Origin of the sequence: Sphingobacterium siyangense (genome assembly GCF_023277505.1) — a bacterium.
GTDB lineage: Bacteria > Bacteroidota > Bacteroidia > Sphingobacteriales > Sphingobacteriaceae > Sphingobacterium > Sphingobacterium siyangense.
On record NZ_CP080574.1, the window covers coordinates 1,210,917 to 1,326,259 of the forward strand.

Consider the following 115,343-nt stretch of genomic DNA (forward strand, 5'->3'; position numbering starts at 1 on the left):
TCCTGTAGTGTCAACTGCATCTTGCACAGTATTGAATACAGGACGGTCTAAGTGTTGTTGACCACCTTTACCAGGAGTAACACCACCAACTACATTTGTTCCGTACTCAATCATTTGAGTAGCATGGTAAGTACCTTCGTTGCCAGTGAAACCTTGAACGATTACTTTTGAATCTTTATTAACTAATACACTCATTTCTTCTTTAAATTTTGCACACAAATCTACTATTTTGCTTTCTAAAATGGAAGCAATGTGAATAGGAATGTGACCTTTATTGATAAATTTTTAATTGAAATTGCGTTTTTGGATAAAATCCCAAAGAATAATGCCAATTGCGACAGATACATTTAAGGAATGTTTGGTTCCGTATTGGGGGATTTCGATGCAGGTATCAATTTTTTCCATGACATCTTCATCTACTCCATTGACCTCATTTCCAAAAATCAATGCATACTTTTTGTCATTTTCTGGTTCAAACTGATGTAACATAACACTATCATCTGCTTGCTCGATGGCAATAATGACATAACCTTCTGACCGAAGCTGATCAACAACAGCTGTGGTATCTTTGTGGTATTCCCAAGCAACTGATTGAGTAGCCCCGAGGGCGGTCTTTTCGATTTCGCGATGGGGAGGTGTGCCCGTAATGCCACACAAGTATATTTTTTCAATAGCAAATCCGTCTGCAGTACGGAAGGCCGAGCCTACATTATGCATGCTCCGTACATTGTCCATAACGATTGTGATAGGAGTTTTTTCTTGTTTTTTAAACGATTCAACATCTGTACGTTGAAGTTCATCCATCGATAATTTTTGCATGTCGCAAATATACTAAACCTAAAAAATAAAATAGATTTTGAATATTGAAAATAAGGTGTTATTTTTGCAGTCCGAATTACAAGAAAAAATTGAATAAAAATTAGCTAAAAAAAATGGCAAATCATAAATCAGCGATCAAAAGAATTAGAGCAAACGCTACTAAACGTTTAAGAAACCGTTACCAAGCAAAAACTACACGTAACGCAATCAAAAAATTACGTCACACTACTTCTGCAGAAGAAGCAAAAACATTGTTACCACGCGTAATTTCTATGCTTGATCGTTTGGCAAAGAAAAATGTGATCCACAAGAAAAAAGCTTCTAACAACAAATCTAAGTTAACAAAATTTGTTAACGGTTTAGCGTAAGCTTTTCGTATAGATATAGAGGGGTACAGCTCGCTGTATCCCTTTTCTTTATGTTATATACTTTGGATTTCTCTTTCCAAGCGAATGGTAAATAAAAAAGCATCGATATTCGATGCTTTTTTATTTTAAAACTGACTTGGAGTGTTTTTTATTGTTGCAAATTTGGAAGTAGCTCCGCGATGACCTTTTTCAATTTGTTGGGATCTTTCATGTAAGGTTCTAAATCGTAAAGTTCCACTTTTTTAAAGTCAATGGGATGACTCTCACTCTGCAGTGAAATAGTCCCCTTACTTAAAAGCTGACCATCCTTTTTCACTTTAGGATCGAAACCACTTACATTACCGCCTCCAATTTGCGGTTTATTATACTGTAATACGACCTTGTTTTCAAGGATATGTTGCACAAGTGAGTCTCCCAATACCAAGAAATCAGCAGTTACCCATTGATCTCCAGCATAGGTTTTTGATGTTGAGCTGATGCAATGTGGTGTAAATAGCTTATTGTCGATCACAACGTTTGTGCCTGGTGTACAAAGGTTACTTGTGGTCCGTTCGTCCTTGCCATTTCCACCCAGCAGTTGCCCTTCGATCGATATTGGAAAGTCTTGATCCACACCCATGGTATTAGGATCCTGTCCATGTAGCATGGCTCCGCTATTACGCCAGGCCCAACCTTCTCCACCATTTACCTGTTCACCAACAAATCTGTAAGTGACGCGCAATAAATAAGCTGAGAATTCTTTATTGTAGAATAGATGGCCATACTGAAAATTAAAATTATCATAACCATCATATCTTACTTTGAGTAAACCGTCTTCTACACGAAATGTATTTTTATAATTATCCCCAACTTTGTGGTTTCTGATTTTTGGGGTCCAGTTCTTCAAATCTTTCCCATTAAATAACTGAATGGGTTTGGGTTTTTTATCTTGAGATTTGGCAAATAAAGAAGTGCTGAGCAATAAAATTCCAGCACTATAAATGATATGTTTGAATTTCATCCTGAATTAGGTTTATTGACCTAAATTAGGTAAACATTTTTAAATAAGCAATTCTTTTTGTTTGACATATTCGCTTGGACGGATACCGACGACCTTATTGAATGTGTTACTAAAGGTGGGGAGACTATTGTATCCAACTTTGAGTGCAACTTCATTTACACTTAGTTTTTCGTCTAAAAGGAGCTTAAGAGCAGTCAGCATTCTGAGAATCGTGTAGTACTGGATAAAAGACATATTTAATTCTTTTTGAAATAGTCTGGCTAATGTACGTTCACTAATGTTAAATAATCCGGCAAGTTTTTTAAAGCTGACATTTTCCTCTATATTCTCTTCGAGGTAAGTAACGATATCCTTTAATTTCTGATGATTAGGATAGGGCAAGGCCAATGGAAGCTCATGCAGCGATAATTCCGGCAAGATAAGTTTAAATGCAGTAGCAATACTATATTTAGGTTCTTCGACCGGAAAGATATTGCCATTCCAGCGGTTGGTAAACATAATCAGCTCTATCAAAAGATCATTTACTGGATAGATTCCCATTTTGCTATAGAAGGGTGCGTCATTATTGGTTTTGGGAAAGTACAAATTACGCATAACGACCTCCGGTGTACTTGGATGAATACTATGTTTTATGCCAGCGGGAATCCACAAATAATGTCGGGCAGGTAGAAAATATGATTTTTCCTCTGTCTTAACAAATACGACACCGCCTTCTGTATATAAAAATTGGTCCTTATCGTGGCAATGTTCGGAAATATGATTCTCTGCAATAATAGCGTGGTGACAGTAAATGCTATCTTCAAATGAGTCTACTTCCGTCATATAATAACGGTTGACATATTTAGCATCTGTCGTTATATCTTGTGTATTCATTTTAACCTATAATACTATGTCACAAAGGTAAGACTTTTTTACTAGACCCCACCTTTACTTCTTGAAAGTGAGTGTATGCTTACGTTAAAATGGCAATTAATCGACGAGAGAGTTAGTCTTTACTTACTTTAGTTTTGCCTTTGTTATTGTAAGTTATTTGTTATCAGTGTGATATATATTATCGATCAGTGTGATATAAAATATTTTTTTATTATGATTTGTTGTATATTTTTGATTTATAGCGAGTTGTGTCTTTTTAGTCTCGTTTGGATAATTTTGTGTCGAATGGTAATAAATATGCAGTTTAAAAAAATGCTAAAATTGTTTGGTTAAGAGGTGGGAAAATATAACAAAGAACTTTACAAATAAGGGAAATATATAGGTTTCAATTTCTTAAGTTTACAATAATGGAATAAAATCAAACTATAACAATATGGCTTACGAAAGAATAAAAGTTCAAAGCTTACATGATAAAGTGATTACAGCGGAAGAAGCTGCTAAGCTATTTCAAAACGGAATGGTCGTTGGATCGAGTGGTTTTACTAAGGCTGGAGACAGTAAGGTTGTGTTACCAGCCTTGGCTGAACGTGCAAAAGTGGATCCATTGAAAATAACCCTGATTACTGGGGCTTCGTTGGGACATGGAACAGACGGTAAATTGGCGGAAGCGGGGGCACTATCCAAGCGGATGCCTTTTCAGGTAGATCGTATTTTACGTAATAAAATTAATGCCGGGGATGTGCTGTTTATTGATCAGCATCTAAGCGAAACAGCCGAATTGCTGCACAATAAGAATTTGCCTCAGGTGGATATTGCTGTTTTGGAAGTAGCAGCAATAGAATCAGACGGAAGTATTGTTCCAACGACTTCTGTGGGAAATTCGGCTACTTTTGCTGCATTGGCTAAGCAGGTTATTTTGGAGGTCAATACTGCGATACCGATGACGATTAAAGGGATACATGATATTTACCAAGCAGAAGATTACCCTCGCCGTAATGTTATTCCGATTGTAGCACCTGAAAATAAAATTGGGCGTAAAACTATTCCTTTGGACGCAAGCAAGGTGGTGGGAATTGTGTTTACGAATGAGCTTGATAGCCCAGCCGATATTGCTGAACCGGATACCAAAACTACAGCGATAGCGAAGCATATTTTACAGTTTTTCGAAAATGAAGTAGAGCTAGGTCATTTGTCAGAAAGCTTGATGCCCCTCCAAGCGGGTATTGGAAAAGTAGCTAACGCTGTTCTAACTGGATTTATACATAGTAAGTTCCGTAATCTAACGATGTTTTCTGAAGTGTTGCAAGATAGTACCTTTGACCTTATCGATGCTGGAAAACTGGATTTTGCTTCTGCTTCTTCAATTACTGTTTCGGAAGAGTGTTATTCAAGAGTGTTCGATCATTTGGATCGATACCGCGATAAAATTGTATTGCGCCCACAGAACATTTCCAATACACCTGGACTGATCAAACGTTTGGGAATTATAGCAATTAATACAGCCATAGAGTTTGATATTTATGGAAACGTAAATTCTACCCATACTTCGGGAACAAATATCATGAATGGTATCGGTGGATCGGGTGACTTTGCACGTAATGCTTATTTGAGCATCTTTGTTACACAGGCAGCCTCTAAAGGGGATGCAATTTCTCATATTGTTCCTATGGTTTCTCACGTAGATCATACCGAACATGATGTCGATATTTTGGTAACAGATTATGGTTTGGCAGATTTGCGTGGTTTAGCGCCTCGTGAGCGAGCGAAAGTAATTATTGAGAACTGCGTACATCCCGATTATAGGGAGCAGCTATCAGACTATTATAACCGCGCTTGTGAAAGGGGAGGGCATACACCACATTTGTTAGAAGAGGCTTTTAGCTGGCATATTAATCTTCGTGAAAAAGGAACAATGAAAAAAGATCACTAACCGAGGGCGCGCGGTTACATATAGATTAAATGTATAAAGAAAGGCGAGGTTTAATGGTAGACTTCGCCTTTCTTGATGTATAACTATCACAAAGAAAATCACGTATTCATTTTATTGGCACGTTCGCCGATGATATCACAGACGTACCATTGATTGCCCATGGTTATATAGGTGCAGGCTTTATGGATGGATTCATAACTTCCCATTTCTGTTGTGGCAATGAGACGATCTGTCAAGTGTAACTGCTCGGCCTCAGGAACGAATAGCATAATTTCCCTGGCCGCAAACTCCAGAAGTGGAAATCGAACTTTCTTTTTCAGTAAACACTCTTGTGAGCTTAATATACGGCATTCAATACCGGATTGCTGTCCTTGCTGTTTCGCAGCTGCGACAATTTCTCGGATCTGTACTTTACTGGTAATTTGGTCCATAGCGCTGCTCGAATCCCTATTCTTGATCTTTATAAATATTCCAATAATTAAAGTCTGTCATTGGGGCATCCGTAATTCCAATAGCTCGACCCATTGTAACGATTTGTCCCCTATGATATGTTCCGTGGAGGATCAGCTGTTGTATGTATTCATACTTCGTGAAATCGCATTGAAACCATGGTGATTCCACTTTGATATTTTTTTCAAGATCTAACTCCGATAGCTTGTTTATATAATCCACAAGTTGGACTGAACTTCTTCTTAGCGCTTCAAATATTTCTTCTTTTGTGGTTCGCTTTTTTTCAAAATCGAAATCATTGCTTTCTGAAATGTGGCTCCACCAATATTCCTGTGTCTGCAAGATGTGGTTTAAGGTTTTCAAAATGGTCGGGAAGCTTGAAGGTACCTCCTGGTTAAGTTGGTCGTCCGATTTATCAGCCAGCCAATTGATGTATTTATTGACAACCCAGTCGTTATACTCGGCACTTTTTGTGATTAAGGTCTTTAAACTCATAATTTCAATCTATAGTATGGTTTTTAATGAAATATTTACTAAATATAAATCCTTTTTGGAAAGAATTTATATTAAATTTCATAGCAGATAGACTGTTTGATAAGCTGCTTTGGAAGTTTTCATTTTTGTAAAATTGAGGCAGGTATAGCCCTGTACGCTAAGCGTAACTTCTTTGCAATAAATAAAAAGTGTTGTTCATATTTTTTATATTTATTTTGCAATAGCAGAATGGTTTAGCATTTGTCGAATGCGCAAGATACCAATAGAAGATTTGACAGCCGCTTGAGCTTGTTGGATTAACCAATTATAATAAATATGATAAAAGCAACGCATTGTATTCTTTCTCTACTAGCCATGTTGTTTATGAACATGGGGAACGCCCAAGTTAATAATTTACAGGAATCCAAAAAGGATTTTGATGAACGGATGCATTGGTTTAGGGAAGCAAAATATGGAATGTTTATTCATTTTGGGCTTTATAGTCAACTTGGAGGGATATATAAAGGGAATTCAACCAAAGGATATGCCGAGTGGATACAATCGGAAATGAATATTCCGAAGGCAGCCTATTCGGAGCTGATTAACACATGGAACCCCAAGGACTTTAATGCAGATCGTATTGTTCAATTGGCTAAAGATGCCGGAATGAAGTATATTGTCCTGACGACCAAACACCATGAGGGGTTTTGTCTGTGGGATTCCCCCTACACAGATTATGATATAGCTTCGACGCCAATGAAAGGAAGAGATCTCGTGCGGGAGTTGTCCACAGCTTGTAAGAAAGCTGGGATCAGATTTGGTACCTACTACAGTATTATCGATTGGCATCACGATTCGCAATATGTCGATCCTAATGGTAAAGGCGATTGGGGCCAGATCCTCATCAAGCCAGAACAGAAAGCTGCTTATATTCAATACATGAAAAATCAATTGAAAGAATTGGTTGTAAAGTATGATACCGACATCCTTTGGTTTGATGGGGATTGGGTGAACTGGTGGGATATGGCCGCAGGAGAAGATCTTTATCAATATCTACGCAAATTGAAGCCCTCTCTTATCATTAATAACCGCGTAGCAAAGCGTGATCAATTTAAGCGAGATTTTGGAACGCCTGAACAAGAACATCCTGGAGCGTTACTGGATTACGATTGGGAAGCCTGCTATACCCTTAACAATTCTTGGGGATATAAAAAATCAGATAATAATTGGAAATCTCCCACAGAAGTAAATACTAAGCTACGAGAGATAAATGAAAAAGGTGGAAATTTGCTGCTCAATATTGGACCTGATGCTAACGGAAACGTGCCGGTTGCTAGTAAAGAAATTTTGTTGAAAGCAGCCGCAGAGCGCAAAAAGAACTAATCTAAGCAATATTCGCTGTTTATTTACTCATGGCAAATGTTTTGGAAAAAAGAGTGTTATTTAATCTTACTTATCAACAAATATGAAAACAAAGATCATTTTAGTTATGGTTTTGGTAACCATGCTGTTGGGGTTCCAGTGCAATGTAAAAGCAGATCCACCTTTTCATAAAAAAGGGATGATCAAGGTATCGATCTTTTATCGTAATGGCCCTGGAAAGACATTTGATTGGAATTATTATCTCCCTAAACATATTGCGCTTGTCAAAAAAGTTTACGGTAAAGCACTGAAAGGCGTAACCATTGATAAAGGACTTTCGGGACGTAGCTCAGCAGAAGGTCCGATCTATTTGGCCATTTGCCATTTGTATTTTGATTCTGTTGCGGCCTATCAGGATCCTTTAAAAGAAAATGGGAAAAAGTTTGCCGAAGATTTTCCAAAGTACACGAATATTACGCCAGAGGTACAGATCAGTGAAGTGATTCAATAGACCATTCGCTAATTAGGCGAAATACCATTGTTTTGTGAAATATAAACCTGATCGAATGAAACACGAACTGAAAAAGTCGTTTGTGCATAGCAAACGACTTTATTTTTATGGACTTATAGACCTAACTATATAGCAGGTTTATAGTCGATGTAATCTAGCTAAAACTATATGAACGATTAAAATTATGAAGATATCTTGTATGCTATTTCCTAAATTATTATTTATTGGCCTTACCGGTGTCACTTCGCTTAGTGTGCATGGGCAACAGGCTGGCTCGGTCAAACGTATTTATATCAGTACAAAAGGAAGTGATAGAAACCAAGGAACTATGGCCAGTCCCTATGCCACAGCTGAAGCCGCATTGCGATCGGTAGAAAAACAGAAGCAAGGGAAAAATACACCAGGCATCGAAATCATCTTTATGGCAGGCACCTACCAGCTGGATAAACCGATTGAATTGTCTGCTGGGATATCGGGTACAAGAAGGCAACCCTTGCGGATTAAAGCTGAGGATGGAGCACAAGTTACGCTGAGTGGTGCCAAATCGCTTAACCTCAAATGGAAACAGGGCGATCATGGTATTTGGGAGGCTAAAGTCCCAAGAGGAGTAAACTTCCAAAGTCTATACGCTAATGATAAGCATCTTGTCCGGGCACGTTATCCAAACTACGATCCCACAGTCTTGCCATTTCAAGGCTATGCTGCAGATGCATTAAGTCCCGAACGTGTCGCAACCTGGAAAAACCCTAAGGGGGGAATTGTACATGCTTTGCATGCTGGTCGCTGGGGAGGATTCCATTATAAGATTACCGGAAAAGATGGCTTATCAACAGTTACACTTGAAGGTGGACAGCAAAATAATCGTCCCAGCAAAATGCACGAGACCTATCGCTTTGTAGAAAATATCTTTGAAGAACTCGATACCTTTCAGGAGTGGTATTTGGATGAGGAGAAGGCACTCTTATATTATATGCCTGCTAAAGGAGTTGATCCCAACCAGCTGAAGTTTGTAGCACCACAATTGGAAAATTTAATCTATCTTTCAGGTTCATCTTCCAGACCAGTGCATGATATTGAGGTTAGTGGCCTTCGCTTCATGTATACTGCTCCTACCTTTATGAAAACAAGCGAACCTCTCTTACGTAGTGATTGGACGATCTATCGACAGGGAGCCGTAAAGATTGAAGGTGCGGAAAACTGTATCTTCCGCGCGAATGATTTTATCGCTTTGGGCGGCAATGCAATATTTATTAATAATTATAACCGCGGCGTCAAAATCGAAGGAAACCGGATTGAACAGATCGGCGCCGGAGCAATCAATTTTGTAGGAGATCCAGCAGCAGTACGCTCACCGGAATTTCGATATGAAAAATTTGTTCCGTTTGACCAAATGGATACCATCAAAGGGCCAAAAACCGATAATTATCCTATGGACTGTGAGGCGAGTGACAATCTGATTCATAACATTGGATTGATCGAAAAACAAGTAGCAGGTGTACAGGTCTCTATGGCTGAATCTTTACGAATTTTGCATAATACCATTTACAATGTGCCGCGAGCAGGTATTAATGTAGGTGATGGTACCTGGGGCGGTCATGAGATAGCTTACAATGATGTTTTTAATACAGTCCTGGAAACCAGCGATCATGGAGCCTTCAACTCATGGGGGCGCGACCGATTTTGGCATCCTAATCGAAAGGAGATGGATGAACTGACGGGGAAACATCCCAATTTAATATTGCTGGATGCAGTCAAAACAACTAAAATCCATGATAATAGATTTCGCTGTGATCACGGTTGGGATATTGATTTGGACGACGGATCTTCCAACTATGAAATTTACAACAATCTTTGTTTAAGTGGGGGACTAAAACTAAGGGAAGGATTTTATCGCAAAGTGTATAACAATGTGATGATCAACAATGGTTTTCATCCACATGTCTGGTTTCAAAATAGTCACGATGTATTCCGTAATAATATTGTGATGGAGTCCCATCAGGATATACAGGTCAAGTATTGGGGGGAAGAGGTAGACCATAATATCTACGGAAGGAAGGATGACCTAGACAAAGATCGGGCGAAAGGCATAGAAAAACATGGTCGTGTTATTCAATTGAACTTTACGAATCCTGCACATGGCGATTTCCGATTGAAGAACTGGAAAGATCAGGATTTTAAAAATTTTGACATGCTGCATTTCGGGGTTATGAGTAAAAGACTTAAAACTCATGCCGCTAGTCCTGAAATACCTCAATTGATCCAATCCGAAGCAAAGGAACAGGGGAGCAGATTGGCCTGGAAGTCGGGCTTATTTAAATCAGTGGAAACTTTGGGAGAGCAGTCGGCTGCGGGCCTACCCTCGATAAACGGCGTGCTGCTACTTCAGTTGGATGAAAAAGGCAATCTTTATAAAAGCGGTTTGCGTGTCGGTGATGTTGTGCTGAATTACCAGGGCGAGAAAATAAATCACTTAATAGACTTGCAACAAGCGATAAAAAAGCATGTACACGCAGACCAGCCGAAGGTGTTAATTTTTAGAAACCAACAGCAGCAGGAATTAGCGCTGCAGCTGTAGCAAATAGTTTTTATTTCCATTAGACTATTGAGCATCTTGGTCGTCATTATAACAGTGTGTAATCATTTAATGGAGGAGACACATGATATTAAATTCTTATTCGTATTAATTGATGTATAAGGCTGTACAGCACCCATGTGCTGGCAGCCTTATTGATTTAACTGTGCAATGGATTTAACCACAGCTGATCGCCGAACGATGAGCGAGGAAGTGAAGGTACAACACCGGTTATGACAATGAGGGGAGTCTTTGTGGGTATGGGATGGTTGAAACAAGTTTCTTAAACTGGTTTAAGTTTGGACTGTTTTTGTTCTCTTAAATTTGATTTATATCGTTTATACCATATTTATATAATTTATACCATGTATAATCAACTTTTTGTACGTATAGCTGTATCGACAGCATTTTTGTCTGCTGTTGCAGATCGTTGGGGGCTGTGGGGGGCACCGGGGGCATCACATGTTTCCTGGGGAAATTGGGCCAATTTTGTAGCCTACTCAAATACCCTTAATTTTTTTGTGCCTGAATCTTTCGGTAATATACTTGCTATAGGTGCAACATTATTAGAGGTTGTCTTAGCAATCCTATTGCTGATCGGCTATAAACTGCGTTTTACTGCATTCGTAGCCGGGATGCTACTGATCAGCTTTGCGATAGTGATGACCCTCTCATTAGGAATTAAATCGACGTTCGATTATTCGGTCTGGGTGGGAGCAGCGGCCTGTTTTCTTCTGCGTACTGCCGATAATTTTCCCATTAGCATAGACCGCTATATTGAACTTCGAAAAAAGTAAATGGATAGATGATCTTCTCATTTTAGGAATAGATCTCAAAAAAAATAAAAAATGCCGTTAAACGAGTCTGTTTAACGGCATTTTTAGGATTACATTTCCTTTAAGTTTACCTCTTTTTTTTCGCCGTCTTTGTCGATGGTAACGTGTTTCTCAACATTGGCTTTGTCGACATAAGATGATCTTGCCGTACCGTAATTTGTCGTGGAACCTGTATAACCCCAATAGTTATAATAATTGGTGTAGCCTGATACATAGGAATAGTTGTAAGAATTGGTGAAATCGAAGCTCGCCATAATCACGTATGCGCCTGGCATGAGATCTGCAAATTCGAAATGCCCCTCATCATCATACACTTTTGCTTTTTTAACCGCATAGCCAAAATCAGGATCTAATGGAACTTCCTGGACCTTTTTCTGTTTTCGGATCTTTTTATTGACTTCAAGCCATTCTTCGTAATAGGCCGAGTTGGCGAATAGCGTAATTTCTGTTCCTTTTGGAGCATATTGCTTTTTTGCAGTATTCACGAGCCCGCCAAGTTTTTTTCCGGAGCTAGATCGTGCGTAAGCCGTCCCGATAATAACACTGTTCCCTTGAGAAATCTGTTGGGCAGCCTGTTCTTTGTTGAATCTATTTTTAATAGGTTGATAGTCCAGTTCTTCGTTTACGGTAATTTCCCACTTTCCGTTTCCCATGGACATTTCCCTTTGCCATAATCGGCGATCTTTTTTATCGATGACATAATTGTAGATGGCTCCGGTACTTTCTTCTAAAAGTGTAACCAGCCAACTGTCGTGCTTACCTGTTTTTGGGGAACCATAACTGTAGCTTTTTACTTCCTTGATGGTATAGTCTTCGACAAAAATGTCGGAATCACTATTGTAATAAAATTGCGGGATGCGCGCTTTATACCCTAGATCTAAAGGTAGAGTTGAAATCAGATGGTCTGTCCAGTTAAAATCTACAAAAGGTCTAGTTGGCTGTAAGTTGATCTTTTTTTCCTTTTTAGTTTTCTTCGAATAATAATTACCTGTAATTGTTTCTGCAAAGTTGAGGTTTACTTTTGTTTCCTTGCCATCACTCGCGTAGCTGATGGACCGAAGTGTTTTTGCGTCGGCAATCGTTGTGCGGATCGAAGTCCAGGCATTGTCTTTCGGAACATAGGTATTGGTTAAGGTCAGCTGATTGTTGGCCGCTACGATATCGTAGGTCAATGATCCTTGTTTGTCCCAGGTGTTATCTTTAACATAATATACCGTATACAGTGATTTTTCTGGTTTGATATAGTTGGTATTGATATCGCTGCTACCAGGGGTGACGGTCTTTTGACATAATCCTACGGCCGGAAGTAAGCCTACTCCCAAAACAAAGGCATATAATTTCATATATGTGAACTATAGTTAATGAAAAACAAGTTGTTTTCTTGTTCGATTTATTTATCTAAGGTAATAAAAAAGTTTTTTATTTTTTGCTGGGGATAGCCTCGTCGAATAGGCTTATGCTATAGCGGAAATTTGACCTCGTATCCCTTTTGGAGCTTGTTCGAATATTGATGATATGCCGATGAAAAAATAAAACGGAGGTATTTCTACCTCCGTCGTCATGCTCTTTTGAGCACCAGTGATGATTAGAAAATAATCTTTGTGATAACAATCAATAGTTATCTTCAGCTTCTTTTTCTTTGTCAATGATAGAAGAGCGCATCCGGTAGACATTCATTTCACCTAGATGGGTGTAACTTTTTCCACCGTTTTTAAGGATCATTAGCCGGAAAAATTTGGACTTATAGTTTTTATCAAAAGCCAAACTTTGCTCTTCAGCAACATTTGATGTGGGAAGATTATCTTTTGATGTAAAAACTCTGGTCCACTGCTTGCCGTCTGAACTTATTTCTATTCCCCATTGTTTCGGACGCCCGGCTTCATCGCTATTGTTTTGTCTGAAGAAGTATTTTATGGCGCCAATCTCTTCTTCCTGAGGGAAATTGAGTTGGATCCAGTGCGGAAGCGGGGCTGTATTTGCAGACCATGCTGTATGCCAATATGTATTTTTATCACCGTCAAATAAATTCTTTTTTGGGCCCTCGCTGCTTTCCTGTGTATAGGTTTCTACCATATTATCGGTCACCTGTATTTTAGTTAACTCGTTCGGGAAATAGGTCACTTCCGAAGGCCTGACGATTGGCCTAACACTATTGCTGCTTATGATATCTCCGCCAATGCTTGTTTTCTTGTCTTGATTGAACAATTGGACGTTGAAGACATATTCATATTTATTGATCAGCCCATCTATACGCATCGTGTCGGCAAAAGAACTTATATTGATTTTATAGATTTTATCGGGATCTTTTGATCCCGCTTTTTTATATGTAATCTGTCCATAAAGATAATTGTTGTCTGAAGGAAGTTTCCATTTCAGGAGAGTCCCGCCAATACGTGGTTCTGCTTCAACCGAAACCAGTTGTGGTGGTTTGGTCATTTTTATTTCTTCTTTTTTACACGCTATTGCTAAAAAGAGTAGAGCGAATATTCCGATATTGTATTTCATCTTGTGCAATTCATTAAATTAATTAATAACCGGGATTTTGTACCAATTCCTCGTTTTTATTGATCTCTTCCTGTGGTATAGGCATTAAATAATTACGCTGACTAAAACTACGTGGAAAAACGACCGTTGTTATTTTGAAAAACTCTGTATCGGTAGCTCCTTGTATATTCATTCCTTTCGCCTGTTGGTTGAGGTATTGATCGGCGATCATCCAACGTCTTAAATCCCAGAAGCGATGGCCTTCCAAGTAAAGTTCAATGGTACGTTCTTGTCTGACGATGGAACGTAGTGTTGCCTGATTATTTGCGCCGCCAATTGGAGCCCATGCGACATCAATTGTTGGAATGCCCGCACGGACCCGAACGCGGTCAATATATTGTTTGGCAGTATTCAGATCCTGACCATATTCGATTAGCGCTTCCGCGTAGTTCAGATACAGTTCTGCTAGACGTATCACCGGCCATGGATAATTGACGGAGACCTGCAGTCTGCTTTGGTTCAATTCAGGTGCAATACCTTTTTTGTTGAGATATCCTGTTGGAGAGTAGTTATTAGACCGTCCTTGGATACCGCAATTGTCATTTTTCCTAAACTGAACAAGGATTTGATTGGCACTCCCCCTAACCACTTCATAGTAGCTGTTGTGATAGGCAATCCAGGCATTAAAGCGTGGTTCTCTGTTTAGATTTAACGATAATGTATTACCATTTGGCGTATTTGTTACGCCGTATCGGCCATTATAGTCGTAATTGGGATCTTTGTCAATCGGTAAACCATTTTTACTATAAAAGGATTCTATCAGGGTGAGGGTCGGGGATACACCATTATAGGACTCACCTTGTGCGCCACTGAGAAATGGAGTAGATTTATTTTGAAAATCGTAAAGACCTTCCCGACGTGTTTCCGCCCAAATCACTTCCTTGGTATTGGCTTTGTCAATAAAAGTAAGGCGTAAGTCCTTTTCAATAGGATTGGCTGGTAGTGCAGTATTGTAGGTACTGTTTTTATACAGCGAAGCTCCACTTTGTTCAGCTGCATCAATGGCTTCTTTAGCCGCTAGAGCTGCACGGCGCCATTTTTCTTTGTCGAAGGTTGTACTGATCAACGCTGTGCCATCCAAGTTTTTGAAATCGGCATAGAAGCTCTGTTTATCACCTCCACCACCATTAAAGAGCGGTGAAGCTGCATAAAGCAATACTCTAGCCTTTAGCGCCTTGGCAATAACCGAGGAAGCACGACCCCATTCATCCGCGGCGCGAAGAGCAGGTAACTGTCCAGCTGTCTCATCCAGCTTTTTGATAATAAAATCAATACAGGCATCATAAGTCGACCGTTTCGGATACGCTGAAGAAGGTGCGTTGACATCAAACTCTTGGTCTGCAATAACAACTGGACCGTACATGCGGACTAATAGGAAATGATAAAAGCCGATCAGGAAGTTGGCTTCAGCTTTATATTGTGCCGCCTCCTGTGGATCTATCCCGGGAACTTTATCTACATTGCGAATTAAGATATAGCATTGTCGTATTCCTTTGTAAAGGTTATCCCAGTAGGAAATGACAGGACTTGACGCTGTATATTGTCCACGGGGAAATCGAGCAAAGGTTTCATGTTCAAAAGCAGTTGTTACTTCGTCGGAAGTCATCAAATCAATGGAAGAGGTGCCTACCCGAGAATTTGGAATCCACGCATAGCAGGAATACAAATAACCTTTGGCTGAATTTGGATCACGAAAGGCGTCTGCTTCCGAAGGACGTTCATCAGGGACGATATCCAAGAATTTACTGCAGGAAGTGGTAGTCAAAAAAGTCGCGCATGCGAATAATGCAAGGTAGCCTATATATTTTCTTTTCATCTGATAAATCATTTTAAAATTCTATTGATAGTTTTAATCTCGAAGTTGTTTTAATTGAAACGAAGTTGGACTCCGAGATTGAATACTTGCTGTGTCGGATATCCCAAACCATTGCCTCCACCTTGTTCAGGATCCCAAAGTTTGAACTTAGAGAAGGTCAATAGATTATAACCACTTAGAAAAATGCGTGCAAATTTGTGCGAATATCCAATCTCAGCACTTCTGAGTTTTAGGAATGCCCCATTTCTCAGCCAATAAGAAGAAGCTTCAGTATTGTTGAGATTGTCCAATTTGCTCAGTCGTGGATAGGCTGCAAATATGTTAGGGTTTTCAGGACTCCAGCGGTCCTCGGCAATAAACTGCAATACATTGCGTACACCTTGATTTCCAAATGGATGGAAACCACTGATCATAAAAGAAGTTCTATCAACTCCCTGTAAGAGGAAAGAAAAATCAAATTTTTTGTAATTGATGGAAGTACTCAAACCATACACAATTTCAGGTGTTGTTGGATACCCCATTCGAACTCTATCATCGCTATTGATGAGATTTAGACCATCAATATCATTGGTTAGATCTTTATATTTGATGTCTCCCGGAGCGACAAAACCCCCTAGCTGTTGTAATGGACTGTTATCTATTTCGGCCTGATCAATAAATAAGCGTTCAGCAAGATAGCCTAGGTTTGTGCCAATAGAATACCCAATCTGCGAGAGGTTGCGGTATTTGGTAAAGGCTGGTTCATTATTTTTCAGTACGGTGTTATGTGCATATGTAAAGGTTCCACGCATAGATATTCCCCAATCTTTTTCACTTTTGTTCCATTCTAGGGAGAAATCAAATCCCCTATTTCTTACCTCACCAACATTGCCATACACTTTCGTTCCTGCAGTACCAAATACGTTAGGGATTGTTGCCGAACGATCAACGAAAATATTGGTTCTATCTTCCTGGTATAGGTCGAAAACAATATTGAACTTATTGTTAAGGATACCGAGGTCCACACCAATGTTTTTCTTCTCTGCAACTTCCCATGAAATCAATGGGTTTGCAAATTGTAAGTAAGTAGGTCCTGTATAATTCGTATTCTGATCGATACCTGTTGTAAACGATGCTCCGTCCAATTTGAGGTCCGAAAGATAAGGAAAACGTCCTCCGCCAATCTGATCATTACCAACCTTACCCCAGCTCCCTCTAATTTTTAAATTACTGACAGCAGGAAATAAATCTGTAAAGAACTTTTCGTTACTGAGTACATAGCCCAAACCAACGGAAGGGAAGAAGCCAAAGCGACTTCCAGTGGCAAAGTTTTCGGAACCATTGTAGCCAAAGTTGACTTCGGCAAGATATTTATTGGCGAAACCATATGTTGCACGTCCCGTAATGCCCTGGCGTCTACGCGGTAGCGAACTGATTAGATCAGCCGGATTATTGACATTGAAATCCGTGGTATTGTAAAGAAATAAACCTGATACGGTGTGATTACCAAATGTTCTATTGTATTCGATGGAGGGCTGGAAATAGATTTCGCGATCACCGCTAGTGCCCGTTTCGGTTCCCAGGGAAAGATTTTGTGGCTGCCCCACCATGACTAGATCGTAGGTATATCCACCTGCAGGATCGGGTGCATAGCTGTTAATCATGTACTGATTGTAGCCACTGGTTCTTTTTGTTGTTGTGTTGCTCCAGTTTTTAAAGGAAACCAAGGCTTTAAATTCTAGCCCTTTTGTAATGAAATCAAGTTTTTGCGCTCCATCAATTGTAGTCAGTAAGGTACTTTGGAAACCATTTTGATAGCCATTGACCATGCGGGCAAAGGGATTGATAAAACCATTGTTGACTGTACCACCAGCTTTTCCTCCGTATTGAACGTCTCTTCTGTCAGTACCGGTAAATGGAAACATAATCGGGAAGTCCACTGGATTGGCATTCATGATGTCGCCAAATACGCTTGGAGCATCTACACCGGCGCCGTAGTAGTCACGAAGTTGTGCATTGAGCTTTAAAGCTATTTTGGTGGTTGAAGTAAGGTTGACATTGATATTGTTCTGAAAGCTATACCGTTTGACAGAGACATTATTGTCAAAAGAGTTGAGGTCAAATTTACGCAATAAACCATTGCTAATGTTTCCGGTTGCACTGAGGAAATAACCTATTTTGCTGCCACCACCTTGCACATTTAGATTAAGCTCGTTGTTGATGGTATGGGACTTAAACATTTCATTATACCAGTCAACATTAGGATATACATAGGGATCCAGGCCTAATCTTGTGCCGTTTATTTTATCTTGGGAATATAAAATTTCACCAGTACCGCGACCTGTAACCGCTTCATTGAACATCTCCATATAACTTACACCATCAACAAATTTTGGGATGGAAGTAGGTCTTGAGATCTGGGATTGTGCACGTGCTGAAATACGCGGTTTATTAAGGTCTTTACCTGTTTTTGTAGTGATAATTAGGACGCCGTTTGCTCCCCTAGTACCAAATACGGCGGTGGCAGTAGCATCTTTGAGGACTGAGAAGCTTTCGATAACTTCTGGTGCCAATGCGTCCAGGTCGCCTTTGGAGATTGCTACACCATCCAATAAGATCAGGGGATTGGTGGCTCCGCTAAATGTCGATACACCACGAATGAAAAAGCTAGCCCCATCTGCACCGGGTTCGCCCGAACGTTGTACTGCGATTACCCCCGAAAGTCTTCCTCCCAATGCATTGGAGAGGTTGGCCGTTGGGATACGTAAGGTTTCTGGTTTTACTGATTCCAATGCTCCCACGACACTGGTTTTTTTCTGTGTTCCATAACCGACAACAACCACTTCACTTAAGCTCTGATCGGGACTTAGCTGCACATCAATGCGACGTTTGTCGGCAATGACAATTTCCTGATTGGCGTAGCCGACATAGGAGAATATTAGTGTCGAATTTGTGGGAACCACAAGAATGTATCTTCCATTGCCATCTGTTGTTGTACCGATTGACGGGCTGTCTTTAACCTTGACACTAACACCATAAAGATTGTTTCCATCATTTTTCACTGTACCCACGATCTCAACCTTACCGTTTTTTTGAACGGTGGGGGTGAGAGGCGTTTTTTTTTCTCGGTCCGAAATTACAATGATGCCATTGTCAATTGTAAAGACCAAAGGCTGATGTTCCAATAATTTTTCAAGGGCCTGTTTTAGTGGCTTATTCTGGATATCTATATTTTGAATAGGCCTTACTTTGTCGAGTTGGCTTGTCTTTATGATAAAATCGACATTAGTCTGTTTTCTGATTTCTTGAAATGCTTCGGACAATGTAATCTGCTTGTGTTTAAGGGTAACATTTTGAGCAGAGGAGACATGTGTTAAAAAGATAAATGCTGTTAAGAGGACCGCAACTTTTGTAGATGTGTTGCATAATGATCCGATGTATCGCATAGCTTTAATAAAAAAGACAATGCAATACTTACTACATAAATAATAATGCATATATTTATAAATTGGTTAACTGGTTTGATGTTGAAATGAATTCTTGTTTTCCAAGTAAAAAATTAGTCGAGAGTGCTGGCAGGCATTTTCGGCTATTTTTTTGGAAGAAATGTTTAGGCTGGACTGGTTTCTTTCATAATCAGTGGTTATTAATGTGTGTTATAGTTTATTGCGATATGTACAGTTTATTGTTTCGTATGCTATACTTGATGGAACCGGAAAGCTGAAGTGCTCTTAATACATCGTTTAATCGTTTTTTTCTAGAAATTTGAGCGACATAGGTTTCCTGTGAAATGGGACCTTCAAAAATTACTTCAATGTTATACCAGCGCGAAATTTTACGCATGATTTCCTTTAAGTTGTTATTGGAAAAGTTGAAATCACCATTTTTCCAATCTAATACTTGATCCAGGTTTATTGATCTTACTGCGATATTTTGATCCGTTAACGTAGATTGTTGTCCTGGTTTTAGTAAGGTTGTATTGTTTTTGCAACTCACTCTTACAGACCCTTCTGCAAGGGATGTCTGTGTGGAAGATTCATCATCGTAGGCATTGATATTGAATTTAGTCCCTAAGACTTCGACCTTTTGAAGCGAAGTTTCGACAATAAATGGTTTTTGTTTATTTTTTGACACTTCAAAGTAGGCTTCACCCGTCAGTTCTACACGGCGTTCAGAGGTTGAAAATGCACTTGGATATTTAAGGCTGGAATTGGAATTTAGCCAAACTTTTGTGCCATCAGAAAGGGTTATCTGGAATTGCCCGCCCTTTGGTACATTCAAAAGATTCATAGCGATGCGTACATCGGTATTTCCCTCAATTTTATAATTAATTCCGCCTTTTTCTGTTTTTTCAATTGTTGTGCCGAGCTCTTCCGTTAATTTTCCATTCGCAACATCCTCCAGTACGATCGTTTTACCAGAAGAAAGCACAAGTGTTGCTTTATCGCGACCAGGTTCGATAATGGTTGCTGTATGATCATTATATGTGCTGCGGTTAAGAAATAAATAAGAGATAGAGATAATCAGTATGATGGCAGCTGCAACGCCTGTAGTTTTATACCATGTAGGACTTTTGATATTTTGTGGTTCGGTGTCAAGATCAATTTTACCAAAAACACGGTCTAAAATCATCTTGTCTATAAGTTCTTCCTTGTCCCGAGATTCAAGTTGGTTCTCGATCATCTGTTCAAGCGCCTCCTTGTTATTCGTATCCTGAAAATATTGAAATAGCTCCGCCGTCTCTTCTCTTGAAGCGTGGTTATTGAGATATCTTTCAAATAATAGTTTTATATGTTTTGAATCTTTCACTGATTGGCTATTTATATATAATACGGAAAATTAGAGCCTGTCCTCTGCTCTGATTTTAAAAAAAAGTAAAAAAAAGAAAAGGATTTAAAAAGGTCTGTTTGAATACCTATGGAAGTGACCTGTTTGTCGATAGAAACAGCGAGTGTCTTATTTTTGATTTAATACGGCACTGATAAGAGCAATTAACAGGGACGGTGTAATTTCCTTGCTCAAACAGAAGCTCTGAATCTGTTTTGTAGCTTTCACGATATGGTCACTGATCGTAGAAGTGGAGATACCTAAGGAACTACTGACCTCCTCATAGGTTTTCCCCTCTATTTTGCATAAGGTATAAATGAGTTTGCGTTTTGGAGATAAGTTTTCAATGGCTTGATTGACAATTTTTTTAGACTCTTTGTACGCATATTCCTCCTCAATGTGGGAATAGTCTGATGTTGAAATGGAAATAATCAACTCTTTTAGATTTCGATTTTTGATCTCTTTATGAAAGAAATCATACACGAGGTGTTTAGCAATAGTGAAGAGATAAGACTGAAAGGACTTGTCGGGGTCTATTTCACCGCGCCTCTCCCATAATTTCTGAAATACATCCTGAAGGATTTCTTCTGCACAGGCAGGTATTTTGACTAGGTTAAGTATATGACGGTAAAGTCTAGGGCTATAGCGATAGTAGAGCACCTCAAATGCCTTATGATTGCTCGACTTAAGAGCGCGCAGTAAGGCCAACTCATCATTTTTACATGCCTCCATAATTTAAACTTGTATTTAAAACCAAATTCCTCCTGATCAGAATTTAATAATTGGGTATCATACCGTATAGTAGCAGTATTATCTTAATGATAGCAGATGAATACAACAAGTATATTAGAGTATATTGTTGGTATACTACTGGTACTCTTCTACAATGTTACCGATTTGTTATTTGGTTTTTATACAATTTTTTTACGCAAACGATTGCTTTAAAAATAAACTACAGTAGAATTTATCGTTTTTGTAAACCCGAATCCAATCCTTAATTATATTTTGGAAAATACTGATGTTTGTTTTTAACTTGATTTTAGATTATATCACTATCTATAAGAAGAGTTGGTACATTAAATTTTGAATGATCTAAACAACATTCTGGTTTATAGGTGAGTAATTGTGAGGGGTAGACATATCGCAATAAGAGGAATTGTATTCCTCTTATTGTATTCCTAAGAATTCTGCTATCTATTTTTTGTTTACAGATTTTACTTCTACTTCGGGTTTCATTTTAAGGACGATCTTTACGGGCGTTTCCTCCTTAACTTGAATATCTTTTTGATCTTGATTTGAACTGACAGTCGCATTCGCAGAAAGATTGATACGTTTTGGTTGACGCGGTTGAATATTCTCGACCTTGACTTCCTCAATTTTAGGTGCTACTTGCACTTCTTCGACTATCGGTGAAACTCTTTTTGATGGAGTAGACTCTTTTTGAGGCTCCGCAAATTTGATTCGCTCAACATGTACCTCATCGATTATTTTTGGGGAATTTTGAGGTGGAGCAGGTCTTTTCCGAGGTTCCGGGGAACGTACATTACCTTCTTGTTGGGAAGAAGACCTGCGCTGGGATATCATTGGCGGAACCATTTCTTTTGTCGGTGATTTAGGAGATCTTCCACTAGTTTTAGGAGCGTCCGGTCGCCTTGATGCAGCGGGCCTTATTGCGGTGTTGGTAGCCGCCGCTTTTTTTGTCGTGGTCGGCGTTGTTTTCTGTGCTTCCACATGTGTTGAAAACAATGTAGATATCGCTACTGTCAGTAATAAAGTAAGCCCGGGCATTAGCAAGAGTTTACTTCGGGTTGTTCTTTTTTGTAACATAATTAATCGTTTTTTTGTTGTTAAGAAATTAAAATTACTGGCCGGTAATGTGTTTATATCAGGGGTGGACATGCTCCACTCGATAATCAAATGTTGGTATCTTAACTTTTCATGAATCTTGACTACGGCATTATCTGCAAGGTATTCATGAGTTTGTCGGATCGATTTCTGAATGAGATAAATGAAGGGATTGAACCACAAAAATATACCCAAAATCTGTATGAAAAGTACATCCATCGAATGGCGTTGATTGGCATGGGCCCGTTCGTGAGTTATAATTGACTGATCAATACCGCCCTGTTGATAGGCATCTTTGGGAACATAAATTTTTTGAAAAAAGGAAAAGGGTGTTTTTAAACCATGTATACAATAAATGGACTGTTCATGGGTTGGTGTGGCACTTCGGATATAATATAGGAATTTGCGGTATAACCATACTTGTCTCAGAAGTAATGCAATGGTGACAATTACATACATCAGCAGAGCGACATCGTACCAATCGACGTGATAATTATTGAAGAGCGCTGAATCTGTTGCGGGCTGTTTAATGATCGGCCCCGCAGGGGTAACATCACTGTTTCTGTCGTTCAGTAAGTTGAAAACATCAAATGGGACAGCGATCTGTAACAATGGAATGATGACAGATAGGGGGATAATCCCGAGTAAATAACAACGGTTGAATAGCAGTAGTTTTTGGTTGCGTAGTATTGACCAATAAATAAGATAGAGTAAACCCGAACAGGCTATCAGTTTTCCAATATATAGCATCATGTCTCTTTGTTTTTAATTTCGGAATCAATTATATTTTTCAGTTCCTCCAATTGCTCTTTGCTCAGCTGAGATTGTTTAGTGAAAAAAGAAGCAAATTTTAATGCTGAATTGTCGAAGTAGCTTTCTACGATATCATTTACATGTGCTAAATAATAGCTGTCTTTATCGATTAGTGGATAATACTCTCTCGAATTTCCATAAAGCACATAAGATATCGCTCCCTTTTCAGTCATTCTCTTCAATAATGTAGCAACAGTTGTTGGCGCCGGTTTAGGTTCAGAATACGCTTCCATAAGATCTTTCATAAAAGCTTTTTTCATGTCCCAGATGTAGCCCATCAATTGTTCTTCCGTAGCTGATAATTTATTCATACTACAAATATAGAATATATTCTACATTGTGTAGAATTAAAGTATGTTAAATAATTTATTATTTTTTTATTTTGTTGATTTATAAGTGTTTATTTTTTTTTTTTTTTTGAGGATGTAGATAATTTTCACCGTAAAATTAGTTGCTGTTCCCAGATATAACCGATAAGCTTTTACAAATAATAGGGGAACAGAATATGTCAGTATATTGGTTTAACTAAGGGACCTGTCGTTTGATATTGACGTACTTCGATCCCAGGTTTAGATGATTAGACAAGGACTTAGTGGTATAAATAAAACAAAATAGAATGTATCGCTATTATATATGATGTTGGTGCGTAGTGAGAGACCGTTTAGAAAAACTTTGGATAAATAATGGCAAAACTTTTTTTAGTCCGGCATGGACAGTCGCAATGGAATTTAGAAAATCGCTTTACGGGATGGCAAGATGTTGATATTACTGAATTGGGACAACAGGAAGCTCGGCAGGCAGGATTGGCTTTGGCAAATGAACCAATTGATATAGCATATACCTCGACACTTATAAGAGCGCAGCATACGTTAAGGATTATTTTGCATGAAATGGGCGATCCTCACATCCCCGTTGTTATAGACGCTGCTTTGAATGAACGAGGTTATGGAAAGCTTGAGGGCTTGAATAAGGCCGAAACAGCCGAAAAATATGGTGCTGAACAGGTGCATATCTGGCGCAGATCTTTTGATGTGCCTCCGCCTGGAGGTGAGAGCCTTAAAGATACATACGAACGTGTTATTCCATATTATGAACGTTTTATAGCACCCAAACTGAAAGAAGGTAAAAATGTACTCGTTGTTGCGCACGGCAATAGCTTAAGGGCGCTGATTATGTTTTTGGAACATCTTTCTCCGGAACAGATATTGGAACGGGAGATTGCTACCGGGCAACCGATCAAGTATCAAATTGAAGAATAAACGCTCAATTTTTACAAATTGATAGTTGAACTGTAGAGACTGATAATTTATCGTATTTCTATAGATTCTCCGGGTTTAGCATTTTAAATATTCACTTGTTTTTGTTAGTTGTGTCTAACATTTTTTTTCTTAACAAAGAGAAATAACAGTATATTTCATTTCAAAAAATAACATTTTGATCTCATTCTCTCCTAGTTAGGCGATAAGTCGTACAAGTAGTGTTGCGGTGACTTTGCTGCTTAGGACTTCTATTGGCCTGTCTTTGTATTCCACTGTGATGCTAGCATCAAACGGTTCTATTGATTTGATTGTTAAAGTCGTACCGAGCTCGAGATTTTTCGCTGTCAAATATTGTAAAAGCTCCTTAGAAGATGGCTGAACCGCCATTAATGTAACTATATCACCTACTTTACAACTATTTAGAAACACATAGTTTTCCAAAGGCATAACCCCATTAGAATCGGGAATTGGCGACCCGTGGGGATCTACCGTCGGATAACCCAATAACTCATCCATTTTACTGAAAAATTCGGGCGAATGTATATGCTCAATCTGTTCAGCAATCTGATGGACTTCATCCCAGGCAAACCCCATTTTCTCAACCAGATACATTTCAGTAAGTCGATGTTTCCGGATAATAAGGGCGGCTTCTTTCTTTCCTTCTTCAGTTAGCCGCAATGGTTTATAGCTTTCATAATGAACGAAACCTTTGTCGGCTAGTTTTTTCATCATACTATTTACTGTGGGCATCTTGATGTCGAGCCTTTTACTTATTTCATTGACATTCGCATCACCCTTTAGGTAAGTGAGGTTATACAATGCTTTTAAGTAATTCTCTTCGGTCTGTGAAATCATAAGACAAATTTATTAAATATTAGCCGTGTCTAATAATTATGTTATAATTATTTTGTTAGTATAATCTAACTTATTAGATTTGCTTATCTAAATTTATAAACATAAAAAAGCAAAACATGATGAAAGGGTACAGTGCTCATTTGACAATAGCCATGGTGCTTACAGGATTTATTTCCTTTGGACAGACAGGTAAGGTTACTGGTAAGGTTTACGATAAGAATGGTGTGCCGTTAGGAGCAGCATCCGTTGTTATTCCAAAATTACAGATAGGTACCAAGTCGAACAATTCGGGAAGGTATATCGTTGAAAGTATCCCCCATGGTACCTGGGAAGTGGAAGTAAAACACATTGGATTTAAGGAATTCCGTGATTCAGTAAAAGTCGGTCCAGGGGTATTGACCAAAGATATTCAGTTAGATGGGGCTGAACTTTTACTGGATGAAATTGTAGTAACGGGTACCAAAACATTTAAACGCAAAACAGAGAGTCCTGTAATGGTAAATGTTTTAGATAGCAAGACTTTGGACAATCTACAAGTGTGTAATCTTTCGGAGGGTTTGAAGTTTCAACCCGGATTGCGCGTAGAAACAGACTGTCAGACCTGTAACTATACGCAATTGCGGATGAATGGACTTCAGGGTGGTTATTCACAGATTCTGATTAACGGTCGGCCAATTTTCAGTCCGTTGATTGGACTCTATGGTATGGAGCAACTACCGGTCAATATGATTGAAAAAATTGAAGTCGTTCGCGGGGGTGGCTCTTCATTGTATGGTTCAAGCGCAATTGCCGGAACGGTGAATGTGATTACAAAGCTCCCACGGGCAAACAGCTATGAAATCAATTCTTTCTATCAGCGTATAGGTGGGAGGACAAATGATTTTAACCTCGGGGGTAATGCAACATTGGTCAACGAGAAAGGGAATGCCGGAACTTCATTCTTCTTTAACAAGCGGGATCGTGGTTTCTACGATGCAAATGGTGATAATTTTTCTGAAATGCCCAAAATTGAAAATACCTCTTTAGGAATTAATTCATTCTATCAGTTTTCAGATAATCAAAAATTAGAAGTCTCCTTAAGCAACCTGAATGAATATCGGTTCGGTGGTGAAATGACCGATAAACCTGCGTATTTAACACAGCAGTCAGAAGAGCGACATCATAAAATTTGGATGGGAAGCACGGATTATCAGATTAACTTCAATCAAGATAAATCGGCATTCATCGTCTATACTGCTTTTCAAAATACCAATAGAAAACATTATACCGGCGTATTTCCAGATGATCCTGAGGCGATTGAAAACCATCTCAAGCATCCACCTTATGGGGATTCTAAAACAACAACACTTCAGGGAGGTTTTCAATTGAATCATGAGATCCGCAATTTCTTTAATGGTCGTAATGTATTGACTATTGGGTCGGAGTATGTTTCTGACAAAGTTTATGACGAAATTCCGAGTTATAATTATCTCGTGGATCAGCATACCAAAGATTGGGGAAGCTTCTTTCAAAGTGATTGGGATTTGGCTGCTAAGTTTAATGTATTGTCGGGTGTTCGGGTTGACAAACATAATTTATTGCATAAAGTTGTTGTCAGTCCGCGAATAGCACTCCTTTATAAATATGCCCCTACAACACAATTTCGATTAAGCTATGGAACCGGCTTTAGAGCGCCACAGGCATTTGACACCGACCTGCATATTGCGTTTGCTGGTGGCGGCGTATCGCGTGTACAGTTATCCCCTGATTTAAGGGAGGAGCGTTCAAAAAGCCTGAGTGGTTCGATAAACTACGACAAAGCAACTGAAACGTGGATAGCAGGCTTCACCTTGGAAGGATTTTATACGCATCTGAATAATGCATTTGTACTTGAGGAAATCGGTGCAGATAATTTTGGGAAGATTTTTGAAAAGCGAAATGGAAACAATGCAACAGTAGCCGGAGGAACATTGGAATTACGTGCAAATTATGCTAAGAAGATTCAGTTGGAAACTGGATTGACAGTGCAGCAAAGCAAGTATGATAGTCCGGTGTCGTATTTGGAAGGAGTAGCTCCAATTCGATCATTTTTGCGAACACCCAACGAATATGGTTTTGCCAACCTCAATATTACAGCAAGTAAACCCTGGACAGTCAATTTAAACTATGTTTACACGGGAAATATGCGTATTGCCCATGTCGGGGGAGCAGATAATTTTCCTGACGATCAAATGGTACGGACAGGAGCCTTTTCGGAGCTCAATAGTAAAGTAGCTTATGCATTTAACTTACCGAAATACAAAAATATCATTGAGCTTTATGCAGGGGTAAAAAATATTTTTAACGCGTATCAAACTGATTTTGATACCGGGAAAAATCGCGATAGCAATTACATTTATGGGCCCAACATGCCAAGGACATACTTTGTCGGTGTAAAGATAAAAACACCTTAATGGTGAAAACAAAAAATCCTGCACACCGATGATGAGCAGGATTTTTGTTATTTGTATTCGCGTTATGCTATTTCAAAACGAATTTAAATCCTAAAGAAAAACGCGATGGCTCGAAATTAGAACCATGAGAAAGATTCCACCAAGGTTTCCAGTCGAAATGCATGGCCAATGGTGCAGAAGGTATTTTGAACTCTAGACCCAAAGCTGGACGGATCGCAAAATCAGTATGTGTTTTTCCATCTTTCCAATGGTAGTCGTCATACCAGTCGTCGTGCCATTTACCATAATCAATAAATGATACTTGTGGACCAACACCAATGTACCATGAAAGACCTCGAGATCCAGGAATACGTTTGTTGTATGAATAATCTACGCCGATAACAGTAATATTGTCTCCAAATAATACTTGTGCATTTCCAGCGTCATTTCCACCAAAATTGTGTTTTATCTGTGGACCGAATAATGTTTGACCATCGCCGACGTCTATTCCAAGACCAATGGCTGTCCGATAGGGAGTTTGTGCGTTTGCTTGCTGATGAGCAACAAATAGTAGCGTAAAAAGTGTTAGAAAAGGTAGAATTACTTTTTTCATGATAATTTAAAAAAATATAAGTTGTGTGTTTCCGATTAGAAAGCTTTCGCTGTTCAAACAAATAGTTTGCCAAAGATTTTTTTGATATTTTGACAAACAATAAATGATTTGTAACTATCTCTTTTTTAGTAGGTTTTTTTATGGATAATCTAAAAAAAAAATCAACCATATATATTAAAGTATTGTTCTTATAATAGAGAGCTGCTTTTTTAAGGTTTAATAGTGCTCAGGCTATTTTTTATTGATGGCTATTATAATTTTAATCGGTGAGGTGTTATTAAATGTTATAAAAAGCAGCATTTAAAATACTACAAAATACAGCAGATGGAGAAACTACAAATTAATACGGAAAGGATCGAAGAATGGATTGCAGCGGGATATGATGTTCTTCAAGATGGAAAATTAATAAAAGTCGAAGGTGATCTGCAGGAATTTCTAAAACAGTTTGCTGATGATACAGCAGATGGAGGACCAAAAACATATCTGTTGAAGGAGCTGCTTACCTGGCCAGAGGAAGATTTAAAAAAAGTAGAAATGGGTTATGGAACAGATGAAAATAGCTGAAGATAAAATTGTACCATTGGATTTTGATTCAGAAGAATTACCTTTTGAAATTCGTGAGCTACGTCCCGTTGTATTTAGAGAAGAAACGTCGTATTGGTGTTTACTGGGGCCCGATCCGCATCAAGGCATTTTCGGAAACGGTGAAACGGCTTTAGATGCTTTAGCCGACTGGCTAGAAAATTTACAGGTACGTTTAAAAACTGGGGACGAAAATGATGAAGTAGCGAATTATGCTCGGGAAAGTCTTCGGGCATCGAATCGTGATGTCTGGTAATATTCCGTAGTTATATTAAAAGTCTCCCCATACAGATTAATTACGATTGTTAATCGTCAGTCGTTTGACCCGCAACAGGAGTTCTTCTGGGCTAAACGGTTTCACCATAAAATCTGAAGCGCCAAGGTCAAAAGCTTCAATGACGACTTCCTCTTGTCCCATGTTGGAAAGTACAATAACCGGGATTTTTTTCTCGAGCTTTTTTATGGAAGAAAGGACTTCTATCCCCGAAGCAAATGGCATCATAATGTCGGTAATGATCAGATCGAGATCCATTGTATTGAGCTTTTCAATTGCATCTTTTCCATTGTTGGTAGTGATAACCTCGTGACCTGCCTTGATCAGTTTGTATTGAACTGTCCGTAATATCAATTCATTATCTTCTGCAATTAAGATGACCATCTTGTTTTTATTATTAATATACTATTATGGAGGCCACAGCAAGTTTAGATGCTATTCCATATCTAACGATAGGTAAGGAAATATTTTTACAATATATGTTTAGTTTCCAGCTTCTATTTGTGTTATACATGATCTGAAAACATAGGTAGCAAAGAAGGACTTCAATCGCAAGAAGCTGTCTTGGCATTACTGGAAAAATGATCGTAAAATTGCTTTTGGCTAATATGAAATTCAAAGTCCCCAAATGAATTTCTGCGCAAATATATCATTGTAATAGAAATATGCAATAAAAGAAAAGTATTAGCAGGTAAATTTTATGCTAATATGTTGCTGATAAGTCATGTAGCCTTTCTTTTTTACAAAAAGTAAAAGCTGTAAATAAAAGATTGTAACATGATGTTACATGTGAAGGAGATGATCGTCGACAGATGATTTAACTCCTGGATACAAGAATTATTCATTATATTTAGGTAACCTAGTTCATTCGATATGTCATATAATATTCCCGATAATCTGAAGGGTCTTTCCACAACCGAGGTTAATGCCTCTCGCGCTAAATATGGTTGGAATCAATTGAGCGATAATCACAAGAGTACCTGGTTTGAACTGCTTGTGGATATTTTGAAGGAGCCTATGCTGATTCTGTTGATTATCATCTCGATTATTTATGTTTTTGTGGGGAATTACGGAGAGGCTGTATTTATGTTTGTCGCTATTGTTGCTGTTACGGCTATTTCTTTTTATCAGGATAATCGTAGCAAAAAAGCCCTGGAGGAATTGGAAAAGCTGAATGAACCATTAAGCACCGTGATTCGAAATGGGAAGGTTAGTGAAATTCCAACACATGAGATTGTTGTGGGGGATCTCTGTATTACAGAGGAAGGTCGAATTATAAACGCTGATGGTCGTATTCTACATAGTAACGATTTTTCTGTCAATGAATCTTCGTTGACGGGGGAGAGTTTTTCCGTCTTTAAGGACAGTAAATCTGAAGATAATCTGGTCTACGGCGGGACGGTTACGGTCTCAGGCCTGGCTGTGTTTGAAGTTACTGAAATCGGTAAAGAGACCCGTGTTGGGAAAATAGGTGAATCGATCAAAAATATCAAGGAAGAAATTTCACCGTTGCAGGTGCAAATCCAAAAGTTTGTAAAGGCAATGGCCATTGTCGGTATCCTAATTTTTTTAATCGTATGTCTATACAGTTTTATTGACAGTGGTAATTTAGTGGCGAGCTTGCTCAATGGACTTACTTTGGCCATGTCTGTATTGCCGGAAGAGATTCCTGTTGCGTTTACAACTTTTATGGCGCTTGGTGCATGGAAACTCATGCGGGAGGGGATTATAATCAAAAGAAGCAGTATTGTTGAAACTTTGGGTAGTACAACGGTGATTTGCACAGATAAGACCGGGACCATTACAGAGAATTCCATGCAATTGAAATACCTCTATAATTATGCTACGGATTCATCTTATGATCAGGAAAGGTTTGATGAATCCGATTTAAGCGAGCTTATCGATTATGCGATGTGGAGCAGTGAGCCTGTGCCTTTTGACCCCATGGAAATTACGTTGCATAAAATATATGAAAAAACGCAAAAACAGGACCTCAGAAAGGAATATGCATTATTTCATGAATATCCTTTAGATGGTAAACCGCCGATGATGACCCATCTTTTCGAAAATACAGGAAAAGATCGCATTATTGCTGCCAAAGGGGCGCCGGAGGCTATACTTAGCGTATCCAAGCTGCCCGATAGTGAGAAAGATAAAATTAGGGCTATTGTTAAATCCTATGGAGAGCAGGGCTTTCGTCTATTGGGTGTGGGGAAAGCGAAATTCGAAGGCAATAATTTCCCCGCGAAGCAACAGGATTTTGAGTTCCAATTTTTAGGGTTGACCGTATTTTATGATCCCCCCAAAAAAGGTATCCAGGAAGTGTTCCAAGATATTTATGATGCCGGGATTAAAGTCAAAGTAATTACTGGCGACAATGCCGATACGACTAAAGCAATAGCGGCTCAGGCCGGAATTCGTATTTTGTCTCCACCGATCAATGGCAGTGAAATAGTCAATAGGTCCGGGGATGAAATTATGTCGATAGCGGAGCAAACAACTTTATTTACCAGAATGTTTCCGGATGCTAAATTGGCTATTGTAAATGCCCTTAAAAAGAAAGGTGAGGTTGTGGCGATGCTTGGCGATGGAGTAAACGATGGCCCAGCATTAAAAGCGGCCCATATCGGCGTTGCTATGGGCAATAAAGGTACTGAAATAGCAAAATCAGCCGCGGCGTTAATTATCACAAATGACGATCTACAAAAGTTAATCATTGGTATAGCAGCCGGAAGAAGGATTTACGCAAACATCAAGAAGGCGGTTCAATACATCATTTCTATTCATATCCCCATTATTTTGACCGTATCACTACCTTTGTTTTTAGGCTGGGTATTTCCGCAGATTTTTAGCCCTGTGCATGTGATCTTCCTCGAATTGGTCATGGGGCCCACCTGCTCGATTGTATATGAAAATGAACCTATTGAAAAGGATACGATGAAACGACCTCCTAGAGCTATGGGCGACACTTTTTTGAGTATAAATGAGCTCGGAATAAGCATTGTTCAAGGCCTGATAATCACTATAGGAATTCTATTTGTTTATCAGTTTACTGTTCAGCAGGGGGGAACAGAGGAAAAAACGAGGGCTATGGTTTTCGCCACTTTAATCTTTGCCAATGTTTTGCTGAGTTATGCTAACCGATCTTTCCACTATAGTATCCTTGAAAGTTTTAAAAACCGAAACTTGCTGCTCGTGGGTATTTCGATCGCTGTGCTTCTATTTTTAGCCGTGATATTATATGTCGCTCCGGTCGCCCAATTTTTTACTGTAGCAGCCCTGAGCGGATATGAATTGGGGATAGCGCTCTCCGTGGCTGCAGCATCCGTGTTATGGTTTGAGGTCTATAAATTGATCGGGAGAATTGTACGTGCTAAAAAAGATTGAAGGGATATATCGAGATAATCCAAGTATTAAACGAATAGAATTAGGCGCAAGTCCAGGAATCTTACTGAATAAATTTCGAAGTAATTCCTCTTTTCTTGATGTAGAAATTCAGCGCTCGCCCTGCCTCTGTAGGTCGATCTGTACTTAATATATCTGCACCGCGATCAATAAATCCGGCATAAACTTGAAAGCCTTTTTTGTCGGCCTGTCTGTCTAAGTTTCCCAGTGTACCCAATATGCACATGATTCCATGGTCATGTAGTACTTTGGTTAATGCTGGGTCTGCTTCACGTGTTCCGACGAAGGCTAACAAGCGATTGTCGGGGATATCTTTTTCATTTAGACGAGCAAGGTCATCCAGGTTATTGACCGAGGCCGAAATCATGATGTCGCTAGCCAGACTGTGCACTTTGGCCGCCTGGTTGGCACTATACGTGATGATGACTACGCTAGATTCTGCCCTTTGTTTGCGAATAGCATTGATAACGGCTTCATAAGGGACATCATTTTTAATGTCTAAGGTGAAGATTACCTTTCCTTTTCCCCAAGAAAGTGCTTCTTCGAGCGTGGGGATCCTATATGGCGTTATCTTTTTGTTATTGTCCAATAGACGAAGCTTTTTGAGCTCAGTTAAACTGCTGGCGTTCACAGGCCCTCTGCCGGTGGTTGTTCGGTTTAACGTATTGTCATGCATTAATATCAGCGCTGAGTCTTTACTGATGCGAACATCACATTCAACAAGGACTGGCTGCAAGCTCGCATTATAGGAAAATGTTTCGATTGCATTTTCGGGGTATCCAGATGCGGGGCCACCACGATGCAAACTGACCAATGGATAACGATTATCATCATAGGTCAAAAACTGATATAATTCCTCCACATTTTGGAGCTGTATACGTTTACCCACTGGCAAGCCATCCGTATTGGCTCCGTTACGAAAGCAACTGCTTACGATAAAGCAGATCAATAAAAGGAAGTAGTGGCGTATACGTATATTCATTGTCTATCTATTGTGCTGATTAATCAGATCGGCTAGTGCCTCGACACTGGTATTTAATTGGTCGATTGTCAGATGCGCCTGCGTATAATAAGGTTCTCTTTCGCTCAACTTCTCTTCGATAAATAGCCGTAGTTCCTCAGGTGATTTTCCGATTAGAATGGGCCTTTTGTGTAGTTTAGATTGAGAAAGACGGTCAAAAAGTGCTTTGGGTGACATCTGTAAATAGACGGCATATCCATTCGCCCTGATCCATTCCATGTTGTCAAAGAAACAGGGGGCACCACCACCGGTAGATATGACGGCAGCATTCTCAGAAAATTTACGCAATTGCTCGCGTTCTAATGCCCGGAATGCGTCTTCACCATGTTGACTAAAATATTCGGTAATGCTCATGCCAATTTGTTTTACGATCTCCTCATCTGTGTCGATAAAAGGGAGTTCGAGTTTAGTGGCAAGTTTCTTACCCAGGGTAGTTTTTCCACTTCCCATATAACCAATCAAAAATATAGGTTTAGGCATAGGTACTATTTGTCTTTACTTAGAAATTTATCTTCAATGGTTTTGGCATCCGGAAAGTTATTATAGTGCCATTTTCCGACGACGTTGCCTCCTTTTAGGAGCAGTACACCAGGATTTGCCCTGACCATGCTTTTTAGAGGAATGAGATCGGCATAGAATATCTCCGCAATTAATTGCATTTTATCACTCAGATATTGGGCGTCTTTGGATGCCGAAGCAGTCAATAGCACAACACGAAGCCCATTATAATCTTTTGTTAATTGGATGGCGGCCTGATTGATCTTTTGGATAGCATCAATATTGGTCGAAGAAAGATCCTTTGCAACGATAACAAGATTGTAATACGGATTAGCAATGATTTCTTGCGTATGGTCCGCTCCGTCAGCATCCGTAATCAAGAGATCAGGAATAGGAATATCATATCCCTTTTTGACCAATTTACTCTCAGGTTCACCTATAATTTCCCACGATTCATCTTCCCATAGCTTGTCAGCCATATAGACCTTGTCATTGACCTTTTTTGTTTCACCCGTCTTTTTGTTTTTCATGGTATAGATTTGCTCAAACAAATCGCCTTGTTTGCCTTCAGGGAGCACCATTAATGAAGGTAAGTTGTTGCCAACTTTGTAGGGTAAGAAATCAATAAACGGGAGGTAGTTTACGGTATAGATACCAATACCTAAAGAGATAATCGCTGTAATCACAGTAGCAACGAATTGATTGCCTGATCCTTTGATAATTGATCGTAATTGCTTTCGGTTAAAAAATATAATAAGGATCAACGCCAAGAGCACCAGATCTTTAGAAAATGATTGCCAAGGAGTAAGTGGGATGGCATCCCCAAAACAGCCACAAGAGGTCACAACCTCAAAAAATGCCGAATAGAAGGTTAGAAAAGTGAAAAATAGAATCAGTAGTAGCAGGCCCCAGGCAACGGTATTCGCATAGACCCCCAATAATAACAGTGCTCCTAACAAAATTTCAAAACCACAGATTACTACAGCGATGGCAGTAGCGTATTCATTAAAAGCTGTGAGATGAAAGACCTCAAAGTATTCCTGAAGCTTATAGCCAAACCCTGTCGGGTCATTTGCTTTAATAAAACCTGAGAATATGAAAAGAAGTCCCGTAAAAATCCGGCAAAATCCTAAAAGATAATTTGTTTTGGTACGCTGCTGTGTAGCTGTCATAATCCGATTATTGTTGTGCGATTCCTAATTTAATTAATGCAAAAACTGCGTAATTGAGCATATCCTGATAGTTGGCATGGATGCCTTCAGAGACCAGGGTTTGTCCATCGTTATCTTCAATTTGTTTGACGCGATGTATTTTCATTAAGATCAGATCTGTCATGGAAGAAACACGCATATCGCGCCATGCCTCACCGTAATCGTGGTTTTTGGCAAGCATGAGATCTCTGGTCTCGGTAACCTTTTCTGTATATTTCTGATTCACAAAGGTTGGATCCAAATTTTCTTCACCATCTTCACCTAAATCAGTCTGAATCATGGCCATGACACAGTAGTTGATAATACCGATATATTCGTCAACAATTCCTTCGCCCACTTTGGAAACCTTTTTGATTTCTAGCGTGCGTATACGTTGCGCTTTAATGTAAATCTGATCCGTAATGGAAGATAGGCGCATAATCCGCCATGCCGTTCCATAATCTTTTGTTTTTTTAATAAATAAATCCTGACAATGTTTGATAACACTGTTATATTCCTGAATGGTATCCATATCGTTGATTGAAGAAACTTGATGAGACAAGTTGTGATTACACCACAAATATAATTAGAAAATAATACTTCCAACGGTCAAATGAATGTACAATTTGTGCTTTATTGCTAAAATATAAACAATAATTTTGGATATTACCACAATTAAAAGTTCGCAGGGGCTAGGGGCAACAGCATCGTGCAAGTGCATGGCGTGAATTTCTCGTTTCCTATATCCCCAAACGTTTAAATATCGGTAACTTTAGATAAGTTTGATCAGTTTGCAAGGTGTCTTGCCAACTTTGAAGATAGTAAAAATATAAATTCATGGATTTTCAACAACCTGTTATTAGAGAAGTAGAGATCATCCGGTATGTTCAGCCATTTCGGGAAGGAGGGTCTTTACCCGCATTAGTCGATGCCGATGATGGCTTTAGTTATGTTATAAAATTTAGAGGGGCAGGTCAGGGACGAAAAGCATTGATTGCGGAATTGATCGGTGGAGAGCTGGCGAGATTGCTCAAATTAAGAGTTCCCGAAATTGTATTTGCGGAGTTGAACGAATCCTTTGGCCGTACAGAACCCGATGAAGAAATTCAGGATCTGCTCAAATTTAGTGTGGGCAAAAATCTGGGACTTCATTTTCTGAGTGGAGCAATCACATTTGACGCGAATGTCGATGCTATCGGCGCGGAGGAAGCATCGAAAATTGTTTGGTTAGATTCACTCTTGATGAATGTAGACCGTACTGTGCGGAATACAAATATGCTGATATGGCATAAAGAACTTTGGTTGATAGATCACGGCGCTTCCTTATATTTTCATCACAGTTGGGATAATTGGGAAGAACAATCCCTAAAACCATTTGTTCAGATTAAAGATCACGTACTGCTCAAAAATGCAAGTATGGTGGAGAAAATAGATCAGGAATACCGTTCCGTTTTTACGGAGGCGGTATTTCGCGGAATATTGGCGGTGGTACCCGATGAATGGCTGGAAGATGCCGAACGTGAGCTCTCTGCAGCCGATGCGCGCGAAGTGTATGTTTCTTTCCTGAAACGGCGTGTAGCCAATTCATCCATTTTTGTAAAACAAATAGAAGATGCCAGAAAAGACCGTATATGAGTATGCTGTGGTACGTTTGATACCACGGGTGGAGCGAGAGGAATTTATCAATGTAGGCGTAGCTCTTTATTGTCGTAAGTATCGTTTTGCGAAGATGGTTTATCTTGTTAATGAACAGAAGGTACGGTCGCTTTGTCCGGATATTGAATTGGAATTGATCGAAAATCATCTTTCATCTTTCCAACGAATCTGCCACGGCGAAAAAGATGCCGGCAAACTTGCTGCACTGGATATCACCGAACGCTTTCGATGGCTGACCGCAAAGCGGAGTACCCTGATTCAATGTTCGGCATCACATCCCGGATTATGTGAGGACCCCGAAGCAACATTGAAGGAGCTGTTTGAGCGTCTGGTTCTGTAAATTAAAAGATGTGCACCCTTGATCATGGGACAATACGTGATGGTCAAAGGGGCTAAGTTTTGATAATAAGGCTTAATCTATCAATATTGTATAGTATATTTGTTTTAATAAACTAGTGAAGATGCATGATTTTTATCAACATATCTATGAACAGCAACTGGCTGTTCTAGAAATGCCTTCTAACAAGAAGATCTGCGGCTGGGCTATCCGAATTGTGGATGTGCTCTTTCCCGAACGAAATTCTAGCGAGATGAAATCGGTCGATGATGTGAAGCTCGCTTTTGAACAATTTGAATTAGAACTGGAGCAACTCCTGAGCAAATCCAAAGCTTGTCAAAGCTGCAATCACTCAGAAGTAGCGCACAAGTTTTTTGAACGGATTCCACAGCTTTATGAATTGATGTGCTGGGATGCAGACGCATTGATGGATGGGGATCCAGCAGCACAGAATAAAAGAGAAGTCGTACGTACTTATCCCGGTTTCTTTGCCATCTGTATCTTCCGAATGGCCAATGAACTGCATCGCTTGGGTGTTCCTTTGATACCGCGCATATTGACGGAACATGCCCATTCTAAAACAGGTATTGATATCCATCCCGGAGCAACGATAGGCCATCATCTGCATATTGATCATGGCACCGGATTAGTCATCGGTGAAACCTGCACCATTGGTAATTACGTGAAGCTTTATCAGGGTGTAACCTTGGGCGCGCTGAGTGTTGATAAGGTGTTTTCCAATGTAAAACGCCACCCGACAATCGGTGATCATGTCATTATCTATTCAGGGGCCACCATCCTCGGCGGTGAAACACACATCGGCCATCATTCGGTCATTGGCGGGAATGTTTGGTTGACAAGTTCTGTAGAGCCTTATACCACCGTATATCATCAGGCCACATCAAAATTTATAGATTCGAAACCAATAATATAGATACCATGGGAAATATCATAGATACCATAGGAAATACGCCTTTAGTCGAGATAACACAATTTCATACAAATCCCAAGGTGCGGATATTTGCGAAAATGGAGGGGAATAATCCTGCTGGTTCGGTGAAAGATCGTGCGGCACTAAATATGATCCGCTCGGCGATGGAGCGCGGTGACATTACAAAAGATAGCAAATTGATTGAGGCAACGAGTGGAAATACCGGAATCGCACTGGCTATGATTGCAGGTATATATGGACTTAACCTTGAGCTTGTGATGCCGGCTTCTTCAACACGGGAGCGAACACTTACGATGGAGGCTTATGGCGCTAAAGTCACCTTATTGGAATCCATGGAAATATGCCGCGATTATGCAGAAGAAAAGGCCGAAAAAGAAGGTTATTTTATATTGAATCAATTTGCAAATCCGGATAATTACGAAGCACATATCAAGACAACGGGACCTGAAATCTGGCGTGATACAGACGGAAAGATTACACATTTTGTAAGCGCTATGGGTACTACAGGTACAATTATGGGAAACTCCATCTATCTGAAGGAGAAAAATGCAGCTATTCAGATTGTAGGTTGCCAGCCTACTCCGGAATCCTCGATACCAGGTATACGGCGTTGGCCCGAAGCATATCTGCCCAAGATTTTTGATCCGAGCAGGGTAGATCGTGTCATCGATATATCCCAACAGGAAGCAACCGAGTTTGCGCGGGAGCTTGTCAAGCGCGAAGGTGTTTTTGCCGGAATGAGTACCGGTGGAGCTTTTGCCGGAGCACTTAAAATTGCAAATGAAATCGAAGCAGGCCTTATTGTCTTTATTGCCTGTGACCGAGGTGATCGTTATTTGAGTTCAGACCTTTTTGGCTAAGAACCCATACGAACAATACCAAGCCCACTACGGATCTTCGCTTATTTTTAGCAATCTTTAGTGGGCTTTTCAATGTCTAAGCATCGGCGCCAAAGGTTAGTAGATTGCTGTCGGGATCTAAAATCGAAAACTCACGCTGACCCCAAGGCTTCATCTCAAGTTTACCATTGGGATGAATCTCAACATTATTTTCTTTAAAAGATTCATACAGACAATCAATATCGTCTGTGCGTATATAAACCATACCATAATTTTCTTCGGGTGGAAGTTCTTGGAATTCAAAAAAATGAATTTCAATATGGTCCTTTTTTAGCATCAGGTAACCGTCGTAATCGACTGGTCCACATAATGAAAATCCAAGTTTATGTAGATAAAAATCCTTTGTGATGGTTTTGTTACGCATGGGCAGTTTGGGATGAATGGCTGTCAGTTTCATCGGTATATAATTATTAAGTCGAGTTTAATCCATATGTTTAGTAACCTATTTGAAATATAATCATTTATCGTAATATTTTAATGTTCTAACAATAAGGATTATTTCATTTTTATAACGTATTTTTTAGCTATTTTGGCTAAAATGTAGTTGTTTGTTATAACCAATTGTTATGACTCATTTATAATTGTGTATTTTAAAATAATTGAGAGTTATTCAATTTTGTGCCAAATCAATGTATCATTGTCATGGACAAAAAAATAAATACGACAATTCGTTATAAGCAGCTACTCAATCGAAAGGTCTCCGTTCGGGAAATCATTTTTATGCTCTTATTTGTATTATGTCTTACCCCATTTGTTTCAGCTCCGCTTGCCTTACTTTTGGGTATTATTGTGGCACAATGGATCGGTCATCCCTTCCTGGCAGTCAACCACAGGGCAACACAGATTTTGTTACAGATTTCTGTCGTTGGACTTGGCTTTGGAATGAATATCGATACGGCTATCCAAACGGGTAAGCAAGGGTTTGTGTTAACCGTTATTTCTATTCTCGGAACATTATCATTGGGCTATCTATTGGGTAGGTTACTCAAGTTGGAAAAGGTAACCGCTTATTTGATTTCTGTCGGCACTGCCATTTGTGGTGGAAGTGCTATTGCGGCGGTTTCACCGACGATAAAAGCCAACGAGAAGCAAGTAAGTGTGGCGCTAGGGACCATATTTGTACTGAATGCCATTGCTTTATTTATATTTCCTGTTGTCGGTCATCTGCTTGATCTCAGCCAGACGCAATTTGGTTTATGGTGTGCGGTTGCTATACAGGATACCAGTTCTGTCGTTGGTGCAGCAAGTAAGTATGGTAATGAAGCACTACAGGTCGCGACAACCGTAAAATTAACTAGAGCTTTATGGATTATTCCGATCGCCTGTTTAAGTGCTGTAGCATTCAAGACCAAAGGGACGAGCATTAAAATACCATATTTTATTGGTCTATTTGTATTGGCGGTTATCTTAACAAGTTATATCCCTTTTTTTCAGCATATAGGAGACTATGTCGTTCCCATTTCAAAGATGGGGCTTACCTTAACTTTGTTTTTAATTGGAGCAAGTTTGTCTAGGGAGGTTTTGTTGGCAGTAGGTTTTAAAGCAATACTACAAGGAGTAGTGCTGTGGTTGGGATTATCAATACCGGTACTTGTCTATATTTATTTTTGTCTTTAGGCATTTAACGTATACTTCAGCATAATCATATCTTTCAACAGTTGACCATTTTCATAAATAGGCAGCTCATAATTTTCGATGAAAAAATCTTTACGGATAGCGTATTTAACAAAGCCATTTCGTTCATAAAAACGAATTTGAGCCAGACCACAATCTGCGGTACCCACAATCAGGTTCGGGTATTGCTGGTAGTTCTCCTTGATAAAATCAAGCAGTTGACTTCCGAGCCCCATGCCTTGAAACTCTGGTGATACGGCGATGTTTTTAATTTCTAATGTTTCCGTATTGACCGGATATAAACAGAAAACAGCGATAGGTTTTACCGTTTCATAGACAACATAAACCATCGATTCATAGAGGTATTTGTCGATTGCATGAATGGTTTCGTCTGCTAAAAGCAACAAATCATAAGGATAATCCTTATGATTTGTAATAAGTTTTATTTGAAAGCTATTGCGCATGTATAAGAATTCGCCAATGGCCTATAGTCTAATGTTCGAATTAATTGAAATGATATAAAAAGATAACATCACCCACGTAAGCCGGTTTTGCACTGTCTTTGATTTTCAATGTAGCTTCAATGGTAACTTTAATAACCCCTCTTAAATTGACCACTGATTTTACTTGTGTATGTAGCTGTACAGCATTGTCAACCAAAACGGGTTGTGCAAAACGTAGGTTTTCAATCCCATAATTGATTTCCATTTTGACATTTCTTACTTCAGCAATTTGTTTCCATAAATAAGGAATGAGGGACAAGGTCAGATAGCCGTGGGCAATAGTTGATTTGAAAGGACTATCCGTTTTGGCCTTTTCGCTATCTAAATGAATCCATTGGTGGTCTAGTGTTGCATCCGCAAATTGATTAATTTGTTTTTGATCAATAACATGCCATTGGGATTCGCCTAATGATTTTCCTTCAAAGGCTTTGTACTCTTCATAATTGTTAATTATTGTCATATGTAATCTTTTTATCGCGTTTTGTTGGTATCGTTCCCCGCTTTTAATGGAGAAGGGAAGATGAATTAGTGGCTAAATATAACTATACTTTTAAGAATCCTAAGCATATCCTTTATTTAAAAGATGATCGCATGAAAAGACAAGCTAAGTTCGTTCGTCATTAATACGGTTACCCGAGTTGTGTCGTTGCATAAGTGTTTTCAACGTAGGATCTGAAATTTTCGAGTATGGCCTGCCATCCATTACGCTGCATATCAATTGGATTTTCCGTTTCTGCATCAAAAATTATCGTGATATCCGTAGCAGACTTTTTTGCATTGAAGTTGACTTCAACATGACGGCCATCAGGCATAACATAGGCTATTTTTTTAAAGGGTTCAAGTGCGGTATAGCTGCCTTCAAAATCAAAGCCCATAGATCCGTCTTTTGCCTCCATGCGGTTTTTGAACTTTCCGCCAATGCGTAAATCATTGATTGAACTTGTACAGTGCCAATCGTCTGAAGCATGGTTCCATTGCATGATATCCTCGGCTGAGTTATATGCATTCCAGATCGTTTCTACGCGTACGTTGATATGGGTTTCAATCTTTATCTGTTCCATAAAATGTTTGATGTTTTCTAAATTAATAACAGGAAAATTTGGGTTTTGTTATATCTGTTGTCAGATAATTATCAATATATAATAAAAAGTGTAAAGTTGAAACTTATTTTGGTGCAACCAAAAGGTTTTGATTGAGTTTTGTTAACTTTAAGCTATTTAACACTTAAACACGATTTATATGTCCTCCAAATTGCTTATTATCTTCTTTTTTCTGTTTTCACCGAGTTTGATTTTTGCGCAGCAATATAAAACGACAACCGACGTTGCCTATTGTAAACCCGATGAACCAGATTCTTATAAGAAAGAACGTTGTAAATTGGATATCTATATCCCGACTGATCGTAAAAATTTTGCTACCATCGTATGGTTTCATGGAGGTGGACTAGAGGAGGGAAATAAATTTATTCCACTTGAACTCAAAGAGAAAGGTGTAGCGGTTGTAGCGGTAAATTATCGGCTAAGCCCCAAAGCGAAAGCGCCGAGTTATATTGAAGATGCTGCTGAGGCTGTTGCATGGACATTTTCACATATTGCCAGCTATGGTGGAGATCCCTCAAAAATTTATGTGTCGGGGCATTCTGCAGGTGGATATCTGGCTTTAATGGTTGGTTTGGATAAGCATTACCTTCAAAAATTTGGTGTTGATGCAAATAATATAAAAGGACTGGCGCCGATTAGTGGGCAAACAAATACGCATTATACAATTAAAAAGGAACGTGAGCAATCTATGGTGATCCCCCAGATTGATCAGTTTGCACCACTTTCTTTTGCACGGAAGGATGCGCCGCCAATTCTCCTGATCACTGGCGATCAACAATTGGAAATGGCCGCACGGTTTGAGGAAAACGCACATTTAGCAGCGATCTTAAAACAGGTTGGGCATACCAAAACCTCGTTGTACCAACTGCAGGGTTTTGATCATGGGGGAGTGTATGCACCCGGCTGTCTGTTGATGCTTAACTGGATCAAAAGACTTGAAAAATAGTTTTTATGTGGTCAGACGGAGAATCGGAAATACAGCAAATCAAAATATTATAAACAAAATAAGAAATATTACAATTGTACATTCGTAAATTCTACCGAAATTTACCTCCAAAGTAGCACATCTCTACTTTTCAAATTTAATTCGTTATGTGGGCAAAACGCAATATCGTATTTATAATCTGTATGCTGGGGCTTTTTTTAGCACCCTATAGGTTATTTGCCTGCCACGAACCGTCCGAAAAGCCAAAACAGGAAGAACAATCCTGTTGTCTTGATGAAAGACAACAGGTAAAAGACGTCGGAACAGAAGATTGTTGTAAAGATGAAAGAGCTGAATCGCCAAAATCAGATCACCATGGGGATGACTGTGGTAAACATTGTGGCGAAAAATCATGCCGCACCTCCCTGCAATGTAATCCTATTGTTTCAGTTATAGAAGCTCAGCTTATTTTACCCTTGCATGCTGATGCATTAAACGCTTATGCGCGTTATAAACAACCTTATTGCGCAGATGCCTATTTTTCCATTTGGCAACCTCCTCAGATCGCTTAAAGTTAGACTGATAGCCCATGCTATGTCTTTTTGGATCGGTTTCTCTATCCAAAATCTCGTTTATTTAACTTATGAAAATCCCTTTGAATCTATCGGATTCAATACGCAAATACAGTAAATCGCTGTAGAAAGGTTTTTCGTCAGTATTCTTTTATATACTACATATCATAATCATGAGATTAATTTCATTACTTGGTTTGGTAATCCCTGTATTACTATCCACCCAACATACACATGCACAAATTAAAAATGCAAAGACAGCGACTGTAAAGATTTTTGGAAACACTCCGGCTGTTAAAACGATCATTGAAAAAGAAGGCAAGGACAGACAATTTGCTAAAGTTGACTGGAATCAGACAACCAAGCTAGCAGTTGTTACCTACGACTCTTCAAAAACAAGCGCGGATGAGGTCCTTAAGCGTATTGCATTGGCGGGGTTCGACAATGAAAAATTTCTGGCTCCAGATGATGCTTATATTCAATTGGCAAAAGCTGAACAATATGAACGAATCCTAAAACCAGCATTAAAAAATGGCACTGAACATCAGGTCGATCATACGAATCATAGCCAGGGCTTACAAACGATAATTCAACCTTCGGCGAGCACAAAATCAGCCGATGAAAAGACCGCATTTGCGCAGTTGACAAATCCTTATTTTGCGCTAAAGGATGCTTTGGTGAAGACGGATGCGGTGGTAGCTGCAGCTCAGGCAGAGGCATTTCAAGCAGCAATCAAAGCTGTCGATATGAATAAACTTAGCCACGATGAACATACCGTATGGATGAAGGTTATGGATAAGCTGGCAACCGATGCGGCAGGTATAACTAAAAATAAAGATGTGGCTAAGCAACGTGTGGCTTTTGCATCTCTTTCAACTACGTTGTATGAGCTTCTGAAGGTGAGTAAAGTGGATGGACCTATTTATTATCAGCACTGCCCCATGTTTAATGAAGGCAAGGGAGCGCATTGGTTAAGTAAGGAGAATGCCGTGAAAAACCCATTCTTTGGCGTACAAATGATCAGTTGTGGAAGTACAGTAGAAACGTTAAACTAATCGGCTGCGTTATGAATTATTTCCTAGCTATCCTATCGGTTGTTGTGTTGTTTTTAACAGCCTGTGGTAGTTCACAAACGAATACCAAAGCTGAAGATCGAATAGTTTCGACTGATCCTGCTATCAATTTGCCTGTACAGTCCGTTCAATACAAGGTAGGCGATCTTGTGCCTACAGCACAAGTTTGCATGGTGAATGATGCTTTTATGGGGAAAAAACAATTGCTGGTCAGACACGAGGGTAAGGATTATTATGGCTGCTGTGAAATGTGTAAAAAGCGCATACCCCAAGAAGCTGCGATACGTGTAGCCATTGATCCTTTTTCAAAAAAAGAAGTGGATAAGGCAACGGCTTCCATCGCAATTACCGGCGATCAGGGTGAAGTTTCCTATTTTGAAAACGAAGCAAACTATCGAAATTACATTAAAAATCTAAACCTATAAATACACTTAATTATGAGAAAGTTTATGCCAATTGTGGCGATCGCTCTGATATTCGTTGCATGCAAGAATTCAACATCGAAAAATACACATGCAGATCATATGGTCACTGTTGCTGCGGATACCGCAACGATAGCTGTCGACAAAAGCAAAGGCGATACCGCTTTGAATAAAGAAGAGACCGCTGGCGTAAGTAATACGGCAGCAAAAATAGAATCATCCACCGAGAAAGTTGATCTAAAAACAGCTAGCAATCCTTTTGCAGGCTTATACAGTGCCTATTTCGAACTGAAAGATGCATTGGTTAAGGATAATGGAGCTGCTGCACAGACAGCTGCGAAAGGAACCCAGGCTGCCATTGAAAAAGTTAATAGCAAACAATTAGATGCTGTTCAAGGAAAACTTTGGAAGGAATACCAACGGAAATTGGCTTTCGATGCAGAGCATATTGCTGGAATTAAAGAAAATGAACATCAGCGTGAGCACTTTGTGACCTTTTCCAAAAATATGTATGTGTTGATGAAATCTGTCAAACCTGAAGTTACGGTATATTATCAGCACTGCCCCATGTATCGTGATGGAAAAGGAGCCAATTGGTTGAGCACACAAAAGAAAATTGAAAATCCTTATCTAGGTCAGTCAATGCCCACCTGTGGATCTATCGTAGAAACTATACAATAAAACAGTGAAAAGCTTATTCGAAGGACTGCCTAGTCTACATCCGCTATTGGTGCATTTTCCGATTGTACTCTTGTTGACGGCGTTGATCAGTCATATAGGTGCCTTATTGTTTAAAAAACATCGACGTCCTTTCACTGTGCTGACTTTTGGATTGTTGTTATTGGGAACACTTGGAGCTTTTGCTGCAATTCAGACCGCAAACCATATTTCAGGCGATGCCGATGAAGGAGCCTTTGCGGTTTTTGAGATCCATCAACGTTTTGCCTGGATCAGCTTTTGGCTTGCAAGTGGCACAACGGTCCTGCATTTTGTTGGATTGCGGAAAGATACAGGTGCCTGGATAAACTATTTGATATTGATTTTGTTGATAAGTTTATCGGTGACACTATTTGTCACAGGACATCACGGGGCTAGACTGGTCTACCAATATGGCGTAGGACCGATGGGAAATGGAATACTAATCAATTAAATGAATGAACATGCGTAAAAAGAGTAATATATTAACGGTTGTTTTATTATTGATGACACAACTGACAGTGCTGGCCCAGAAAGTGGTTCGTCATGACCTTTATGTACGGGATACCATTGTCAATTATGCCGGAAAATCAAAACGGGCAATCGCTGTAAACGGACAGATTCCGATGCCTACCCTGACTTTTACTGAAGGAGATACGGCGGAAATTGTTGTTCACAATGAGTTAAAGGAGAGTACGTCGCTACATTGGCATGGTATTTTTCTGCCGAACAAAGAAGACGGAGTGCCACACCTGACGCAGGAACCTATAAAGCCGAATTCGACTTATACTTATCGCTTTCCGATAATCCAGCACGGTACACACTGGTATCATTCGCATTCCGGTCTGCAGGAACAGATCGGTATGTATGGTAGTCTTATTCTCAACAAGCGTGCAGATGATAAGACTTTTCGCAAAGGAATTGATGATTTACCCACGATTCCGGTCATATTGAGCGAATGGACAAATTATAACCCCGATAACATTCAGCGGATGCTACACACGGCCAACGATTGGGCCGCGATAAAAAAAGGCGCTACACAATCGTACGTTGAAGCTATTAAAGAAGGAAAGTTTAAAACTAAAGTTACGAATGAATGGAAACGTCAGCTGGCAATGGATGTCAGTGATGTGTATTATGATAAGGTCTTGATGAACGGGGCTCATTCCACGGATTTAAAATCGGTGAACGGTAAAGCTTTGAAAGCAGGAGATAAAGTGCGTTTGCGAATTTCCAATGGTGGTGCTTCGTCTTATTTTTGGCTGCGCTATGCAGGTGGCAAAATTACCGTTGTTGCCAATGATGGGAATGATGTGGTACCGGTGGAGGTCGATCGATTGATGATTGCCGTATCGGAGACTTATGATGTCGTTGTAACAATTCCAAATGAAGGAACAGCTTACGAATTTATGGCAACAACAGAAGATCGAACACAATCTGCAAGTTATTTTGTCGGAAATGGTATTAAACAGTTGATTTCTCCACTTCCCCGCCTTAAATATTTTGAAGGCATGAAGATGATGAACGATATGATGAAGATGAATGGGGACCTCAATGATATGGGCATGAAGATGAGCTTGAATCAGATGGATATGAATGTGGTGATGTATCCCGAAATTACAGGTGATGGAAAGAAAAAAGAAGATCACAGTAAACATAGCGGTATGGATCATGGACAAATGAAGATGGAAGAAGATCCCAATCGTTATAATGCCAATGCATTGGGCGATATTGTAACGCTAAACTATGCGATGCTGGAGTCTCCTCAAGCGACAGAACTGCCTAAAGAAGCGCCGATAAGAGATCTTAAATTTACGCTTACGGGAAATATGAGTCGTTATGTATGGAGCATGGACAATAAAATTCTCTCTGAAACGGATAAGATACCTGTAAAAAAGGGCGAGGTATTGCGCATTACCATCTATAATAATTCGATGATGCGTCATCCAATACATCTGCATGGCTTTGACTTTAGACTGTTGAATGGAAAAGGATCAAAAGCGCCATTGAAAAATGTGGTTGATATCATGCCGATGGAGACGGATACGATCGAATTCTTAGCAAATGAAGAAGGTGACTGGTTTTTTCATTGCCACATTCTGTATCATATGATGGCTGGGATGAATCGCGTGTTTGCTGTGGACGATTATAAAAATCCCAATCTTCCAGACAAAGCCAAAGCCTACAAGGAATTGCAAATGGAAAGTAATATGACCCATTTTATGGCGCAAAATGATTTTGCGACCAATGGAAATGACGGTCAGGCCATGTTTCAGAATGCGCGTTGGCAGCTTGGTTCCGAATGGCGATTAGGGTATAACGATATGCATGGCTATGAGGTGGAAACTCACCTGGGTAGATACTTTGGGAAGATGCAATGGTTTATGCCATTTGTAGGTTTTGATTATCGTTATCGCCGTATGGGGGAGGATGAACATGAGAAAAATATCTTTGGGCAGGCCAATAAAAAAGATAGTCGCAAAGCTTTGAGTATAGGTTTTATGTATACTTTACCTATGTTGGTCAATTTTCAGGCGGAGGTGTATCACGATGGTATTGTCAGATTGCAGCTGATGCGAGAAGATATTCCGATCGCTAGAAGAATCCGTGGTGATTTTATGGTCAACTCGGATCTTGAATATATGGCCGGACTAAATTATGTCATCACCAAAAATATGGCGTTTAGAACGCATTATGATAGTGATATGGGCTTTGGTGTGGGCCTGTCATTAAATTATTAAAGCGTAGATCTTATTTGAGTTAGGGGGCTTTGCACTACAAAGCCCCCTTTTCTTTTGTCATTAAAAGAGAGGATAAATGGAGGACATCTTCTTAAATGATACAAACTTTATTGGGACTTCATTGGAAATTAAATCGGACTTTAGGCGCTTTTATCCGAATGAGGTCCCTATAAGGTCCGTATAAGCTCCCTATAAACTCCCCATTATTTATTCCTTTCTTCTTCACGGTGCTGCCTGTAAAAAGAGGATAGGTTCGATTCTTCTTGCGCAATGGCGAACCTGTTTTTGGTAGCGGAAAATAAAGAAAAACCCCAGAAATAATTGCTTCCTGGGGTTTCATTTTAGTGTGAATTTATGACGACTAAAGTTTTTGATCGCTTAAATCATCCATTTAAATATGCTGGCTCCCCAAGAGAAACCTGCACCAAAGGCGGTTAACATGACTAAATCACCGGTATTTAATTTTTTAATATTTTGCCAGATACATAGTGGAATCGTGGCAGCAATGGTATTTCCTAGGTATTCGATATTACTTAACGCTCTATCTTCTGGTATATTAAGACTACGCCCAACGGCATCAATGATGCGCTGATTAGCCTGATGTGGGATTAACCAATTGATATCTTCAATCTGTAGGTTGTTGCGTTGCAAAACCGTATTACATGCATCGCTCATAGACTGAACAGCATGTCTAAATACAGTTTTACCATCTTGTTTCAGGAATCTGTTGTCGTTAACAGGAAGATTGCTGTCGATTGGATACAAAGAACCGCCGGCTTCAATTTTTAAAAATTCTTTTCCCGCTCCATTGCTACATAGATAGGCATCCATAATTCCACCTTCTAAAGATGGCTCAAGCCATATCACACCAGCGCCATCACCAAAAAGAATATTGGTTGAACGGTCTTTTAAATCGACATAAGTACTGATGTTGTCGGCTCCGACTACGAGTACATTTTTATAACGTCCAGTCTCAACGAGAGCAGAAGCCATATCTAAGGCATATAAAAATCCAGAGCAAGCAGCATTGACATCAAAAGCCCAAACATTGGTAAGACCTAATTTTTCTAAAATGATATTTGCTGTTGCCGGCATCGGCATATCAGGTGTAGAAGTCGCCACAATTAAGGCATCTACATCGTTCAGATTTTTATGATATTGTGTTGCCAAATCTTGTATAGCTTTTACAGCCATGTCTGATGTGGCAAGATTTTCATCTAAAATTCTCCGCTCCTTAATACCTGTGCGTTTGATAATCCACTCATTGGATGTATCGCAAAACTGCTCTAAATCTGTATTCGATCTTTTATTCGGTGGAATATATCCGCCAATACCAGTTATTGCTGCATATGGCCTGCTGGGTATTCTCTCAGTCATAAATTAATGTACTCTATTCTCTCTCTTTATATAGCTATCCTATTAGGAATTACTCGTGTGTTTTTTGCGCCGTAAAACTACGGTTAATTTATGCGATTAATAAGTGAAAAAGTTGATTTTTGACAAAATAATTACGTTTATCAGCATTTTTAACTGTTTTTTACGTATTGCCTATACTAATCTTTTAATCGGTCTTTATGGGGCGGAATTAAATATTGAATGCGCTTGTTTTTTCGAAATTTTAATCTAAAGAAGTTCGTCCAAATTGGAAAATAGTCTAGTTGCTTTTTGTGTTTCAAACCATTACGTGGAGAGTTTTGCCTGTTCCAAAAGTTCAGCCAAAATGACTATTCCTTCTTCGATCAATTCCTCTGATAAGGATCCGTAGCCAAGCCGTATTCCGCCAAAAACATTTTCTCTGCTGTAGTTTTCGGGATGCGGTATATCTACTGATCTTTCCTTTAATTTTTGGAATAAAAATGCCCAGTCGATTTGATGTTTAAAAGATAGCCAAACCGCCAATCCCCCTTGTGGAGAGGTGTAGTTCACATGATCCTGCAGATGTTTGTCCAATTGGGCGATCATAAAATCACGTTTCCTTTTGTAAAACTGTGTTGCTTTTCGGATATGTCTACGAATTGTTCCATCCTGAATGAGTTCCAGTACAGCTTGCTCCATAATATTGTCACCTTGGATATCGATGATGTAGCGAAGTTCGGTAATCTGCTGGAGCAACTGCTCGTTTCTCGTTGCAAGATAACCGATACGGAGTGCTGGTGCGACAACTTTGCTCAGCGTACCAATGTATACTGTATTGATCAGCTCCTGTTGTGAAGCGAGCGGATAATAGGGAACTTGTTCAAAATGAAATTCGTAGTCGTAATCATCCTCAATGATCGTGAAGTTATATTGGTTGGATAATGCTATTAATTGTGATCTCCGTTCTTTGCTTAAAGTGACAGTGGTTGGATATTGTCGATGTGGTGTAAGGTATAGCGCCTTAATGTTGCTCTTTTTCAATAAATGAGGTAGCAATTTTTCAACGATAAGACCATCGGTATCTACGGGAATAGGAATCAATTTCGCGCCGGCTTTTTCAAAGATCTTCCAGGCTGAATGGTATCCAGGGGACTCTACAAAGATATAATCATCGCGCTGCAATAGGCATTGGGCGACCAGGTACATGGCCATTTGGCTTCCACGACTGATGCATAGCTTATTTTTATCGATGTGCATGTTGCGTTCGATGTTGAGCATATTGGCGATTTCTTCACGAAAATCTAGATGACCTCGGGGATCGGCATATCCCATCATTTTCCAACGTGCGCTGCGTTTAAAAATTTGGCGATAAGCGCGTCCGAGCTGTTCTACCGGGGCAATCTTACTGTCTGGATTACCGTCATCGAATATAATACGTGTTGGAGGCTGAAGATCAGATAATTCGATCTTTTGTGCAACATATAGGTTCGAGCCATAAGGTAATTGGGCCGCTACAAATATACCTCTACGTGCTTGACTAACCAGCCAGCCTTCACTCAACAGCAACTGTATGGCATCAATTACCGTGTTTCGGTTTAATTTTAGTTGGGCTGCAAGAGATCTGCTACTCGGTAAGGCCGTTCCTTTCGGCAATCTACCTGATTGAATATCAGCAGCAATGTTATCCGCTATTTGGATGTAAATCGCTTTTGAAGAGGATCTGTCAATATCTATCGTTAAATTCCAAGGTCTAAGCATGAGGCTGTTGTATCGGGTAATTGTTCAAATATACAATTGTTCTGCAGGATTAAAATACATTCGATAGATGGCGCATGAGCAGTGCTGCGCTATTCTATTTAAGATGAGTTATTTTGTTTATTGCCTGTGTCGGCTGGACTAGGAATAAATAACCATCTTGGACTAGGAATGAAAGGGGATTTAAGTGGATTTTTGAGTTTTACTAATTCTAAGTCATTCATGAAACCATTTCCCGTTTTTGAGAAAGTTGATATTGCGATCGAACGAGCTCTTGGTTGCTTTGTCTATGATAAACAGCAGCAGGCCTATCTAGATCTCTATGGTGGTCATGCCGTTATTTCTGTTGGGCATAGCCATCCGCATGTTGTTGAGGAAACTATACAACAGATGAACAAGATCGGATTTTATTCAAATGCAGTTACAAACGATCTTCAGGATCGTTTGGCCGAACGCTTAGGCAGTGCCTGTGGTTATCCGACGTATGCTATTTTTTACAGTAATTCGGGAGCTGAAGCAAATGAAAATGCACTGAAGTTAGCTTCGTTCCATACGGGAAGGAGGAAAGTATTGGCGATGTCCAATGCGTTTCATGGGAGAACCTCAGCTGCGGTTGCGGCAACGGATATCCAGTCAATTCGTGCACCATTAAATGAAAGTGAACAATTTGTCTTTACACCTTTCAACGAGATCTCCAGTTTGAAAAAACAATTGGAAACGGAAGAATATTGTGCGGTCATTATTGAACCTATTCAAGGTGTCGGGGGAATTCATCGGGCAAGTACTAGTTTCTTACAGGAAGTAAGAGCAATTTGCACGAAAACTGGGACCATGCTTATTTTGGATGAAATTCAATGCGGTTATGGGCGCACGGGACTTTTCTTTGCACATCAGCATGCAGGGATAGAAGCTGATCTAATTACGGTGGCCAAAGGGATTGCAAATGGGCTGCCGATGGGGGCAACAATTATTTCGCCTAAGATAAAGCCGGTCATAGGGCAATTGGGAACTACTTTTGGTGGTAGTCATGTGATCTGCGCGGCAGCTCTGGCTGTACTTGATGTAATTCAAAAGGAGCAATTGATTGATAATGCCGCGGCTGTAGGTGAATTTTTGTTGACAGAATTAAGAAAAATTCATGGCGTGAGTGAAGTTAGGGGGCAAGGTTTGATGATTGGCGTAGAGTTTGAAAACGATATTCGACATCTGCGCAAAGAACTGCTGTTTTCTGAAAAGATTTTTACAGGATATGCAGGACGCTATACCCTCCGTTTATTACCGCCGCTTTGTTTTACCATGAATCATGCGGAGACTTTTTTGAAGAGTCTACGGAAGCATGTGCTCAAAGAGAAACTAGCCCATGATGTTTCGGGATATTGATTAGCCTCTCTATTGATTTTGTGCAAAGTTTTAATGAAGGATTCTCCAAATTAGCTGTCGCGCTTTGATAAATGTCGTAAAAGAAGTAATTTCACATCTAGCGTATTTAATCAGTAATAGCTTATAATACATTTCATGACAACAACAAAATGTTTGCCTACAGCGGGTTTAGTGAGTATTAAGGAAGATAAATTATTATTAGCGTATAGCAACAATAGAAAGGCATGGTATCTGCCGGGTGGAAAGATTGATGCGGGGGAGGAAGCCCTGCAGTCCCTTCGTCGAGAGATTTTGGAGGAGCTAAATATCAATCTGGATCCGGATAAAATATCCTATTATTGCCATGTTACAGCCCCGGCATACGGGCTTGTGCCAGAGGTTATCATGGAACAAGATTGTTTTCTGTATCCATTAACAGAGCAGATCGAACCCAGTAATGAGATTGGTGCCGTTCGTTATTTTTCACAGCAAGAGTACCAGGAAGAACCGATCCAGGTCATTGGCGTTTTGCATGTGTTTGACAAGTTGAAGGCTGACGGATTGATTTAAAAACCCTGTCGCTACTAGATGCCGTAGCCTTCATTGAGACAGCTTATACCTTTTGTGTCTTTTAAAGGTATAATTTTCTGGCTTTTGGTATCCATACGCCATGCCTTGACGATTTTGTCGAAATATTCTTTGCTTTCATCGACCCGGCTAATGGCTATAATTTCACTGTTTGGTTTGTCTCCTTGCTTGCAGTTGCATAAGCTAAGCTGCTCGTTGGACTTCAGTTTTTGGATATTGATGGTATCCAAAATCTTGTATTTGACTTTACCTTTGCTATCATCGGGTAACAATTCCTCTAAAATACAAACACCATTTTTGGCATTTGTAAAATAGCCGGCAGCAAAGCGATAGTCCCCCTGTGTATTCTTGTCGGTTTCAATAAGCGCGCCAGTTGCGTAGGTATAAGATTTTAATTCAGCAATTTCATTGATCTCACGGAATACTTTCCCATATAAGGGGTTTTTCTGATCGTTAACGGTATTGAAACTGGACCAACTGCAGATGGATAGAACCGCAATCGGTATAATTAGTATATATCTCATAGTTTTCAACAATTAAAAACGTTATTAAGTTAACAAATCTTTCTGTTAACTTAATAACGTTTTTAATTGAGCACTATTGTGTCGACTGAATTTACTAAAACTAATTGCGCGTTTATTTAGCTTGTGTTTCTTGCACTTTTTGAGATTCTTTATATACTTTACTGTCCTCGTCATCCATGTCCATGTCGAGATCCTCTTCTTTGTATTTTCCCATTTTTAAGTGAAAGTTGTCTGGAGTACCCGTAATTCGCATAGGTATCCCAAAGATTCCAAAAGGAGGTAAGCCCAGTCTAAAACCTAGGTTCATACGTCCGTCTAAGGTCACTTGACCTTCAAAGCGAGGCCTGAATCCCATCATTCTCATTTTCGTGCGTTCGATGGTCATCACATTATTTTTGATATGGGATTTAATAACAACTTTTTTTACTTCGCCATCCTTCAATTTTTCTTTGGAAGTAGATTGACTAATTCCATTGAGTAATTTGAAGCCTCTGAACTTAATCTGATTTAGCGTTAAGGATCCCTCGCCGACGATAGAAGGCATTACTGGTTGCATATTGCCATTCAATAGGCCACCCAATTTGTAATCCAATGAAACAAGACCATAAGCATTTTTGGCAGAGCTAACCATTTCCCTGAACATCGGTATCTCTTTGTAAGCGCGTTGAATATCAAAGCTGTCGGCTTTCACCGCATAATCAAAACTTGCTCTACGTGGATTTATGGGACGATAACTTCCGTTCATATCTACTTTCAGTCCCGCAAGTTCAAAGTTTGTCTTATTAAGTGTCATCTTACCTTCTTTTACCTGTAGGTCTCCTTTGAAATCTTTGATATTCATTTTGTTATATGATATGGCGTTGATAAGCCCTAAGACCTGAACGTCCAAATTTTTGGGGAGAAGAACTACACCGCTTTCGGAGGAGCTTGCTGTTGTAGACGAACTAGGGCTGGCAAAAACCATGAAATCATCCACATTGATTTTCTTGCTGCTGAGTGTAAATTGACCTTTTAACGGTGCTTGACTACTTGTCGCATAATTAATAATATTGTTGAGGTATCCTTTGATGGAAATATTATTCTTAGCATAGGCAACCAGGAATTTATCGAAATTCATTTTCTCCTGATTAAAACTGAAGTTCCCACTTCTAATTGCAATAGGCTGTGGAAGCATGTCGGATTGAACTTGGATATTTCCAATACTTAACCGACCGCTATTTTGGAGTCGGTTATAATGACCATTGGTGGCATCACTCTGTAAGCCTTTTAAACTGAAATCTGTATAGATAAAGCCATCGACATTGGTGCCATCCAATGCAAAGAGTTTATAAATAGGGCCGAGATTGAGCTTACCCTTGGACTGTATGTTGTATTTGATGTTATTGAAGTTCTTGAGGTCTGCATTCAAGAAAAAAGGTTCACCCGCAAATGTAAATGATACCGGTAGGATTTTGACATTCAGATCTCGAAGTGAACCTTTTTCGCTATTGACAAAAGCTTCGACCTGAATATTTTCCATCGGGATAGGATAATCATTTGATTTGATTAACCCATTCTTCATGACGATAGACGTATTGGTTTCGGGAAAAATGTTTCGTTTGAGATCCACATAACCTTTTGCTATCAGGTTGACATCCACCAATCCTGCCAATTCGACTTGTTTAATTGGGTAGAAATTTTTGATATCTGCTAAATTAAATGATGCCTTTAAATCCGAATTGACTGCAATTTTATTAAAATCTGTTATTGAAATAAATCCTTTTATATAGTTGTTAAGTGCTTGAACAGAAATGTCATGGATTGCTATTGACGCACTTTTTAACTGGCCATCGGGATCCTTTGCTTCCAGACGATAAGCAATTTTGTCCAATCCCTGTGGGAGCTTAGCCAATTTAAATTTACCATCTACGAGTGTATTTTTGATATCAAAAGTAGGAATGGATGCGACGTATTCCTGTTCGCGTTTTTGGAGTCCTACCTTACGAATAGCTTTGGCGTATGTTCCGTCGATTTTTGCGTCAAGATTCCATTTCCCACCGAAAGAAAAATCGGGAAAATGTAGCGAGGCATGGAGTTTATCGAGATTAAGATCACTTTTTATGTTGGCATGCACGGTTACAGGGTGTAAACCCGCAATGTTGCCCTGTGCATTGAAATAGCCTGAAGCAACTTTAAAGTCAAATTGTTTAAGATCAATTTGTAGTGAGTCTGGATTCAGTGCCGGTAAGTCTATCCGTAATTTTGCATTCCAGTCCGTTAGCGGATTGGTGGATTGTTTATACGCGAGAAAGCCATTGTTGACCATGAGCCCAAGTGAAAGATTAGGCATTTTGTTGTTGTCGACAATATAATCACCTTCTAGATTAACAAAAACCTCAGATGTACCTTTCACGGAGAGGTCCTTGATCCAAGAAGCATAGCTATTTGGGACTAATGAAAGTAATTCGGCCAAGGTGCTTTCCTGTGATTTTAATTTAAAATCTAGGTGATAACCATGGGAAATAAAAGACAACAATCCACGGAAACGAACTGGTAATTGATTTATTTTAATATCATTTCGTTCGAAGACGAAGGATAACGTATTGGTATTGATCCGTGTTAGCAAATTGGCATCGATCGACTTTTTGTCCACATATAGTTCGTTGTCAAAAGAGAAGGAGAAAGATGCAATTTTTGCACGTGTGTTCAAGTCAAAAATATTTGACATCAGATCTCCCTTACCCTCATATTCGAGATCTTCTGCCTCTATCTGAAGCGGAATGGAGCGGTCTTCATAATGGAGATTTGTTTTTTCAAGTTTAATTAATTGAAAAGCCAAAGCGCTACTTTCTGCATTATCTTGTGTTTTTGTTGAATCTGACGGGGTGGATTTATAAATAGAATAATTGGCATTTCCCAAAGAATCAACCAAGATGTTGATCTTTCCGCTGTTCACGATAAACTTGTCGATGACAATTTTAGATTTGAGAAGACTCATAAGGTCCACGCCAAAACTGACTTTTTTCGCGGCAAGCAGCGTATCGTTTTTAAAAGGCTCGGCCCCTTTTAGTAAGACATCATCCATCGATGCAGTAAGCAAAGGGAATTGATCAAAGAAGGTTAATCTTACCTTTGAATAATTTAACTCACCAGTAATATGCTCGTTTACGAGTGATTTGACCTTGCTATTGACTTCATTTTCGAATATATAGGGAATAGATAATATGCTGATAACGAGTAGTACGATGATGCTTGTAAAAACGATAGCGATACGTTTCACAACTTTTATAAATGTTGCTTTTGACACTTTGTAATTTTTTGTGGTTACAAAAATCAGAAAATTATTATTAATCTTTATTAAATGCCCCATTTATTTTGGTTAGCTCTTGGAATATGTCGTGTTTCATTGACAAAAGGCTGGGTTAGAGCTTTCTTATGAACTTGTTTGCTAAAGCTTTGAAAATTTTGATGTATTTTTGCGCCGTGAAATTTCGATTTAAAAATGCCGAACAGAAAAATAGTATTATCCTGATTGTCTGTTTGTTGTTGCTGCTGCTGGTAGGAGGGGGATTGCTCGGTGTTATCCATCATAAAGTTGATCGTCTTAAGAAAAGAATATTGATCGATTTTGCGGATGAGAATATGTTTCTTGTCAAAAAGCAATTGGAATTGCTACAGCAGGATCTGTACCTTTCTGAGAAAAAAATATTGGAACAACCCACGTTTGATTCAAAGGAAAGTGGTGATTCCTTATTGGTCATTATCCCGGTTGGTCAACCTGATTATATGAGCGATAGGATGCTAACATTGTTACGGACACGAACAATAAATCATCGGCTATATCATATCTATATGGATATCGAAAAGCTGAATGCTTACTTTGCAAAGCTCAATTTCGGAAGGCGGGCTTATTTTGAGATCTATGATGACCGCGGCATCTGTGTGTATTCTCCCGATAATCGAAAGTGGGGAAAGAGAAATACTGCCGCTGTGTCAAAACAGGGGCAAATTGTTCAGTCAGATTTTCTGCAGCTGGACGTGATGGTTAATTCCTATCCCTGTAACATTCTGTTTGTTGGTGGCGAAATCAAGGTGTATGTTCTCTTGTTGAGTATCGAAGAGGAAATTCAGGAATTGTTGACCTATAGTATCTTGCTCGGTGTAGGGTTGATGTTGGTGGCGATGGTATTGATCTATTTCAATGTTATGGAGCGACGCAAGATTCAACAATTGAAATTGTTGGCCCTGAAGCAGGAAAATGAATATACGCAGATGCGTCTTGTACAATTGCGACAACAGATCAATCCACATTTTCTCTTCAATACATTTGGGTCGCTTCAGTACCTGATCGGAAAAGACGATGAACTGGCTAAGTCTTTTATTGGAAAGATGACCAAGGTTTATCGTAAAATGTTGCGTACAGATGAGGCAGAATGGTCTACACTAGGGGAGGAACTGGAATTGGCCAAAGCCTATTTCTTTTTGCAGCAGGTGCGGTTCGGCGCGGCATTGCAGGATATGGATATAAATATTCCAAGAGAATTATTAGAACAGAAAATTCCACGTTTGGGTTTGCAAATGCTGATTGAGAATGCGATAAAGCATACACGCATTTCGAAAGAGAATCCGCTTACTATTCGTTTAATCTATATACCCGAAACCAACCTGCTGGAGGTTAGCAACAACTGGCAGCCCAGACAGGGAGCAGAGCTTGAAGGTGAGGGGTACGGGCTCAATTATTTGTCATCCATCTATAGTTACTATGCCATGGCAGGTTTTCATTTCGGGATAGAGTCGGGGCAATTTATTGTGCGATTACCACTCGCATAATGCTGTATATGAATAATGAAATTGGAGGTGTCTACGTATTCATGTTTTTATAGTGCGTGTTCATCACTCTGAATTGCGTGTTCATCCCTTTATGTATTATTCTGTACAATATTTTTAACAAATTTGGCTCTTAATCCAGCGGTTTTAGTTTGTGATTAGCCTAATCTTATCCCATAAAATGCCAAGGTCTTTATAAAGTGCAACTTATGATTGACCTCCATGGAATAGATGCAATTACTTTCTGATACAGAATCCGAAGCTAAAACAGGCTTAGGATCAACAATGGATATTCGGTTGATGTTACGTCGTCACCAGTAAAAAACAAATAGAATGCCACGAGCTCATTTATGCCTTTGAAAGCGAGCTCAAAAATAATTATTTGATGAAAAACACTTATACTAAGCTAGCCATTGGTCTTTTATTTTCGGCGGGTCTAATGCAATCTTGTTCATTATTGCAAACAGTAGGTTTAAGAAAAAAAGAGACGGTTACTTCTGCCAAAGATTCTACGGCAAAGAAAGATTCTACAGCTGCATACGACAAATTGTTGAAAGATGCGCGTGTGGATAGTGGAATGTTTACTGTGATCCGTAAAGAAAACAACTACTACTTTGAAATTCCATTGAAAAAGATGGGGCAAGATATATTGTTGATCCAAAAGCTATCTTCTGTACCGTTGGCCTTGAATGAGGCTGGGGTAAACAAAGGGATGAATTATGAAAATAAGGTCATTCGTTTTACCCATCGTAAAGAGAAAAAAGAAGTGTGGGTTTCGGAGATTAAACCGCAGGTCGAAGTACCTAAGGGTGACGCAATAGCCGCTTCGGTATATGATAATTATCGTCCTTCTTATATTGAATCTTTTAAGATTGAAAACTATTCAAAGGATTCAAGTGCCGTGGTGATCAAAGTCAATAAAGTATTTGACGGTTCAGAAAAAAGCTTTACGGATGTGTTTACGTCTTTGGGTTTGGGAACTTCACCTAAAACGAGTATATCTACCGTTGAAGACATTAAATCCTATGCGAATAATATCGTTGTGAAGTCTGTATTCTCTACCAAGGTCACTGAAGGTAATGAATCTGTACCGGTTTCTTTAGAAATTACAAGTAACCTTTACGAATTGCCTGAAAATCCTATGGTTGCGCGCTTTGCAGATCCAAGAGTAGGTTTCTTTACTTCACCACGTTGGTATTTTAATGATAAACAACAGGAACTGGATAAGAAAAATCTAGTCAATCGCTGGCGTTTAGAACCGCGTGACGAAGATAAAGCGCGGTATCTGAAAGGGGAGTTGGTCGAACCAAAGAAACCGATTGTCTTTTATTTAGATCCGGCGACACCAAAACAGTGGCGACAAGCGATCATCGATGGAGTTCATGATTGGCAGGTTGCCTTTGAAGCTGCTGGTTTCAAAAATGCAATTCTGGCCAAACAACAGCCGGATAGTGTCAAATTTGATCCCGATGATGCGAATATTTCCTCTATTGTTTATGCAGCATCTGCTCAGGCTAATGCCATGGGACCTTCAGTGGTCGATCCGCGCTCGGGGGAGATCCTTGAAGCCGATGTGATCTGGTGGCACAACGTCATGACGATTTTAAATAGCTGGATGCGTATACAAACAGGTATAGTAGATACATCGGTACGATCCAATGTGTTTTCGGATGAAAAAATGGCACATGCCATTCGCTTTGTTTCTTCCCATGAAATTGGCCATACCTTGGGTCTTATGCATAACATGGGCTCCTCGGCAAGTTTTCCTGTTGATTCATTGCGTAGTAAAAGCTTCACCACCAAAATGGGGGGGACTGCTCCTTCAATTATGGATTACGCTCGTTTCAATTATGTGGCACAACCCGAAGATGGTGTGGAACAGATTACTCCCGTGATCGGTGCTTACGACAAGTATGCCATTGGCTGGGCTTACCGTTGGTATGGCAAAACGCAACCTTGGGATGAAATTCCTTTGTTGAGAAAGGAAATTGACAGCCATGTACATGATCCTATTTACCATTACGGTGAACAGCAAGATTCTAAAAATATCGTTGATCCGCGGGCTCAATCGGAAGATCTTGGTGACGACGCGATGAAAGCTGGTGAATATGGCATGCTGAATCTGCGTCGTATGATGCCTAATATTATCAACTGGACCACTAATGTAGGTGATGATTACTACCGTGCCGGTAAATTATATATGGGTGTAGTCGGACAATGGTACGCGTATGCTGACCATGTCTTAAATAATATTGGGGGTATATACCTGGAGAATGCTGTTTTGGGCGATCAAAAAGATGCCTATAGTCCAGTACCAAAAGACAAACAAGTACGTGCTTTGGAATACCTCAAGAAGAATGTCTTTTACATGCCTGAGTGGTTGTTCGTCCCAGAGCTGATGGCAAAAACTTTTCCATTGAAAGATTCACCAATAGGACCATTTGAGTATGCTCCTTATAACTTACAACGTGAATTTCAGTATGCCATGTTGTATAAACTGGTCAACGATGAACGTTTGCTGCGTATGGTTGAGATGGAAAATCTTTTTGGAAGTAGAAAAGCATGGAGTGCACCTGAGTTTCTAACTTCTGTACGTCAGACGATCTTTGCTAAAACCATCAGTGGACAATCGTTGGATCTTAAAACACGGATGCTACAACAAAACTATGTGGATGTTCTGATGGTATCTACAAACAAATCCATGGAGAAATTAAATGCGAAGAAACTGGCAGGCATTGAGCAGCTAGTTGAAGCGACACAACCTGATCTATGTTTACATCCGCAACATGCATCCTCTTCACAAACGGGACTTCGGAATGTACATGTCACTGGCATGATACGTACTTCCGATATGTTGACCTATAAACGTGCTGAACTATATGAGATCTACCAGTTGTTGAAACAAAAGCAGCGGACAGGTGACGCGACTACAAAATCGCATTACATGGATCTTTTACTACGTATTGCAAATACCTTAGAATTAAACTAATATATTAACATCTACCAAAATGAATAAGTTTTTAATACCGTTGACCTTCATGTGTGTGCACGTTGCGCATGCGCAGGAATCCAGGGAACTGAAAGGAAAGGTTTTGGATGCGGTCACGTTAAAACCAGTCGTAGGGGCGACGGTTGTCGTTGAAAGTTCGGCAGTAGCAGAAGATATCGGTGTACCTAATCAGGTGCAGCAGTCGGCATTGGGTTCATTGACCGATGCCGCTGGTGAATTTCGCTTAAAAGTGCCTAGTAATTTAAAATATGTAACGATTAGCTATGTCGGGTACCAGCGTATTCAGGTGCCGGTATTTCAGGATCATAAAACAATCTTGCTTCAGCCAAGTGGTGAGTCCTTGGATGAAGTGATCGTAACAGGTTATACGGATATCAAAAAACGTAAGAATACGACGGCTTACAATAAAATCAATGTAGCGGACATCAAACAGACGGGGGTTGCATCGATCGATGAAATGCTTGCTGGTCAGGTGGCAGGTTTGCAGTTGAGCAATTTTAATGGCGGCCCCAATAGTGCTCCACAGATCCGTATTCGTGGTACTGTATCACTCAATGGCACACAAGATCCCTTATGGGTGATTGACGGACTGCCGATTGAAGGTACGGCAATGCCAAACCGAATAGAGAAAGATGATCTTAATAGCTTGACAAATCTTCCTATTGCAGGCATCAATCCCGATGATATCGCCGATATTACCGTTTTAAAAGATGCTGCGGCGACTTCAATTTATGGTGCCCGGGCCGCAAATGGGGTCATTGTGATTACCACAAAAAGAGGTAAATCTGGTCCCGCAAAATTGCAGGTGTCAGCAAATACCTTTGTGACGCAACGTCCGGATTTCGGTAAACTCAATCTGATGGATGCTAATGAAAAAGTGAATTTTGAGTTATTGATGGCCAATCGTACGGATCTCAATTATCGTACGGATAAGGGCGCTGTTATGCGGATACTAAATAAAGCAAATGCATTGGATGCTTATCGCACCGGTGGTTTAGCAGCTTTATCACCGGAAGTACAGCAGTCGATCAGTCAATTGCGCACGCAACAAACGAATTGGGGGAATGAATTATACCGTCAGGCGGTCAATCAACAGTATTCCGCGTCTATTTCAGGCGGTAATGATGGGCATCGCTATTATTTGTCAACAGGTTTGTACGATGAAAAAGGTGCTACAAAAGCGGTAGATCTTCGTCGTTATTCATTGACATTAAATAACGATTTTACAATCAACGATCGGTTTAAAGCTGGTATTAATATATTAGGATCAGTTTCGAATAGACAAAATCCGATTCAGGATCGTGATGCTTTCACGAACCCAAGTTATTATGTGCGTTCGGTTAATCCATATCTTTCAGTTTATGATCAATCTGGGAAATTTAACTATGATCCAGATATCGAGGGCTTTGAAAGAGATACTTATATCCCATTTAACGCAATTGAAGAGCGTGATAATACCAAATACACGTTAACAAATAAAGCACTGAAAGCAATCAGTTATTTGGAATACGCTATTTTACCACAGTTATCCCTGAGAACAGAGCTTGGTTTGCAATTTGATGAAAATAAAACTGAAAAATTTGCAGATCAGGAAAGTTATAACACCCGAAAATTGCGTGCTGCGACCCGCTACTACGATGCCGCCAGCAAGACAAATAAGTATTTTTTGCCTACTGGTGGGACAATAGAAAATTCCAATAATAGCGTTTTCCAATACAATTGGAAAACTTATTTAAAGTACAACAAAACCTGGAACGATCGCCATGAGCTGGAATTGATGGGAGGAACGGAACTGAGACGGAGCAAGAGTGAAATCGTAACAACGAAGGGATTCGGGTACAATCCGGCAACATTGACGACGCAAACACTTGTTTTTCCAAATAGCAACTACCAAAATGACTCAAGGTTTGTACAGTATAAAAAAGGATTTGTAGAAAGCTCATATGCCTCGTTCTATGGGAATGCGACCTATACTTTTGATCGGAAATACAATGTATATGCAAGTATTCGACAAGATGGTTCTAATATGTTTGGTGTTGATCCCAAATATCGTTTTCTACCGATTTGGTCTGTTTCGGGATCATGGAATGTGCTAGAGGAAGAGTTTATTAAAGGAAAAACCGCTTTGTCTGATCTCCGAGTGCGCGCGTCTTACGGTACGCAAGGAAATATTGATCGCAATACTTATCCTTTTATTGTTGGTTTTTATAATAACATTACCATGTTGCCAGGAAATAATGAAGGAACTGTATTTGTTGAGATGCCTGCTAATGATAAACTTCGCTGGGAAAAGACCCAATCTTATAATGCTGGGATTGATTTAGGCCTATGGAAAAACAGATTAAATATTACGGTTGATTATTATAACAGAAAGAGTACCGACTTAATCGATTATAGTGCAATACCTTTGGAAAACGGTTTCCAAAACGTAAAAGTTAATTGGGCCTCAGCAAGAAACCAAGGCGTGGAATTGACGATATCAAGCCGTCAGATCCAAACGGATAAATTCTCCTGGTCAACGGACTTTAATATTGCACACAATAGTAATAAATTATTAAAAGTACTCGCTGATCCAAAAGCCTATGCGCTTGAAACACAGGAAGGGCGTCCAATTAATGGCCTATACGTATTGGAAACGGCTGGTTTGGATAAAGATGGGGTGATGCAGTTCAGAAATCAGGATGGATCCGTTTCGAGCTTTGAACAGTTTTTTGGATTATATGATCCATGGGCGGAGTTTTTGCCAGGTTATATTTCGCAAACCGATATGACCGCTGCAGAATACCGTTCTAAATTTAAATACAAGGGTAGTAAAGATCCGAAGTTTATCGGCGGAATGACCAACCGTTTCCGTTATGCTAATTTTGATCTCGCAATCTCTGCTGTGTTTAATTTGGAGCGTTGGGTAAGCCGTACACCGACTTATAATCCGGCTCTGGTAGACCGTGGTCAGAATTATACAACAGATCTTTTGAAGGCACTGCAAGAGGGTGGTAATATGCCTGCTTTGGGAAGCATAAGTTCTGAATTCAATGATCGCTGGATGGCCTATGCTTGGTTGGAAAGCAATGATCCAATTAAATCATTCAATCTCTATGATATCTGGGCAAAGAAAATGAGCTATGTCCGCATCAATAGCATTCGTTTAGGTTATACACTCCCTGCTGCATTAAGTAAAAAAATTGGTACAAGCAATTTACGCGTGAATGTAGAAGGACGTAACCTATTTGTCTTTGGAGCAAATTATGACGGATATTTTGATCCTGAAACTTACGGTAATTATTATGCACAACCGATCAGCAAGTCTTTTGCCTTCGGTCTGTCAGCGAGTTTTTAATTCTTTTAATTGATTTATAACATGAAAAAGATAGTTTATTTTGGAATGATCATGGCAGCCAGTGCATTGAATTCCTGCGATAAATATTTAGATATAAAACCGGTAGGGACGGTTATCCCTACTTCGGAAAGTGATTTTAGAGGTTTAATGACAAGCAGTTATGCAAACTTTCCTGCACATAAGTCCTATTTGTCCTTGCGGACAGATGAGCTATTGTTGGATGAAAGTTCGACTGATGCCGCTAGAACCAAAGATATTTATCTTTGGAACGATCAAAATCCTGATCCGACAACAATTGCTTATCCCTATCTGACATTTTATAGTAGTATTTTTTATACCAATCAGGTCATTAGTACAATCGATGAAAAGTTGGCTAGCAATGCAGCAGTGGACCAAATCAAAGGAGAAGCTTATCTGATGCGTGCTTATGCTCATTTTGAGTTATTAAATCTCTACAGCGAGGTCTATTCGGCGAGTAATGCAGGGCTTCGGGGCGTTCCTTTATCGACAAAGATTGACCTGGAACAACGTTTTGTACCTGCGACCATTGGAGAGTCTTATGCGCAGATCCTGGCTGATATGGGAAAAGGGACAGCTTTACTGACTGTGGATGATCAGGCAAAAGGTGTTAATTATCGCTTTAGCAAACGCGCTGCTTTTGCCATGGCCTCACGCGTTCATTTATATCGCGGTGAGTGGCAAGAAGCAATTGATGCCGCTAAAAAAGCTTTGGTTATAAATGACAAATTGGTTGATCTCAATGCTGCTGGAAGCCTACTTCCGAATGATTTTGAATCAGCGGAGATGATTATGGCTTTGGAAAAAGTATCTGTTCCTGGAGTACGTACAAGTTCCTTTATTTCACCGGCCTTGTTAGACAGTTATTCTGCAGGCGATTTGAGAAAAGGTCGTTACTTCCAAAAAAGTGGGGGCGATTATGTATCCCTCAAAGGTGGGGACAACCGTTTTAATGTGAGTTTTAGAAATGCTGATCTTTATTTGACGTTGGCCGAATGTTATGTTCGTCTGGGAAATACAGCAGAAGCATTAAAATATCTGTCTGCTTTAAAGAAAAACAGATTTACCGCAGATGCCTATGCCAAAGAAACTAAGGCTGACGCAGGTTTGTCAAAGGAGCAATTACTAGATGCGGTTCTGCTGGAACGCAAGCGTGAACTGGCGCTAGAGGGATTACGGTGGTATGATCTAAAACGGACGACAAGACCGGCGATCACACACAGTAGTTTCGGCAGAACGGTAACACTGCAGCAGAACGATCCTCGTTATGTGATACGTTATCCACAGGAAGCAATCAATAATAATCCCGATCTGTTGAAATAATCTATTTTTTTAAATCCTATATATATTAATCCATTTTCTTTTTAGGAAATGGATTTTTTATTACATTCAACCCATGGGATGGAAAATACTGATTGTCGAAGACGAAGACTGGGCTTTTGTAGGCTTAAAGGAGATGTTGACTGCGCGCTATGGAGAAAGTGAACTGACCTTTACCAATGCAAAAGAGGTTCAGGAAGCGGTGGTGACAATCAATAGAAATCAATTCGATCTGATTTTTATGGATATCCACCTGATGGATGGGCTGAGCTTTGAAATTTTTAAGCAGGTATCTATCGATGTGCCGCTTATTTTTACGACGGCTTACGAACAATATGCCTTGGAGGCCTTCCAAAATAGAGGGTATGCCTATTTGTTAAAACCTTTCGACAGCGACGAGTTGACTGAGGTCATGAAACGTATCGAACCGCTGCTACCTAAAGTAGAACCTCGGCTCAAACAGCGTTTTTTAGTGAAATATGGTAATTTTTTAAAGTCGCTGGCCATTGCTGATATTGCTTATTTTATGGCAGAAGACAAAGAGTTGTATGCTGTAGAAAAAGGATCTGGAATTGCATATATTATTGAAGATACCATCACTCATCTCGTTACACAGGTAGATCCAACAGTTTTTTTCCAGATCAATCGTAAATTTCTTGTTCGAATAGATGCGATTCAATCCATGTTAAAAATTAGTCGAAATAGAATCAAATTAGCGTTAATGCCCTCAACTCCAGCGGGAATTGTAGTCATTGTTAGTGAGGAACGATCTCCGAAGTTTCAAAAATGGCTTGATCAATAATAGTAAGTTAGCTTACTAAATGACTTTTATAAGCTTAGTTTTTAATTTTAAGTACTTTATTTATAGTGTTTTGTGTTTTAGCGAAACAAAATCTATTAATTCAATAGATTTTGTTATATATTTGCGTTCCAATAAAAACTACTTATTCAGTAGATTTTATTGGAATGCAAGGAGCCACTGTGTTTTTTGTATTTAATCACACTTAACTTATTTAGTAAAGCATTCTTACGATGTACGCAAAACTTAAATACATTCCTATTGCTGCGATAGCATTATCAGGTGTCAATATGAACAGGTTGTATGCTCAGCAGCGGGCTATACAAGGAAAAGTTGTTGATGCCAATACCGGTCACCTACTTCCTGGAGTAAATGTTCGCATTTCGGGGCAAAATCAAGGAACCTTAACGAATTCAAAAGGAGAGTTTACAATCAATGTCACAGGTGACGTATTACCTGTATTGGAGTTTTCTTTTGTAGGTTATGAATCTCAACAGCTAAAAGCAACAAGTACAAACTTAACATTGTCCTTGAAACCCTCCAGTACAGATCTGGAAGAAGTGGTGGTGGTGGCTTACGGTACTGCCAAACGTACAAACATAACGGGGTCGGTCAGTACGGTGAGCAGCAAAGCTATTGAAAATAGACAGGTATCAAATATTACGAAGGCCCTGGAGGGACAGGTACCGGGCTTACAGTCCGTAGCGTCCTCGGGACAGCCAGGTACTGAAGCAGCCATCCGTATTAGGGGTATCGGCTCCATTAATGCCTCCAGTTCACCTCTGATCGTGTTGGATGGTAGTCCTTATGCCGGGGATATTAACTCCATCAATCCGAATGACATTCAGTCTATCTCTGTTTTAAAAGATGCAGCATCAAGTGCACTTTACGGATCCAGAGGGGCGAATGGTGTGATTATTATTACTACTAAGTCTGGTGTGTCTTCCGACAACACCAAGATTAATCTCAATTTTACACAGGGCTATTCAACCCGTGCAGTTCGTGACTATGACCAGGTATCGACCGATGAATATTTTCAGCTCTATTGGGAAGCTTTGAGAAACAAAAACCTGTCAAATGGCCTTACAGCAGAGCAAGCGGCGTCCAACGCAAGTAAGACCGTATTGACAGATTTAAATATCAATCCGTATGGCAGTCAATACCCGCAGCCGGTCGGAGTAGATGGTAAGTTGGTTGCCGGAGCTAAGACACTATGGGATGATCCATGGACCGACGTATTGCAACGTACGGGAGTGCGTACACAAGCAGATCTAGGGTTTAGTGGTGGTAGTGCCAAAAGCACCTATTATATTTCGGGTGGTTATCTGAACGATCAGGGGATAGCGATTGAATCTGGATTTAAAAGGTACAACCTGCGCGCAAATCTTGACAGCAAAGTGAAATCCTGGTTAAATGTCGGTCTCAATATAGGTGGTAGCAGTACACAACAAAAATATCCGCAGTCTGAGGACAGCAATACGGCAAACATTATAAATTTTACGAGACTGGTGCCATCTTTTTATCCATACTATGAGCGCAATGCGGATGGTTCATTTGTGCTTGATGGAGCCGGAAATAAGATTTACGATTTTGGAGAATATCGTCCAAGTGGTGCAACACCACGTAATAATTTAGCTGCTTCTCTTCCTTTGGACAGAAATGATATCCGTCGGGAAAATCTATCTGCCCGGACTTATCTGGAAGTGTTGTTTTCCAAAAATTTAAAATTTAAGTCGACATATAATGTTGATTATATCAACGGGAATACACACGACTATACCAATCCTTTGTTGGGAGACGGTGTGAATACGGGCGGGTATGTTTATCGTTCAAATGTGCGTACCGTAGCGCAGACCTGGAACAATTTATTGACTTATGAGAAGCAGTTTGGCTTACATTACCTCAATGTATTGGCCGGTCAGGAATACTATGATTTTAATAGTAGCAATATCAACGGTAGCAGACAGCAATTTGTGCTCCCTTACTTTGATGAACCTGCTGCGGCATCACAACTCAATAACTTCACGGGATCAAGTGCTGGGTATAGGCTATTGAGTTTCTTGGGAAGAGCGGAGTATAATTATGATAACAAATATTATTTATCGACTTCGTTACGTACTGATGGTTCGTCGCGCTTTTCGCCAGCAAAACGTTGGGGAACATTCTGGTCTGTGGGTGGATCTTGGAAGCTGAAACAGGAAGAATTTTTGAAGGATAACACAACGATTGATCAGCTGACGGTAAGAGCAAGTTATGGTGGACAAGGAAACGATAATTTAGGTACCTATTATGCTTATAAAGGACTTTATACCATTGCAAATAGTTTGGGTAAAGGCGGAACGTATACCGGTAGGTTGGCTACACCAGATCTAAAATGGGAGTCGAACCTCAATTTGAACGTAGGTGTCGATGTATCTGCATTTGAAAACCGGGTTTCATTGAGTGTGGAGTACTTTAACCGTCGGAGTAAGGATTTGCTGTTCACCATGCCGATGGCTTATTCAACAGGCTATACGGGCTATGATGCAAATATTGGAGCGCTGAAAAATACCGGTATCGACGTGGATATTCGTACTGTCCCGGTTCGAAATGAAAATTTTAAATGGAATTTAGACGTCAATCTTTCGCATTACAAAAACAAGATTACAGCTTTGCCAAAAGATAACAAACCGATCATTACGGGGAATAAGCTTTTGCGTGTAGGCGGAAGTATCTATGATTTTTATCTGCCGGAATGGGCTGGAGTAAATCCAGATAACGGTCTGCCTCAATGGTATACCGCTGATAAGGACGGTAATAAAACAGGTGAAAAAACTTCGGAATACAGTAAGGCCGGTAATTTTATTGCCGGGACTTCATTGCCAGATCTTGTCGGTGGGATTCAAAACAGTTTCACTTACAAAAATTTTGATTTGTCTGCTTTGTTGAGTTTTAGTTTGGGTGGACAGATATTAGATAACGATTATATTCAGCTTATGCATAGCGGTAATAATCCGGGACGTGCTTGGTCCAAGGAGATCCTCGAGCGCTGGACGCCTGAGCATACGCAGACCGATGTGCCTAAATTGACAACAGATAACTTGAATTGGACTTCTTCGTCCACACGTTTTCTTTACAGTGGCACTTATGCACGCCTTAAAAATGTGAGTTTGGGCTATAGATTACCTTCGGATTTATTGAAGCGGATAGGTGTAGAAAAACTTCGTGTCTTTGCAACTGCCGAAAATCTATTGACATTTTATGGTCATCAAGGAATGGATCCAGAACAGACGGTGAATGGGGCGACCTATTTTCGCTATCCGGCAATGCGAACAATCTCTGGTGGTATTCAGCTTGTTTTTTAATGCCTTATTGTTAATCTGAGAATTTAAATGAAAATCATGAAACTAAAAATTATATATATCATATTGGCGCTCTCTCTAGTGAATGCATCATGTAAGGATGCGCTTGAGTTGGATCCGACCACTTCTGTGCCGGAAGGTGAAGTGTTTAAAAATACCGACAATGTTGCTACGGTGATCAATGGTACCTGGAGGTATTTAAATGATACCTATTTTACTTATGCCAATCCAGGTTATACGGCGGTAATGCGTACAAGTGATGCAATGGGAAGTGATGTTGCGGTGACGACCAAATATGGTTATCGCGATGCGTATGCATTTACCGAATTAACAAACAATCGTTCTAATCGCGTTAATTCTTTTTGGATAATGCTGTATAAAGTGATCGATAATATGAATAATGTGATCGCGAAAGTGGATGGAGCTGAGGGATCTGTCGAAACCAAGAATGTATTGAAGGGAAGAGCGAAAGCATTGCGCGCGTTTTCTTATCTAAACCTGGCGACTTTTTACCAGTTCAGTTATCTGAAAGATAAAAATGCCAAGTCTGTTCCGATCTATACCGAACCCAGTACATTGTCGACTGAAGGAAAATCAAGGTCAACACAGGAAGAAGTGTATGAACTTATCTTGAAAGATCTCAAAGACAGTGAAAGCTTGTTGGCTTCTGCTAGTAGAGCGGATAAATACGAAATCAATGCGGATGTCGTGTATGGTCTGCTTGCGAGAACCTATTTGCAGGTAGGCGAATGGAAGCTAGCCGCTGAATATGCTGAAAAAGCAGCTCAGAAGTATAATTTAATGACTCCGTCAGATTATCAGGCAGGTTTTAATGATCTTGGAAATAGCGAGTGGATTTGGGGACATCAGCAGACTAACGAGCAAAATGTGGCAAGTTATACATTTCATTATTTGGATGTGTCGTCAGCTGGATCTTATTACTATAGTTTTATGGCCGATCCTTATTTTAAAGATTTATTCGATACCAGTGATGTGCGTTACGCTTTATTTGAATGGGATAATTTACCTGGTCGGGAAGGTTTCCTACGGTATAAGAAGTTTAAGTTTAAGTCCAATTTAATTGGAGATATTGTATACATGCGTGCTTCTGAAATGGTTTTGATTGCGGCTGAAGGTTATGCAAGAGCTGGTGAAAACGATAAAGCGGTAGCAGCGCTGAATAAATTACGGACGGCTAGAAACGCTAAGCTGTTTTCAGGAAATGATAATGGACAATTAATTGCTGCCATTCTTGTTGAAAGACGCAAGGAACTTTGGGGTGAAGGATTTGCTTTGTCGGATATTCTTCGGACTCAGGGAAAGGTTGTGCGTAAATCCTATCTTGATGCTGAGGGAAAACCTATTCAAGTAGAAATTGTGGGTGCAGACGGTAAGCCTAAGCTGGTTAATGGTCAAGGGCACCGGGTTATTAAATTTCCTGATGGTTCTAATTTTGTAGAAAACAGTCCTTATTATTTGTTTGCTATACCATACGAAGAGACGGTGCGAAATCCGAATCTTTAGTATGTTAGTTGTTGGTTTGTTATTGAAGAGATCCGGTGCACTTCTGTGTATCGGATTTTCTTTTTTTCTCACGCGACTTTCTTTTTTGGCTGTGTGCTTTGCTTCCTTTTGTTGAAGAATGCTTCCTTTTTTTAGTGTTGCCCTGTTTGCGCGGCTTAGCGTTGGGATCTTCTCGTTTTAAAGACTGTCGTCTTTTTGTCTTGTATGTTGTTTTTTCAGATGGTGTATCGCATTCCTATAAATTGCACAAGAGATGGTGTCGGTAAATAGGGTAAGGGTTAGTTTTCCACATTATGTTAATAACGCTGTTGAAAACCTGTTTAAAAGAAAAATGCAGTTATTAACAGTACTTATTAACATTATGTTGATAACCTTTCTTTTTCTTCTTTTTGCTTTTGTTCATCCAGATGATATATCCTGTGATGGGCAAGGAAGCACAAAAGAGACTAGCTAGGCAAGCGATAATTTTTGTTGTGAGTCCACCGATGCCACCGGTATGAATATCATAGTTAAGTGCACCGAGCTTATCCCCATACTGCAATTCGTTGCTGGATTTGACTGCCGTAAGACTGCTGTCTTCTTTATTATAATAAAGCCAATCAAATACACCGCTTCGTTTTTCATGATGTCTCACCTGTATATCCATTGCTGTTTCGGTTTCTTTTTTTAGTCGGATCGACATCATTTCAGCATCCGGATAATTTGTCAAGGCATACCGCAGCGCATTGTCCTGAAATTTCTTTTCCACAGCGGGCAAGGGTATAGGGGAGCTGCGTGTGGAAGAAGCTGTTGGCGACTGCAATAAATTGAATGTTGCGATATAGGTCTTTTTGAAATCCGGAAAAGCAAAAGCGAGCCCCGTAATGGCAAAAATCAATCCGATAAATAAACTGTAAAATCCGATGACATTGTGGAGGTCGTGGTTCAGTCGTTTCCATTTTACTTTGGTATCTAACCAAAAACTGCGCTTGAGATTCTTGCTCTTCCATTTTTTTGGCCACCAAAGAACGATGCCACTGAGTAAGATAAGGATAAAAATGGCCGTTGACCAGGCGACGATAGGATGGCCATATTGCTTGCCCAAGAGGAGGTTTAGGTGAAGCTGAAGCACCAGTTGAAAGAATTCTGTTTTTGAATTTTCTACTTGCTGTACTTGACCAGTATATGGATTGATGAAAACGCGTTTGTAATAGCGGTAATAATTCCAATGGCCAAATGCTTTTTCGTCCGTTTTTATGGCACGAAATACCCAGGTACGATTCTTCGAAGGATAGAGATCAACCCGCGTGATTTTTTGATTTTTTTCGAGGCTTTTCTGTGCGCTGTAAAGAAGTGTACTTAATGGTAGTGGAGTTTTGGAGTGGTTGGTTGTATCGGAGATAAAATATTTTTCAGGATAAGCCCAGAGCTTGAGCTCATCCTGAAAGGTGTATATGCTGCCCGTCAGGCTTAGGATGAATACCACAACTCCGGTGATGATTCCGAGCCATTTATGCAACCAAAGAATGACAGTTTTAAACATATTAGAATTTGTAGTTGATGTTAAATGAGGCCAGCATACCTTGTCCTTTGACGTATTCTTCATTTAAGGCACGATATTGACTGACAACAGGGTAATAGTTTTTATTGAATAAGTTCTCTACCCCCATGCCGATAGACCATTGTTTGTTTACTTGGTAATTTCCATTTAAGTTAAATAGATCAACAGTCTTAACGGGGCCTTCGCTGTTTTTGTATACGCCTTTATCGTTTGGAAGAAAGCGATCCCGGGATCCGGTATGCACCCAAAAAAGCTGAAAGGTTAAGGGTTTGATCGGAGTATAGTAGATATATCCCGTTGCTTTATCTGGCGAGATACGTGAGCCATTGAGGTAGGATTTTGATCCATCGTCTTTTTTTGACTTTCCTTCCACATAGGCATAGGTTCCACCGATGGTCAATTGAGGCGAAATATTAGCGCTCAATGCAATTTCGTACCCATACACATCTTCTGGAAGGCGTTGTGGCATCAGGTAACCACCAATGTCCACCAGTTCAACGCCCATTTTGGAAGTACTGTAGTAATAAGATGCTGATAGCTGGAAAATGCTGTAATTGCTTGAGAATCCGATTTCGTAATTATTAGTGATAATAGGGTCGGTTTTTAGGCTATCTAAATCATTATCTGTTGCACGACGTACAATACGGCCGAGTTCATTGATTGCGAAACCTTGTGAGAAACTTACGAAGGGATTAAAGATCGCGAATTTGTTGTAACGCAAACCTGCATTGAAGGTCGCACCTTTGTAGGGGATATTACCTCCTTTTACGGCAATACTTCCTTCGTTGTTGGGCCCTGTAGCAATGGTATTGAAATCCTTTATTTTGACTGTTGCATTTTCATAACGTACACCGCCTTTAAAGATTAAGTTTTCTAGGAAATCAATTTTTACTTGGGCGTATGGAGCAACGTTTAACATGTTCATATAGGGAATATAGACCCTGCCGTCGGTCAGATTTTGATCTGTTACATCATTTAGTAAATCTACACCATAGGTGATATCTGCATTTGAACCCAATACCTGAAAAGGTGTGTTTAAGTTAACGCGTAAGCCTTTTTTCTCCGAATTGATCTGAGTTTGTCCTGGACCATACCAGGCAGAAGCTTTCTCAACATAACGGTTCATGGATCGAAATGTATTGTAGTATGCAGAAGCAGTTAAAGATGTCGACGCGAATAGATTACTTTTAGTATAGGTCAACATGGCATTGTGGTTATATGGAGTTCCAGCAGGTTTACCTGGATCTTCGCCTTTCACGCCTATCGTTGGCGTTTGACCATATACACCTGTTTGGCTGATGTATCTATTGTGTTGGTTACTTCTGTAGAAGTTGTATACTGCCGTAATATTGGAACTGCTATCGATACGGTACCCTGCTTTTAGAAATGCATTGTATTGATAGGTGTTCGAAAGACCGTCTGTCTGACCAAGGGGAACCCCGTCGCCATCGCGTTGCAGGCCAACGTAATCGGCGGATCCACTGACGGTATAATTCCATCTGTTTTTTTGTCCGTATAAAGTTTGTCCTATGCGATAGCCCATGGTGCCGGCGCTATGAACTGGATTGAAAGTAGTTCTAACACTTGTGATCCCTTGTATCGGAGCAGCGTCTTTCGATGGATTGCGTGTAATGTAGTTGATAATACCACCTGCGGAGCCATTTCCATAGATGGATGTGGCACCTTTGATAACCTCAACTCGCTCAATGACACTCGGGTCAATGGTCCGAAGATCACGTTGTCCATTCATCAAAGGCGTTGATTGTGGAATACCGTCGATCAAAACAAGCACAGATCTCCCACGAAGTGTTTGTCCGGAGTTTGTCGCTTTATTGGTCGATGTTCCAAGACCGGGAACAGTATTCCCTAAAATTGTTGAAAGATTGGTGCTGATTTGGCTTTGAGCCTCAATTTCTTTTGTGGTTAAGATCGTTACTGAAGAAGGGACAGTGGAGATGCTTTCCGGCTTACGTCCCGCTGTTACGATAATCTCATCTAACACTTGGGTAGAATTAAGCTGAACTGACAATGGACGTTGAACGGTATCTAAATTGACCATTTTTTCAACCGTTGAAAAGCCTGTATATGATACCCGCAATTGAATCGGATTATTCAAAGGTCTTTTGGCAAAAATGAATTGTCCAAGTTGATTAGAATAGCCGACGCTTTTTCCGTCAACTTTGATATTCGCTTGGCTTAATGGTTTATTGTCTCTGTCTTTTACGATAAGGGATAATTCTTGTGCATGTAGCTGAGTACTTAAAAGCAAAAGAATTCCACTGCTGAACATCATATATCGTGTTCTGTTTTTCATGGTAATTTATTTAGATCAAATATAAATTAATGCGCAAATATAGTTTATTTTATAGTTGTGCCAACAGCTATATGATATTTTTTTTTAATTTTTAGAGATGGTATACCGTGATTTTCAGGAGGATTTGATATTGCAGTAAAAGTTTGATTCCTTAAGCTTATGTTTATACGTGGATTGGTGGTTGATATGGACTGGATGTTTTGTTAACGATTTATTGATCTTGGTTGATTAATTTAGGATGTTATTTTTTGTGGCTCAAGCTTATATATTTGAACGTAATTATAAATTAATGAGTAGAACATTTTTCGCTTTTTTTCTTTTTGTTTCGTCGTATTCAGTAGTCGTCGGACAAAAAATCCATTCACTTGAGTTTGCTTCTCCAAAGGCGATGCGTGATTATTTTACCTATGCTAAAGATAAAAAAATTGTAAGTGGTCATCGGGGAACGATGGAGGCTGGACTTCCTGAAAATTCGATTGCGGCATTTGAAGCCGTATTACGAAAAACACCGGCTATTTTTGAAATCGATCCGCGTTACACCAAGGATAGTGTTGCTATTTTGATGCACGATGCGACATTGGATAGAACCACAAATGGAAAAGGAAAAGTATCTGACTATACCTGGGATGAACTGCGTAAGCTGAAATTAAAGGATCAGGCTGGAAATATTACCCGGTATGGTATTAACACACTTGATGAAGTCATTCAATGGGCAAAAGGTAAAACCATTCTGAACTTAGATAAGAAAGACTTGCCATTGGCGGCCACAGCAGCAATACTAAAAAAATACAATGCCTACAGTTGGGTATGGGTTACGGTACATAATACTGAACAGGCAGCGTTTTATTTGGCGCAGAATCCAGAACAGTATATGTCCATGCATATTAAAGATCAGGCTGCATTGGAAAAATTTAAATCTTCTGGATTATCCTACGACCGTATGATTGTCTATATTGGGCCAGAACTAAAGGATTCCAATCAGGCGATGTACCAATTCTTCAACAACAAAGGTGTGATGTGCATGATTTCAGCGGCGTCTACCTACGATAAGTTGAAGACAAAGGCAGAACGCGCCGAAAAGTATAGGGCCATATTTGCGGAAGGAGCCTCCATTCTTGAGTCGGATCTCCCTATGGAAGTTGGTGAAGTAATCGATTCGTTTTAACGGATTATGATCAATCCAAATTGATATTGTCATCTAAAAATTTAAGATACTTAGGCGATTCATCTTCGAAAATGTCTCTTCCTTCCATCATATAGGCGCGGAGAAGATATTCCTGGGCAGACTCGCTATTGTTGTCTTCCAAATAGCACTGTCCTAAGCGTAGCATGATAAAAGGGTTTTCGTAGGCATTTTCGATAATGTTCTGTTTTGCCTTTTCAAAATGGGAAAGGGCATTGTCAAAATCGTCCAGTAAGAAAAAGGCATCTCCTATGGAAGCTTCGAGCCAAAGACTTTCCGCATGAACATGTTGTGGACTAGGGACTAGATCAAGTGCTTCGGTCCACACCCGGATCGCCGCCTGATAGTTGCCTTCATCACATTGGATGTTTCCTTCTTCGCTAAGTTGGTCTATTCTGTCTAATGTTTGATCGTCCATAACATTTTATTCTTTAGAGTGCTATACGAAGATAAGAAATATAATAATAAAAAACACCTGAAGCCTAAGCCTCAGGTGTGAGCTGATTGAAATACCTATGTTTATTTATTCCACCATAATTTGGTGCTTATCACATCATCTCCTTGCCGTGAAAGTGCACTTTGATAATTCGTCTTATTGGTACTTTGTTCTTTTAATGGATATACCAAACGGCTTGGGATTGTGTTGCCTACCTCAGGAGTGAACGTATATGTAACAGGTTTGCCTTCTACTGTTCCGGTCCATGTAATATCACCTTTCTTGATTAGGAATAACGGATACCCTGTTCTTCTGATTTCGGACCAAGATTCGATACTTTGGTTGAAAAGTGCTAGGTACTTTTGAGAAAGCACATTTTCCTTATTCGCAGCAGGAAGTTTACTCAGATAGGTTGCTGCCTCATCAGAAGGTACAGACCATTTTTCAAGAGATGCCCGAACCCCCTTTTCGTAATTAGATTGATCCCAGTTGTTGTTTTCAGCTAAAATGAAAGCAACTTCCGCATATTCTACAAGTACTTCCCCGTAATCTGCAGCATTGATAATGTCACTCGGTAGTGATATTTTGTCTACAGGAAATAGATTGCCCGCTGCTAGAGGGAGACCATAGGGTTGGCCGTAGTAAACATTTCCTGAGCTTGTCTGTTTAGCAAATTTTGACAGACGTGGATCTGCAATTTTAAAGGGGCCACGACTGCCCTGTAAAGTTTCAATAATCACATTAGAAATTGCAAAGTCTTTTCGATTGGCAGTTACCGTTGCTCTAAACAATGGTGCTTCATTTGGTGATGTTTTGGAGTATTTAAATACCGCATTATCATTGTTGGAGGTGAATACACCTTTTTTGATGGCATCGGCGATATGTGTCGTTGCCAAAGCTGCATCTTTGCCTTTTATCCGATTCGCAACACGTAGACGTAACGAATTGGCGAATTTTGCCCAGCTACTATTTGATCCTTTATAAATAATATCAGCTGTTCCGAAAGTCGTGGCTGTTGGATACTTTGCTAATGTATCAGCTGCCTGCTGTAATTCATTGAGAATGTCTTTGTAGATTTTCTCTTGACTTGCATATTTTGGCGTTAGGTTATCCGGATCCTGCTGTAGCGCTTCAAAATCTGCATCTTTATTGCCATAGGATTCATAGGGGATATCACCAAAAACATCTGTTAGCGATTGGAAAGCGTAGGCTTTAAGTATTCTTGCTATCGCAATCTGATTGGTATTTGTACCAGCTGTTCCCGCTGCGGCAATCGCTTTAGTGGTTTCATTGGTATTAAGCTTAATAATTTCATTTAAATTATTAAGCGATTTATAGGTCGCAGTCCAATAGTTGTCTGAATAGCTTGTTGGTATTTGATAACGAGATTGGTCCGTATAAATGTTCTGACTGAAATACTGTGCAAATAATTGAGCACCTCGTAGGCTTACTTCTTCACTTCGTAATGCATTGACTAGCTGTTTTTCGGCGGTCACTAGAATCGTTGGCGTTGTAACAGAAGCAGGTCGATTTGGGTCTGTATTGATATCGCTAAATGTGGATTTGGAGCACGAAGTAGCAATAAGCGACAGGCCGATGAATGAAGTATGTAGTATGTTTGATATTTTCATCTGTGTATATTTATTTAATAAGTGCTTGTTCTGATTATCGATGAATCTGTTGCACTTGGTGTATCTTTAAAAGCTGATGAACGATCAGATTTATCCGGTCTAACATTATGGAGTAAATCTTGATGAGTTTCATCTTCTAGAATTTAAGATTAACATTAAAACCATAAGTAACTGGAAGAGGTATATTTCCACCTTCAATACCCTGCACATTTCCACCACTGGATGTGAACTCTGGATCAATATACTTACTCTTGGTATAAATGTTCCAAAGATTACGTCCGTATACATTCACGCCAATGTTTTTGATAATTTTGGGATTAGTCAATTTGAAATTGTAACCCAGAGTAACTTCCCTTAATTTAACATATGTTGCATCGAAGATTGAAAATGTTGTTGGACCATTATATTCATTGCGCGCCCATTGTTGTGCAGTAATATTAGTGGTATTCTGTTGGATGTTACTCACATCGTACGAACCATCACTATGGAATGCAACATCTCCCTTAACTCCATCCAGGACGACACCCGTTTCACGAATATTATTTGCAGCTGTCTTATCCAAAATACCAGAATACATACCAACTTTATAGGTTTGTGAGAAGAATTTTCCACCCACTCGACCCGAGACTAAAAAGCCTAGACTAAAGGTTTTGTAACGGAAGGTATTTTGGATACCGAAGGTAAAATCGGGCAGTACTGACCCTAAAGGAACCAACTGTGATGTTTTCATGTAGGTGCCATCTGCCTGGACAACGCGTTGTCCGTCCGGAGCATAGACAAAGTCGTAACCCAAAAATTGGCCATAGGATTCTCCTTCACGCGCAACGAGCTCGACCAAGGAATTGCTTAAGCTCAAAGTGTTGACCTGATCATCCAATTTAATGACTTTGTTTTTATTCTTAGCCCAGTTGATTGTCGCATCCCAAGTGAAATTTTCGTGTTTGATAGGGGTACCATTTAAGACGACTTCAATTCCTTTGTTATTGATTTTTCCAGCATTGAATACTTTTCCGGCATACCCGAATGATGAAGAAACAGGGACTGGCAGGATTTGATTCCTCGAATTGTTGTTGTAATAGGTTATATCAAATCCTAGTCGATTTTTGAATAGTTGTAGATTTAGGCCTGTCTCCCAAGAGCTGGTAATTTCAGGTTTTAGATTAGCATTTGGTTTAGTGCTTGGAAGCCCATAGGACGCTTGTCCGTCAAAGGATTGCTCGGGTTCGTAGACTTTATACAATTGATAAGGATCTGTATCATTTCCGACTTGAGCCCATCCCAAGCGGATTTTACCAAAACTAAGCCAATCCAATTTTTTAAATGCTTCCAGTTGGCTAAAAACAAAACTACCTGTTAGGGACGGATATATAAATGAATTGTTGTTGGTCGGCAATGTAGATGACCAGTCATTACGTACCGTTCCATCTAAATACAGAAAATCGTTGTATCCCAAAGAGAAGCTACCATAGATTGATGCAATGCGTCTATGGTATCGGAAGTTGTCAATTTTAACTGCATTGGCATTTTTTAGATTGTAGTAATTAGGAATAATCAAACCGCCCTGTGTAATCGCATAGTCTTGCTTTCGCTGTTGGTCACGAAGATTGGCGCCTATGTTCCCGATAAGGGAGAATTTATCCCAGTTTTTCTTGGCGGTAGCCAAAAACTCGTAGTTGTATTCATTTAGTTTATTGTTGGCTTCCTCGTATTGAGAAGTGCTTCGTGAATAAACCGCAATTCGATCTTGGGACTGGAATGAATAAATATCTCCATGTACTTTAGCCCCTAAAGTTAGCCAATTGTTTAAGTCATATTGTAAACCGATATTACCGTAGAAACGATCTCTATTGTCCTCCATGTACGACTCATAGGCGGACCAATAGGGATTATCAATAAAACGGGTCGCCTCGGCGGCAGGCGTATTTTGCCATCCCGTTCGGTTCCAGGCTAACGGAGTTCCGTCTTCACGTTTGTAGTTTTCCAATATTTTGTAATCGACTTGTACAGCTCCCCATTGGAATGCTTCAAGGATAATATTTCTATTGGAAGCACCAGTCCATGGACGGCCTACTGATGCATTACGGATATAGTTAAAATTCGAATTAATCTTCAGTTTACCTAATTGTGTACCCCCAGAGAAGTTAAAGGTATTACGGCCCAAACTGGAGTTGGGTGTTGTTCCTGTTACATTTTTATTCGTGTAGGAAAAGCGATAATTTGTATTTCCGCTATTGCCAGCTATGGCAAAATTGTTGGTGTTGGATACACCTGTCCGAAAGAAATAACTAACATCATTTTTGGGATAAATCCACGGAGACGGATTTAAATAGTTGGCCTCATCTTCAGGGTTCAGATTATACCATTGAAGTACTGGCGTGCCGTCGAGTTTTGGTCCCCAGCTTTCATCTGCGGCATAATCGACTATTTTGTAGTCTGTTCCATTGATATTTTGGGTCTGGAAGCTTGTAGAATACCCTTGACCATAGAGATGTTGTCTTTTGGGTAATCGAACAATATTTTCAAAATCAACTCCGGTATTTAAGGAAATATCTACTTTTTCACCCTTTGATGCACGTTTGGTCGTAATCAGTATAACCCCATTGGCTGCCCTAGAACCATAAAGAGCAGCAGCAGATGGCCCTTTTAATACCGAAATGTTGTCAATATCATCGGGGTTGATATCTTGTATCATGTTACCAACATCTTTACCGGCACTTCCGTTGATAGTAGAAGAAGAGTTTAAATCGGTATTATCAATAGGCGTACCATCAATGACATATAGAGGTTGATTGTTTCCCGCGATTGAGTTAATACCTCTAAGCAAAACATGGGAAGATCCACCCATGTTTCCGCCTGAGGTCGTTACTTGAAGTCCTGCAACTTTTCCAGACAACGCACTGAGGGCATTGGTAGGCCGCGTTTGAAGTTCAACAGATTTGACCTCCTGTACGGCATAACCCAGTGATTTTTTCTCACGTGAAATACCTAAGGCCGTCACAACAACTTCGTCCAGTTGAGAAGTCGTTGGCAGAAGTTGAACCGTGGTGAAACCTGTAGTATTGGTTTGAACAGTCTTAGTTTCAAAGCCAATATATTGAATGCTGATGTTAAGTGAGCTTCCGGTCGAAGGGAACTCAAATAGTCCATTTACATCTGTTTGAACCTGTTTTTTACTGTTTGTTTCGGTAACTGTAGCTCCTTGAATAGGATTATTATTGTTGTCGACTACCTTTCCTTTTATAGTGGTTTGTGCGTATAGTGCGCTAGTACTAAGACAAAGCGCGGCCATTACGACAAAATTTATGTTGTTTTTTGCCATACTAATTATAATAGTGAGTTTATTGTTTGAGTTGGGTTATAGGAGATATTTGAAATTTACCTGTAAAAACATCCCCTTAGGACATTCGTTTTTTAAGGATATTATCTGTATGCTGTTTCATGTGTTAAAAAATGTTAATGCAAATATATAAAATCTACCTGATAACTATACTTTGTTTTTTTGTTTTTTGTAATTTTTGAGTCAGAATGATAAGATACGGTCTTTATAGGTGAGGAGTAGCTGGGGCAGCAAGTTTTTTTTCTTTTCGGAATACCTTCTTGTTTTCTTTGCAATATGTTGCCTGTCAGAATATTGATTGGTAGGTGCGAATCGTAAACGACAACGCACGGATTGTAAATCCTTGTATTTTCGAATAAGAAAGGGCAATGTTCTTGTGTTTCCATGATAGTGAATTAAAACGTTAACACGATGATTCTTGTTGGCACAAGAACAAAAGTTTTAGCTAATAAATCGCAATCGGCAATCGGCAACTGCGATTATTGTGGAACAGTTCAATCCCTTTTTGCCTACAGGCAAATTAAATATTTCCATGTTTTTTGGATACCCGTTTTTCTCTATAGTTCGGAGGTCATTACCATTTGTAATCATTGCAAAAAGTTGAGTTACCAACGTGAAATCAACCCACAAACACTTCAGGCCATATCTTCGGGAGCTATCCGTAAAACACCTTTTGGATATTTTGCGGGCTTAGTTCTGATTGGGCTTTTTGTATCTGCTATTGTTATAGCAGGAATTTACGGTGCAAAAAAGAAGGAGAAATACCTGAAAGATCCAAAGGTGGGTGATGTGTATGAGGTTTCCTATACAAAAGATGGAAAAACGATGCGTACGCTTTATCGTATCGCCAATTTAACGACCGACTCTGTTACCTTTGACCTAAACGATTATGAAGCAGATAGCCGAAAGGATCTACGCAAATTGCGGGAGCAACATGCAGATAGCTATTCTGAAAAGCAACGTTTATCGCGTGCTGAACTTGAAGAAATGAAAAGTAAGATATCGAATATTGAAAGATTGTAATGATCATTTTTATTGTTGTTATAAGCAAGGTTCAGCTTTTTACCAGATCTATTTCTTTGTTTTGATAATATTAAATTTATGGACATAGCCCAACATAAAATATTGTTTCAATGTAAGTGAATTCCTAAAATATGTTACGTTGCCTTGACTGCCCCAATAATTTTGGGTATTCTGATTCAATATATCAAAGCCGGTCAATTTTAGCTGTGAATTATTTTTAAAGGTATAATAGACAGACGCATTTAAGATATGGTAGTTTTTTCTGCCGCTCAATCCGCTAGCCCGGTTATCTAAGGAGTATGTTGATTCCAGCGAAAATCCGTGGATCGGATTAATATTCAATCCTGCACCAATTTTACGGATTGAAGAAGTTGATTCAATAAAGTCGGGGTTATCTTTTACCGAATTTATGTTCTTGTTCCAAGAATAGGTATACTGTGGTGATATCGTCACTAGGTTTTTCCACGTCGCGGAAAATTGTTGGCTGGCATTGATCCCTATATTGGTCCCTTTATTATCAACATCATTAATGGAACTATAATTTTCATAGGTATAGATACTGTTGTTTTGCGATAGATAGAATGACCAATTTTTACTGGCTTTTAGGTTGTATCTCAGGTAAGTATAGGCACTATAGTTATATTTTGAGCCAGCGAGAAACATCTGGGTGGTCATTTGTCCTGTATTGTTGTTTCGCCAGCTACGGGACCCGATGCTGTTATTGACATAATTGATATTTCCATTTACATTAAACTGTAACTTCGACGTATACTTATAGTATGATATACTGACATTCTGTTTTTCGATATTGTTGAATATAAAGGATGTCTTTCGTGTATATAATGGATTTAGATCCAAGACGAGCTGCTGAATTCCATAGAGCTCGGGAGACTCGAGATCTTTATACCAGCCGAGGTTTAGATCTTTATAACGTATATTAATATTGGGCAACCAGTAGCCTAAAGATGATTTCTCGGCAGAGTTGATTTTAAGTAAATCAAAATGATTTACCTTTACTTGATAGGCTGTTCCAAACTTTACGTTAAAATCTTTGGTGGGTCTCCAGTAAACTATAATACCGGTAATATAATCCTGGTATTTGTAACGATAGCTATTTTCATAAGGAGCTGCATGCATTTCTCCAGTGCTGTCGCGGTTGATATATACACTTTCCTGTGGCCCTTGGCGGTTAGTGACATAGGTAAAGTAGTAGTCAAAGTTTAGTTTTTTAATTATTTTATTATAATAGGCTGCACTGAAATATAGGTTGTTGGAATTATTTTGTGTTCGGTTTTTATACCATAAACTAGTTCGCGACTTAGCTGTGTCATATATATAGGTGTTTTGGAAGGACGTATCGGTCTTTTCATTTGTATTGATGGAAATCGTATTTCTAAAAGATACGATGTGGTTTTTATTGAGTTGTTTTTCGATATAGAATCCATGTGAATAATTCAGGGTATTTTCCTTATTTCCGCCCGTACCTGTTGCGTCATTTAGTTTTTTGAGATCCGTATAGGAGCGGTTCATTCCGAAGGTTGAATTGTTTTTTGAATTGATACCCAAATTCGGTGTAAATTCAAAATAGGCTGTTGTATCCATGCGATGTCGGAGGAGGGTTTTGAGATTATGCCCTACAGATTTCTCCTGTTGCTGGTAATCGGATGCTGAATATTGTTTTTCCTGATCGTATAAAGAGATTTGATTGCCGGTATTTTGATTTTCAGCTTTATTATATTTCAGCATGTACATGATGTTCAGCTTGGTCTTCTTTCCCCAGTCATTGTTGAGATTAAAGCCCAAGCCAATATCGTTGGCTTTACCCGAATAGTTCCTACCTCCAAAATTATCAAATCCATAGTTTTCGGCACGTCCAAGTCCAGCTTCTTGGTTCAATTCATTGTAATCAAAACTCTGGCGGTTAATGTTATTTCCAAAACCGAGGAAACTCAGCTGTAGTGTGTCCTTAAATGTATTGAATAAACCACCGGCCTCATACCTGCTCCTTGTACCTGCACTACCATAAAGTTTACCAAAACTGGCCTTGAGAAAATCTTTCTTAAATTTTAGGTTAATCGTAATCGGCAGTTTATCTTCGTCTTCGTTATCTTTTTTTGTTTCGCCCTTATCACGGTACACCTGTACTGTTTTGATAAGAGAAGCATCCAAATTTCGTGTGGCAATACGTACGTCACTCGAAAAGAAATCCTTGTCGTTTACTTTTACTTTTGAAACCTCTTTCCCTTGATAGTAAATAGAGCCATCCATATTAACCTGAAGACCAGGTAGTTCTTTGAGTAATTCCTCTACGTTGGCGTTTGGACGAGTTTTGAAGAAGTTGGTGTTATATTCTAACGTATCTTTATTCATCCGTACGGGGGGAACAATATTGATGACTACTTCATCGAGGCTTTTCGAGTCGAGCTTTAAGTGAGCGAAATCATAATTTTCTCCGTTAGGTATAGTAAATTCCTTACGAAAAGGATTTGCATTGACATGTGAAATAAAAAGCGTTAATGCGGTCCCTGTGGGAATTTTAACAAATTCAAATTTACCTTTTGTGTCAGTAAGGAGGTAGGAAACTACGGAAGAGTCTTTTGAATTGAGAATCGTTACAGTTGCTTTTTCTAATGGTTCCGCATTTTGAGAAAATACAGTCCCAAGAACTTTGCCCTTCGATTGACCTAGAACTATATTTGTGGTGAGTAATAAAATTAAAAATAAGTAAATTTTCATAAAGTTAAGTACGCATGTCTTGGCTATATTGGTGATTAAAATGATTTTATGTAAATCATTTTAATACTATATTAAAGAAATGAAAATTATACTATAAATGAAAATTTATTTATAAGACAATCGATTGCGGATTCTATTTATTGCAATTTTTTTAAGATTATGTGTCTGCAAAACAACCTATTTACAATGAGCTATTGGACTTAACTATATAGGCAGCATTTCAATAAACATTTCGAAGAAACGAATAGCAATAAAAAAAGGGTATCCAATAAATCGGATACCCTGATGGCATAATTAGTCGATGTTGATTTTGTAAATAGCTTCTGCTTCTTTGTCATCAAATTGGCGCATTTGTGTGATCAGTTTCTTTTTCATCAGTTTGACGACGCTTTGATAGGTAGGATCCTTGTAAACATTATGGAGTTCACTGGGATCCTTTTGAAGGTCAAAGAGTTCCCAATTTTCGATTCGTTTATAATAGCGGATCAATTTATAACGGTCATCACGAACACCAAAATGGGGGCTCACGGCATGTTCTCCATTTTCAAAATAATGATAGAACAGCTCTTTTCGATGTTCCTCTTTGTTATTTTTCAGGACATGTACAAAAGATTCACCTTGCATGTCTTTCGGTTTTTTGATAGCAGCTAACTCCAATAACGTGGGAGCGATATCAGCGTTGACAATTTTGGCGTTTATGGTCGATTTTGCGCGTAATAGGGCTGGGTACCGCATGACCATTGGGGTACGAAAAGATTCCTCATACATCCAACGTTTGTCGAACCAACCATGCTCACCCATATAAAAACCTTGGTCTGAAAGATAGATTACAATTGTATTTTCACTGAGTGATTTTTGATCCAGATAATCTAGTACTTTCCCTATATTGCGGTCCATAGATTGGGCAGTATTGAGATAATCAATCATATAACGTCTGAACTTCCATTCTGAAAGTTGCTTGCCCGTCAAATTACCTTGCTTTAGTTGTTCATAAATGGGCCGATAATAGGTGATATAGCTATCCTTTTGAGCTTGGTTCATCCGCTTGAAGTTACCGTCGGCCATCATGTCTTCCAACGAATTGAACATTTTGAGATCGTAGCCCATTTTCATGTCCTTGTCAATGGACATTTCCTGCAATGCGGCTGCAGGTCTACTTTGGTAATTGTCGTAGAAAGTAGTGGGTAAGGTGAAATTTACAGTATCGTAGCTGCCGAAGTCCTTTGGATCTGGCATCCAGGTACGGTGTGTGGCTTTATGACCGATGACTAGACAAAATGGCTTATCAGCGTCTACCGTATCGAGCCAATCAATAGCTTTTTCGGTTACGATATCGGATACATACCCTTCAGTGCGTTTGCGGCCCTCTTTGCTGATAAAATCTGGATTAAAATAAGTCCCCTGTCCAACAAGAATATCATAATAGTTGAAACCCTGCAGTTTGTCTCCTAAGTGAATTTTACCCACCCAAGCGGTATTGTAACCTACGTTTTGGAGCTGTTTCACAAAAAGATCCTGACTAAAGTCGAATTCAGAAGTTTCATTGTCTTTGAATCCATTTTTATGGCTGTATTTACCCGTTAATAATGTCGCTCGGGATGGTCCGCAGATCGAATTGTTGACGAAGGCATTTTTAAATAGGGCACCCTGAGCAGCGATGCGGTCTATCTGTGGTGTTTTCCCATATTTCGAACCATAGGCACCGATTGCTTGATAGGCATGATCATCGGAAATAATGATGATGATATTAGGCTTTTTTTGTGCAGAAGCATTTTTATAGAGAAGTGTTGCGATTACGGCAAATAAAAAGATGCTGAGTTTCATTGTGTTTTTTGGTTTAAATTGAATGTATCAAGCTTTTTTAAGCTATGCTATTTGAAAATAGTGTAAATTTCACGATGGTGATAACGCTGACTAAGATAAGGATTATTATGTATTACATAAAATAATTAAGTGATTGAATTTACTTTTTCATATCATTGTCTCTATGTATTTTTGATGCAGATTAAAATGAAAATAAAGGATAGATCAGATCTTTTTTATACTACAATTATGAGATTTAAGTTGTTATTTAAGGGTATACTTTTGGGGGCTTTAGTAGGCGCTTGGAGTCTAAAAGGGTTGTGTCAAGAGGCAAAACCACCAATAATGGGTTGGAGCAGCTGGAATAGCTTTCGGATCCATATTGATGAAAAGTTGATTCGGGAGCAGGCAGATGCCATGGTCGCGACTGGCTTGCACGATGCGGGATACAGTTATGTCAATGTGGATGACGGGTATTTCGGGGGGCGTGACCAAGCGGGAAAACTTTACGAAGACCGTTCAAAATTTCCTGGCGGAATGCGGGCCCTATCCGATTACATTCATTCCAAGGGATTAAAAGCGGGACTGTATTCGGAGGGAGGAAAAAATACCTGTGGTTCTATCTGGGACAAAGACCCAAAAGGCATCGGGGTAGGGATGTATGGACATGAAGACCAAGACGCGCAGTTATTTTTTAAAGAGTGGAATTTTGATTTCATCAAAGTGGATTGGTGTGGTGGATTGGAAATGAAGCTAGATGATCGCGAACAATATACAAAAATAATAACGGCAGTGAAGGCTGTTCGCCTAGATGTAGGCTTTAACCTTTGCCGCTGGCAATTCCCGGGTGACTGGGCCATTAAACAGGTCGATTCTTGGCGTATCTCGCAAGATATACAACCAAATTTTGCTTCAGTGTTGCATATTATTGATCTCAATCGTAATCTTTATCCCTATAGCTCTCCGGGGCATTATAATGATATGGATATGCTTCAAGTGGGTAATGGAATGACTCATGAAGAGGATAAAACGCATTTCTCGATGTGGTGTATGTTGAATTCACCTTTGATGGCTGGAAACGACCTTCGGAAAATCTCGAAACAGACACTTTCTATATTGACTAACAAAGAGCTCATAGCTCTGAATCAGGATAAGGCTTTTAAACAAGCACAAGTCGTTCATAAAGCGGGTGAGGTAGAAGTCTGGAAAAAAGATCTGGCAGATCCAAAGCATAAAGCATTTGCAATTCTTAATCGGTCGGACAAAGAAACGATGTTTAAACTGGATATTAAAGCGCTGAATTTGTCTCCAAAAAATCGCGTCAGAGATTTATGGCTTCATCGCGATGAAGGAAACCTTGGTCAGAATACAAAATTCATTCTTCCTCCGCATGGAATCATTGTACTGTTGCTGTCTGAATAACAAAGTGTCAAATTGTACGATAACCAAGTAAAAGGATTAAGTGGAGATGCTTTAAAGAAAAAGCCCAATCATATGATTGGGCTTTTTTATAGTGTTGTAAATCAATCATGTTAAACAGATTATCCAATAGATTTCTTATATAAAAAGAGTCGCTGATAATGATTGTCAAGATGTTTGCGCATGGCATTTCGAAAAACCTCGGCATTGCCGACCTTCAATATATCAACTAGGCCTCGGTGTGAAATAAAGCTTTTCGATGAACTGGGACTAGTCAGTAAGCCGCTGCTATGGACATATTGAAAAACAGGTAACAGCATGTTCTGGAAATCTTTGAGAATCGTATTTCCAGTGATTTCATAAAGCTTACCGTGAAAGGCTACTTCAGTTTCAATGTCGAAAATTGTATTATCTGCATTTATAGGTTCCTTGGCAACGATCGCTTCCAGCTCCTCAATGTCTTTTTCCTGTATATGTTCAAAAAGAATATCCGCCATACCCACCTCCAGCACCATGCGCATTTCAAAAAGATCCTGTAAGGTCTTGTTTTCCATAATGGTTGGGTAAAGTGATTTGCGTAGCGGTTTTATGAGATCTGGACTTGTTAGAACGGCCCCACGATGTTTTTTTGATTCGATCAATCCGACCATACGTAACCGCAACATAGCTTCGCGAACTACTGTACGACTTACACCAAGGGTTTCGGCCAATTCAATTTCCTTAGGTAAAGCATCTCCAACCTTTAAGCCTTGGTTGACAAAAAGATTGATGATTTCTTTTTCAGCACGGTCTACTAGTGAAGAGGTATCAATTGTATTAAGATGTTCTATCAGCGAAGAATTCGGTTCCATATATATTACATATCGCGCATTAGGCGCATTAAGACAAAGATAATTAATAAAAGTGATTAATATGTTATACATAATTTGATTTAAATTTGTTTTTTACATTTAGTAATTTATATATTTGTATATATGTAATACTTAATACAAACCAATATGTATTCAAACCTAAAATTACGAACCCTTCTCACGCTGTCTGTTTTGATGGGCAATTTGCTTTTAGCCCAGGCACAAGACCATGCGGTGCGGGGAAAAATTACCGATGCAAAGACAGGGGAGTTGCTCGGCAACGTGACTGTAAAAGTCAAAGGATCCAACCAATCTTTGCAGACAAATGCTGATGGGACTTTCTCAATCAGTACCAATCCCAATACTATTTTAGTCATCACGTCTACGGGGTATAGACCATATGAAGTAAAAGTTGGACAATTAAATCAATTGGATATCAAACTCGAGTCCAAGGTTGAGCAAATGGATGAAGTTGTGGTGGTTGGATATGGAACACAAAACAGGAGAAGTGTGACTGGTTCCATCGCTAAAGTGGATAAAACTGTTTTGCAAAATACGCCACGTTCTAATGTTGCTACAGCATTGCAGGGAACTGTACCTGGATTACAGGTGGTGAATAAATCGGGTACACCCGGGGCGGCGCCTATGTTAAAATTGCGCGGTGGAGCATCAATTAAAAGTTCTAGTCCCCCATTAGTGGTAATAGATGGCGTCATTCGTGAGATGAATGATGTGAGTTCGGATAATATTGAATCCATCGAACTTCTAAAAGATGCTTCTGCAACGGCAATATATGGAGCTCGCGCAAATAATGGCGTAGTTTTGATCACAACGAAAACCGGTAAATCGGGACAGTCAAATATATCTTATAAATTCACAGGAGGCTTTAACCAACGTCGTGAGGGGTATCGTTATATGAATGCTGGGGATTACATTTATTATACGCGCTTGGGTTATTTAAATGCCGGTAAAACGATTGAGACAGCTAATAGCTCCAGAGGACTGGGATTATTGACTGATAATGCAAATTTATCTTCCTTCGATATTCGTCGTTACACATCTGACTTGGATCCATTACTAGCTAAAGGGTGGCAACTTGTTGATGATCCGTATGGTGGTCAGATAATTTATAAAGATCATTCGGGTGAAGTGGAGGATATCTTATTTCGAAATACCTATACAAAGGATCATTATGTAAATGTATCGGGCGGTAACGATCGAGGAAAATATTTCGCTGCATTTGATGCATATGATGAGAATGGAATCATTGTGGGCTCCAACTATAAAAGATATACTGCAGATCTAAATGGTTCATATAAGCTGAAACCGAATCTGGAGGTGGCAACCTCGGTCAATTTGTCAACTGCTTCTCAATATGGCGTTGGCGGATCGGAAGTAAGTGCATTATATCGGAATTTGGCTATTTGGCCAACATTTAATCCTTGGGTTGATGAGGCGAAGACGAGACCCAATCCAGGCAACGGCATCAATGATGGGAATCCATTGTATTGGTTGAGCCGTATGGAGAGAAATAATGAAACGAATCGCATTGTCGTAAACGGTTCCCTAAAATGGGATATTATTCCTGGTCTATACCTCAAGGTCTCGGGAAATGCCTATATGAAAGAGTTATTGAATGAGTTCTTCCAAAAATCGACCCAGACCTATGCCAATGTGTTTTCTAACCCCGAAACAATAGGCAGTACTTCAAGAGATGCTTATCGCAATATAAATCGCGATTTCCAAACACAGTTCAACGGTATTTTAAATTATACCAAGACATTTGGTGAGAAGCATAATCTGAACGCTATGCTTGGTGCGGAATATTTTAATACAAAAACAGATTATATGCAGGTGTATGGGAAGAATGCGCCTACTGATGATATACCGACCGTCAATGCTTCGACTGTTTTTGTGGCTGGAAATAACACATCTTCGAAATCTGAATATAGAATTATTTCGTCCATGGGACGTTTGGCTTATGATTATGATGGGAAATATTTGTTGAATGCCGTATATCGTTTGGATGGTGTATCGAGTTTAGCAGATGGCCATCGTTGGGGCTTTTTCCCAGGTCTTTCTGCAGGCTGGAATGTTCATCAAGAAACATTTTTTAAGAATACCAAATTAGCGGAGTATATTTCAACTTTGAAGCCTAGACTGAGTTACGGAGAAAATGGAAATATAAACGGATTAGGCAGATATGAAGTCCAGGGAACCTATTCCTTGCAAACCAATTATAATGGAACCGCTGGATACCTCAATACACAGCCGGTAAATGGAAATCTGGTTTGGGAAACGAGTAAAACTACTGGTGTAGGCTTAGATTTAGGTTTATGGAAAGACCGCGTAACTTTACTATTCGATTATTACAATAGAAAAACTAAAAACCTTTTAACAGATCTGACTCTGCCTAGTTATATCGGCTTCTCGTCTATAAATACCAACTTAGGAACTTTACAAAATAAAGGCCTGGAGTTTGGGTTACAAGCTCGCGTGCTTAGAAATCCCGATGGTATTAATTTGAATATTGGCGCCAATGCCGCATTTGTTAAAAATAAAATACTGGAGCTGCCGAATAATGGAAACGAAAATAATCGTCAAGGTGGTCTACAGGTCTATGATCCAACATCGGGTCAAGTTAAATGGGTAGGTGGGTATCAGGAGGGGCAATCGCTGGGCGATATCTACGCATATAAACAAGTATCAATATTTAAAGATGATGCTGAGGTAAGTTCAGTTGCCGGAAACCGTACGGATAATATTGCAGGAATTACTGGGCCTAATCTCCCTGTTGGAAAAAATGGAAGAATTACTCCTGGAGATGTCAATTGGCTGGATGTCGATGGAAATGATATTATCGATTCACGTGATCAAGTGTATATCGGCAATATTAATCCAAAATGGACGGGCGGATTTACAACGAATTTAAGTTATAAGAATCTGAGCCTTTTTTCAAACTGGGAGTTTGCGCTGGGACATAAGATTTACAATGATCTTGTTGCAAGAACATTGGGTAATTATCAGGGCACATTCAATTATATTGAGCTGCAAAAACAAGCTTGGTCACCCACCAACACTATAACAGACATTCCAAAGGTTTATTTTGCGGATCAGGTTGGTGGTTCCAAACAGAATTATACACGTGGAAACAATGCCAATGCGGTATTGAATAGCAACAATTCGAGGTTTTATGAAAAAGGAGATTATCTGGCACTCCGTGAGTTGACTCTCTCGTACGACATGCCCAAATCATTGCTCGAAAAATCGCGGGTATTTTCGCATGCACGGATTTATTTTACCGGATCTAATCTTTTTTATATCACAAAATTCTCGGGTCCATCGCCTGAACCGCCAGTAGATGCGAACAATTTGGTTACAGGTATATATTTAGGCACTTATCCCACACCAAGATCTTATGTCTTAGGTGTTCAACTATCCTTTTAATCTTAAAAATTGAAAACGATGAAAATCAATATAAAAACCTTGAGCTTGGCAATGGTATTGGGACTAGGCCTCTTAAGTTCTTGCAATAAAAATCTAGAGTTAAATCCCGTGAGTACCATTAGTGATGGGAATTACTGGAAGACAGCCGATCAGTTTGATTCGTTTGTGAGTGGTCTACATGCAAGATTTCGGAACCATGAGCGCGCATTTGTACTTCTGGGTGAATACCAGGGGGAGGTCTTTGGCAATGATCCCGGAACGACATCGTCTTTTACAGGGGAAGCTCCGCAAGGGTTGGAAAGAATGTGGAATCATAATTTGGATCTCGATAATCCGGGGGTGAGCAATTTCGGGGCTTTTTACGAAAACATCAATCAGATAAATTTGTTGATCAGCAAACTTAATACGACTGATATTGTGACCGCTCAAAATAAAGGTTACTATTTAGGGATTGCTTATGGAATGCGTGCATTCTACTATTTTCAGCTGTATCGTTCCTGGGGAGATGTTGTCCTGCAAACAGAGCCTGTTGGAAATATTGATATCACCAACCTTGCTAAAGCCGCTTCTCCAGCTTCGGATGTTTTAGGGCTTGTAACTTCGGATTTAGAAAGCTCTCTGACTTCTTTTGGAACAGATTACTCCGTGAAGAATACAAAATCGTATTGGTCAAAATCAGCAACATTAATGCTTAAAGCAGAAGTGAATCTTTGGAATGCACATCGAGGCGGAGGTAAGGATGCTGCTTTAACAGCCAAAAATGCTTTATCGGAAATAAAATCAAATCTTACCTTGTCTCTGCAATCAGATTTTTCTGGTCTATTTTCTTCAACCAATCGCGGTAATAGTGAAATGATTTTTGTAGCGCGTCATCAATTAAATGAAGCGACTTTAGGTTTTATATCCGATTTTGTTCCACAATCTGGCCTTATCGCAAATTATTATGACTCACTTTCCAACAGAAAATTCACTGTAACTGCTGAAAATTATGGTGGAATATTACGTGCACCGACTCGTATCCGTTCGTATCGGGACTACAATGATTTGGATCAACGTAAAAACACATCTATTCAAGCGGCCTATTCAAAAGATGCGACAGGAAAGTTCAATATGGCCGGTTGTTTCCTGAAAAAATATCAAGGTGAACAAAATGCTGGATCTCGGGCATTTACGAATGATTTTCCAATCTATCGTTATGCGGATTTACTCTTGCTGTTAGCTGAAGCTAAAGTGCTACTGGGTGAAAGCCCCAAAGAGGAAATTAATTTGGTTCGAGCAAGAGCTTTTGGAAGTAATTACAACGAAGGTACTTTTGGTTTTCCAAATCAGAAGATAGACAGCGATCCGATGGAAGCAATTTTAAAAGAACGCAAATTAGAATTTATTGGCGAGGGGAAATATTGGTATGATTTGAGAAGAATGGGCGATAGCTTTGTTTATAAGTATACATCATTACCGGTAGCAGAATCATTTCGCCTTTTATGGCCAATAAATAGGGATGCGTTGACAAATAACCGGCTACTGGTTCAAACAAAAGGTTATACGTCGTTTTAGTTACATTTAAAAAAAATAATATAATATTAAATACACAGATCATGCTAGACCAAAAAATCTCAGGATTAATTGCAGCGCCATTTACTCCTTTCGATGAAAACGGAGAATTGAATCTTGAGCTGATTCCGCAATACTATGCGATGTTAAAGCGCAATCGGGTAACGGGTGCCTTTATTTGTGGCTCTACCGGAGAAGGGGTGTCGTTGACTTTTGAGGAAAAAGTTGCGGTCATGACTGCTTGGGCCAGATTAACGAAAGAGGATAATGCATTTACACTCATGATGCTTCTTGGCGGAACGAATATCAAAGAATGCCAACAATTGGCTAGGCTGGCCGAGCAAGCAGGGGTAGATGTTGTTTCATTTACTTCACCATCTTATTTCAAACCTGCTAATGTGGAACAATTGGCAAAATGTTGTGTCGAAATTGCTAGTGCAGCCCCGAATACGGCTTTCTATTATTATCATATCCCGGTATTGACCGGTGGAAACTTCCAGATGATCGACCTGTTGAAGAAAATTGATGGCGTAATACCAAATTTTAAGGGAATCAAATATACGCACGAAGATTTTATGGATTTTCTAAGCTGTCTGAATTATGCAGATCGGAAGTATGATATGTTATGGGGAAGAGATGAGAATATGCTGTCCGCTTTGGTATTGGGTAACAAAGGAGCTGTCGGAAGTACCTATAACTACGCTGCACCTTTATATCTTGAGCTTATAGAGGCTTATGACCGGGGAGATCTTGAAAAAGCTAATGCTTTGCAGCAGCAATCTATCGATATGATCGCATTGTTAGGAAAGTATGGTGGTATTTCAGTAGGAAAATCGTATATGAAATTGATTGGCCTTGACTGCGGAGCATTTAGACTACCCGTAAAGAATATTTCTGCGGAGCAATTTGAACTCTTTGAGAGTGATGTGAACAAACTTAATTTTCAGACGTTTTGTGCACAGTAAAATAGATCTCCCTCTCGAGATGAGTATCATGAGTGCTTACATCGAGAGGGAGATTACAGGCTGAACTGTAGGTTCAAGAATAAATAGATATGACAAAACAACATTTGATGGGAGTTATTGTGGGAATACTGTTTACAGGTGCTGTTCATGCACAGGTTGGTCGATTGGAATGGCATAAAGGCATTACATTGCCAGCTACGCAAGATGGAAAGGGGCATATTGGTATGGCAGGACCAATAGCTGGTGTCACAGGCGATTGTCTCCTGGTTGCTGGTGGGGCGAATTTCCCGCATTTACCCCCTTGGGAAGGTGGGGCGAAAGAGATCCAAAAAGATGTTTTTATTTACGGAAAAAAAGGGGGACGACTGAGCTTAATAGCCCAGGATAGTCTTCCTATAGCGGTTGCTTATGGTGCCAGCCTAAGTCTACCCGATGGATTGCTGGTTATCGGTGGAGAGACTCCTGATGGAAAAACAGCCGCCTGTAGAATGATTAAATATGATGGCTCTACCAAGAAAATTACGGTGTCAGACTTTCCGAACCTCCCATTTCCATTGGCTAATATGGGAGCGGTAGTTCATGGAAATAAACTTTTTATTGCCGGTGGTGAAAGGCCTGATGCTGTATCGGATCAAGTGTTAAAATTGGATTTAGCACATCTTGAAAAAGGATGGGTCTGTGTGGGGAAATTACCCTATGCAGTCTCCCATTTGCAATTGTTGTCTGATAGCCAAAATGGCCTTTATCTGCTTGGTGGAAGAAAGGCTCATCTAGAGAGCCCTTCAACATTATACCATGAACTGTGGTGCTCAACCGATGGTGGTACTACTTGGTCCAAACGGACGGACATTCCTTTCCCTGCTGCAGCAGGAACAGCTTGTGTATTGCCCGACCAAGGAATATGGTTGTTGAGTGCAGATCGGGGCAATACCTTTCATCAGGTGGAAGCGCTCATCTTTGATGCTAAAAAGGAAACAAATCCATCGCAGCGACAGAAATTGATTGATGCCAAGAATAAATTGCAAATCAATCATCCCGGTTTTGGCAGAGCAGTATGGCGTTATGATCTGAAATTGGCGAAATGGAAGCGGATGGGGGATTTGCCGTCGGATGGACCTGTAACCACGACAGCTGTTGTTTGGGGCGACATGATCATCTTACCCAGTGGCGAAATTAAGGCGGGCGTTCGTACTCCGGAGATTTTAGTAGCCACATTTTCTAAGAAATAGGATTGAAAAAATAAGATATAAAGAACTTAATATAAACCTGATAAACTTGAAATGATCTCTTCTTTACGACATAAATCTTTTTACCCATGGCTCGTTGTAGCCCTCCTTTGGGGGGTAGCTCTGCTGAATTATATGGATCGGCAGATGCTATCAACTATGCGTGAAGCCATGCAGGTCGATATTCCACAGCTGCAGCGTGCCGAGACTTTTGGTGTATTGATGGCCGTTTTTCTTTACATCTATGGTATCATGAGTCCTATATCCGGTATCGTTGCCGATCGCAGTAATAGAAAATGGCTGATCGTAGGCAGTCTTTTTGTGTGGTCGGCCGTAACGTATGGCATGGGGATGGCGCACGATTATGCAATGCTATTGGTTTTACGGGCGATTATGGGATTTAGTGAAGCATTGTATATCCCCACAGCTCTTTCGCTGATCGCGGATTACCATACCGGAAAAAATCGATCGTTAGCCATTGGCTTACATATGACCGGACTCTATACAGGTCAGGCCTTGGGTGGTTTTGGTGCTACATTGGCCGCTTCAAAAGGATGGCATACCGCTTTTCATTGGTTTGGAATTATCGGAATATGTTATGCGGTCCTATTAGCGATCTTGCTTGTGGAGAAGAAACATGAGCCATCCCTCGAGGAGCCTGCTTCGGAAGGACGATTGTCTCTTCCCAAAAGTTTATTGTTGCTATTTTCCAATGTGGCGTTTTGGATTCTATTATTTTATTTTGCGGCTCCAAGCTTACCCGGCTGGGCCATCAAAAATTGGTTGCCAACCTTGTTTGCCGATAGCCTGAATATTCCAATGGCCAAAGCTGGTCCATTGTCGACCATCACAATCGCGATCTCATCATTTATTGGAGTTATCGTCGGGGGAATACTAAGTGACCGATGGGTACAAAAGCATATCCGCGGCCGCATTTATACCAGTGCAATTGGGCTTGGATTAACCATACCAGCTTTATTGTTTTTGGGATTAGGCCAGACCTTACCTGCGGTGGTTGGAGCCGCAGTCTGTTTTGGAATTGGATTCGGCATATTCGACGCCAACAATATGCCTATCCTATGTCAGGTTGTTCCTAAAAAATTGCGCGCAACCGCTTATGGTTTTATGAATATGGTGGGCGTGTTTGCTGGAGCAGTAATTACGCAATGGTTAGGGAAATTTAAGGATGAAGGTCATTTTGGGTTAGGCTTTGCACTATTAGGGGCAGCGGTACTGCTAGCGCTACTCTTGCAACTCCTGTTTCTCAAACCCAAAACAACGGAGAAGTAATCGCTTTTATTTCCTGAATGAATAGATGATGAAAATGAAATCCTTAATCAGCACGCTGCATACCTATATTTCAAAAAAAGGAGGTCTACTTTTAGGTTTGATGGTCTCCATCTCCATTGCAGTGGGACAACCCCGGACAAAAGTAGCTTGTATCGGTAACTCCGTAACCTTTGGTTATGGGCTCGGAAATTCTAAAGAGGACTCTTATCCGGGCCAGCTTCAGGCTTTGCTGGGTCAGCGGTTTGAAGTGAGGAATTTTGGTCATTCAGGGGCCACACTTTTACGTAAGGGGCATAGACCTTATTATAAAACGGAAGAATACAGAAAAGCCTTGGATTATAAACCTGATGTTGCCATTATACACCTGGGACTCAATGATACTGATCCGAGAAACTGGCCAAATTATAAGAACTCCTTTGCATCGGATTACGCGACTCTGATTGACTCCATACGATCCGTTAATCCGAAAGTACAAATTTACATCTGTCGATTGACTCCTATTTTTAGTGGTCATCCGCGCTTTTTATCCGGGACACGCGATTGGTATGATCAAATTCAGGCGCTTATACCGCAGATAGCAAAAAATAACCAAGTAGGACTGATCGATCTGAACAGCCCACTGCGGTATCGGATTGATCTTTTTGACGATTACTTGCATCCGAACAGGGAAGGAGCTGCATTGATTGCTGAACAGGTCGCGCATGTATTGATCCCTGTTCTCCAAGATTTGCAAGTGGCCGAAACCATCGGTTCGGATATGGTGCTCCAGCGTAATTGGGAAAATAGCATCTATGGTAAAGGTACTGCCGCCGATGTGATCACTCTTGCATTTAATAAGAAAAACTATAAGACCCAAGTCAATCCCGAAGGCTTCTGGGAAATAAAGTTGCCTAAAATGGAAGCCGGAGGACCTTATGAAATAACAGTGCGTTCGGGCAAGCAGAAAATAGTGTTGAAAAATATTCTTTTTGGCGATGTATACCTTGCTTCGGGACAATCAAATATGGCTTTTCAACTTCGTGGAGCCACAAAGGGCGAAGAGCTGATCAAAGATGCACCGCACTTAAAGAATGTGCGCCTTTTTAAATGCCGCAGCCTTGTGGAGACCAATGCTGTTGCATGGGATACCGCGACCTTAAGGAAAGTAAACGATTTGTCCTTTTTCAGCGGTGCCTGGCGGCAAGCTACCGGGGCGGAGGCCGCGCAATTCTCAGCTGTTGCTTATTCATTTGCCCAGCAGATCGCCAGCGAACAGCATATTCCCATTGGTATTATTGATCTATCGGTAGGTGGGTCTAATACCGAATCATGGATTGATCGAAAATCATTGGAAAACGACGATTTGCTTGCCTCTTATATTCACAACTGGCAAAAATCAGATTTCCTGCAGGATTTCTGCCGTGAGCGCGCCAGTCAAAATCTAGCAGTTTCAAAGGTGAAAAATCAACGCCATCCGTATCAACCAGCTTACAATTTTGAAGCGGGTGTCAGCAAATGGTTGAGCACAGGATTGAAAGGTATACTGTGGTATCAAGGTGAGAGCAATGCGCATAACATAGAACTTCACGAACGTCTTTTTAAAACATTGATTTCCTCCTGGCGGAAGAGTTTTCACCAAGATCTACCTTTTTTCTTTGTTCAGCTCACAAGTATAGATAGACCTTCATGGGGTGATTTTAGAAACTCACAACGCTTACTGGAGAAAGCCATTGCTGGTACATACATGGCCGTAACGATCGATGTAGGTGATTCTTTGGATGTACATCCCCGTGAAAAGATTGTGGTAGGCCGAAGGTTGGCAAATTTAGTGCGTAAACATGTATATGGTGTTGAATTGAATGCAGATCATCCTGATCTGGTCAGGTATGCGCTTCGCGATGATAAGCTGTTATTGACATTTGATCATTGTATAAAATTAATAACCCCAGGGAATGCGCCTGTGAAAGGTTTTCAGGTAATGGACAATAAGGGGAAAATTTCTGATGTAAATGCAAATATCCTATCGGGCAATGTCGTCCAAATCGTTAAGCCGAATTTCCAATTCACCAAAATCCTGTATGGATATGAACCTTTTAGCAGGGCAAATCTTCAAAATGAAATTGGAACGCCAGTGTCCACTTTTGATTTGACGATCAACTAAACATAAGACGATCAACTAAACATAAATAAATTGACTCAAAAACTAGAACAGATGAAACAGACAAGTATAAAAGATACCGCAAATATAATAGACACTGATTACTTGAAGGAGTTGGAAGTTTTTTATCGTGATCAGCTTTTAAAAGACACTGTACCATTTTGGTTTCCACGATCGATTGACCATGAATGTGGCGGCTATCTATTTATGCGTGATCATGATGGGGATTTGATTGATACAGATAAAGCCGTGTGGATACAGGGAAGGGCATGCTGGTTGCTGGCCACACTTTACAATACGGTTGAGCAAAAAGAGGAATGGCTGGAAGGGGCCCGGATAGGCTATGAATTTTTGAAGAAACATTGTTTTGATGCAAACGGCAAAATGTATTTTCATGTAGACCGCATCGGTAACCCAATTCGTATGCGTCGTTATTTCTTTGCGGAGACTTTTGCGGCAATCGCCTTTGCAGCCTATGCAAAAGCGACGGGAGACGCCGGTATTGCTGCGGAAGCACATGAGCTGTTTGGAATTTGTCTGGCTTATGCACAGGGAGAAAGATTGGTGGAACCAAAATACGAACAGACCAGGCCAATGAAAGGGATCGGTGTGCCGATGATTATGATCAATACCGCACAGCAAATTCGCGAAACAATTGGAGATCCACGCTGTGATTTCGTTATCAGTAATTTTATCGCGCAGATAGAACGTGATTTTGTAAAAGATGATATCCGCTGTGTGATGGAACAAGTGGGACCTGAAGGTGAAATTGTTGATCATATTGACGGGCGCACACTCAATCCCGGACATGCCATCGAAGGAGCGTGGTTTATCTTGCATGAAGCGAAATATCGGGCGAACGATCCGCATCTGATTGAACTGGGCTGTCGTATGCTCGATTATATGTGGGAGCGCGGCTGGGATAAAGAATATGGTGGTATACTGTACTTTCGGGATGTCTATGGAAAGCCGGTACAAGAATATTGGCAGGATATGAAGTTTTGGTGGCCGCAGAATGAAACTATTATAGCAACATTACTCGCTTACCTAATGACCGGAAATGAGAAATATAAAAGTTGGCATCAGCAGATCAATCAGTATGCCTATGATCATTTTCATGATAAAATCAATGGTGAATGGTATGGCTATCTGCATCGTGATGGGAAGATTGCGCAGACGGCAAAAGGTAATTTATTTAAAGGACCATTCCATCTCCCTCGTCAAGAGTGGTATTGTATGCAAATACTAAAGGAATTTAACACGATTAAGGAATAACATGATGCGACAAACTGTAGCGACAACTAAGTTCCTCCAAAGGCTGATGATGATTGTCATGATGATCTCTCCGCTATATGGTATGTCCGAAACTATCAGACCTTTGCTTCCCATGCCGCAGTCTGTTGCCTGGAAAACCGGGTATTACCAGCTCAAACAAGTGGTCTGCGTACGTACCAAAGGAGAAGTGTCAACTACAGATAGACAGACTTTGACAGCACTGCTAAGCGATTGGGATGTAAGGCGCATAGACTTCGATAGTAAAGAAAATATAGCTATAACGATTAGTTGCAATAAAGAAATGAAACTTCCCTCGTCTTCTTTGGAAGGCTATCGCATCGTTATAGATAAAAGGGGAGTAAACATTGAAGCCCGAGCGAGTAAAGGGGTTTTCTATGCCATGCAAACTTTGCGTCAACTGGGAGGCAGCGACGGTAAGTTGCCGTATTGCGTCATTACAGATTATCCATCTTTTCGTTGGCGTGGCTACTTGGTAGACGTGGGAAGAAATTTTCAGTCTATGCAGGTGTTGAAGGAGCAGATCGATATGATGGCTCGGTATAAGCTGAATATTTTTCACTTTCATTTCACAGAGGATATTGCATGGCGACTGATCAGTAAAAAATATCCCGGTTTGACCGACTCTGCAAATATGGAGCGTTGGAAGGGAAAGTATTATACAGTCGACGATATGCAGCAGCTGATCCGGTATTGTCATGATCGCCATATTCAGCTCGTACCCGAAATTGATATGCCAGGGCATTCCGCAGCATTTCGCCGTTCTTTTAAAACCGATATGCAGAGCGATAGCGGCATAGCGATCATCAAAGAACTAGTGAAGGAATTTGCGACCACCTATCCCGGGCTACCTTATCTGCATATTGGGGGGGATGAGGTGAAAATTCACAACCAAACATTTTTGCCGATGATGACAAAATGGACGGAGGACTTAGGTCTAAAAACCATCGGCTGGGAGCCTGGTGGTAATTTGCAGGCACACACAATCCGCCAGCTTTGGATGGGTGGACCACAGGCTATTACCAATGACTCACCTTTTGAAGTGATTGACTCAAAGCATTTGTATATCAATCATATGGATCCTTTGGAAACGGTGACGACCTTGTTCTATAGGGAATTAGGTGGTCAATCGTCAGAAAATGAAAAGTTAATGGGTGCGACGTTATGTTCCTGGCCCGATCGTGCAGTCCATCATGAACGTGATGTATTCCATCAGAATGCAGTTTACCCTGCTTTGCTGACTTTTGCGGAACGAAGCTGGCGAGGAGGAGGAGATTTTGAATGGCGTAGTAATATCAAAACGGATGTAAAGGGATTAGCTCAATTTGTTGAATTTGAAAAGCGTTTGCTCCAACATAAAAGATTGTATTTTAAAGATCTTATTTTTCCGTATTACGCACAAAGTGGGCAAAAATGGATGTTGTATGGGCCTTTGGAAAATAAAGGTGATCTGAGCATGGTCTTAAAAAATGAAGCGACAGGAAAATTTACCGCTTTAAAAAAGATCGGTGAGTTTTATGGTGGGACTATCGTACTACGCCATTGGTGGGCTGATGTGGTAAAAGGGGCTATTGATCGGCCGCTTGAAAATAGTACCGTATATGCTGTGAGCAAAGTATGGAGTGAAAAAGGGGGAAACCAAAGTTTTTGGATCGGTTTTAACGACCTCTCCCGTTCATATGCCAGTGATTCACCAAATTTGGGAACCTGGGACGATAGAATGAGCAAAATTTGGGTGAACGGGCGTGAAGTGCTTCCACCGAATTGGCAACATGCTGGCCAAAAAGGAAATTTGGAGCTCCCATTGGTTGATGAAGGTTACAGCTACCGAAGTCCAAGCATTGTTCTGCTGGAGAAAGGCTGGAATACAGTTGTGGTGAAACTTCCTGTGGGAAAATTAAATGGGAGAGATTGGCAAAATCCACTAAAATGGATGTTTACTTGCCTACCGATTGAAAGGGAGTAATAAATAACCGATCGCATTGTATTAACACAGATGAATTTTTTAAATAGAAGTAACAATAAAACTTATATAGATATGAAGAAATTAGGGACAATGTTGGTATTTGCACTGTTGGCAGGAATTTGCCACGCTCAGGAAGTGAGTGTATTTGTTTCAGGCGAAGATGGCTATAAAAGCTACCGCATACCTGCTATTGTAAAGGATAGAAGTGGACAGTTAATTGCTTTTGCAGAAGGTAGGGTGGATCATGCCGGCGATTTTGGTAATGTAGATATTGTTTATAAAATTAGTCAGGATAATGGAAAAACATGGGGCCCATTGCAAGTTGCTGTTGACAATGATAATTTGCAGGTCGGAAATCCAGCTCCGGTAGTGGATCTATTGGATCCAGCATATCCGAAAGGACGCCTGTTTCTTTTTTATAATACGGGTAATAATCATGAGGGAGAAGTCCGTAAAGGAAATGGTTTGCGAGAATGTTGGTCAATTAGTTCGACCGACGGTGGTAAGACCTGGTCTAATCCAGAAAACATAACGCTTGAGACGCATCGTCCTAATCAATCATCCGTAAATGCACAATATATTTTTAAGGAAGACTGGCGGACTTATGCAAATACGCCCGGACATGCTTTGCAATTTGATTCTGGTAAGTTTAGAGGACGTATTTATATTCCTGCTAACCATTCTGAAGGAAATCCGAAAGAAAATGGCAAGGACTATTTTGCGCATTCGTATTACTCGGACGATCATGGAAAGACATTCAAGATAGGGGCAAGCGTGAAATTTGAGGGATCAAATGAAACAATGGCCGCACAGGTTTCCAACACAGGACTGTATATGAATTCCCGTAATCAGCAAGGTAATGTAAAATCGAGAATTGTATCCTATTCCGGTGATGGTGGCGCTACTTGGGATACAACCTATTATGATAAAAACTTACCCGATCCGGTCAACCAGGGTTCAGTGCTTTCCTGGCAAAAGAAAGGAAAATATATATTGGCTGTGTGTAATGCTGCATCAACCAATAGAAGAGACAATCTAACCGTTCGATTAAGTAATGATCAGGGCAAAACATGGTATTTTAATCAGGTTGTGGCCAAAGCGCCGGAGGGTGTGAAAGGGGATTATGCCGCTTATTCCGATTTAGTACTTTTAAATAAAAATAAACTCGGCGTTTTATTTGAAAAAGAAAATTACAGCAAAATTGTCTTTTTGCCCGTAAATTTTAAGTAATCGGGCACATTGTGGTATCGATATAATATGCATTTTCTTTCATTTCTTCCTTTTGGTTAAAACAGGAAGGAATGAAAGAAAAAAATGAATCTTCGATTATTAGGCAGCTTGCTCCACAAGCTGTCAAATAACGATATAAACTTAAATAGAACCAATAATCCAAAACTAAATGAGAAAAACCAAATTTTGGCTGGTGCTGAGCCTAATCGCAACTAGCCTGTCTATTTTTGCCTGCAAAAAAGACTCTACAGCAACAAAAAATCCGATTCCGGAAGTAAGTAAGGCGAAGGCATCGACTAAGCTATTAAATGCGACTACCGTAGCGACAACAGACTACGAATTGATCTGGTCGGATGAGTTTAATAGTAGTGGGGGATTTGATTCCACAAAATGGTCTTATGCTGACAGGGGCACTGTCGCATGGAATAAGTATATGACCTCCTTGCCGGCTTATGCATCCCAAGATGGGAGCAATCTCGTATTGCGTATGGATAATGCCGTTGTAGCCGGAGATCCTGTTGCCTATCATGCTGGAGGAGTTAAGTCGATGGGGAAATTTAGTATGACTTATGGAAAAGTTGAAGTGAGGGCTAAATTTACACAAGGAAGAGGTTCATGGCCTGCTATTTGGATGATGCCCGAACCAGCTACAGCGTACGGCGGCTGGCCTAGCTGTGGTGAAATTGACATTATGGAGCATGTCAACAACGAAAGTGTGATGTACCATACGATCCATAATGGCTCAGTTACCAATGCAAATGGTGGGAGCACAGCATCGAAATCTGCCACCTATAATACGACAGATTACAACCTATATACGATGATCTGGAGTCCGAACGACATTCGATTTTACGTCAACAATGTAATACAGTATACTTACGCAAGAGTTTCCGGTGGGGGGACACAGCAATGGCCATTTGATGTTCCTTTTTATCTGATTCTGAATCAGGCCGGTGGAGCGGGATGGCCAGGGGCGATCACAAATGCTGACTTACCCTTTAGTATGCAGGTGGATTACGTACGTGTATATAAGCTGCCTTTATTTAGTAATGGCGATTTCGAAAGCGGTGTCATCTATCCATGGACAACATGGGGCGGTGGATCATCGGTTGTTTCCACCGATGCCCGGACAGGAACCAAATGCATCCGCGAAACAGGCGGAGAGACATCCATTGAACAATACCTGACCGGTTTAACGCCAAATACGACCTATCGGTTCGGTGGCTACGCCAAAGTATCTGCAGCTGGCCAGTCGGTCAGTATTGGTGTCAAAAATTATGGGGGAACTGCGGTCGATGCGACTATAGGTACGACCAGCTACTCCAATAATTCGGTAACTTTTACAACTGGAGCCAATAATACTACTGCTACGGTCTATTTCTATAAACCCTTGAGCGGTACGGTGTATGGTGATGATTTCTATTTGGAAAAATTGTAAAACACCGTAGTTAGAAGAGCAGCGGTTTAGTTCAACCGCTGCTCTTTTAGCAATACTGCGTGATGACGAGGGCCTCGGTCCTCATTGAGGATGTCGATATAAACTTCATAACTACCTAATGAAAAATGTAAGATAGTGCCAAATAAAGGCCATGAATCTTTACATTAGTTAACCGCAGTATCTCCTTATTTCTTCAATACAAGAGTATGTCCATTTTGGTAGAGTGTCATTTTGTTTTCGCTACGTTCGAAAACTATTTTTACGCCAAATTGCGGTTGGACCAGCGTATTTCTATCCTTGGGTTTCAGTTGAAATGCCGGCTGACCGACAACTTGACCCAGCACCTTGTTGCCCTCTCTCGTAATATTTATCTGAATAGGAGGCTGTTCGCTTTTGTATTCGCCGACGAGGCTTGAAATTTCTTCCTCTGTCAATTGTATTTCCGCAAGATCAGGAAGTGGAAAAGGTTTTTTATAAAGTTCGCCAAGGCTGAACTTTAATATTTCATTATTATTATAATTGTTGGCATTGCTAATGATAGCGACATTATAATTACCATCATCAAAATGACCAGCTACCGAGGAGTATCCATCTATACCACCTGTGTGGCCAAAGCCTATATGTTCATAGAATGGTAATTGGAATAAACCCAATCCATAGCCCTGATCTATTTTTTTCATCTCTTCCAGGCTTGCAGCATTGATTATTTTATGGCTAAATAAACCATTGAAAAATTTGCCCAGATCTGCCGGAGTTGACCAAACGGCTCCGGCTCCAAGCGGAACAGAATTGTCCGTGTGTAGTTCAAGGGTCCATTCGTGAGTGAATCGATAAGATTCGCTAACATCCCTGCTGTTATTTTGTGGACGGCCAAAGGTTGTCTCTTGCAAGTTTAATGGCTTACAGATGTATTCTTTCAATAAAAAAGCATAGTCTTTTTTCCAAACTTTGTCTAAGATATAGGTAAGTAGGATGTAGTTTGAATTACTATATGCATGTTTACTGCTGGGAGCAAAGTCGGCTCCGCCTTTGACGATGCGTTCAACAAGTTCTTTCTCTGTCTGTGGTCTAGTATTCCATGTCAAATAATCGTTGTCATCCGTGATATTGTGTAATCCGCTGCTATGATTTAACAATTGGCGAACGGTGATTTTTCCAGCGTCTGGAATATCTTTAAAGAATGCAGATATTGGTTCGTCTAACTTCAGTTTTCCGAGCTCAACTGTTTTTAGTACAAGTGTTGCTGTGAAAGTTTTGGAGATTGAACCTATTCCATAACGCGTATTTATGTTCGCTTTTTTTTTCTGCGCTACATCTGCATATCCAATTGCCTTTTGATAGAGTAATTGATCGCCTTTGCTGATTGCAATACTGCCCATCCAGACATTATTTTTATCCATGACGGACATCAGGCTATCCATGCGAACAGCTGTGAATTCCTGGGCTTTGAGAATGGGGCTTGATAGGGTTCCTAAGAGGAACAATAACACTGTGGTTCTTTTCATAATTTATGGGGAATAGATTTTTTGAGTTTCAAAATTAACGTGGAGGAATAGTAAAGTCCACTGATGATGAATAGAAATGCTGGAATGAAATAATTGCCCAATTGTTCGTAACGCAGGGCTTCTTCATGCTGTAAAATAAGTTTGCCGAATATGAAAAACTTGTTGGGCGCATAGAAGAATCCGACTCCCTGAGGATCAATAAATTTGGCCACGACTAGAAATACGGCGATGAGCATAAGGGTATAGATGATATAATAAATCATGTTTACGAGCCCTTGTGTGAGCATGATAGGTACCCGTAATAAGGATACGGATTTGCGAGGAGATTCTATTGACGGAGTAATGGACGTTGACAAAATCATTTCTTTGATAAAAGTCTCTGGTAACCCGAGTTTATCTAAGATTTCTTGGAGCTGACTAGGCATGGCATCATGGATTAACTGTGGGTGAAGCTGCTGTTGCAATGCCTCAAATATGTGGCTATTGATTTCACATAATATATCCTGTTTTTGCTCCAAGGCTAATTTTTTTACAAGAGCCGTTGCTGTTGACATGTAGTCTTGATATAGTTGAGCTGAGGATCTATTTGTAAAGGGTATCTGGTTATAATGCATGCGTCAAAGTGGTTAAATGTTGATTTAAGCTTGTCCAGTACGTTCTCATCTCTAAGAAAGTACTTTGGCCTTCCTTTGTTATTTTGTAATATTTTCTTGGAATCCCAGTTTCCTGAGGTACCCATTTCGATTCGACCAGGCCTTCGTTTTTTAAACGGATCAATAAGGGGTATAAAGTTCCTTCAGCAATATCAATGGCCGTTTTCTTCTTGACCTCCTGGATAAGATCATAGCCATAGTATTCCTGATCATAGGCAAGAATACCTAATACAACAAAAGAAAGACTTCCTTTTTTTAGCTGTGAAATCCATTTGTCAATAAATTCTTTGTTCATGGAAGTAAATATATAACAAAATACATAGTAATACAATGTATTGTTTTAAATTTTTAATATACCTTTTAATGAAGGAAAGTGTCCTAATTAAAAAAAGATAGGGGAAGTGGATTTGATGTTACTTCGATTGAGTTTTTGCTAAAAAAAAAACACTTGAAGTGGGGAACTTCAAGTGTTTAACCTAACCAATTATTAACCTAAATTTATGAAAAGTATACTTTCTCAAGTATAATAAACTATGTTCAATATCTGTGCCATTCTATTTGTTAGTTTTATAATATTTTTCTTTGTGTTATTTTTGTTACGTATTATCTCCGGATTTGGTTGATGTTATATCTTATTTGGTAATATTTTTATCTTTTTAAAGATATTCGATAGCCTAAAAAAGTGCTGAGTTAATTTTCTATACTATTTTTGACTACTTTATTACCCAAATTGTCCTTTTGTGTATATAAAAGAAAACAGCGGCTGTCCGAAAATAGGCTAATTGTAGCTATGGAGCGTAATATTTGAAGAGGTCTTTCCACTCATCATCCAAATTACCTTTGTATACGTTTTGTTTGGCACGACGATACCAATATTCTGCATTCCACTGATCGCCTTCTTTGCGATGTAAATAAGCATGAACATGTGCTGCGTCAGTTCCGCCCAATTGATCGATCAGGTCATGCGCGGTTTTCCAATTTCCTTTTAGATCATACCAAAGTGACTTTTGTACCGCTGTCCAATGCTGAAGCGGAGCTTCAAGAGATTGAAATTCTTCTATTGTCATATTTTATTCTGTTATTTCTTTGCTCCAGATTTCATAAATATCGTCTCCTTTCGAACTTTTTCCTTTATGATGCCATGCGCCATTCAGGATTTCACCATCAAAGGCGAGTTCTTGTCCAACTCTATTATTGTCTCTCGAAAAGAACTGTATTTTTTCGGAGTACCGATTATTATTGTACTGATAGTCACCTCCGCCTGTACCATAGAAACCCTTTTGAGCAGGATTAATCGCTATCCATTGAAAATATCCATCAACCAATATTTTGATTGTTTTACGATCTGCTTTGGGAATATCTTGCATTTTGCCTTCTTGCTGGCGACCAGTGATCCGCCAAAGTGCATCTAGGTCTTGTGGAACTTTTTTCTGCTTGATATAGAGATGGTAGCCATTGGCAGTTTTTAGGCGAAGGGAGTCTGCATCAATCCGATAAGGTAATTGGGTTGTTTTGCCAATAGCCGCCGAATCCTGTGAGTTATACTCGACAGCGATAGTGATCAGATTATGCTGCTTATCAAGTGCGCCACCCCAGGTATGCTGAAAGCGTTTTCTGACGTCATCGTAACTTATAAATGAAATATAATGGTCTTTAACGAGCATTAAATGTTTATTGATGCCATCCTGGTACAGGTAGGCCCCGTCGTGAAGTTGCTGCTGTGCCTGGATTTTAGAAAAATAGATTCCAAAAAATAGAAAGAATAGGAGGGTACAATTTTTCATAACGGGTCTAAACTTGTTTCCCCTAAAGATACAAAATAAAACAGCGACACGAGCGACGAACATTGGATTTAATCGAATCAAAAAAAAGCTGACCAGGCGATGCCTTGCCTCCAAAAAGTTAGACACTTTTCTTGGCAGTTCAGCGAACGGTCAGCTTTTTTGATTCGGAGTTAAATGTATCTATTTAAATTTACTCGCCAATGCAGCTAGTTTGCTGGCCATATCCGATTGTGGTTCGGCCTGCTTTTTAAAATCATTCTTTTTGTTTTTGGGTAGCGCAGGCTTCTCATCTGTTTTCATTGACAATGCAATGCGACTACGTTTTTCGTCTACTTCTGTTACCGTTACCATGACGTGTTGCTGTACTTTGACGACTTCATGGGGATCTGATATATAGCGATTAGATAATTGGCTTAGGTGTACCAAGCCATCTTGATGTACGCCAATATCAACAAAGGCTCCAAAATTCGTAATATTGGTAACGATTCCCGGTAGTTTCATGCCAACCCGTAAGTCGCCAATGCTGTTGACCCCATCCGTGAATGAAAATGCTTCGAATTTTTCCCTTGGATCTAATCCGGGTTTTGCTAATTCATTTAGAATATCGTTTAATGTCGGTAGTCCTACTTCCTCCGAAATGTAATTTTTTAGGGGAATAGATTTCCTGAGGTCAGCATCTGTCAATAGGTCCTCCACTTTTTTTCCCAAGTCTTTGGCCATTTGTTCCACCAGCGCATAACGCTCGGGGTGTACTGCAGAGGAATCCAATGGATTTACCGCATGGCGAATGCGAAGGAATCCTGCTGCTTGTTCAAAAGCTTTATCACCAAGGCGAGGAACTTTTTTCAGTTCACGTCTCGATGCAAAGGGACCATTCTCATTTCTGTATTTGATGATCTGTTGGGCCAAAGATGGACCTAGACCCGAAACATAGGATAAGATTTGTTTGGAGGCAGTATTCAGTTCAACACCGACCGCATTTACACAGCTGATAACAGTGTCGTCCAGAGAAGTTTGGAGTTTATTTTGATCAACGTCATGTTGATATTGTCCGACACCGATCGATTTTGGATCGATCTTAACCAGCTCAGCCAAGGGATCCATTAATCGTCTACCAATAGATACTGCACCACGTACCGTAACATCTTGATCTGGAAATTCTTCACGAGCAGTTTCGGAAGCCGAATAAATAGAGGCTCCACTTTCATTGACCATAACGATGGTAACGTTATTTAATCCGAGTTTCCGTACAAATTCCTCCGTTTCTCGACCCGCTGTTCCATTGCCGATTGCGATGGCTTGGATATCGTATTTCGAGACTAAATACTGAATTGTTTTTTTTGCTTCTGCCAGTCCATTGGCACCCGTATGTGGAAAGATAGCCGTATTTTCTTTGAGCTGTCCCTGCTCATCCAGAACAACCGTTTTACAGCCTGTACGAAATCCTGGGTCGATCGCAAGCAGCCTTTTCTGCCCTAGTGGAGCGGCTAGAAGTAATTGACGAACATTGTCGGCAAAAACTTTGATGGCTTCTTCATCGGCTTTTTGGCGTGTTAATACACGAATTTCAGTCTCCATGGAAGGTTTTAACAGACGCTTATAGCTATCGACCAAGGCGAGTTTTACCTGAGCTGCGGCATCGTTGGCACCCTTAACATAGATGGATTCGATACGGGGTAGAATTTCTTCTTCATTGATCGCTATATCTAAGTAGAGCAGCTCTTCTTTTTCCCCACGGCGCATCGCAAGCACACGATGGGAAGGTGCATCTTTCAAAGATTCAGACCATTCGTAATAATCTTTATATTTTAGGGCGGCGTCTTCTTTTCCAGGAACTACCTTTGAAACAAATGCACTTTTTTCGAGGAATATCGCTCTCGACTTGGCTCTCACTGTCGCATCTTCGGCAATGACCTCTGCAATGATATCGCGGGCACCTGCTAGTGCCTCCTCTGTATTTTTTACGCCTTTTTCTTCATCTATTAAACTGTCCGCAAGGGCGAGGAAATCGCCCGTTTCTTGCGCCAAAATAAGATCCGCTAAAGGTTGCAGACCTTTTTCACGTGCCACACTGGCGCGGGTTTTACGCTTAGGTTTGTAAGGCAAATAGATATCTTCAAGACTGGCCATGGTTTCGGCATTCAAAAGCTGCTGCTCAAGCTCCGCTGTCAATTTCCCCTGATCGTTGATAGATTTAAGAACAGCTTCTTTACGTTTATCTAAATCGCGCAGCTGCTGGAAACGATCTCTGATATTGGTGATTTGAACTTCGTCCAAACTACCAGTCATTTCCTTACGGTAGCGTGAGATAAACGGAACGGTAGCGCCTTCGTCTAATAGTGCTATAGTCGTGCGAACCTGTTTTTCGCTAATAGAAAGCTCGTTAGCAATAGTAATTTCGTGTGTTGATAAGCTCATTGTCGGTTTAATCTTAAAAAGTAGAGCTGTTGAATCACCATTCAACAGCTCTAAGTATATCTAATTATAAACTAAAGTAGTAAAATTAAGCAGGTTTATTGGTATTGTCCTGCTCAGGAACTTTTTTATCTTCTACCTCGTTGTTTTTAGTTTCAGCAAAATGATCGTTATACCCGTACGTGATGTGGGATGGCTCTTCGCCGTAATCGGGTTGTTTATGTGGATTATGTTCGACGACACCGGCGGGTGTTGTGAATTCATATTTTTTCTTAGGCTGCTCTGTTTCTGAACCTTCTACGGTTTCCTGTGGCTTAGCCTCTTCTTCGTGTGCTGCTTGAGCCTTCTCCTCAGCTAAACGCACATCATTAGGAACAGCTTCTTCTTTTACTTCTGTTTTAACGTCTATGTCTTTCTCGAAATTATTGATTTGATCTGAAATTTCACGTTTGATACCTTCTGACGCATCTTTGAACTCACGTATTCCTCTTCCTAAACCTCTCGCCAATTCAGGAAGTTTTTTGCCTCCAAAAAGTAACAAGATTGCAAACACAATTAAGATCATCTCTTGTGTTCCGATGTTTAGAAATGCTATTACTGGATTGTACATACTCTTTTTCCTCTTCTTTTGATTACTAACTAGATGCTAAGGTACATTTATATTTCTATAGTTCTTAGACCCAAAAGTAAATTTAAGATAATTTTAAGGTATTTGAAACATAAAAATTACTTAACAAAGTGCGGTTATTTGATGGGTGTAAATTGTTATATTTTTGCTAAATATTTTTTAATATGACGATAGGGTAGCAATATCTTCGTATTTTTGTGGCTATTTTTTTAGGGAAATCGATTATGTTGGGAAAATTTAAAACATTTAAACCGTATTACAAAAGTACGATGGTATTGGCGGGGCCAGTGGTGATCTCACAATTGGGACATACACTGGTGCATACCGCAGATAGTGTGATTGTTGGACATTTTGCAGGAACCATTCCATTGGCCGCAGTTTCGTTGGTACATGCTGTTTTTATGGTTGTTATGGTCATCGGGTTGGGAATTGCTTATGGCATCACGCCGTTGATTGCACAGGAGAATGGCCGTGATAATAAAAAAGAATGTGCCATATTGTTGTCCAATAGCTTTTGGTTAAATATTCTCGCAGGACTCTTGTTGTTCGCTTTAGTTTACTTTGGTTCGATGTTGGCTATCGATCACCTCAACCAAGATCCGGCTGTGGTGAAGGAGGCAAAGCCTTATTTACTTATTCTGAGTTTATCGATGCTTCCGTTGATGGTATTTAGCACATTTAAACAATTTGCCGAAGGCCTTGGCTTTACAAAGCAAGCCATGAATGTAACTATTTGGGGAAATGTACTGAACATTATTTTGGCGATCATCTTTGTCAAAGGGATGTTTGGCATTAGCCCTATGGGGGTGAAGGGAGTCGGATACAGTACATTGATCGACCGTGTGTTAATGATGTCTGTGATGATGACCTATGTATTGCGATCGCAGAAATTTAAAGGATATATTCAATATTTTAAGGTGACATTGGTCGATCGGCAACGATTGCTTAAGATCGTGCGCATCGGGGCACCCGTGGCTATGCAATATGTATTTGAAATTGGGGCTTTTGCAGGGGCTTCCCTATTAGCCGGTACGATAAGTGCTACAGCGCAAGCTTCTCATCAAGTAGCCATCCAGCTGGCCGCGATGACGTATATGATGGCGAGTGGTATCGCTGCTGCTGCAACAATCAAGGTGGGGAATAGTTATGGTAATAGAAACCTTTTTCGCCTCGAACGATTTGCCATCA

The 115,343-nt window shown here is 39.9% G+C and carries 90 protein-coding genes (2 of these 90 cut by a window edge); 46 read left to right on the top strand and 44 right to left on the bottom strand.

Going from position 1 to position 115,343, the window contains the following annotated elements; all coding sequences use genetic code 11:
* A protein-coding gene (gene sucD / locus K2F45_RS04955) for a succinate--CoA ligase subunit alpha (RefSeq protein ID WP_070564656.1) crosses the window boundary here: on the bottom strand, positions 1-195 show its 5' portion. 678 nt of this gene lie to the left of the window's left edge; only the first 195 of its 873 coding nucleotides appear in the window; it begins with the start codon at positions 193-195; its stop codon lies beyond the left edge, outside the window.
* A 90-nt stretch (positions 196-285) separates the two neighbouring features.
* Complete coding sequence (locus K2F45_RS04960; protein ID WP_070564659.1) at positions 286-819, bottom strand: RNA methyltransferase; 534 nt, start codon at positions 817-819, stop codon at positions 286-288.
* A 113-nt stretch (positions 820-932) separates the two neighbouring features.
* Here K2F45_RS04960 and rpsT point away from each other — a divergent pair, with 113 nt between their 5' ends.
* On the top strand, positions 933-1,187 hold the full coding sequence (gene rpsT, locus K2F45_RS04965; RefSeq protein ID WP_046671646.1) for a 30S ribosomal protein S20: 255 nt from the start codon (positions 933-935) through the stop codon (positions 1,185-1,187).
* Positions 1,188-1,335: 148 nt separating this feature from the next.
* On the opposite strand, the gene K2F45_RS04970 is transcribed toward rpsT, so the two are convergent.
* The gene (locus K2F45_RS04970; protein WP_075991192.1) at positions 1,336-2,187 is read right to left on the bottom strand and encodes a 3-keto-disaccharide hydrolase; all 852 of its coding nucleotides are present in this window, start codon (positions 2,185-2,187) and stop codon (positions 1,336-1,338) included.
* A 39-nt stretch (positions 2,188-2,226) separates the two neighbouring features.
* Positions 2,227-3,060, bottom strand: a complete 834-nt coding sequence (locus K2F45_RS04975) for an AraC family transcriptional regulator (protein ID WP_075991193.1) — start codon at positions 3,058-3,060, stop codon at positions 2,227-2,229.
* 433 nt (positions 3,061-3,493) lie between these two features.
* On the opposite strand from K2F45_RS04975, the gene K2F45_RS04980 reads away from it, so the two are divergent.
* On the top strand, positions 3,494-4,990 hold the full coding sequence (locus K2F45_RS04980) for a succinate CoA transferase (RefSeq protein ID WP_070564668.1): 1,497 nt from the start codon (positions 3,494-3,496) through the stop codon (positions 4,988-4,990).
* Positions 4,991-5,088: 98 nt separating this feature from the next.
* On the opposite strand, the gene K2F45_RS04985 is transcribed toward K2F45_RS04980, so the two are convergent.
* Entirely contained in the window at positions 5,089-5,421 is a 333-nt protein-coding gene (locus tag K2F45_RS04985; protein WP_075991194.1) for a hypothetical protein, read from the bottom strand.
* A 16-nt stretch (positions 5,422-5,437) separates the two neighbouring features.
* Positions 5,438-5,935 (bottom strand): DinB family protein, encoded by a 498-nt coding sequence (locus K2F45_RS04990; RefSeq protein ID WP_075991195.1) that lies wholly within the window; start codon positions 5,933-5,935, stop codon positions 5,438-5,440.
* A 315-nt stretch (positions 5,936-6,250) separates the two neighbouring features.
* Between K2F45_RS04990 and K2F45_RS04995 the strand changes: the two genes are divergently transcribed.
* The 4 genes from K2F45_RS04995 (at position 6,251) to K2F45_RS05010 (ending at position 11,156) form a co-directional block, all read left to right on the top strand.
* Positions 6,251-7,297 (top strand): alpha-L-fucosidase, encoded by a 1,047-nt coding sequence (locus K2F45_RS04995; RefSeq protein WP_083663493.1) that lies wholly within the window; start codon positions 6,251-6,253, stop codon positions 7,295-7,297.
* A gap of 82 nt (positions 7,298-7,379) precedes the next feature.
* Positions 7,380-7,787 carry an EthD family reductase gene (locus K2F45_RS05000; RefSeq protein ID WP_083663494.1) on the top strand — a complete coding sequence of 136 codons (408 nt, stop codon included), beginning with the start codon at positions 7,380-7,382 and terminating at the stop codon, positions 7,785-7,787.
* A gap of 184 nt (positions 7,788-7,971) precedes the next feature.
* Positions 7,972-10,362, top strand: a complete 2,391-nt coding sequence (locus K2F45_RS05005; RefSeq protein WP_075991197.1) for a PDZ domain-containing protein — start codon at positions 7,972-7,974, stop codon at positions 10,360-10,362.
* Positions 10,363-10,724: 362 nt separating this feature from the next.
* The gene (locus K2F45_RS05010; RefSeq protein ID WP_075991198.1) at positions 10,725-11,156 is read left to right on the top strand and encodes a hypothetical protein; all 432 of its coding nucleotides are present in this window, start codon (positions 10,725-10,727) and stop codon (positions 11,154-11,156) included.
* Positions 11,157-11,245: 89 nt separating this feature from the next.
* On the opposite strand, the gene K2F45_RS05015 is transcribed toward K2F45_RS05010, so the two are convergent.
* The 8 genes from K2F45_RS05015 to K2F45_RS05050 form a co-directional block, all read right to left on the bottom strand.
* Positions 11,246-12,538 carry a DUF3108 domain-containing protein gene (locus K2F45_RS05015; protein ID WP_075991199.1) on the bottom strand — a complete coding sequence of 431 codons (1,293 nt, stop codon included), beginning with the start codon at positions 12,536-12,538 and terminating at the stop codon, positions 11,246-11,248.
* Positions 12,539-12,806: 268 nt separating this feature from the next.
* Entirely contained in the window at positions 12,807-13,700 is an 894-nt protein-coding gene (locus tag K2F45_RS05020) for a discoidin domain-containing protein (protein ID WP_075991200.1), read from the bottom strand.
* Between the two features lie 22 nt (positions 13,701-13,722).
* Positions 13,723-15,555, bottom strand: a complete 1,833-nt coding sequence (locus K2F45_RS05025) for a RagB/SusD family nutrient uptake outer membrane protein (protein ID WP_075991201.1) — start codon at positions 15,553-15,555, stop codon at positions 13,723-13,725.
* 50 nt (positions 15,556-15,605) lie between these two features.
* Positions 15,606-18,980, bottom strand: a complete 3,375-nt coding sequence (locus K2F45_RS05030) for a TonB-dependent receptor (protein WP_248933042.1) — start codon at positions 18,978-18,980, stop codon at positions 15,606-15,608.
* A gap of 217 nt (positions 18,981-19,197) precedes the next feature.
* Entirely contained in the window at positions 19,198-20,343 is a 1,146-nt protein-coding gene (locus K2F45_RS05035) for a FecR family protein (protein ID WP_075991204.1), read from the bottom strand.
* Between the two features lie 147 nt (positions 20,344-20,490).
* On the bottom strand, positions 20,491-21,093 hold the full coding sequence (locus K2F45_RS05040) for an RNA polymerase sigma factor (protein ID WP_075991205.1): 603 nt from the start codon (positions 21,091-21,093) through the stop codon (positions 20,491-20,493).
* A 462-nt stretch (positions 21,094-21,555) separates the two neighbouring features.
* Entirely contained in the window at positions 21,556-22,959 is a 1,404-nt protein-coding gene (locus K2F45_RS05045; protein ID WP_075991206.1) for a M56 family metallopeptidase, read from the bottom strand.
* A complete protein-coding gene (locus tag K2F45_RS05050) occupies positions 22,956-23,330 on the bottom strand; it encodes a BlaI/MecI/CopY family transcriptional regulator (RefSeq protein ID WP_070564700.1) in 375 nt (124 codons plus the stop codon). The genes K2F45_RS05045 and K2F45_RS05050 overlap by 4 nt, the downstream gene beginning before the upstream one ends.
* A gap of 372 nt (positions 23,331-23,702) precedes the next feature.
* Here K2F45_RS05050 and K2F45_RS05055 point away from each other — a divergent pair, with 372 nt between their 5' ends.
* Positions 23,703-24,278 (top strand): 2,3-bisphosphoglycerate-dependent phosphoglycerate mutase, encoded by a 576-nt coding sequence (locus K2F45_RS05055; protein WP_248933043.1) that lies wholly within the window; start codon positions 23,703-23,705, stop codon positions 24,276-24,278.
* 195 nt (positions 24,279-24,473) lie between these two features.
* On the opposite strand, the gene K2F45_RS05060 is transcribed toward K2F45_RS05055, so the two are convergent.
* Positions 24,474-25,133 carry a metal-dependent transcriptional regulator gene (locus tag K2F45_RS05060; protein ID WP_075991207.1) on the bottom strand — a complete coding sequence of 220 codons (660 nt, stop codon included), beginning with the start codon at positions 25,131-25,133 and terminating at the stop codon, positions 24,474-24,476.
* A gap of 116 nt (positions 25,134-25,249) precedes the next feature.
* Here K2F45_RS05060 and K2F45_RS05065 point away from each other — a divergent pair, with 116 nt between their 5' ends.
* On the top strand, positions 25,250-27,565 hold the full coding sequence (locus K2F45_RS05065) for a TonB-dependent receptor (protein WP_216640437.1): 2,316 nt from the start codon (positions 25,250-25,252) through the stop codon (positions 27,563-27,565).
* A 67-nt stretch (positions 27,566-27,632) separates the two neighbouring features.
* On the opposite strand, the gene K2F45_RS05070 is transcribed toward K2F45_RS05065, so the two are convergent.
* Positions 27,633-28,157 carry a hypothetical protein gene (locus tag K2F45_RS05070; RefSeq protein ID WP_070564708.1) on the bottom strand — a complete coding sequence of 175 codons (525 nt, stop codon included), beginning with the start codon at positions 28,155-28,157 and terminating at the stop codon, positions 27,633-27,635.
* A 324-nt stretch (positions 28,158-28,481) separates the two neighbouring features.
* Here K2F45_RS05070 and K2F45_RS05075 point away from each other — a divergent pair, with 324 nt between their 5' ends.
* Together K2F45_RS05075 and K2F45_RS05080 are read left to right on the top strand one after the other, a co-directional pair.
* Positions 28,482-28,721, top strand: coding sequence for a hypothetical protein (locus tag K2F45_RS05075; RefSeq protein ID WP_070564711.1), 240 nt, complete (start codon positions 28,482-28,484; stop codon positions 28,719-28,721).
* Positions 28,699-28,995: a hypothetical protein gene (locus K2F45_RS05080; protein ID WP_070564714.1), complete on the top strand. Its 297-nt coding sequence runs from the start codon at positions 28,699-28,701 to the stop codon at positions 28,993-28,995. The genes K2F45_RS05075 and K2F45_RS05080 overlap by 23 nt, the downstream gene beginning before the upstream one ends.
* 36 nt (positions 28,996-29,031) lie before the next feature.
* On the opposite strand, the gene K2F45_RS05085 is transcribed toward K2F45_RS05080, so the two are convergent.
* Positions 29,032-29,397 (bottom strand): response regulator transcription factor, encoded by a 366-nt coding sequence (locus K2F45_RS05085; protein ID WP_075991208.1) that lies wholly within the window; start codon positions 29,395-29,397, stop codon positions 29,032-29,034.
* 489 nt (positions 29,398-29,886) lie between these two features.
* On the opposite strand from K2F45_RS05085, the gene K2F45_RS05090 reads away from it, so the two are divergent.
* Positions 29,887-32,400: a cation-translocating P-type ATPase gene (locus K2F45_RS05090; protein WP_248933044.1), complete on the top strand. Its 2,514-nt coding sequence runs from the start codon at positions 29,887-29,889 to the stop codon at positions 32,398-32,400.
* 61 nt (positions 32,401-32,461) lie between these two features.
* Here K2F45_RS05090 and K2F45_RS05095 read toward each other — a convergent pair whose 3' ends face one another.
* Genes K2F45_RS05095 through K2F45_RS05110 form a run of 4 tightly spaced genes read right to left on the bottom strand, consistent with a single transcriptional unit; the run spans position 32,462 to position 35,659 of the window.
* The gene (locus tag K2F45_RS05095) at positions 32,462-33,400 is read right to left on the bottom strand and encodes a glycerophosphodiester phosphodiesterase family protein (protein WP_075991209.1); all 939 of its coding nucleotides are present in this window, start codon (positions 33,398-33,400) and stop codon (positions 32,462-32,464) included.
* A 3-nt stretch (positions 33,401-33,403) separates the two neighbouring features.
* Complete coding sequence (locus K2F45_RS05100) at positions 33,404-33,919, bottom strand: shikimate kinase (RefSeq protein ID WP_075991210.1); 516 nt, start codon at positions 33,917-33,919, stop codon at positions 33,404-33,406.
* Positions 33,920-33,924: 5 nt separating this feature from the next.
* A complete protein-coding gene (locus K2F45_RS05105) occupies positions 33,925-35,109 on the bottom strand; it encodes a BT_3928 family protein (protein WP_075991211.1) in 1,185 nt (394 codons plus the stop codon).
* Between the two features lie 7 nt (positions 35,110-35,116).
* On the bottom strand, positions 35,117-35,659 hold the full coding sequence (locus K2F45_RS05110; RefSeq protein ID WP_075994647.1) for a DUF1599 domain-containing protein: 543 nt from the start codon (positions 35,657-35,659) through the stop codon (positions 35,117-35,119).
* A 305-nt stretch (positions 35,660-35,964) separates the two neighbouring features.
* Here K2F45_RS05110 and K2F45_RS05115 point away from each other — a divergent pair, with 305 nt between their 5' ends.
* The 4 genes from K2F45_RS05115 (at position 35,965) to cysM (ending at position 38,932) form a co-directional block, all read left to right on the top strand.
* Positions 35,965-36,762 (top strand): HipA family kinase, encoded by a 798-nt coding sequence (locus K2F45_RS05115; protein WP_075991212.1) that lies wholly within the window; start codon positions 35,965-35,967, stop codon positions 36,760-36,762.
* Positions 36,740-37,123 carry a DUF3037 domain-containing protein gene (locus K2F45_RS05120; protein ID WP_075991213.1) on the top strand — a complete coding sequence of 128 codons (384 nt, stop codon included), beginning with the start codon at positions 36,740-36,742 and terminating at the stop codon, positions 37,121-37,123. The genes K2F45_RS05115 and K2F45_RS05120 overlap by 23 nt, the downstream gene beginning before the upstream one ends.
* A gap of 121 nt (positions 37,124-37,244) precedes the next feature.
* Positions 37,245-38,054, top strand: a complete 810-nt coding sequence (locus tag K2F45_RS05125; protein WP_075991214.1) for a serine O-acetyltransferase — start codon at positions 37,245-37,247, stop codon at positions 38,052-38,054.
* A 5-nt stretch (positions 38,055-38,059) separates the two neighbouring features.
* Positions 38,060-38,932 carry a cysteine synthase CysM gene (gene cysM, locus K2F45_RS05130; protein ID WP_088160358.1) on the top strand — a complete coding sequence of 291 codons (873 nt, stop codon included), beginning with the start codon at positions 38,060-38,062 and terminating at the stop codon, positions 38,930-38,932.
* A gap of 76 nt (positions 38,933-39,008) precedes the next feature.
* Here the strand turns inward: cysM and K2F45_RS05135 are convergent, their stop codons facing one another.
* Positions 39,009-39,368, bottom strand: coding sequence for a bleomycin resistance protein (locus tag K2F45_RS05135; protein WP_075991216.1), 360 nt, complete (start codon positions 39,366-39,368; stop codon positions 39,009-39,011).
* A gap of 245 nt (positions 39,369-39,613) precedes the next feature.
* Between K2F45_RS05135 and K2F45_RS05140 the strand changes: the two genes are divergently transcribed.
* On the top strand, positions 39,614-40,588 hold the full coding sequence (locus K2F45_RS05140; protein ID WP_075991217.1) for a YeiH family protein: 975 nt from the start codon (positions 39,614-39,616) through the stop codon (positions 40,586-40,588).
* On the opposite strand, the gene K2F45_RS05145 is transcribed toward K2F45_RS05140, so the two are convergent.
* The 3 genes from K2F45_RS05145 to K2F45_RS05155 form a co-directional block, all read right to left on the bottom strand.
* Positions 40,585-41,049, bottom strand: a complete 465-nt coding sequence (locus K2F45_RS05145; RefSeq protein ID WP_075991218.1) for a GNAT family N-acetyltransferase — start codon at positions 41,047-41,049, stop codon at positions 40,585-40,587. The genes K2F45_RS05140 and K2F45_RS05145 overlap by 4 nt on opposite strands.
* A 40-nt stretch (positions 41,050-41,089) precedes the next feature.
* Positions 41,090-41,548 (bottom strand): MaoC family dehydratase, encoded by a 459-nt coding sequence (locus tag K2F45_RS05150; RefSeq protein WP_075991219.1) that lies wholly within the window; start codon positions 41,546-41,548, stop codon positions 41,090-41,092.
* A 169-nt stretch (positions 41,549-41,717) separates the two neighbouring features.
* The gene (locus tag K2F45_RS05155) at positions 41,718-42,149 is read right to left on the bottom strand and encodes an SRPBCC domain-containing protein (protein ID WP_075991220.1); all 432 of its coding nucleotides are present in this window, start codon (positions 42,147-42,149) and stop codon (positions 41,718-41,720) included.
* 178 nt (positions 42,150-42,327) lie between these two features.
* Between K2F45_RS05155 and K2F45_RS05160 the strand changes: the two genes are divergently transcribed.
* The 7 genes from K2F45_RS05160 to K2F45_RS05190 all read left to right on the top strand — a co-directional run bounded on the left by K2F45_RS05160 (position 42,328) and on the right by K2F45_RS05190 (position 48,617).
* Positions 42,328-43,134, top strand: coding sequence for an alpha/beta hydrolase (locus K2F45_RS05160; protein ID WP_075991221.1), 807 nt, complete (start codon positions 42,328-42,330; stop codon positions 43,132-43,134).
* Positions 43,135-43,280: 146 nt separating this feature from the next.
* On the top strand, positions 43,281-43,685 hold the full coding sequence (locus K2F45_RS05165) for a hypothetical protein (protein WP_075991222.1): 405 nt from the start codon (positions 43,281-43,283) through the stop codon (positions 43,683-43,685).
* 173 nt (positions 43,686-43,858) lie between these two features.
* Complete coding sequence (locus K2F45_RS05170; RefSeq protein WP_075991223.1) at positions 43,859-44,740, top strand: DUF3347 domain-containing protein; 882 nt, start codon at positions 43,859-43,861, stop codon at positions 44,738-44,740.
* A gap of 11 nt (positions 44,741-44,751) precedes the next feature.
* Positions 44,752-45,183 (top strand): hypothetical protein, encoded by a 432-nt coding sequence (locus K2F45_RS05175; protein ID WP_075991224.1) that lies wholly within the window; start codon positions 44,752-44,754, stop codon positions 45,181-45,183.
* A gap of 12 nt (positions 45,184-45,195) precedes the next feature.
* A complete protein-coding gene (locus K2F45_RS05180) occupies positions 45,196-45,861 on the top strand; it encodes a DUF3347 domain-containing protein (RefSeq protein WP_248933045.1) in 666 nt (221 codons plus the stop codon).
* Positions 45,862-45,865: 4 nt separating this feature from the next.
* Positions 45,866-46,330, top strand: a complete 465-nt coding sequence (locus K2F45_RS05185; protein ID WP_075991226.1) for a DUF2231 domain-containing protein — start codon at positions 45,866-45,868, stop codon at positions 46,328-46,330.
* 10 nt (positions 46,331-46,340) lie between these two features.
* Positions 46,341-48,617 carry a multicopper oxidase family protein gene (locus K2F45_RS05190; protein WP_157625913.1) on the top strand — a complete coding sequence of 759 codons (2,277 nt, stop codon included), beginning with the start codon at positions 46,341-46,343 and terminating at the stop codon, positions 48,615-48,617.
* A 378-nt stretch (positions 48,618-48,995) separates the two neighbouring features.
* On the opposite strand, the gene K2F45_RS05195 is transcribed toward K2F45_RS05190, so the two are convergent.
* Together K2F45_RS05195 and pdxR are read right to left on the bottom strand one after the other, a co-directional pair.
* Positions 48,996-49,994: a beta-ketoacyl-ACP synthase III gene (locus K2F45_RS05195; RefSeq protein ID WP_075991229.1), complete on the bottom strand. Its 999-nt coding sequence runs from the start codon at positions 49,992-49,994 to the stop codon at positions 48,996-48,998.
* A 303-nt stretch (positions 49,995-50,297) separates the two neighbouring features.
* Positions 50,298-51,731 (bottom strand): MocR-like pyridoxine biosynthesis transcription factor PdxR, encoded by a 1,434-nt coding sequence (pdxR, locus tag K2F45_RS05200; RefSeq protein WP_075991230.1) that lies wholly within the window; start codon positions 51,729-51,731, stop codon positions 50,298-50,300.
* A gap of 219 nt (positions 51,732-51,950) precedes the next feature.
* Between pdxR and K2F45_RS05205 the strand changes: the two genes are divergently transcribed.
* Positions 51,951-53,108 (top strand): aspartate aminotransferase family protein, encoded by a 1,158-nt coding sequence (locus K2F45_RS05205; RefSeq protein WP_075991231.1) that lies wholly within the window; start codon positions 51,951-51,953, stop codon positions 53,106-53,108.
* Between the two features lie 135 nt (positions 53,109-53,243).
* Positions 53,244-53,657, top strand: coding sequence for an NUDIX hydrolase (locus K2F45_RS05210; RefSeq protein WP_075991232.1), 414 nt, complete (start codon positions 53,244-53,246; stop codon positions 53,655-53,657).
* Positions 53,658-53,671: 14 nt separating this feature from the next.
* On the opposite strand, the gene K2F45_RS05215 is transcribed toward K2F45_RS05210, so the two are convergent.
* Entirely contained in the window at positions 53,672-54,199 is a 528-nt protein-coding gene (locus K2F45_RS05215; protein WP_075991233.1) for a hypothetical protein, read from the bottom strand.
* A 112-nt stretch (positions 54,200-54,311) separates the two neighbouring features.
* Positions 54,312-57,485 carry an AsmA family protein gene (locus K2F45_RS05220; protein ID WP_248933046.1) on the bottom strand — a complete coding sequence of 1,058 codons (3,174 nt, stop codon included), beginning with the start codon at positions 57,483-57,485 and terminating at the stop codon, positions 54,312-54,314.
* 128 nt (positions 57,486-57,613) lie between these two features.
* Between K2F45_RS05220 and K2F45_RS05225 the strand changes: the two genes are divergently transcribed.
* From K2F45_RS05225 to K2F45_RS05255, 7 genes are all read left to right on the top strand, one after another.
* On the top strand, positions 57,614-59,008 hold the full coding sequence (locus K2F45_RS05225) for a sensor histidine kinase (protein WP_075991236.1): 1,395 nt from the start codon (positions 57,614-57,616) through the stop codon (positions 59,006-59,008).
* Positions 59,009-59,390: 382 nt separating this feature from the next.
* A complete protein-coding gene (locus K2F45_RS05230) occupies positions 59,391-61,994 on the top strand; it encodes a zinc-dependent metalloprotease (protein WP_248933047.1) in 2,604 nt (867 codons plus the stop codon).
* A 19-nt stretch (positions 61,995-62,013) separates the two neighbouring features.
* Entirely contained in the window at positions 62,014-65,352 is a 3,339-nt protein-coding gene (locus K2F45_RS05235) for a SusC/RagA family TonB-linked outer membrane protein (protein ID WP_075991237.1), read from the top strand.
* A 21-nt stretch (positions 65,353-65,373) separates the two neighbouring features.
* On the top strand, positions 65,374-66,693 hold the full coding sequence (locus K2F45_RS05240) for a RagB/SusD family nutrient uptake outer membrane protein (RefSeq protein ID WP_075991238.1): 1,320 nt from the start codon (positions 65,374-65,376) through the stop codon (positions 66,691-66,693).
* Between the two features lie 73 nt (positions 66,694-66,766).
* Positions 66,767-67,492: a LytR/AlgR family response regulator transcription factor gene (locus K2F45_RS05245; protein WP_075991239.1), complete on the top strand. Its 726-nt coding sequence runs from the start codon at positions 66,767-66,769 to the stop codon at positions 67,490-67,492.
* A gap of 230 nt (positions 67,493-67,722) precedes the next feature.
* Positions 67,723-70,833: a SusC/RagA family TonB-linked outer membrane protein gene (locus K2F45_RS05250; protein ID WP_075991240.1), complete on the top strand. Its 3,111-nt coding sequence runs from the start codon at positions 67,723-67,725 to the stop codon at positions 70,831-70,833.
* A 36-nt stretch (positions 70,834-70,869) separates the two neighbouring features.
* On the top strand, positions 70,870-72,354 hold the full coding sequence (locus K2F45_RS05255; protein ID WP_157625916.1) for a RagB/SusD family nutrient uptake outer membrane protein: 1,485 nt from the start codon (positions 70,870-70,872) through the stop codon (positions 72,352-72,354).
* 340 nt (positions 72,355-72,694) lie between these two features.
* Here K2F45_RS05255 and K2F45_RS05260 read toward each other — a convergent pair whose 3' ends face one another.
* Positions 72,695-73,876 carry a PepSY-associated TM helix domain-containing protein gene (locus tag K2F45_RS05260; RefSeq protein ID WP_075991242.1) on the bottom strand — a complete coding sequence of 394 codons (1,182 nt, stop codon included), beginning with the start codon at positions 73,874-73,876 and terminating at the stop codon, positions 72,695-72,697.
* A 1-nt stretch (position 73,877) separates the two neighbouring features.
* Complete coding sequence (locus K2F45_RS05265; protein ID WP_075991243.1) at positions 73,878-76,208, bottom strand: TonB-dependent receptor; 2,331 nt, start codon at positions 76,206-76,208, stop codon at positions 73,878-73,880.
* A 289-nt stretch (positions 76,209-76,497) separates the two neighbouring features.
* Here K2F45_RS05265 and K2F45_RS05270 point away from each other — a divergent pair, with 289 nt between their 5' ends.
* Positions 76,498-77,373: a glycerophosphodiester phosphodiesterase family protein gene (locus tag K2F45_RS05270; RefSeq protein WP_075994648.1), complete on the top strand. Its 876-nt coding sequence runs from the start codon at positions 76,498-76,500 to the stop codon at positions 77,371-77,373.
* Between the two features lie 10 nt (positions 77,374-77,383).
* On the opposite strand, the gene K2F45_RS05275 is transcribed toward K2F45_RS05270, so the two are convergent.
* From K2F45_RS05275 to K2F45_RS05285, 3 genes are all read right to left on the bottom strand, one after another.
* Positions 77,384-77,809 (bottom strand): tetratricopeptide repeat protein, encoded by a 426-nt coding sequence (locus K2F45_RS05275; RefSeq protein WP_075991244.1) that lies wholly within the window; start codon positions 77,807-77,809, stop codon positions 77,384-77,386.
* Positions 77,810-77,910: 101 nt separating this feature from the next.
* Entirely contained in the window at positions 77,911-79,458 is a 1,548-nt protein-coding gene (locus tag K2F45_RS05280; protein WP_075991245.1) for a SusD/RagB family nutrient-binding outer membrane lipoprotein, read from the bottom strand.
* Between the two features lie 136 nt (positions 79,459-79,594).
* A complete protein-coding gene (locus tag K2F45_RS05285; RefSeq protein WP_083663497.1) occupies positions 79,595-82,777 on the bottom strand; it encodes a SusC/RagA family TonB-linked outer membrane protein in 3,183 nt (1,060 codons plus the stop codon).
* 618 nt (positions 82,778-83,395) lie between these two features.
* Here K2F45_RS05285 and K2F45_RS05290 point away from each other — a divergent pair.
* On the top strand, positions 83,396-83,818 hold the full coding sequence (locus K2F45_RS05290) for a hypothetical protein (RefSeq protein WP_237241996.1): 423 nt from the start codon (positions 83,396-83,398) through the stop codon (positions 83,816-83,818).
* Between the two features lie 48 nt (positions 83,819-83,866).
* On the opposite strand, the gene K2F45_RS05295 is transcribed toward K2F45_RS05290, so the two are convergent.
* Together K2F45_RS05295 and K2F45_RS05300 are read right to left on the bottom strand one after the other, a co-directional pair.
* Positions 83,867-86,554, bottom strand: coding sequence for a carboxypeptidase-like regulatory domain-containing protein (locus K2F45_RS05295; RefSeq protein ID WP_075991248.1), 2,688 nt, complete (start codon positions 86,552-86,554; stop codon positions 83,867-83,869).
* 294 nt (positions 86,555-86,848) lie between these two features.
* A complete protein-coding gene (locus K2F45_RS05300; RefSeq protein ID WP_075991249.1) occupies positions 86,849-88,378 on the bottom strand; it encodes a sulfatase family protein in 1,530 nt (509 codons plus the stop codon).
* 228 nt (positions 88,379-88,606) lie between these two features.
* Here K2F45_RS05300 and K2F45_RS05305 point away from each other — a divergent pair, with 228 nt between their 5' ends.
* Positions 88,607-89,779, top strand: a complete 1,173-nt coding sequence (locus K2F45_RS05305; RefSeq protein WP_075994649.1) for a glycoside hydrolase family 27 protein — start codon at positions 88,607-88,609, stop codon at positions 89,777-89,779.
* A gap of 119 nt (positions 89,780-89,898) precedes the next feature.
* Here the strand turns inward: K2F45_RS05305 and K2F45_RS05310 are convergent, their stop codons facing one another.
* On the bottom strand, positions 89,899-90,627 hold the full coding sequence (locus tag K2F45_RS05310; protein WP_075991250.1) for a FadR/GntR family transcriptional regulator: 729 nt from the start codon (positions 90,625-90,627) through the stop codon (positions 89,899-89,901).
* Positions 90,628-90,774: 147 nt separating this feature from the next.
* Between K2F45_RS05310 and K2F45_RS05315 the strand changes: the two genes are divergently transcribed.
* The 10 genes from K2F45_RS05315 (at position 90,775) to K2F45_RS05360 (ending at position 107,170) form a co-directional block, all read left to right on the top strand.
* Positions 90,775-94,074: a SusC/RagA family TonB-linked outer membrane protein gene (locus tag K2F45_RS05315; RefSeq protein WP_075991251.1), complete on the top strand. Its 3,300-nt coding sequence runs from the start codon at positions 90,775-90,777 to the stop codon at positions 94,072-94,074.
* 18 nt (positions 94,075-94,092) lie between these two features.
* Complete coding sequence (gene nanU / locus K2F45_RS05320; protein ID WP_145328185.1) at positions 94,093-95,628, top strand: SusD family outer membrane lipoprotein NanU; 1,536 nt, start codon at positions 94,093-94,095, stop codon at positions 95,626-95,628.
* Between the two features lie 41 nt (positions 95,629-95,669).
* Positions 95,670-96,590 (top strand): dihydrodipicolinate synthase family protein, encoded by a 921-nt coding sequence (locus K2F45_RS05325; protein WP_075991252.1) that lies wholly within the window; start codon positions 95,670-95,672, stop codon positions 96,588-96,590.
* Positions 96,591-96,679: 89 nt separating this feature from the next.
* Entirely contained in the window at positions 96,680-97,819 is a 1,140-nt protein-coding gene (locus tag K2F45_RS05330; protein ID WP_248933048.1) for a hypothetical protein, read from the top strand.
* Positions 97,820-97,870: 51 nt separating this feature from the next.
* Complete coding sequence (locus tag K2F45_RS05335) at positions 97,871-99,106, top strand: MFS transporter (protein WP_248933049.1); 1,236 nt, start codon at positions 97,871-97,873, stop codon at positions 99,104-99,106.
* Positions 99,107-99,140: 34 nt separating this feature from the next.
* The gene (locus tag K2F45_RS05340; RefSeq protein WP_158638875.1) at positions 99,141-101,246 is read left to right on the top strand and encodes a GDSL-type esterase/lipase family protein; all 2,106 of its coding nucleotides are present in this window, start codon (positions 99,141-99,143) and stop codon (positions 101,244-101,246) included.
* A gap of 51 nt (positions 101,247-101,297) precedes the next feature.
* Positions 101,298-102,518: an AGE family epimerase/isomerase gene (locus tag K2F45_RS05345; RefSeq protein WP_248933050.1), complete on the top strand. Its 1,221-nt coding sequence runs from the start codon at positions 101,298-101,300 to the stop codon at positions 102,516-102,518.
* A 1-nt stretch (position 102,519) separates the two neighbouring features.
* Positions 102,520-104,502 carry a family 20 glycosylhydrolase gene (locus K2F45_RS05350; RefSeq protein WP_248933051.1) on the top strand — a complete coding sequence of 661 codons (1,983 nt, stop codon included), beginning with the start codon at positions 102,520-102,522 and terminating at the stop codon, positions 104,500-104,502.
* Between the two features lie 72 nt (positions 104,503-104,574).
* On the top strand, positions 104,575-105,732 hold the full coding sequence (locus tag K2F45_RS05355) for a sialidase family protein (protein WP_088160390.1): 1,158 nt from the start codon (positions 104,575-104,577) through the stop codon (positions 105,730-105,732).
* 169 nt (positions 105,733-105,901) lie between these two features.
* Positions 105,902-107,170 carry a family 16 glycosylhydrolase gene (locus K2F45_RS05360; protein WP_248933052.1) on the top strand — a complete coding sequence of 423 codons (1,269 nt, stop codon included), beginning with the start codon at positions 105,902-105,904 and terminating at the stop codon, positions 107,168-107,170.
* Positions 107,171-107,355: 185 nt separating this feature from the next.
* Here the strand turns inward: K2F45_RS05360 and K2F45_RS05365 are convergent, their stop codons facing one another.
* From K2F45_RS05365 to K2F45_RS27340, 7 genes are all read right to left on the bottom strand, one after another.
* The gene (locus K2F45_RS05365) at positions 107,356-108,675 is read right to left on the bottom strand and encodes a serine hydrolase domain-containing protein (protein WP_248933053.1); all 1,320 of its coding nucleotides are present in this window, start codon (positions 108,673-108,675) and stop codon (positions 107,356-107,358) included.
* The gene (locus K2F45_RS05370) at positions 108,672-109,229 is read right to left on the bottom strand and encodes a hypothetical protein (protein ID WP_248933054.1); all 558 of its coding nucleotides are present in this window, start codon (positions 109,227-109,229) and stop codon (positions 108,672-108,674) included. The genes K2F45_RS05365 and K2F45_RS05370 overlap by 4 nt, the downstream gene beginning before the upstream one ends.
* A 49-nt stretch (positions 109,230-109,278) precedes the next feature.
* Positions 109,279-109,623 carry a PadR family transcriptional regulator gene (locus K2F45_RS05375; RefSeq protein ID WP_248933055.1) on the bottom strand — a complete coding sequence of 115 codons (345 nt, stop codon included), beginning with the start codon at positions 109,621-109,623 and terminating at the stop codon, positions 109,279-109,281.
* A 493-nt stretch (positions 109,624-110,116) separates the two neighbouring features.
* Positions 110,117-110,395, bottom strand: a complete 279-nt coding sequence (locus tag K2F45_RS05380) for a hypothetical protein (protein ID WP_075991259.1) — start codon at positions 110,393-110,395, stop codon at positions 110,117-110,119.
* Between the two features lie 3 nt (positions 110,396-110,398).
* Positions 110,399-111,112, bottom strand: coding sequence for a hypothetical protein (locus K2F45_RS05385; protein WP_248933056.1), 714 nt, complete (start codon positions 111,110-111,112; stop codon positions 110,399-110,401).
* Between the two features lie 180 nt (positions 111,113-111,292).
* Positions 111,293-113,530, bottom strand: a complete 2,238-nt coding sequence (locus K2F45_RS05390; RefSeq protein WP_248933057.1) for a Tex family protein — start codon at positions 113,528-113,530, stop codon at positions 111,293-111,295.
* A gap of 85 nt (positions 113,531-113,615) precedes the next feature.
* A complete protein-coding gene (locus K2F45_RS27340; protein ID WP_083663500.1) occupies positions 113,616-114,137 on the bottom strand; it encodes a Sec-independent protein translocase subunit TatA/TatB in 522 nt (173 codons plus the stop codon).
* Between the two features lie 242 nt (positions 114,138-114,379).
* Between K2F45_RS27340 and K2F45_RS05400 the strand changes: the two genes are divergently transcribed.
* Positions 114,380-115,343: the 5' portion of an MATE family efflux transporter gene (locus tag K2F45_RS05400; RefSeq protein WP_088160399.1), read on the top strand. The gene runs 413 nt beyond the window's last position; only the first 964 of its 1,377 coding nucleotides appear in the window; it begins with the start codon at positions 114,380-114,382; its stop codon lies off the right edge, out of view.

Bases quoted from the DNA above. Each gene is read 5' to 3' on its own strand.
- K2F45_RS05365 (WP_248933053.1), bottom strand. From the start codon at position 108,675: ATGAAAAGAACCACAGTGTTATTGTTCCTCTTAGGAACCCTATCAAGC.
- K2F45_RS05115 (WP_075991212.1), top strand. From the start codon at position 35,965: ATGGATTTTCAACAACCTGTTATTAGAGAAGTAGAGATCATCCGGTAT.
- pdxR (WP_075991230.1), bottom strand. From the start codon at position 51,731: ATGCTTAGACCTTGGAATTTAACGATAGATATTGACAGATCCTCTTCA.
- K2F45_RS05380 (WP_075991259.1), bottom strand. From the start codon at position 110,395: ATGACAATAGAAGAATTTCAATCTCTTGAAGCTCCGCTTCAGCATTGG.
- K2F45_RS04995 (WP_083663493.1), top strand. From the start codon at position 6,251: ATGATAAAAGCAACGCATTGTATTCTTTCTCTACTAGCCATGTTGTTT.
- K2F45_RS04980 (WP_070564668.1), top strand. From the start codon at position 3,494: ATGGCTTACGAAAGAATAAAAGTTCAAAGCTTACATGATAAAGTGATT.
- K2F45_RS05015 (WP_075991199.1), bottom strand. From the start codon at position 12,538: ATGAAATTATATGCCTTTGTTTTGGGAGTAGGCTTACTTCCGGCCGTA.
- K2F45_RS05355 (WP_088160390.1), top strand. From the start codon at position 104,575: ATGAAGAAATTAGGGACAATGTTGGTATTTGCACTGTTGGCAGGAATT.
- K2F45_RS05095 (WP_075991209.1), bottom strand. From the start codon at position 33,400: ATGAATATACGTATACGCCACTACTTCCTTTTATTGATCTGCTTTATC.
- K2F45_RS04990 (WP_075991195.1), bottom strand. From the start codon at position 5,935: ATGAGTTTAAAGACCTTAATCACAAAAAGTGCCGAGTATAACGACTGG.
- K2F45_RS05360 (WP_248933052.1), top strand. From the start codon at position 105,902: ATGAGAAAAACCAAATTTTGGCTGGTGCTGAGCCTAATCGCAACTAGC.
- K2F45_RS05045 (WP_075991206.1), bottom strand. From the start codon at position 22,959: ATGATGCTATATATTGGAAAACTGATAGCCTGTTCGGGTTTACTCTAT.
- K2F45_RS05295 (WP_075991248.1), bottom strand. From the start codon at position 86,554: ATGAAAATTTACTTATTTTTAATTTTATTACTCACCACAAATATAGTT.
- K2F45_RS05240 (WP_075991238.1), top strand. From the start codon at position 65,374: ATGAAAAAGATAGTTTATTTTGGAATGATCATGGCAGCCAGTGCATTG.
- K2F45_RS05145 (WP_075991218.1), bottom strand. From the start codon at position 41,049: ATGCGCAATAGCTTTCAAATAAAACTTATTACAAATCATAAGGATTAT.
- K2F45_RS05235 (WP_075991237.1), top strand. From the start codon at position 62,014: ATGAATAAGTTTTTAATACCGTTGACCTTCATGTGTGTGCACGTTGCG.
- K2F45_RS05215 (WP_075991233.1), bottom strand. From the start codon at position 54,199: ATGAGATATATACTAATTATACCGATTGCGGTTCTATCCATCTGCAGT.
- K2F45_RS05175 (WP_075991224.1), top strand. From the start codon at position 44,752: ATGAATTATTTCCTAGCTATCCTATCGGTTGTTGTGTTGTTTTTAACA.
- K2F45_RS05230 (WP_248933047.1), top strand. From the start codon at position 59,391: ATGAAAAACACTTATACTAAGCTAGCCATTGGTCTTTTATTTTCGGCG.
- K2F45_RS05340 (WP_158638875.1), top strand. From the start codon at position 99,141: ATGAAATCCTTAATCAGCACGCTGCATACCTATATTTCAAAAAAAGGA.
- K2F45_RS05055 (WP_248933043.1), top strand. From the start codon at position 23,703: ATGGCAAAACTTTTTTTAGTCCGGCATGGACAGTCGCAATGGAATTTA.
- K2F45_RS05190 (WP_157625913.1), top strand. From the start codon at position 46,341: ATGCGTAAAAAGAGTAATATATTAACGGTTGTTTTATTATTGATGACA.
- K2F45_RS05110 (WP_075994647.1), bottom strand. From the start codon at position 35,659: ATGGATACCATTCAGGAATATAACAGTGTTATCAAACATTGTCAGGAT.
- K2F45_RS05030 (WP_248933042.1), bottom strand. From the start codon at position 18,980: ATGCGATACATCGGATCATTATGCAACACATCTACAAAAGTTGCGGTC.
- K2F45_RS04975 (WP_075991193.1), bottom strand. From the start codon at position 3,060: ATGAATACACAAGATATAACGACAGATGCTAAATATGTCAACCGTTAT.
- K2F45_RS05010 (WP_075991198.1), top strand. From the start codon at position 10,725: ATGTATAATCAACTTTTTGTACGTATAGCTGTATCGACAGCATTTTTG.
- K2F45_RS05210 (WP_075991232.1), top strand. From the start codon at position 53,244: ATGACAACAACAAAATGTTTGCCTACAGCGGGTTTAGTGAGTATTAAG.
- K2F45_RS05060 (WP_075991207.1), bottom strand. From the start codon at position 25,133: ATGATTTCACAGACCGAAGAGAATTACTTAAAAGCATTGTATAACCTC.
- K2F45_RS05225 (WP_075991236.1), top strand. From the start codon at position 57,614: ATGAACTTGTTTGCTAAAGCTTTGAAAATTTTGATGTATTTTTGCGCC.
- K2F45_RS05255 (WP_157625916.1), top strand. From the start codon at position 70,870: ATGAAACTAAAAATTATATATATCATATTGGCGCTCTCTCTAGTGAAT.
- K2F45_RS05005 (WP_075991197.1), top strand. From the start codon at position 7,972: ATGAAGATATCTTGTATGCTATTTCCTAAATTATTATTTATTGGCCTT.
- K2F45_RS05125 (WP_075991214.1), top strand. From the start codon at position 37,245: ATGCATGATTTTTATCAACATATCTATGAACAGCAACTGGCTGTTCTA.
- K2F45_RS05025 (WP_075991201.1), bottom strand. From the start codon at position 15,555: ATGAAAAGAAAATATATAGGCTACCTTGCATTATTCGCATGCGCGACT.
- K2F45_RS05300 (WP_075991249.1), bottom strand. From the start codon at position 88,378: ATGAAACTCAGCATCTTTTTATTTGCCGTAATCGCAACACTTCTCTAT.
- K2F45_RS05040 (WP_075991205.1), bottom strand. From the start codon at position 21,093: ATGGAGGCATGTAAAAATGATGAGTTGGCCTTACTGCGCGCTCTTAAG.
- K2F45_RS05105 (WP_075991211.1), bottom strand. From the start codon at position 35,109: ATGACAGCTACACAGCAGCGTACCAAAACAAATTATCTTTTAGGATTT.
- K2F45_RS05270 (WP_075994648.1), top strand. From the start codon at position 76,498: ATGAGTAGAACATTTTTCGCTTTTTTTCTTTTTGTTTCGTCGTATTCA.
- K2F45_RS05195 (WP_075991229.1), bottom strand. From the start codon at position 49,994: ATGACTGAGAGAATACCCAGCAGGCCATATGCAGCAATAACTGGTATT.
- K2F45_RS05205 (WP_075991231.1), top strand. From the start codon at position 51,951: ATGAAACCATTTCCCGTTTTTGAGAAAGTTGATATTGCGATCGAACGA.
- K2F45_RS05280 (WP_075991245.1), bottom strand. From the start codon at position 79,458: ATGAAAATATCAAACATACTACATACTTCATTCATCGGCCTGTCGCTT.
- K2F45_RS05050 (WP_070564700.1), bottom strand. From the start codon at position 23,330: ATGAATAAATTATCAGCTACGGAAGAACAATTGATGGGCTACATCTGG.
- K2F45_RS05100 (WP_075991210.1), bottom strand. From the start codon at position 33,919: ATGCCTAAACCTATATTTTTGATTGGTTATATGGGAAGTGGAAAAACT.
- K2F45_RS05180 (WP_248933045.1), top strand. From the start codon at position 45,196: ATGAGAAAGTTTATGCCAATTGTGGCGATCGCTCTGATATTCGTTGCA.
- K2F45_RS05245 (WP_075991239.1), top strand. From the start codon at position 66,767: ATGGGATGGAAAATACTGATTGTCGAAGACGAAGACTGGGCTTTTGTA.
- K2F45_RS05000 (WP_083663494.1), top strand. From the start codon at position 7,380: ATGAAAACAAAGATCATTTTAGTTATGGTTTTGGTAACCATGCTGTTG.
- K2F45_RS05070 (WP_070564708.1), bottom strand. From the start codon at position 28,157: ATGAAAAAAGTAATTCTACCTTTTCTAACACTTTTTACGCTACTATTT.
- rpsT (WP_046671646.1), top strand. From the start codon at position 933: ATGGCAAATCATAAATCAGCGATCAAAAGAATTAGAGCAAACGCTACT.
- K2F45_RS05085 (WP_075991208.1), bottom strand. From the start codon at position 29,397: ATGGTCATCTTAATTGCAGAAGATAATGAATTGATATTACGGACAGTT.
- K2F45_RS04970 (WP_075991192.1), bottom strand. From the start codon at position 2,187: ATGAAATTCAAACATATCATTTATAGTGCTGGAATTTTATTGCTCAGC.
- K2F45_RS05250 (WP_075991240.1), top strand. From the start codon at position 67,723: ATGTACGCAAAACTTAAATACATTCCTATTGCTGCGATAGCATTATCA.
- K2F45_RS05135 (WP_075991216.1), bottom strand. From the start codon at position 39,368: ATGAAACTGACAGCCATTCATCCCAAACTGCCCATGCGTAACAAAACC.
- K2F45_RS05150 (WP_075991219.1), bottom strand. From the start codon at position 41,548: ATGACAATAATTAACAATTATGAAGAGTACAAAGCCTTTGAAGGAAAA.
- K2F45_RS05370 (WP_248933054.1), bottom strand. From the start codon at position 109,229: ATGTCAACAGCAACGGCTCTTGTAAAAAAATTAGCCTTGGAGCAAAAA.
- K2F45_RS05345 (WP_248933050.1), top strand. From the start codon at position 101,298: ATGAAACAGACAAGTATAAAAGATACCGCAAATATAATAGACACTGAT.
- K2F45_RS05165 (WP_075991222.1), top strand. From the start codon at position 43,281: ATGTGGGCAAAACGCAATATCGTATTTATAATCTGTATGCTGGGGCTT.
- K2F45_RS05385 (WP_248933056.1), bottom strand. From the start codon at position 111,112: ATGAAAAATTGTACCCTCCTATTCTTTCTATTTTTTGGAATCTATTTT.
- K2F45_RS05310 (WP_075991250.1), bottom strand. From the start codon at position 90,627: ATGGAACCGAATTCTTCGCTGATAGAACATCTTAATACAATTGATACC.
- K2F45_RS05080 (WP_070564714.1), top strand. From the start codon at position 28,699: ATGGAACAGATGAAAATAGCTGAAGATAAAATTGTACCATTGGATTTT.
- K2F45_RS05120 (WP_075991213.1), top strand. From the start codon at position 36,740: ATGCCAGAAAAGACCGTATATGAGTATGCTGTGGTACGTTTGATACCA.
- K2F45_RS05335 (WP_248933049.1), top strand. From the start codon at position 97,871: ATGATCTCTTCTTTACGACATAAATCTTTTTACCCATGGCTCGTTGTA.
- K2F45_RS05090 (WP_248933044.1), top strand. From the start codon at position 29,887: ATGTCATATAATATTCCCGATAATCTGAAGGGTCTTTCCACAACCGAG.
- K2F45_RS05155 (WP_075991220.1), bottom strand. From the start codon at position 42,149: ATGGAACAGATAAAGATTGAAACCCATATCAACGTACGCGTAGAAACG.
- K2F45_RS05065 (WP_216640437.1), top strand. From the start codon at position 25,250: ATGATGAAAGGGTACAGTGCTCATTTGACAATAGCCATGGTGCTTACA.
- K2F45_RS05075 (WP_070564711.1), top strand. From the start codon at position 28,482: ATGGAGAAACTACAAATTAATACGGAAAGGATCGAAGAATGGATTGCA.
- K2F45_RS05330 (WP_248933048.1), top strand. From the start codon at position 96,680: ATGACAAAACAACATTTGATGGGAGTTATTGTGGGAATACTGTTTACA.
- nanU (WP_145328185.1), top strand. From the start codon at position 94,093: ATGAAAATCAATATAAAAACCTTGAGCTTGGCAATGGTATTGGGACTA.
- K2F45_RS05350 (WP_248933051.1), top strand. From the start codon at position 102,520: ATGATGCGACAAACTGTAGCGACAACTAAGTTCCTCCAAAGGCTGATG.
- K2F45_RS05140 (WP_075991217.1), top strand. From the start codon at position 39,614: ATGGACAAAAAAATAAATACGACAATTCGTTATAAGCAGCTACTCAAT.
- K2F45_RS27340 (WP_083663500.1), bottom strand. From the start codon at position 114,137: ATGTACAATCCAGTAATAGCATTTCTAAACATCGGAACACAAGAGATG.
- K2F45_RS05390 (WP_248933057.1), bottom strand. From the start codon at position 113,530: ATGAGCTTATCAACACACGAAATTACTATTGCTAACGAGCTTTCTATT.
- K2F45_RS05285 (WP_083663497.1), bottom strand. From the start codon at position 82,777: ATGGCAAAAAACAACATAAATTTTGTCGTAATGGCCGCGCTTTGTCTT.
- K2F45_RS05170 (WP_075991223.1), top strand. From the start codon at position 43,859: ATGAGATTAATTTCATTACTTGGTTTGGTAATCCCTGTATTACTATCC.
- K2F45_RS04960 (WP_070564659.1), bottom strand. From the start codon at position 819: ATGCAAAAATTATCGATGGATGAACTTCAACGTACAGATGTTGAATCG.
- K2F45_RS05260 (WP_075991242.1), bottom strand. From the start codon at position 73,876: ATGTTTAAAACTGTCATTCTTTGGTTGCATAAATGGCTCGGAATCATC.
- K2F45_RS05305 (WP_075994649.1), top strand. From the start codon at position 88,607: ATGAGATTTAAGTTGTTATTTAAGGGTATACTTTTGGGGGCTTTAGTA.
- K2F45_RS05275 (WP_075991244.1), bottom strand. From the start codon at position 77,809: ATGGACGATCAAACATTAGACAGAATAGACCAACTTAGCGAAGAAGGA.
- K2F45_RS05325 (WP_075991252.1), top strand. From the start codon at position 95,670: ATGCTAGACCAAAAAATCTCAGGATTAATTGCAGCGCCATTTACTCCT.
- K2F45_RS05160 (WP_075991221.1), top strand. From the start codon at position 42,328: ATGTCCTCCAAATTGCTTATTATCTTCTTTTTTCTGTTTTCACCGAGT.
- K2F45_RS05315 (WP_075991251.1), top strand. From the start codon at position 90,775: ATGTATTCAAACCTAAAATTACGAACCCTTCTCACGCTGTCTGTTTTG.
- K2F45_RS04985 (WP_075991194.1), bottom strand. From the start codon at position 5,421: ATGGACCAAATTACCAGTAAAGTACAGATCCGAGAAATTGTCGCAGCT.
- K2F45_RS05020 (WP_075991200.1), bottom strand. From the start codon at position 13,700: ATGAAATACAATATCGGAATATTCGCTCTACTCTTTTTAGCAATAGCG.
- cysM (WP_088160358.1), top strand. From the start codon at position 38,060: ATGGGAAATATCATAGATACCATAGGAAATACGCCTTTAGTCGAGATA.
- K2F45_RS05375 (WP_248933055.1), bottom strand. From the start codon at position 109,623: ATGAACAAAGAATTTATTGACAAATGGATTTCACAGCTAAAAAAAGGA.
- K2F45_RS05265 (WP_075991243.1), bottom strand. From the start codon at position 76,208: ATGAAAAACAGAACACGATATATGATGTTCAGCAGTGGAATTCTTTTG.